Source organism: Alkalilimnicola ehrlichii MLHE-1 (assembly GCF_000014785.1).
GTDB classification, from domain to species: Bacteria; Pseudomonadota; Gammaproteobacteria; order Nitrococcales; family Halorhodospiraceae; genus Alkalilimnicola; species Alkalilimnicola ehrlichii.
This window is the reverse complement of record NC_008340.1, coordinates 1-113,819: the sequence shown is the minus strand read 5'-3', so window position 1 is coordinate 113,819 and position 113,819 is coordinate 1. Positions and strand designations below refer to the sequence as shown.

The following is a 113,819-nucleotide window of genomic DNA, read 5'->3' as shown; positions in this document are numbered from 1 at the left end:
CAGCAATGGGCAAGCGGAAGGACGATTCCACCAACCAGGACCAGGGCCCGCCCAAGGCGGGATGCGGTTGCGCCGGCGAGCGTCCGAACAAGGCGCGCCGGCGCTTGACCCAGGCCGGCCTGGCCGCGCCGCTGGTCCTCTCTCTGTCCGCCCGGCCCGTCTGGGGCTCGCAGGGCCGGTGCTCGCTGTCCGGCGAGATCTTCTCCGCCAATGTCTCCAACATCGACCACGAATGCACCACCGGCCAGGGCTGCACACCGGGGTTCTGGAAGAACAACACCGAGGCGTGGGGTTGCACCGGCTACGACCCCGGGCAGTGCATCGAGCGGAACGAGGACGGCACCTGCGCCGTCTGGGATGCCTTTGGCGCCGGCACCCGCTTCTCGGACGTCTTCCATACCGGGCCCACCTGCGCCCCCTCCTATGCCACCCTGATGGAGGTGCTGCAAAGCGGAGGCCAAGGAGGCTGCAAGGGTTCGCTGGACTGGCACGCCGTCGGAGCCCTGTTGAATGCCGCCTGCAATTCGGTCGATTACGGGGCCACGGTCGAGGACGTCAAGGAAGCCTATTACATGGCCCGCGAGGATGCGGATACCGATCCGGAGCTGGTCAAGGATGTCTTCGACAACATGAACAACCGCGGCTGCCCCATCGATCGTTGGGGTGACTGCGAGGATGGCTACACCAAGAACGAGCTGGGCCAGTGCATTCCGGTACAGACGTCGCAATCGTACTACGATGAGAGTGACCCGGACGGAGAGGACGATTGAGGTCCCCCGGCCACGGCCAGATTGACGCACCGATCCAACCGTAGCCCCGCTGTTCAGCGGGGCGACTTGGCGTGAGGCAACGGAGTGGCATCAGCCCCTGACCCCAACCCTGCAACGACCCAACGCTGTTGGCAGGCCGCTACCCTGCCGGCGGCACACATCCGTCAATGGGAACAACGTTGGGTGGTCTACGACCACCGCTCCGGCGAGACCCACTTGCTGGAGGGGGCGGCGGGCGCGCTCTTCCAATGGCTGCACCAGGCACCGAGGACAGAGATGGAACTCATCGAGAAATGTGACCGGGACTGGGGCCAGGACGTGGCCGATGCGGAGGCCTTTACCGAGCAGCTTCTCGCCGAGCTGCGCCGCCGGCAGTTGGTGAAGGAGCGGAAATAACCCGTGCCCGGTGCCGTTGCCCCCGATCTGCCCCATATGCTGCGCGCGCAGGGCGCGGCCCTGGAGATCGGCCCCTTTATCGTGCGACTGCGTTCCCGGCTGCCGGCCATGGCCGAGAGTATCGGGCTGCACTATGCGGAGCAGCTCCTGCCGGCGGACACGCCCTTTTGCGACTTTCACGTGCGCCTGGACCGGGCCCCGGGGGTGCGCGGCGTCTGGCGGCCCCAGGCCCGCTTTTATCTGGACGGCAGCTCCCCCTTCAAGCCGCTGCCCCTCGCCCAGGCCTTTCCGCTGTTCGAATGGGGCCTGAATTGGTGCATCGCCCAGCACGGCCACCACTACCTGATGATCCACGCCGCTGTCGTCGCCCGGGACGACCGGGCGCTGATCCTCCCGGGCGCCCCGGGGGCGGGCAAGAGCACGCTGGCCGCCGCACTGGCGCTGTCGGGCTGGCGGCTGCTGTCGGACGAGTTTGCCCTCCTGTCCCTGGAGGACGGCATGCTCAGCCCCCTGCCACGCCCGGTCAGCCTGAAGAACCAGGCCATCCCACTGATACGCGAACGCTTTCCGCAGGCGGTGCTGGGCCGGTCCACCCACGACACGACCAAAGGGACGGTGGCCCACCTGAAGCCCCCGGAGGAGAGCATCGCCCGCAGCCAGGTCCCCGCCCAGCCGGCCTGGCTGGTCTTTCCGCGGTTCGCACCGGAGGGCAAGGACGCCCTGAGGCCGATGCCCAAGGCCCATTCACTGCTCACCCTGGCCGACGCGGCCTTCAACTACAGCGTGCTGGGCGGCCAGGGCTTCGAGGCGGCCGCGGACCTGATCGACCGCTGCGCCTGCTTCGAGTTGGACTACGCTGATCTGGACCGGAGCCTGCACGCCCTGACCGCGTTGACGGACGCCCCATGATGCCGCGCCCGCTGGAGCACCTGCTGACCGCACTGACCGACCCCGCCTCCGTCGGCGAACTGCGCCTGGGCGATTGGGACGCCCTGCTGCGGGTGGCCCGGGTCGCCTCACTGGAGGCACGCCTGCACGCGCTGTTACAGGAGCGGGATCTGTTCGACCGGGTGCCCGCCCGACCGCGGCGCCACCTGGAGGCGGCGGGCCGGGTAGCCGCCGAACAACACCACCGGATGCGCTGGGAGGTGGAACAGGTCCATGAGGCGCTGGCCGCGCGCAAGGCGCCGGTGGTGATTCTCAAGGGGGCGGCCTACCTGATGGCCGGCCTGCCCAGCGCCCGCGGCCGGCTGTTCGCGGACCTGGACATCATGGTCCCACGCCCGGCACTGGCGACCACCGAACACGTCCTGTTCACCCGCGGCTGGCTGGCGCAGGGCCACGACGAATACGACCAGACCTACTACCGGCGCTGGATGCATGAACTGCCCCCGCTGACCCACATCCGGCGAAAGAGCGTGCTGGACGTCCACCACACCGTCCTGCCGCCGACGGCGAGATTGCACCCGGACCCGGACAAGCTATTCGCCGCCGCCACGCCGCTCCCGGGCTGGCAAAACCTCTATGTGCTGGCCCCCACCGACATGGTGCTGCACAGCGCGACCCACCTCTTCCACGACGGCGAGTTGGAGAACGGCCTGCGGGATCTGGTCGATCTGGATGACCTGGTCCGCCATTTCCACCGCCACGTCGACGGCTTCTGGCCCGCGCTGGTGGACCGGGCCCATGAGATGGACCTGGCGCGCCCGCTGTTCTACGGCCTGCGGTATGCGGCCCACTTTCTGAACACCCCGGTGCCGGCGACCGTCAACGAGGGGCTCGCCGCAGCCGGCCCGGGCGTGCCACTGCGCCCGCTCATGGACGGGCTGTTCCGGCGCGGCCTCGCGCCCCACCATTGGCAATGCGACGATTGGCTTTCCCCGACCTGCCGATGGATACTTTACGTAAGGTCGCACTACCTGCGCATGCCCTTGCGCCTGCTGGTACCCCACCTCACCCGCAAGGCCATCAAGAGACGAATGGCGGCCCCCGAGGCCCACGCCTAGCGCCGCCGGACGCACCGGATCAAACCGGCCGATGCCCTGAGGACCTGGAGCCCATGAACACGCTGCACAGCCCCGCCGACGACCAACCGCCGGTCCACCGCCACGCCATCATCCTCGCCGGCGGCTCCGGCACCCGGCTCTGGCCGCTCTCGCGCAGCACCATGCCCAAGCAGTTGCTGGCGCTGGACGGCGACGAGTCGCTGCTCCAGCAGACCGCCCGCCGTCTGCTGCCCCTGGTGAGCGCGGACCGGGTGACCACCGTGACCCACCAGGACCATCGTTTCGAGGTCATGGGCCAGTTGCACGCCGTGGCCCCGGCACTGGCAGATCAGGTGCTCGCGGAGCCCGCCGGGCGCAACACCCTGCCCGCCATCGCCTGGGCGGTGGCGGCTATCGTGCGGCACGACCCGGAGGCCGTGGTGGGGGTGTTCTCATCGGACCATGTCATCAACCGGGTCGAGGACTTCCACCGCGCCTGGCGGGCGGCGGAACCCGCCGCCGAAGCGGGCCACTTGGTGCTGTTCGGCATCCGCCCCACCGAGCCGGCCACCGGTTACGGCTACATCCAGGCCGCCCGCCCGCTGATGGAGGGCGTGGAAGAGGTCAGCCGCTTCGTGGAAAAGCCGGACCGGGCCACGGCCGAGCGCTTCTTGGAGGAGGGGGGCTACTACTGGAACGGCGGCATGTTCGTCTTCCGCGCGGACCGGTTCATGGATCTGCTGGCCCGCCACCAGCCGGCCCTGGCCGAGGCGGTCACCGCCATGGCCGCCGCCGGGGCGCCCCCCACCGCCGAGGCCTACGCCGAACTGCCCAACACCTCTATCGACTACGGGCTGGTGGAGCACGCCGACCGGGTGGCGGTGGTGCCGGCGGAGCTGGGCTGGAATGACCTGGGCAGTTGGGAGGCGCTTTATCAGCAACGCAGCAAGGACCCGGACGGCAACGTCTGTCAGGGCACGGTACTGGCCGAGGACAGCCGCAACAACCTGCTCTGGAGCGACGACAGCGGCCTGATCGCCGCCTACGGGGTTGAGGATCTGGCCCTGGTGCAGACCCGGGACGCCACCCTGGTCTGCCCGCGCAGCCGACTGGCCGAGCTCAAGCAGATGGTCGCGCGGGTGCGCGAGGAGCACCGCGAGCTCACCGAGACCCACCTCACCGTGGCCCGCCCCTGGGGCAGCTACACCACCCTGGAGGAGGGCCACCGGTACAAGATCAAGCGCATCGTGGTGAAACCCGGCGGGCAGCTGTCACTGCAGATGCACTACCACCGCTCCGAGCACTGGGTGGTCATCGCCGGCACCGCGCGCATCGTCAACGGCGAGGAGACCATCTACCTGGAGGAGAACCAGTCCACCTACATCCCCAAGACCCGCCCGCACCGGCTGGAGAACCCGGGCCGAATCCCGCTGCAGATCATCGAGATCCAGACCGGGCCCTATCTGCAGGAAGACGACATCGTCCGCTTCGAGGACACCTACGGCCGGCGTTAGACGTTTTTCATGATGAGCATCTACCGAGGGGCGCCTCATGCGCGAGTGGATACGCCAGTACGTAGAGCGGATCGTGATGGACGCGATCTCCGAGGAGGTTTACCAGGAACTGGACCCAGGCACCCTCTCCGAGATCTCGGTTCAGGTCAGCCTTTTCGTAACCAATATCCTTTTATCTGTCGCCGGCGGGCTGGTGGTGGCAGTGGTGGCTTATGCGCTGGTCAGCCGCCACCAGGCCAAGTCGGCGCAGGTGACAAGGGAGATCGAACGCCAGCGGCTGCTCCATGACCTGGAGGCCGACCACAGCCGGATATCAAGCGAGGCCAGCGTCTGGTTTCCCGAAGGACGGGAACGCTTCCATGGCAACCGGGCATACAGTTTCGTGGTGGCGATGACCCGGGAGGTATGTTGGCTGGCCCCTGACACCATTCGGTATGACTGGAGCCGAGGCAAGCGGCATGTGGCCGTATCGGAGGACGGGGTGCTGGTCGATAGCGCCACACTGCACGAGGCGCTCTTTTGGTTTCGGCGGCTACACCGCGCGTTTCGCGCCGGCCTGTTGTACCGCTCCGATCTTTACGACCTCTGGCGCCAGATTCTGCCCTTCACCACAGACCGTCGCTATGACTTCCTTGTAGCCTATTTCGGAGGACAGGCACGGCGCGGAGATGAGGACGTATTGGCCGTGCGGGCAGTGGCAACAGAAGTGATCCGCTACTGCCAGAGTAAAGGCAAACAGGTGCCCTTGGATTACCTGTCAGGGCGGGTGGACGACGCCTTCGTGCAATCCCTGCCACGGAAGCTAATGGCGCACTTCTCCACCTGATCGGGGCTTCCGCGTTGCCCGATCCCAGGCATCGATGAAGACACTGTATAGCTGAGGAAAGAACAAACCGTCACCGCGGACCCACCTCCATCGTCACTGCGAGGAGCGAAGCGACGTGGCAGTCTACCCCTCTGGATCGCCACGGGCCTTCGGCCCTCGCGATGACGGGGGGAAAGCCTTCGGCCCTCGCGATGACGGGTGGGGCGCCCCCCTCGCGATGACGACCGAAAACCCGCGGCCCTCGCCATGGCAGCCCCGCCGTTCTTCCCTGATTCGCGCCCGCGCAGCGGGGAGGGGGGCTCGCGATGACGGAAGTAGATGTCCCTTCAGCGTTTCCTACGTCGGGGCATCCAGAAGGCTACGCCGTCAGTGGCCGCCGCTCCGCTGTCAGACGCACCGCCTTCCGACGGACACTCGCGACACCCAACCCGACCAGCCCCAAGGCCAACAGCAGGAGCGTACCGGGTTCCGGTATCTCTCGCACCTGATAACCGGTGATGTGGGCGTTGCTGAAGCCGTTCGCAGCCAGCGACAGTTCCTGTGATGTGCCCGTCGCACTGAACCGCCCGATGGCAAACTGGCCCAGACCCGCACCCAACGCCTCGAGATCCTGGGTATTGCCTTGTCCGTCGCCAAAGGTCATGACCCGGTCATTAAACTGCTCACGCAGGTCCGTGAACCATACCTGCACAAGGTAGGATCCACCCAACGACAAGAGGCCGTCGGCAATATTGATCGACGTCGAAGCCCCCCCACCAAAATTAAACGTGTTCAAGAACGGATCGTACGAAGGGTCGCCGGAGGTGTTTCCATCAAGGGCATTTCCGAAGGAGTTTCCCAACAGGTCATTCCTGTTGGTGAACGTCACCCCATTGATGGTCACCGTCCCCGAGCTTTCGGTCGATGCATTGATGGCCTCGACCGTCGACCCTGCACTGAACACATCAAACGGGTCGGTAGTGTCTTGCGCGGGCTCCCACGTGATCGGGCCCGCAGACACCACCGATGAGCCCAGGATCAGGACGCAGCCCGCCAAGTAAGTTCTAAGGTTTCTCATGCTTGCGCCGTCTCCCAGTAACGCGCCCGTGTCGATTTAACCTCCATCTAGCAAGTTTATTGCCAAATCACTCAGGTCATTGACTGCATGAGCTTTTATAACCCAGGCAAAACCCCAAGGCTTTGGAGGGTGTAATATTTCTCGACAGCGTTCTCTATCGGACAACCCTTTAAATATCAATCCCGATGCCCCTCGATCAACGCCCGCAACTGCCCCGACGGCACGGCGTAGCTAATCCCGCTGGGGCTGCCCACCGCCGCCTCGCGCCCGCCCTGCACGAACACCTGGTTGATGATGCCCACCACCTCGCCGCTGTCGATGCGGAACAGCGGGCTGCCGCTGTTGCCCGGGTAGGCGGTGCCGTCTAGCTGAAAGACCATGGGCGGGTTGCGCCGCAACTGGGCCACCCGGCGCTCGTCCAGTTGGCGGCTGTGGCCGGCGGGCAACGCCATGGGGGTACGCGCCGACACCGAGGCCCGGTGGGTGGCCGGATACATGCCCAGAATCATGCCGATGGGGAACCCGGTAAAGGCCAACCGCTCCCCGGTCCGCACCGCGTCGGAATCGCCCAGTGAAAGCGCCGGCAGCGGAGTCCCGGAGATCCGCAGCAGCGCCAGGTCGTGGGTCTGCGAGGCGGCCACCCGCTCGGCGGAACGCACCTCGGTATTGCGGCCGCTGCCGGTGACCACCACCAGCCGCTCCTGGTTCTCACGGTCCAGGACATCGGGCAACACATGCAGGTTGGTCGCCACCAACCGCCCGTCCGCCACCGCAAAGCCGGTGCCCAGATGGCGCAGCCGCGGGCTGCGGGCGGGCTGGTGGGTCGCCACGCTGACGATGGCCGGTTCCACCCGCTCCACGGTATCCGGCAGGCGCTCCGACTGTGCCTGCCGCGGCACCAGCAACAGCACCAACAGCAGGGCCAGCGCGACGGCCGCCAGCAGCAGCCAGCGGGCCCAGCCCTGGGCACGGCACCGACGACCAGCAGGCTCTCGCGGGACGGGGTGGTGACAACGGACAGCAGTGGGCATCGGGGCGATCCTCAAGGGAGAACGTCTCCGATGAGGATAGCAGTGCGGGTTCTGCTAGGCTTTGGAAAAGGATGGCTGGCACCGCCATCGCCCTTTCAGGGAGCCCGCCATGACACTCATTCACCGGCTTCTGCTTACCCTCTGCCTGTTCACCCTGCCCCTGACGGCAGCTGCCGCTCTGCATGACCAGGTGGCCGAACAACTGCGCGACCGTCTGGAGGTGGCCACGGCGGAGGCAGGCAACGGCGACGCCGACCCGGAGCGCAGCCCGCTGCATCGCTTCTTCCTCGACCGGGTCTACCGGCCCGCCTGGAGCGAGGACGGCCAGCCGACGGCGCGGGCGGAGCAACTCCTGGCGGTGCTGGCCGAGAGCCGTGGCCATGGCCTGGCCCCGGCGGCCTACGGCTATGACCAGCTCAGTGAAACGCTGCGGGACTGGCCGGAGGAGCCGGCCCCTGGTGCGGTGGCGGACCTGGAGTTACAGCTCACCCGGGTCTGGCTGCAGCTGGCCGAGGATGCCCTCACCGGGCAGCTCAACCCGGATGTGGTGGCGCCCGACTGGGAGCTGCAGTCGCCGCCCTCGGAGGACCTGGTGCAGGCGCTCAGCCAGGGCCTGGCGGAGGACGACATCGCTACCGCGGTGCGCCAGCTCTATCCCGACCAGGACAACTACCACCAGATGCGCCGGGCCCTTGCCCGGTTCCAGGCCCTGGCAGAGCAGGGCGATTACCCGCGGATGGAGGCAGGCCCCCTGTTGCGGGTCGGCGACCGCGACCCCCGGGTGGAGACCCTGCGCGAGCAGCTCCGGCTGCTGGGCGACCTGGAGGACGACGCGCCGCTCAGCGAGACCCTGTACGGCGAGGCCCTGGAGGCCGCCGTGCGCGATTTCCAGCGCCGCCACGGCCTGCAGGTGGACGGGGTGGTGGGGCCGCGTACCGTGGCCGCACTGAACACCCCGCCAGCCGACCGGGCCGAGCAGTTGCGGGTGAATCTGGAGCGGTTGCGGTGGATGCCCCGCGACCTGGGCGATCGCTACATCCTGGTCAACATCGCCGGCTTCTCCATGACCGTCCATGCCGAGGGCGAGACGGTGATGCGCCAGCGCGTGGTGGTGGGCCGGGACTACCGGCGAACCCCCGTGTTCACCGGCAATATGACCTATCTGGTCCTGAACCCCTCCTGGGAGGTGCCCCACCGGCTCGCCACCCGCGACGTGCTGCCACTGATCCAGCGCGACCCGGAGTACCTGGAGCGCATGGGCTTCCGGGTGCTGCAGGGCTGGGGCGCGGACGAGCGGGAGATCGATCCGGAGAGCCTGGACTGGGACCGCTACTCCCACCGCTACTTCCCCTACCGGCTGCGCCAGCTACCGGGGCCGCAGAACGCCATGGGCCGGGTCAAGTTCATGTTCCCCAACCGCCACAATGTCTACCTGCACGACACCCCGTCGCGGGAGCTGTTCCAGCAGCCGCGCCGGGCCTTCAGCTCCGGCTGTATCCGGGTGGAGCGGCCGCTGGAGCTGGCCGCCTGGCTGCTACGGGATCAGCGCCAGTGGTCGCCGGAGGCCATTGACAAGGCCCTGGAGGAACGGCGAGAGCGCACGGTGCCATTGCGCCGCGGCATCCCCGTCCACCTGCAGTACTGGACCGCCTGGGTGGACGCGGAGGGCACGCTGCACTTTCGCGACGACCTCTACGACCGCGACACGGGCGTGGCCGCCGCACTGGCCGCACTGCCCAAGCCGGAACCGACCCTGTGGCCGGAACTGGGGGCGGCAACCCGGCGCTGAGGCGAGGGGCTAGCGCTCGACGGCTGCCCCCGCCGCGGCGCAAATCGGGCAGTCGGGGTCGGGCCGGACCCCCAGGCCCCGCCACTCCAGGCCCATGGCGTCAAAGGTGTACAGCCGGCCGCGGCTCGCTTCGTCCCGGTCCAGCAACACCTTTACCGCCTCCACCGCCTGCAGGCAGCCCATCACCCCGGCCAATGGCGCCAGCACCCCGGTGTCGCTGCAGGTCTGACGCGCCTCCTCGCCGGTATCGGGGAAGATGCATTGGTAGCAGGGGGCCGGCCGCAGGTCGAAGCGGAAATTGGCCAATTGCCCCTGCATCCGGATGACCGCGGCGGTGACCAGCGGCTTGCCGGCGGCGACGCAGGCGGCGTTGACCGCGTAGCGAGTGGCGAAGTTGTCGGAGCCGTCCAGCACAAGGTCCACCCGGCTTACCCATTCGGCCAGGGCCGCCGGGTCCAGGCGCTGCTCCACGGTCTCCACCACCACTCCGGGGTTCAGCCGGGCCACTGCGTCGCGGGCCGACTCCACCTTCATCCGGCCCAGATCCTGGGTGGTGTGGGCGATCTGGCGCTGCAGGTTGGACATCTCCACCCGATCGAAGTCGGCCAGCACGAGCTGACCCACCCCCGCGGCGGCCAGGTAGAGGGTGACCGGCGAGCCCAGGCCGCCCAGGCCCACCACCAGCACCCGGCTCGCCAGCAGTTGCTCTTGCCCGGCGAGATCCACCTCCGGCAGCATGATCTGGCGGTTGTAACGCAAGAGTTGTTCGTCGTTCATTGCAATCTCCGAGTGCCCGGCGGGGCCGCCTACCGCGCCCCCAACTTGCGCCATTGGCGGGCCAGGGGCAAGAATAGATGCCCCATTCACGCGGAGGAAAGATGGATGCTGCCGGCAGAATTGTACTTCCCGCTCAAGCACACTCACATGCTCATGGCCATCATCAGCATCGCGCTGTTCGTATTGCGCGGGCTGCTGCTGCCCATCAAGCCGGAACTGCTGGCCAACAAGGCGGTGCGGATCGTGCCGCACATCTTTGACACCGTGCTGCTGCTCACGGCGCTGGGGCTGCTGGCCGTGCTGTCGCTCAACCCCTTCGCCCACGGCTGGATTATGGCCAAGATCATCGGCCTGATCCTCTACATCGTGTTGGGCACCATCGCCCTCCGGCGCGGCCGGACGCCGGTGGCCAAGGCGGTGGCCTTCTTCGCGGCGGTGTTCACCTTCGCCTACATCTACGCCGTGGCCCTGACCCGCACGCCCCTGCCCTTCATCGGCTGACCCGGGCCCGCTGCCACCACCACTACGGGCGCGGGCCCGCCCCCACCGTCACTGCGAGGAGCGCAGCGACGCGGCAGTCCAGGCGCCGTTTGGATCGCCGCGTCGCTGCGCTCCTCGCGATGACGGGGATAAGGCTTCGCGCCTCTTGAAGAACTGTACTGTGCCCAAAGCGGCAGGTCGCCCCCACCGTCACTGCGGACCCACCTCCATCGTCACTGCGAGGAGGCCCCACCCCCACCGTCACTGCGAGGAGGCGAAGCCGACGTGGCAGTCTACCGCCCTGGATCGCCACGGGCCTTCGGCCCTCGCGATGACGAGGGGAAAGCCTTCGGCCCTCGCGATGACGGGGGCTGCGTGCGGGGGCAATGACGGTGGAAGCTACACTCGCAATGGCCGTTTCTTCCGCGTCCTCCTAAACGGGGTCGATGTCGTCCGCCGGCAGGGTGACGCGGGACTGTTTGCCCGCCACCTCCAGCAGCACCAGCACCCGCTCGCGCCCGCTACGGGCCTGGAACACGGCCTCGTAGCCGGCGAAGGCCCCGTGCGCCACTCGCACGGTGTCACCCGCGCGCGGCTGCTGTCGGGCCGAGAGATCGCAGATGTCGTCCTCGTCGGCCCGCGCCTGCAGGGCCGCCACCAGCGGCCCCGGGACCTTGGCCGGGACGCCGCCAAAGCGCACCAGGCTGGTTACGCCCAGGGTGGAGCTGATGGGGCTCCAGTCCTGGTAGGCGCTGTCCAACTCCACGAACAGGTAACGGGGAAACATGGGCTCCACCACCGGCACCCGGCGCGTGCCCCGGCGTTTGACCACCCGCACCCGCGGCAGCCAGGCGTGGAAGCCCTGGCGCCCGAGGTTGTCGCGCGCCGCCTCCTCCTGTCTCGGCTTGGTATAAATGAGGTACCAGGCCCGATGTTCCTGCTGCTCGGTCACGATCACCGTACCCATGCGCTGAAAAAATGCGGTTACCGCCCACCCGGGCTGGGCGGCCGTTACCCCCTAATGTAACATTCGCTGACAGTGAAACGGATCACCCACCCGCCCATCGCCCCGCGGAGTTGCCATGCCCCCCACACGCACCCTGATGATGCTCCTGATGCTGAGCCCGACCCTGGCCATGGCCCAGACCGGTGTCGCACCTGACCCTTGGGATGCGGCACTGGCAGCGGCCGAGGAACAGGGCGACGGGCAGCTGATCGCGCGGGTGATCGCGTCGCGCACCATCGCCGATGACTTGGTCCAAAACCCCGAGACCCCACCCGCACTGCTACGCATTCAGCGGGAGTGGCAACAAGGCGGCGACGTCTGCCGGCAGATGGAGATCATCACCGAGCGCTACTACCGTGGCCAGCGCATCCGCCACAACATGGTGGTACAGCGCGAGGCCGAGCGGGTGGTGGGTGATCGCGAGACCGCCGATCTGGACAACGAGGACCTCACCCACGCGGTGGCCGGCTACCTGACCTGGGGCATGGTCATGCGCACGCCCCCCGCCTGTGACTGTGACCCGCCGCAGATCCCCGCCATACTGGAGGCGTGCGAGGCCGGCGGCTTCACGCCGGAACACAGCGACTGACGGACGCGGGGCACCCGCCTGGGGGGTTTGGCGTGGCGCAGGTTTTTCTCTCGATCCTGGCGCTGCTGGGCTCAGTAGGGCTGTTCACGCTGGGCAGCGGGCTGCTGGGCACCCTGCTCGGCGTGCGTATGACCCTGGACGGCTTCGACCCGCAGGTCACCGGCCTGGTCATGGCCGCCTTCTTCGTGGGGTTAATGGTGGGGGCCATGGAGGCCGGCCGGGTGATCCGCCGGGCCGGGCACATCCGAGCCTTTGCCGTCTTCGCCGCCTGCGCCACCGCCGCCGTGCTGCTGCACGGGCTGTTCGTCTCGGTATGGGTTTGGGCCCTGCTGCGGGTGATCACCGGCTTCGCCGCCGCTGGCATCTACATGGTCATCGAGAGCTGGCTCAACGAGCGCTCCTCGGCGGCCAACCGGGGCCGGGTGTTCTCGGTCTACCAGGTGGTCAGCTACCTGGGCCTCGGCACCGGGCAATTCCTGCTCTTCGCCGCCGACCCCGCCACCACCGAGCTGTTCATGATCACCGCCGGCCTGTTCGCCCTCTGCCTGATCCCGGTGGCCATGACCCGGGGCCTCCACCCCTCGCCGCCGGAAAGCCACGGCATGGCGCTGAGGCCGGCGCTCACCGAGTCACCGTTGGGGGTGGTGGCCTGCATCGGTGCGGGCATGGTCAACGGGGCGGTGTTTGCCCTGACCCCGGTCTTCGCCCTGGAGGCCGGACTGGGCCTGGCCGGGGTCTCGCTGCTGATGGGGGCGATCATCTTTGGCGGTTTTCTGCTGCAATGGCCCATCGGCCACCTCTCCGACAACTTCGGCCGGCGCGGGGTGATGGCCATCGTCAACCTCTCGGTGGCGGTGGCGGCGGTGGCCCTGGTCTTCTCCGCCGAGCTCACCCTGCCGGTGCTGATGGGGGTGGGGGCGCTGTTCGGGGGGCTCTCCTTCACCCTCTACCCGTTGGCGGTGGCCCATACCAACGACCAGATCAAGGTACGTGACTTTGTCACCATCAGCGCGGCACTGCTGTTCCTGTGGGGGTTGGGATCGGCGGTGGGGCCGGTGCTGGCCGGTCAGGTGATGGGCCGGGTCGGCAATACCGGGCTGTTCCTGTTCGTTGCGGTCATCGCCCTGGGCGTGGCCCTGGCCGCCTGGCAAATGCGTCGCGAGTCAGTGGCCCCGGAGGACCAGGAGCCCTTCGTGGTGATGGCCCGGACCACGCCGGTGGCCTCCGAGCTGGACCCGCGCTACGACGAAGAGGCCGCCCGGGAAGCGGCCGAGCAGCAGGCGCGGGCCGATGCCGAGACCGCCGCCGCCGAACTCTGGGACGAGGTGGTGGTTGCCGAGGCGGAGGCGGAAGCGGAGGCCGACGCCGCCACCAAGCCGACCGCCACCGGGGACGCCGGCCCCCAGGACGGCGACGAGGACACGACCCCGCCGCCACGCCGCGACTGACCCCTCAGACCAGGGCGAAGAGCAGCACCGCCACCACGACGATGGCGGTGACCCCCGCCCACACCGCCATAATCCGGCGCGAGCGGCGGGTGCTGGCGTGGTAGGTGTAACGGAAGCGCTCGGAGCGGATGTGCTCCAGCGGCACCTGCTCGGCCTCCAGGCTGTTCTCCACCGAGTCGATCATGGCCGGCGGCCCGCAGATGTAGTGCACCCAGTCCGCCGCGCCCCGCTCCGGCAGGCAGTGGTGCAGCACCTCACGGGTCACCGGCCCCCGCAGCACCTTCGGGTCATCGACGGGCTCATCCCCCGGTTCGTCCACCACCAGGAAGACCTGCAGGTCCATCGCCTCCTCGGCCGCCGCCAGCTCCTCGCGGAACAACGCCTCTTCCAGCCGGCGCACGCCGTAGACCAGGCGTACCGGGCGCTGCTCGCCCTGCGCCCGCAACTCGCGCAGTAGGGACATGATCGGTGCGATGCCCACACCACCGGCGATCAGCATGATCCCTGCCGCCGGCCGGTCATCCAGCACGAAGTGGCCGTGTGGCCCGTCCAGGTAGGCGCGTTGACCGGGCTGCAGTTCCCCCACGGTGTTGGTGAAATCGCCGGCCTCCTTGATGGTGAACACCACCTCGGGCAGGGCCGCCGGGCTGGAGGCAATGGAGAAGGGGTGCTCCTTGAGGGTGTAGGGGTGCCCGGCGACCTTCAGCCAGGCGAACTGACCGGCGTGGAACCGGAACTGACGCGCCTGGCTGTCCGCCTCGGGCTCCACGGTGACATCCCAGTAGCCCGGGCCGCTTTGCTCCACCGCCTTGATCCGCCAGGCCGCGCGCGCCTGGCGCCGCGGGACCAGCCAGTAGGCATGCACCAGTGTGAACAGGGCGGCGGCCACCGCCAACACCCAGAAGGCGGCCAGCAGCCCCTGGCCACTGTACACCCCGGCCTCCAGGGTATGGTGGAGGCCAAACACCGCTACCACGGCGGCCCCCACCCCATGGACCAACCGCCAGCGTTCGTAGCCCAGCCCGATCATGTCGCGGGCGATAGCCAACAGCACGACCGTACCCAGCACCAGCCAGGCGATCACCCCGGTCAGCCCCTCGGCCAGCCCGGAGGAGGGGGCCGGGACCACCACGCCCGGCGCCTGGGTGGCGGCCGGGATAAGGGCGTAGAGGTAGGGGTGGATCAGCAGCAACACCAACACCGTGTGCCCCATCAACTGATGGAAACGCAGGGTGACGTCGATGCCGATGGGTGCAGTGACCCCGCGGAAGCGGCCGGAGAGGATGAACTCCGCCAGCAACAAGGCGAAGCCGGCCATGGCCAGACCGTTGCCCAGCTTGTGCCAGAAGTGGAGCCCGACCCCGGCGCCCGTGTCGGCGAGCAGCAGGGGCAGCAGCGCGAACAGGGTGTAGAGCCCGAGCAGGGCGGGGATCAGATAGGGCGGGGCCTGGGTGGCGGATCGGTGCGATGCAGCGGCATCCCGAGACATGGAGCGCTCCTGAGCAATCGGGTTGAGTCCTGGTGTCGGGGCGACCAACCTGCACACTGCGGCCTCCCCTCAGGTTTGAGGGTAGTCAGTTAACCGCCTTCGGGAAAGGCGGCGCGGCCAATACCTGCCATACGACAAGTGGTGCTGCCCCGGTATTGTGGGGGCCACAACGACACCCCCGTCATCGCCAGGGCCAACCCCTTTCCCCAGCCATCGCCGGGGCCGACGACTTTACCCTCGTCATCGCGAGGGCCGAAGGCCCGTGGCGATCCAGCGCGGTAGACTGCCACGTCGGCTTCGCCTCCTCGCAGTGACAGTGGGGGCGGGTCCCCGCTCGCCGTGACGGTGGGGTTGGGGCCGCGCTCGCATTGACGAGGGGGTTGGGGCCGCGCTCGCCGTGACGAGGGGGCGAACCCTCGGCTCACAGCGGCGTGGGGCCGTGGCGGCACGTACCCTTCACCCCGTCATCGCGAGGCGCGCAGCGCCGCGGCGATCCAGGGCGGAGGACTGCCACGTCGGCTTCGCCTCCTCGCAGTGACGGTGGGGGCGACCTGCCGCTTCCGGCACAGTCAAGTTCTTCAAGAGGGCCGAAGGCCCGTGGCGATCCAGAGCGGTAGACTGCCACGTCGCTTCGCTCCTCGCAGTGACGTGGGGGCGGGCCCTCGCTTCGCAGTGACGTGGGGCGGGCCCTCGCCTCGTAGCAACTTGGAGCCGTGGCGGCGCGTGCCCTTGGCCCCGTCATCGCGAGGCGCGCAGCGCCGCGGCGATCCAGGGCGGTGGACTGCCGCGTCGGCTTCGCCTCCTCGCAGTGACGATGGGGTGGCCGCGCTCGCAGTAAAGGTTGGGGTGGGCTGCACTCGCACTGACGGTGGGATGGGCTGCACTCGCACTGACGGTGGGATGGGCTGTGCTCGCACTGACGAGGTTATTCAGCGTCTCCCTAACGGGCGTATGGTGAGTGGGGCCAAGAGGAGGGGAAAGAAGATGGAGCGGGTGATGGGAATCGAACCCACGTTCTCAGCTTGGGAAGCTGATGTTCTACCATTGAACTACACCCGCTTGAGAAGACTCATGTTATCCAGTCCGCCCGCTTCTGGCAAGGCCCCGGCCTGCGGTTTGGACCGGTCGTGCGGGTCAGCGGATGCGGATAAATTCGCCGTCCTGGTAACGGACCAGATAGGGGTCATCGCCCACGTCGCAAAGCCCATAACGGAAGGGCGTGCGCAGGCCTGGCAGGTGGAAGCGCAGGTCCTGGAAGGCGACGCAGTCGTCGCGCACGCGGTACACCGCCGGCAGCCCGGCAAAGCGCCTGAAGTCCGCGAACGCCGGGTCCGACCACGCCGCCTCGGCCTGTCGAAACTCGTCACCCTCGCCAAACCGCGGGAAATAGCGCCACTCCTGCTCGTCCAGCGGCCGGTAGGCCTCCCAGAGATCCCGCAGGGCACCGGGCAGAGGCGGTGCCGGCGGCGTGGGGCCGCGCTGGCGCAGGTTGAGGTAGCTGAGGTAATGCCCCCGGTCCAGGGTGACCGAGACCTTCCAGTTGAAGGGCGAGAAGGGTTGCGGCCAGGCTCGCACCTCGGCCTGCTCCAGGCCCTGTGCCTCCACATAGCGCTGCCCCTGATCCAGGGCCTGGCGCATCATCACTGCCTGGAAGGCAACCAGCGCCGCCACCACCAACAGGGTCACCCGGGCCATCGGAATCGGGCGCCAGTAGAGCGACAGGATCAGCCCCCCCAGCAGCAGGCCGGAGAACCAGGGGTCGATAATGAACGTGGTGTTCCAGGCGAAGCCGTGGCTGGAGAAGGGGGCCAGCAACTGGGTGCCGTAGCTGGTGATGAGATCGCCAAGGATGTGCACCAGCAGGGCCACCGCCGCCGCCGCGTACCAGGCCCGCCAGCCATAACGGCCACCACCGAGCCGGGGCGCCACCCGGGCAAAGACCACCGCGAGCAGCGCAGCCCAGAGGGGCAGCAACAGCAAGGAGTGGGTGACCCCGCGGTGCAGGTTGAGGTAGACCAGCGGGTCCAGCACCCGGAGCAGGAAGTCGATGTCCGGGGAGGCCCCGGCGACAAAGCCGGCCCAGGTGCGCTCCCTCAGGCTGGGCGCGGCCGCCCTGCGGCTGGCCGGCAGGGCCCGGGCGGCCACGGCGCCGCTGATGGCGTGAGTCAGAGTATCCATGCAAGGGGCAGGCCTATGCGGTAACAGCCGCTATATTAACCGGCCTCTTCCCCGGGGTCATCCCTCACCGGGCCCGGCGGGGCCAGACGGGGCGCCACCCCCGCAGGCCGGGCCAGCCCCGGGACCGGAGGCAGCGCGTGGCGCACGGCCCGCAGCCGCTCCAACCCCTGCTGCAGAAAGCGCCGCGTCGGCGCCAGGGTGGGGTCCCGGTCGCGGAGCCAACGCACCACCGTGGACAGGAACAACGTGGTCAGCGCTGTCTCTTCCAGCGCCCGCTCCAGATGCACGCCGGAGCGGTCCGCCGCCTCGCGCCACCACTGCACCGTACGGCTGACCCGCAGCAACAGCGGGAATTGCACGTGGATATGGCCGAACTCCATCTTGTGCGCCAGCATCCCTTGCACCACCGAGCGGTCGCACTGCAGGTCCTCGAACCAGGCCATGAGCAGGCGGTGCAGGCGCGTGACCGACGGCAGATCGGCAAAACCCGGGGTGTCCATCACCGCCAGCATCGCCCGATCGGCACGGTCCAGCCGGGCATCGATCAGTTCATCCTTCTCGCGGAAATGCCGCTGCACGGCCCGCAGCCCCACGCCCAGGCGGCGGGCCACCGGGGCCAGACGCATGGCCTCCCATCCGGTCTCGCGGGCCTCAGCCAGGGCGGCGTCCAGGATGTCGTCGCCGCTGATACGGGGTTCGGCGGTCATGGGCTCCCTCGTCGTGGATGAGCAGGCCCGCCGGCGGTCAGCTCAGGAACAACCGGTAGGCCGGGTTGTCGGTCTCCTCTGCATAGCGATAGCCCAGTTTGTCCAGGTATTCCACACAGCGGCCGCGCTCGGCCTCCGGCACCTGCATGCCCACCAGCACCTTGCCGTAGGCGGCCCCGTGGTTGCGGTAGTGGAACAGCGAGATGTTCCAGCGCCGACCCATCCGCGAGAGGAACTTGAGCAGCGCCCCGGGCCGTTCCGGGAACTCGAAGCGGTAAAGGATCTCGTTCTCCACCCCGCCACCACGGCCGCCCACCATGTGGCGGACGTGCACCTTGGCCATCTCATCCTCGGTCAGGTCCAGCACCGGGTAGCCGGCCTCCTCCAGCTCCTCGCGCAGCAGCTCCCGTTCCTCATCGCCCCTGCTGAGCTGGATGCCGGCATAGACGTGGGCCTGGGTCGGGTCCGCGTAGCGGTAGTTGAACTCGGTGATACCGCGTTTGCCGATGGCCTCGCAGAACTGTTTGAAGCTCCCCGGCCGCTCTGGGATAGTGACCGCGAAGACCGCCTCACGGTGCTCACCCAGCTCGGCACGCTCGGCCACATGGCCCAGGCGCGAGAAGTTCATGTTGGCGCCGCAGTTCACCGCCACCAGGGTCTTGTCGCGGATACCGGTGCGCTCCACGTATTTCTTCAAGCCCGCCACCCCCAGCGCCCCGGCCGGCTCCATGATCGAGCGGGTGTCATCGAAGATGTCCTTGATCGCCGCGCAAATCTCATCATCCGAGACCAGCACCACGTCATCCACATACTGGCGCAACAGCGGCCAGTTGGTCTTGCCCACCTGACGCACCGCCACCCCGTCGGCGAACAGCCCCACCTGCTCCAGCTTCACCCGCCGGCCCACCTCCAGGCTGCGGGCCAGGGTAGGGGCGGTGTCCGGCTCCACGGCGATGATACGGATATCGGGGCGCAACTGCTTGATATACACCCCGATACCGGCGGCCAGGCCCCCGCCACCCACGGCGATGAAGATGGCGTGGATGTCCCGCGGGTGCTGGTGCAGGATCTCCATGCCCACCGTGCCCTGGCCGGCGATCACGTCCGGGTCGTCGTAGGGGTGGATGTAGGTCAACCCCCGCTCCTCGACCAGCTTGTTAGCATGCTGTGAGGCCTCGTCGTAGGAGTCGCCGTGCAGCACCACCCGGCCGCCCAGCCGCTTGACCGCGTTCACCTTGATGTCCGGCGTGGTGCGCGGCATGACGATGGTGGCCTTGATACCCAGCTTCTTCGCCGACAGCGCCACACCCTGGGCGTGGTTGCCGGCCGAGGCACAGATCACGCCCTTCTGGCGCGCCTCCTCGGAAAGGCGGTTGATCTTGTTGTAGGCCCCACGCAGTTTGAAGGAAAAGACCGGCTGCAGGTCCTCTCGCTTCATCAGCACCCGGTTGCCCAGGCGCTCGGAGAGGGTGGCACCGTCGTCCAGCGGGGTCTGTATGGCCACGTCGTAGACACAGGCGGTGAGGATGCGCTCCAGATAGGATCGGCTCATGAGGGATTGACTTTCGCTGTCGGGATGGGCTTGGTATTCGCTATCATGTACAGCATGACATCGTAACGCACTAAGGGAGTGAATGATGAGCGCTGACCAGGGCAAGCGCATGGCGGCCGAGGCGGCCATGGAGTACGTGGAAGAGAACACCGTGATCGGGGTGGGCACCGGCTCCACCGTCAATTTCTTTATCGACGCCCTGGCCGACATGAAGGCCCGCATCGACGGCACCGTGTCCAGCTCCGAGGCGAGCACCGCCCGGCTACGCCAGTACGGCATCCCGGTGCTGGACCTCAACGAGGTGGGCACCATGCCCATTTACGTGGACGGCGCCGATGAATCCAACCGCTTCCTGCAGCTGATCAAGGGCGGCGGTGGCGCGCTCACCCGCGAGAAGATCGTGGCCGCGGCCGCCGAACGCTTCGTCTGCGTGGCGGACGAGTCCAAGCTGGTGGACGTGCTGGGCGAGTTCCCGCTGCCGGTGGAGGTCATCCCCATGGCCCGCAGCTACGTCGCCCGTGAGCTGGTCAAACTGGGCGGCCGGCCGCAACTGCGCTCCGGTTTCACCACCGACAACGGCAACGTCATCCTGGACGTGCGCGGCCTCAAGATCATGGAGCCGATCAAGCTCGAGCAGCAGATCAACAACATCCCCGGCGTGGTCACCAACGGGCTGTTCGCCCTGCGCCCCGCCGACGTCCTGCTGCTCGGCACCGCCGAGGGCGTGCGCAAACTCACCGCGGAGTAACCACAGCCCGGAGAGGATGGACATCGGCCGTCTGCTGCTGACTATCGGCATCGTCCTGGTCGTCGCCGGCCTGCTCTGGCCCTGGCTGAGCAAACTCGGCCTGGGCCGGCTGCCCGGCGACATCCACATCCAGCGCGAGGGCTTCCAGTTCTACTTCCCGCTGACCACCTCCATACTGGTCAGCCTCGTGCTGACGGTGATCCTTTGGCTGATCTTCCGGCGCTGACGGGCCATCGCGGCTGATCGTCTCCCGACAAATGGGCAGGTGGGCGAACCCATCCAGGTTACGAGGCCCTTCATCCGCCCCGCCGCCCTGCTGGTCCGGGCCTTCCGTTCAGGGGTGTAGGCAGCAGGGATGCTGCCTACAAGCCCCCAGGGACGGGTTCACGGCGTCCCCTGAACGGAAGGCCCGGACCAGCAGGGCGGCCCGAAACGAAGCCACCCATTCCGCCACCAGAAAACTCAGCACCAGCCAAGACAAACCAGCACAAAAACCCAGGACCCAACCACCATGACCGACACCACCATCAATAACGCCGACAAGGTCGCCCCCACCCTGGTCGCCCGCGTCCTCAACGAAGCCCTGCCCTACATCCGCCGTTTCAGCGGCAAGACCATCGTCGTCAAATTCGGCGGCAACGCCATGGTCGACGACGCCCTCAAGCAGAGCTTCGCCCGCGACATCGTTCTGATGAAGCTCGTCGGCTTCAACCCGGTCGTCGTCCACGGCGGCGGCCCCCAGATCGGCAAACTACTGGAGCGTATCGGCAAACACACCGAGTTCGTCCAGGGCATGCGGGTCACCGACGCCGAGACCATGGACGTGGTCGAAATGGTCCTCGGCGGGCTGGTTAATAAGGAGATCGTCAACCTCATCAACAGCCAGGGCGGCCGCGCCGTCGGGCTCACCGGCAAGGACGGCGGCATGATCCGGGCCCGCCGCCTGCGACTCTCCCACCAGGACGCCGCCGAACAGCCCCCCGAGATCATCGACATCGGCCACGTGGGCGAGGTCGAGCACATCGACCCCTCAGTGGTCGACATGCTCGACCACGGCGCCTTCATCCCCGTCATCGCCCCCATCGGCGTCGGCGAGGACGGGCTCTCCTACAACATCAACGCCGACCTGGTGGCCGGCAAGATCGCCGAAGTGTTGGAGGCGGAAAAGCTCATGCTGCTCACCAACACCCCCGGTGTCCTCAGCAAGCAGGGGGAACTGCTCACCGGGCTCAACCCGGCACGGGTGGACGCCCTGATCCAGGACGGCACCATCGCCGGCGGCATGCTGCCCAAGATCCGCTGTGCCCTCGATGCCGTCGCCGGCGGCGTCAACGCCGCCCACATCATCGACGGCCGGGTGGAGCACGCCTGCCTGCTGGAGCTGTTCACCGACGCCGGCGTGGGCACCCTGATCCAGCGACGCTGATGCAGTACCCCACAGCGGCCGCGACTGCTACCCTTAACCACGGGCGACAAAAGAGCGAACCAACGCCCGCCGGTCAGGGCTACCCACGCACCCCATTTCGTGGCAAGCTTTGCGGCCAAGAAAAAGTATTATTCGCACTGATTTGACCACCAGTGGTGAGGAATCCACGTGAGCAAGACTCAGGACCAGACCTTCGTAAACACCTTCATCGGAATCATCATCCTGCTGGCGCTGATTGCGCTGGCGCTGGCCGGCCTCTCCCAGTACACCGGCGGCACCCTCGGCCACGTGGCCGAGCAGCGCGCCGAGCATGAGCGCGAGCGGGTGCTTCAGGCCATCGCCCCGGTGGGCCAGGTCGCCATCGCCGGGCGGGACGAGGCCCCGGACGTGGTCGAGGACGACGTCGACCCCGAGGTCGCCGAGGTGGAAGAACCCGCCGAACCGGAGGAGCGCCCCGCCTTCGACGCCGAGGTGGCGCAACAGATCAACCAGGCCGCCTGCATGGCCTGCCACGCCACCGGCGTGGCCGGCTCTCCGGTGACGGGCGAGGAGGGCGAGTGGGCCCCCCGCTTCGAGGAGCGCGGCCTGGACGGCCTGGTCAACAACGTCATCAGCGGCATGGGCGCCATGCCCCCGCGCGGCGGCGCCGACGCCGACGACACCGAGCTGCGCTGGGTGGTGATCTGGATGCTGGAAGAGGCCGGGCTGGCCGTGGACTACTAAGGTCCGCTGCTAAGGGCCCGGCCTCAGGGCCCGACCGCACCGCGACCGGGCTCCAGGCCCCGGCGCAGGGCCAGCGCCTCGGTCAGGTGCGGGGAGTGGATCGCGTCCGCACCCTCCAGATCGGCAATGGTGCGCGCCAGCCGCAACACCCGGTGGTAGGCCCGAGCGGACAACCCCAGCTGCTCCATGGCCCGGGCCAGCAACCGGGCGTCCGTCGGCGCCAGCCGGCAATGGGCCTCCAGGGCCCGCCCCTGGAGGTGCGCATTCTCCACGCCCGCCCGGGCCTGTTGCCGGGCCCGGGCCGCCGTCACCCGAGCCCGCACCACCTCACTGTCCTCCCCCGTCGCCCCGTCGACCTGTAATTCGGTCGCGCTCAACCGGGGCACCGCCACCTGCATGTCCAGCCGGTCCATCAGTGGGCCGGAGAGCCGGCCGCGATACCGCTGGACCTGCTCCGGGGTGCAGCGGCAACGCCCGGCCGGGTCCCCCAGGTGGCCGCAGGGGCAGGGGTTCATGGCCGCTATGAGCTGGAACCGGGCCGGGTAACTGACCCGGGCCGAGGCCCGGGAGATATGCACCTCGCCGGTCTCCAGCGGCTCACGCAGGGCCTCCAACGCGCCGCGACTGAACTCCGGCAGCTCGTCCAGGAACAGGATGCCGCGGTGAGCCAACGAGGCCTCGCCGGGCCCGGGCTTGCGCCCGCCGCCGATCAACGCCGCCTGTGAGGCGCTGTGGTGCGGCTGGCGGAAGGGCCGGCGGGCCCATTGCTCGGGACGAAACCCCGCATGGCTGACCGAGGCCACCGCCGCCGCCTCCAGGGCCTCGGCCTCGGTCATGGCGGGCAGAATCCCCGGCAGGCGCGCCGCCAGCATGCTCTTGCCGGTACCCGGCGGGCCGCACAGCAGGAGGGCGTGGCCGCCGGCGGCGGCGATCTCCAGCGCCCGTCGGGCGCCGGCCTGGCCGCGCACGTCGGCCAGGTCCGCCACCGGCGCCCCGGCCGGCTCCGACGCCCGGGCACACGCCGGCGCCAGACAGGCCTCACCGCCCAGGTGCCGACAGACATCCAGGAGATGCCCCGCGGTCAGGGCGTTGCGGTGGACCAACGCCACCTCGCCCCCGCAGGCCTCGGGCACCACCAGCCCCCGCCCGGCCTTGCGCGCCTGCACCGCCAGCGGCAGCAGCCCGGGGATGGCCCGCAGGCGGCCGCTGAGGGCCAGTTCGCCGGCGAACTCCCAGTCGCCCAGAGGGGCGTTTAGCTGTTCAGAGGCGCGGAGGATGCCCAGGGCGATGGGCAGATCGTAACGACCGCCGCCCTTGGGCAGGTCGGCGGGGGCGAGATTCACCGTGATGCGGCCGGCAGGGAACTCAAAGCCCGCCATGGTGAGCGCCGAGCGCACCCGCTCGCGCGCCTCGCGCACGGCGGTCTCCGGCAGCCCGACGATGGCCAGTGCCGGCAGCCCGGGCCCGATGTGTACCTCCACGGTGACCTCCGGGGCGGCCAGCCCCAGCGAGGCCCGGGTATGAACCACAGCCAATGACATCCCTGTCCACCTCCTTGTGATGCAACCCCGCCCGGTTCCGCTGGGCGGAGTGTCTGTGAGCGCTTAGGCCTTCTTGTCCTGGCCCTGCGTGTCCTGCGGCTTCTCCCCGGCCGGAGCGGCGGCGTCGCCACCCCCAGCGGCGGCGGCCTCCAGGGCCTCCACCCGCTGGGTCAGTTCCTCCAATTGGGCGCGGGTGCGCGCCAGCACGCGGGCCTGGGCATCGAACTCCTCACGGGTCACCAGATCCAGCCGGGAGAACCCGGCCTGCAGGCTGGCCCGCACGTTCTGCTCCACTTCCCGCTGAAACTGCTGCACGCCCTCGGGCAGGTTGGCGGTGAACTTCCTGGCCATTTCATCAAGGGTCTTCGGGTCCAGCATGGCGATCTCTCCCGGGTGGCTTCCCATCTTTGGTGCGTCGCACCGATTTGGTGCGCCGGCGCGGGGCGATCCCCCGCGTGGTGCATTGCAGTATGGCGCAGGCCGCCGGACAGGCGCAACAACGGCCTGTTTTCCCGCGTATTAAGGGTTTTGGCACGCCCCGTGCAGCACCTCCGGCCGAACGCCATCAGGCGTTTCGACCTCAAGCGGGTTTTGGCAAGGACTGTTAGAGGACCAACCCAATGAAACTGGTAACTGCAATCATCAAGCCTTTCAAGCTCGATGACGTGCGCGAGGCCCTCTCGGAGATCGGGGTGCAAGGCATCACCGTCACCGAGGTCAAGGGATTCGGCCGTCAGAAGGGGCACACCGAGCTCTACCGCGGCGCCGAGTACGTGGTGGATTTCCTCCCCAAGATGAAGATCGAGGTGGCGCTGGCCGACGACCTGGTCGATCGGGCCTGCGAGGCCGTGGCCAAGGCGGCCAACAGCGGCAAGATCGGCGACGGCAAGATCTTCGTCTTCCCTCTGGAGCAGGCCATTCGCATCCGCACCGGCGAAACCGGTTCGGACGCGCTGTAGGGCCGTCCATTCACCACTGATCCCTACAGCAATCGACACAAGGGTCATCGGGAGTCAAAGCAATGGAAGAGATACGCGAAATCTCATACGCCCTGGATACCTTCTACTTCCTGGTATCCGGCGCGCTGGTCATGTGGATGGCCGCCGGCTTTACCATGCTGGAGGCGGGGCTGGTCCGTTCCAAGAACACCACGGAAATCCTCACCAAGAACATCTCGCTCTACGCCATCGCCTGCATCATGTACATGGTGGTGGGCTACAACATCATGTACGGCGACGGCCTGAGTTCGGTCATCCCATCCATCAGCTTCATCCTGGGCGCGTCCGACAACAGCGCCGCGGCGGTGGCGGCCGGTGAGGCCTCCTACTACTCCGACGTCTCGGACTTCTTCTTCCAGGTGGTGTTTGTGGCCACGGCCATGTCCATTATTTCGGGGGCGGTGGCCGAACGCATGAAGCTCTGGTCCTTCCTGCTCTTCGCGGTGGTGCTGACCGGCTTCGTCTACCCCATCCAGGGCTACTGGAGCTGGGGCGAGGGCTTCCTCGACCAGCTGGGCTACGCCGACTACGCCGGCTCGGGCATCGTGCACATGTTCGGTGCCTCCGCCGCCCTGGCCGCGGTGCTGGTGCTGGGCCCGCGTAAGGGCAAGTACGGCCCCAACGGCGAGGTGCGGCCCATCCCGGGCGCCAACATGCCGCTGGCCACGCTGGGTGTGTTCATCCTCTGGCTGGGCTGGTTCGGCTTCAACGGCGGCTCCGAGCTCAAGGTCTCCGACGTGGACTCCGCCAACGCGGTGGCCCTGGTCTTCGCCAACACCAACCTGGCCGCGGCCGGCGGCGTGGTGGCGGCGCTGGTCACCGCCCGCCTGATGTTCGGCAAGGCCGACCTGACCATGGCCCTGAACGGCGCCATTGCCGGTCTGGTCTCCATCACCGCCGGCCCGGATGCGCCGAGTCTGCTGCTGGCGACCTTCATCGGTGCCGTGGGTGGCGTGCTGGTGGTGCTCTCCATCGTTGGCCTGGACAAGCTCAAGATCGACGACCCCGTCGGGGCGATCTCCGCCCACGGCACGGCCGGCATCTGGGGCGTCATGGCCGTCCTGCTCTGGATGGACGACGCCAGCTTCTTCGCCCAGATCGCGGGCATCCTGACCATCTTCGCCTGGACCTTCGGCGTGAGCCTGGTGCTCTGGCTGATCCTCAAGGCGGTCATGGGGATCCGCGTGACCGAGGAAGAGGAGCAGCAGGGCCTGGACATCACCGAGTGCGGTATCGAGGCCTACCCGGACTTTGTCCAGCAGAGCAAGACGTAACGCCAGGCAACTTCTCCTTCAGCGGTGGCTTTTGCGGGCGCTCCGGCGCCCGCTTTTTTCGGGGCCGCCCGGCGGCGTTATTACCCCGTTATTGGCCGGTTTGCGCCGGGGTGAAGCCCCCCTGAGAATGCCCCCATCGTGGCGCCCGCACCGGTGGCACTGCCACCCGCCGCCGCGATGGAATACCTACCCTTTCAGCGTTGTGTTGGGCGGGTCGGCTCAGCCGGCCCGCCTTTTTTTCGGGCCTGCCCATCGCTCCGCTGACGCCCAGGCGGCCCCCCCGCCTCGGTGAGCCGTCCCAGTAATGCCAGTGCATCGGCGCAATGCTGCTCCGCCTCGGGGAGCATGCCCAGAGCCAGGGCATGCTCCCCGGCCATCAGCCAGTGCTCCACCGCCTCCTCCGGACGCCCCGCCTCACGCAGGTGCTCGGCCAGTACCTCGTGGTCCGGGGCGTCCAGCCCGAGCGCGGCGTCCTCCTCCAGCAACTGCGCGAGGCGACCGTGCAGCGCCCGGCGCTCGGTGGCCAACAGGGCCTCGTAGGCGGCCTGATGGAACAGGGCGTGCCGGAACCGCAGGCGGCTGCCGTCACGCTCGACGAAACCCTGGGCCATCAACCGCTTCACCTGGGTCTGCACCTGGTCCAGGTTGCTGCCGGTGAGGCGGGCCAGCAGGCGGCTGTCGAACTCCCGGCCGATGACGGCAGCAGCGTGGGCCAGCTCGCGACAGGGTCCCAGGCTCTCCAACCGCGCGACCAACAGGTCGGACAACCCCGGCGGCAGGGCCGCCCCGGGCTCGCCGCCCCGGTGCCGCTGCAGGGCGTGCAGGGTCAGCTCCTCCAGGAACAGCGGGACACCCTCGCCGCGTGCGCTGATCGCGCGCCGGGTGGCCTCCGGCAGCACGCCATCGCCGTCCAGGGCGCGGATCAGCCGCTGGCTGTCCGGCCCGGAGAGGCCGCTCAGGCGCAACTCCCCAGGCGCGGTATGTAGCCACTCGGCGCGGAAGCTCATGCGGCCGGTGAGGATCAGCAGCACCGGGTGCCGCGCCAGGCGGCGCTGAATGCGGCGAAACAGTTCGGCGGTACCGGAGTCGATCCAATGGGCGTCATCACAGACGATAAGCACCGGCCCGCGCCGGGTCTCACCGGCCAGTACCTGGACCAGGCTGTCCAGCACCCGGTCGCGATCACTGCCCTGGCGGATCAGACCGCGGTCGCCGGTGTCGGTCAGCCAGGCCGCCAGACGGCGGGCGGCGGCGCCATGATCCAAATGGGGGCGCAGCCGCGCCTGCAGTAGCCGCCGCCGGGCGCGGGCCCGGCGCTGGTCCGGCCGGGGACCGATCCAGCCGGCCAGGGCCTGGCGCAGCGGCATCAGCAACTGTCGCTTGAGGCGCTGGCGGCAGGGCAGCATCAGCACCAGCGCCGCCTCCTCCCGGACCTCTTCCGCCAGGCCGCGGGCCAGGCGGCTTTTCCCCAGCCCGGCCTCACTGCGGATCACCAGGCTGGTGCAACGGCCATCTGCGGCCTGACGCCAGGCGCGGCGCAGCCGGGCCAGCGGCTCGGCCCGCCCGATCAGCGGGACCGCTGCCCGCGCCAGCCGGGCCTCGACCCGGTCGGCATGACCGGGGTTGTTGACCAGCCGTGGTGCCGACGTCCCACCGCCGGCGAAACGGAAGCGCCCCTGGAAACGGTCGCGAATCCCCGGCGAGACCGCTACCGTGCCCGGGGCAGTGCGCTCCGCCAGGCTCAGCGCGCGGGCGGTGAGCAGACCGGCCGGATCCGGCACCTCCGGCTCACTGCCGGTGATGATCACGTCGGAGTCCACGGCGATCCGCGGGCGCACCCCAGCGGGCCCGCTCTGCAACGCCTCCCAGGCCGCGCGCAGGGCATCCAGGGTGGCCTCCTCGCGTCCGCTGGGATAACCGAAATAGCCCAGCAGGCAGGCCCAGGGCAGGCGGACGATGTGGCCCCGGTGCTCGAACAACGCGCTCTCCACCCGGGTGACCCCCTGCTGCACGGCAGCGGTCAGGGTCTCCACATCGGTCTGCCCGGCAGTGCGCGGGGGCGGGCGGAGGTCACAGACCACCAAGGCCACGCGCCGGCGCTCAGGGCGCAGACGGACGTCCTCCACCGAGGCCTGGGCAGCGGGGGCCAGGCGCTCGCGCAGCTCGCTATAGAGCCGGCGCAGGGTCGGTCCGGGCCGGGTGTCCAGCTCGCGCCGCAGCAATGCCTCGAAGGCCAGGAAATGGTCGAGGGCGCGGGTGGGCTGGCGGCCGGCGGCCAGCCCCCGCATCATCAGCCGGTGCAATACCTCATCGAAGGGTTCCAGGTCCAGAAAGCGTTGCAGCTCCCGCAGGATCCGCTCGTTGTCCTCCGGGCTCGGCCGCTCCTCCAGGCACTGCTCCAGGAGGGTGAGCGCCGCACGCCAGAAACGCTGCCGGTTTTGGGTCAGCCAGTCCTCCAGCCCGGTGGCCTCCGGGGACACACCGAGGTCGACCAGAAAGTGCCCCTGGTAGGCGTTCAGCTCCGTAAGCAACTGCGCGGGGTCGAGTCGCTGCCGCGCCGCCGATGGCCGGACGCAGGCCTCCAGCCTTAGACCGTCCACCCACACCCCGGCCTCCGGCCGCAATCTCACCTGGCGCGCGTCCGCCTGCAGCAGGTCTGCCGCCGCCCCGCCCAGTTGCCGGCGCAGTTGGAACAGCGCTTGGCGCAGGTTGGCCCGGCCGGCGTCGGCCGCCTGGTCCGGCCAGAAGCGCCCGGCCAGTTCCAGGCGGGGCACGCGGCGCGGCCGCTCAACGGCCAGATAGACCAGGAGCAGCCCGATCTTGGTATGGCACAGCCCCGGCAATGCCTCGCCATCAAGCCGGGCCTCGGTCCTGCCCAGCGTCCGCAGTTCCAGCCTCACAACGCTCCCCCAAGCCGGCAGGTGGATTCCGCCTGCCATAGACCACAAACGGCGTCGCGCCGACCTCGCGAAAGGTGGATCACACCGACGGCGGGACCATCGCCACACCGTACCCTGTATAGTGCCGGGTAGTTCCAGTAACGAAAACCCGATAGGCCGCCGCCGACGATGACACCCTCCCCGCTGCTGCACGCCGAGGCCCTGGATTTCGGTCTCCTCGCTCCCTTGGACCTGCGCCTCGACGGCGGCGAGTGCGTGGCGCTCTGGGGCCCATCCGGCAGCGGCAAGACCCGCCTGCTTCGGGCCCTGGCTGACCTCGACCCGCACCGGGGCGCGGTCTCCCTTGCCGGCCGCCCCCGTGACCACTACGCCGGCCACGACTGGCGCCGGCACGTAGCCCTGCTGCCGGCGGAGGCCCCCTGGTGGCTGGAGACCGTGGGCGAACACCTGGCCGCGGAGGTCCCCGCCGCGGACCTGGCCGCACTGGGCTTCGAGCCGGAGGTGCTGGACTGGCAGGTCCAGCGCCTGTCCACCGGTGAGAAGCAGCGACTGGCCCTGGTGCGGCTGCTACACCCCCGCGGCGTGGCGGGGACGCCGGCGCCGCTGGACGGCGCACCCCCGCCGCCCTGGGTGCTGTTACTGGACGAGCCCACCGCCAACCTGGACACCCGGAACACCGAACGGGTGGAACGCTACCTGGCCGACCAGCGCCGTGCCGGCCGCGGGCTGCTCTGGGTCAGCCACGACCCGGCGCAACGCGCCCGGGTGGCCGACCGGGGTTACACCCTGCGCCACGGCCGCTTGGAGGAGGTGCGATGACCGGCGAGCTGATCCATCTCACCCCCTGGGACCTCGCCATCGCGGGTGTACTGGTGGTGCTGCTGGCCGCACTCAGTCACTGGACCCGGCTGGGCGTGGCCAAACCGCTGCTGGTGGCCGCGCTGCGCACGGTGGTGCAACTGGCCCTGGTAGGCCTGGTGCTGCAGGCCCTGTTCGCCCATGCCACCCTCTACTGGGTGGTGCTGATGAGCGTGGTCATGCTGGCGGTGGCCGGGCGCGAGGTGATGGCAAGGCAGAAGCGGCGCATGGCCGGCTGGTGGGGATACGGCCTGGGCACCGCGGCCATGTTCGTCTCGTCGTTCGTGACCATGCTGCTGGCACTGACGGTGATCGTGCAGCCGACCCCGATCTGGCAGCCGCAGTACGCCATCCCCATCCTGGGCATGATCCTCGGTAACACCATGACTGGCATCGCCCTGTCGCTGGACCGGCTCAACGACAGCGCCTGGCAGCAGCGGCCGGTGATCGAGGCGCGGCTGATGCTGGGCGAGCCCTGGTGGTCGGCGATCGAGGAGATCCGCCGCGACAGCATGCGCTCAGGGATGATCCCGATGATCAATGCCATGGCCGCCGCCGGCCTCGTCAGCCTGCCGGGGATGATGACCGGTCAGATCCTCGCCGGGGCGCCGCCCATGGAGGCGGTGAAATACCAGATCCTGATCATGTTCCTGATCACCGTCGGCACCGGGTTCGGGACCCTGCTGGCGGTGTGGTTCGGCGCCCGGCGGTTGTTCGATGAGCGCGAGCGCCTGCGCCTGGACCGGCTGAAGCCGGGGCGGGGCTGAGCCCCGGGCTCAGCGGAGGGCTCAGCGGGCGCGGCGCACCACCAGGGTGCCAGCAATGAAGTCGTGCAGGCCCTGCTTGCGGCGGGTGAAGGCCACCATGAGGTAGCCGATCAGCAGCAGCATGGCCGACAGGATCTCGGCGAGATAACGGCCGGTGGCGCGGGCGAAGGAGATGCGCCCGCCCTGGTAATCCACCACATACATACCGAGCACCATCTTGCCCACGGTGGCCTGGTAGACCGAGCTGTGCATCCCCGCGGCGTACAGCCACCAGACCAGGATATTCACCAGCGACCAGGTCAGCTCGGCCCGGGCCATGGCCTCCGGGTCGCCGGTCGGCGCGGGCATGAACAGGTGCTGCAGCACGGCCAGGGGGATGCCCAGCAGCAGGCCGTCGACGATGGCCGCCAGCACCCGGCGCCAGAAGCCGCCGTAACCGGCCGTGGCGACGGGCATATCGCTGAAGCGCCCCGTCTCCCGCGCCACCATACGCAACTCCTCCGGGTCCAGCGGTGCGCCGCACTTCACGCAGAAACGCGCCTCCCGGGGATTCTCCTGGCCACACTGGCTGCAATGCATTATTGCGCCCTTCCTTTCCGCTCGCTCTGGATCAGTCCTGCGGTGACCGGCTGCACTGGTGCTGCTGGATCCACCGGCTCAAGGCCCGGGCCGGTAGCGGCCGGCTGAAGTGGTAGCCCTGCACGCGATCGCAGCGGGCACGACGCAGCAGCGGGAGGTGTTCGGCACTCTCCACGCCCTCCGCAACCACCTGCAGGCCCAGACCGTGGCCCATGGCGATCACCGTCTGCGCCAGGGTACGGTCATGCTCGTCCCTGACCATATCACGGACAAAGGACTTGTCGATCTTCAGCGTGTCGATGGGGAAGCGCTTCAGGTAGCTGAGGCTGGAGTAGCCGGTGCCGAAATCGTCCAGCGACAGCCCCACCCCCATGGCCTTGAGTTCGCGCAGCCGGGTCTCGGTGTTGGCGCTGCCGTGCATCAGCACGCTCTCGGTGATCTCCAGCACCAGGGCGTCGGGCGCCAGGGCCTGCGCCTCCAACGCCTGGCGCACCGCCTGGGGCAGCTCGTCGCGCCAGAACTGCTCGCCGGAGACATTCACCGAGACGGTCATCCCGGTCAGCCCCAGCCGGCGCCAGCGCGCCGCCTGGGCACAGGCCTCGCGCAGCACCCAAGTCCCAATGGGGCGGATCAGACCGGTCTCCTCGGCGAGCGGGATGAAGCGGTCGGGGGGGATCAGACCGGCCTCCGGGTGGTGCCAGCGCAGCAGGGCCTCGGCGCCGCAGACCGTGAGGCGCTCGGTGTCGAGCACCGGCTGGTAGTAGAGCTCGAACTCCCCGCGCAGGAGCGCCTCACGCAGGTCGTTCTCCAGGTGCAGGCGCTCAGCGGCGGCCGCAGTCATGCCCGGCTCATGGAACTGATAGTGGTTACTGCCGTGGGCCTTGACGTAGTGCAGGGCGGTGTCCGCGGCGCTGATCAGGGCCTCACGGCGGGTGCCGTCGCGCGGGTGAACCGCCACCCCGACGCTGCAGGTGACCACCAGCGGGCGCTCGGTGATCTCATAGGGCCGGGAGATCCCCTCCACCAGCTGGCGGGCAATGCCGGCCGTCTGACGGTGGCTCAGCCCGGGCGCCAGAATGGCGAACTCATCACCGCCGATGCGGCAGAGGGTCGCCTGCGGACCGGCCAAGTCGCGGAGCCGATCCGCCACTTCCTCCAGCAGGCGGTCGCCGCTCTCGTGGCCCAGGGTGTCGTTGATGTTCTTGAACCGGTCCAGGTCCAGGAAAAAAAGGGCGAAGGGGCGGCCACCGCGGGCATTGCGCAGCATGCGCTCCAGCTCCTCTTCCAGCAGGCGCCGGTTACCCAGGCCGGTAAGGGTATCGTAGTGGGCCAGGTAGTCGATGTGCTGCTCGGCCGCCTTGTGTGAGGTGATGTCGCTGGCGATCCCGATATAGTGGGTGACCTCGTCGTTGTCGTTGGTCACCGCGCTCACCGATAACAGGCTGGGGTAGGTTTCGCCATCCGCCCGCCGGTTCCACAGCTCCCCCTGCCAGTGGCCCCGACTCTTCAGCGCCTCCCACATCTCACGGTAGAAGCGCGGCCCCTGGTGGCCCGACTGAAGTAGGCGGGGCGTGCGGCCCACCAATTCCTCCTCGCGGTAGCCGCTGATGGCCTCGAAGGCCGGGTTCACCTGCAGGATGCGCGTCTGCGCGTCGGTGATGATGATGGCATCGCGACTGCCCTCGAAGACCTGGTCGATCAACTGGAGCTGTTCCTCCGCCTGGTGGCGCGCCAGCTCGGTACCGGCACGGGCGGCAAAGAGGGCGATCACCGCCCGCTCGGTGGCCGAGATCTCGCGCGGCTGGTCGTGCATCAGCGCCAACAGGCCGGTGATGGTGCCGTCGGCCCGCCGGATGGGGACGCCGAAATAGCTCTCCACCGCCATCTCCCGGAGGAGTTCGTCCTCCGGGAAGTCACGGCAGACATCGTTGGCGTAATGGCAGGGCTCATCGGACAGCACCCGGGCACAGGGTGTTCCGGCCAGGGGGTAGGTCACGTTCGGCCGGATCGCGCCGTCGGCGTACAGGGCCCGGGTATGGACCCGCGTGGGCGGGTGCCCGGGCAGCTCGCCGAGCAGGACGTAACGCATGTCCAAAGCCTCGGCCAGGTGCCGCACCAGGGTTCGGAAGAAATCATCGCCGGTGACCCGGGCGGTGAGGTGGGAGAGCGTGCGCAGCAGCCGATCGGCCCGCGCCCGGTGGGTAATGTCCTGCCAGACACCCACCGCCATCGCCGGCCGGCCGTCCCGCGCCGGCATTAACCGCAGGCGGTCATGCACCCAACGATAGCTGCCGTCGCGGTGGCGGACCCGGTACTCGTGGTCCACCAGCCCCTCGGGCAGGTGGCGGGCCGACTGGGCCAACACCCGCTCACGATCGTCCGGGTGCAGGCATTGCCGCCAAAACTGCGGGTCGGCCATCCAGTCCGCCACCGGGTAGCCAAGCAACTCCTCGATGTGCGCGCTGATGTAAACCGGCCGCAACGACTGCCCGTCACGGGTCAGGGCATAGGTGACGGCGGGGCTAGCCTCCAGGACCCGGTGCAGATCATCGAATGCAGGATTGGGGCTGTCCACGGGTGAGGATCGGGTCGGACCGGTCGCCAAAGGGAGGTCTTACTATAACAAGAGTTATAGTGCGACAAGCAACGTCGCGTTACCACAGGTCCGTCGCCCGGCCCCTACTGATCGGTGAGCAGGCCTTTGCAGAACTCCGGCGCCGCCAGTGCCGCCCGGTGGATATCGGCGTTGTAGTACAGGGTGGCAAAGGCCTTGGCGCGCGCGTCCGACTCTCGGAAGGCCGCCGGATGCGGGCCCTTGCTGGCCAGGGTCGCCGACCACCAGCCGGACGGGTAGCTGACCACCGGGTAGGGCAGGGTAACCACCGGCGCGAAGCCACTGCCGCGCATGTGGCCGTGGAGGCGCTCGAGGATGGTGTCCCGGTGCAGGATGGGCGACTCGCTCTGCTGCACCATCAGGCCCTGGTCGCCCAGCACCCGATACACCTGGCCCAGGAAGCCCGGGCCGAAGAGCCCCTCCGCCACCCCCACCGGGTCGGTGCTGTCGACAATGACCACGTCCAGGCTGCCCGCCGGCTGGTCCTGGATCCAGGCCACACCGTCATCGAACAGCAGGGTGGCGCGCGGGTCGTCGTTGGCCTCGGTGAGCTCCGGGAAGTAGCGCTCGGCGGCCCGGGTGACCCCGGCGTCGATATCCACCTGCACCACCGACTCGATGCCCGGGTGCTTCAGCACCTCGCGCAGCATGCCGCAGTCACCCCCGCCGATGATCGCCACCCGGCGCGGGTCCGGGTGGGTGAACAGCGCCGGGTGGCTCATCATCTCGTGGTAGACGAAGTTGTCGCGGCTGGTGAGCATCACGCAGCCGTCGATCACCAGCAGCCGGCCCCAGGCCTCGGTCTCGTAGACCTCGATGTGCTGGAAGGCGGTGCGCTCCTCGTGCAGCTTCTCACGCACCCGCAGGGAGAAGGCCATACCCTCCTCCTCCAGGACCTCGGTGAACCAGTTGTCGTCACGCCTCATCACGCCACTCCGCGCGCTGTTTCCGGGGGCGGCAATGATACCACCGGGTGGTACCATATGGCGCCCGCGCCGAGGCCCACGAGGCCGGGTGCCCCAACGGTTTGGCAGGAACAGGCACTATGAGCGATTGGAGCATCGGGCTGGCCCGCCAGGTCTGGAGCGTGCAGCACTGGAGCGGCGGCTATTTCGACATCAGCGACGAGGGCCGGGTGGTGGCTCGGCCCGACCGCGACCCCGCCCGCGCGCCGCTGGACCTGGCCGGGATCGCCGCCGAGGCCCGCCACCAGGGTCTGGGACTGCCGGTACTGGTGCGCTTCCTCGATATCCTCCACGACCGGGTGGACAGCCTCTGCCAGGCCTTTCGGCAGGCCATGGTCGAGGACGGCTACCGGGGCGGCTACCGCGCCGTCTATCCGATCAAGGTCAACCAGCAGCGCCGGGTGGTGGAGGAGATCATCCGCCACGGCAACGGCCGGGTGGGTCTGGAAGCGGGCAGCAAGCCGGAGCTGATGGCGGTGCTCGCGCTCACCCCGCCCGGGGGCACGGTGGTCTGCAACGGCTACAAGGACCGCGAGTACGTGCGCCTGGCGCTGCGCGGCCGGCAGTTGGGCCTGCAGGTCCACCTGGTGATTGAGAAGGCCTCGGAGCTGGAGCTGGTGCTGGAGGAGGCCGCCGCCCTGGGCGTCACCCCCAGCCTGGGGATGCGGGTGCGGCTGGCCACCATCGGTGCCGGCAAGTGGCAGAACACCGGCGGCGAGAAGTCGAAATTCGGCCTCACCGCCGCCCAGGCGCTGGCGGTGGTGGACCGGCTGCGGGCCGCCGGCTGTCTTGACTGGCTGCGGCTGCTGCACTTCCACCTGGGCTCGCAGATCCCCAACATCCGCGATATCCGCCGCGGCATGCGCGAGGCCGCCCGCTACTACGCCGAGCTGCGCGCCCTGGGCGCCCCGGTGGAGACCGTGGACGTGGGCGGCGGGTTGGGGGTGGACTACGAGGGCAGCCGCTCGCGCAGCTTCTGCTCCATGAACTACACCGTGGCCGAATACGCCCACAACGTGGTGCATGCCCTGTGGCAGGTGTGCGAGGACGAGGGCCTGCCGCACCCGGACATCATCACCGAGTCCGGCCGCGCCATGACCGCCCACCACGCGGTGCTGATCACCGATGTAATCGACGGCGACCGGGTGCCGGGTGGCGCCGATCTACTCGCCCCGGCCGACGCCGCCCCGCGGGTGCTGCACGAGCTCTGGACCGTCTGGACCGGGCTGGACCGGCGCCATCCGCTGGAGGCCTATCACGACGCCGCCCACGGCCTGGCCGAGGCGCAGGAGCTGTACGCCCACGGGGTGCTGAACCTGACCGACCGGGCCCGCGCCGAGCGGATCTGGCAGGCCGTCTGCCACGCCCTGCTGCAGCGGCTCGACCCCCGCCGGCGGCCGCACCGCGAGCTCCTGGACGAGCTGAACGAGAAGCTGGCGGACAAGCTCTTCTGCAACTTCTCGCTGTTCCAGTCCATGCCCGACGTCTGGGCCATCGACCAGATCTTCCCGGTGCTGCCGCTGCAGCGCCTGGACGAGCCGCCGGCCAGCCGGGCCGTGCTCCAGGACCTGACCTGCGATTCCGACGGCTGTATCCGCGGCTATGTGGACCGCGACGGGGTGGAGAGCACCCTGCCACTGCCGCCCTGGCGGCCGGGCGAGCCCTACCTGCTGGGGATCTTCCTGGTCGGGGCCTACCAGGAGATCCTGGGCGATATGCACAACCTGTTTGGCGACACCCACTCGGTCAACGTGCGCCTGACCGGGGAAGGCTACGCGCTGAGCGGTGCCGCCCACGGCGACACCATCACCGACGTGCTGCGCTACGTGGACTTCGATGCTGAGGTGCTGCGGGGGATCTACCGCGAGCGGGTCGTGGCCGCGGCCGGCCTGGACGCGACGGCGCGGGCGCAGTGTCTGGCGGACCTGGAGGCGGGGCTGAGGGGCTACACCTACCTGGACACCTGACCGGCGCCCGGTGGCGGTTTAACCGGGCCAGTTAACGGGGCCAGGCGGCCAGCAGCAGCAGACCGCCGGCACCGCCCAGCACCCAGGTCATGAAGGGGGCGTCGCCGAGCATGGCCGGGGCATAGCCGTCCAGCCCCAGCAGCACGAAGGCACTGATGATCAGCGCTGCGCCGCTGATGGTGGCGAAGCTGCGCGCACTGCCCAGCCGGATCTCCCGGCGCAGCTGCGAGAGCTGCCGGTTCTGGGCCTCCACCTCGGAGCGCAGGGCCTCCACCTCGTTGAGGGTCTTGATCACCCGCATGGGCAGGTCCGGCAGCTCCTCACCCAGGCGCGGCAACTGGCGGCGGAACTTGGCGAGGACGGAGCGCGGCCCCACCTGTTCGTCCATCCAGCGCTGCAGATGGGGCTTGGCGGTCTTCCACAGGTCCAGCTCCGGGTAGAGGTCGCGGCCCAGCCCCTCGATGTTGAGCAGGGTCTTCTGCAACAGCACCAGTTGCGGCTGCACCTCCATGTTGAAGCGCCGGCCGGTCTGGAACAGCCGCAGCAGCAGTGCGCCGAAGGAGATCTCGTGCAGCGGGCGCTCGAAGATCGGCTCGCAGACGGTGCGGATGGCGGCCTCGAACTCATCCACCCGGGTATCCGGCGGCACCCAGCCCGACTCCACGTGCAGCTCCGCCACCCGGCGGTAGTCGCGGTTGAAGAAGGCCAGGAAGTTCTCCGCCAGATAGCGGTGGTCGGTGGGGTTGAGAGTGCCCATGATGCCGAAATCCACCGCCAGGTAGCGGGGGTCGTCCGGCCGGTCCGGGTCGACGAAGATGTTGCCCGGGTGCATGTCTGCGTGGAAGAAGCTGTCGCGGAAGACCTGGGTGAAGAAGATCTCCACCCCCCGCTCGGCCAGCGCCTGCATGTCCACGCCACGGGCACGCAGGGTCTCCACGTCGCTGATGTGGATGCCCTGGATGCGCTCCATGACCATGACGTCGCGCCGGGTCAGCGGCCAGTCCACCTCAGGCACGTAGAGCAGGGCGGAGCCCTCGAAGTTGCGCCGTAGCTGCGAGGCGTTGGCCGCCTCGCGCATCAGGTCCAGTTCGTCGTAGAGGTTCTTCTCGAACTCGCGCACCACGTCCATGGGGTGCAGCCGCTTGCCCTCACTCCAGTAGCGCTCGGCCAGGCCGGCCACCGTGTACATCAGATCCAGGTCGCGGCGGATCACCCGGGGGATGCCCGGGCGCACCACCTTCACCACCACATCGCGGCCATCCCGCAGCCGACCCAGGTGCACCTGGGCGATGGAGGCAGAGGCCAGTGGCACCTCGTCAAAGTGCTCGAAGTACTCGTCCAGGCTATGCCCATAGGCCCGCTCGACGATGGCCCGGGCCTCGCTGCCCGGAAAGGGCGGCACCCGATCCTGCAGCCGGGCCAGCTCCTCGGAGATATCCGGCGGCAGCAGATCGCGACGGGTGGAGAGGATCTGTCCGAACTTGACGAAGATCGGCCCCAGGTCCTCCAGGGCGCCACGAATGCGCTGACCCCGCGGGATATGCCGGCGGCGCAGCCAGCGCCAGGGCATGAACCAGCCGAGAAAGCGCAGCGGCCGGAACAGGTGGGTGGCCAGGATGACCTCGTCCAGGCCGTGGCGCAGCAGGACCCAGTTGATGTAAATGAGGCGGGGCAGGCGACCGAGACGGATCATACCCCGCCCCCCGCGGACCCTTGGCCGTGGCGGCGCTCCAGCCGGGCGATGCGGGCGGCCAGCCGGTCGGCGTCCTGGCGCAGCACGCTGACCTCCTCGACAAAGCCGCGCACCTCGGCCCGGGGCGGCAGCAGCCGGCCCTCCTCGGTGAGGTACTCGCCCAGGTTGAGCCGGGCCGATTCCAGCACCTCGCCCCCCCACTGGCCAAGCCCGCGGAGCAGGCGGCCCACCTCGTGGGCGGGGATGTCCCCCACCACCCGGGCCAACTGGGCCTCCCAGTCCACCTCCAGCCCGGAGAAGAAGTCGCGCACCGCCTGCACGGTGTGGACATCGCCGCGGAACTCGAACCCCTCCGCGCCCTCGCCGCGGCGCCGGGCCAGGGCCAGCAGGGCGCCGGGGGTGGTGCGGATGTGGGCCTGGGCGCCGCCGTCGTCCTCCTCCCGCAGCGGGGTGACGGTGACACCGGTGGCGGTGAAACTCAGCAGCAGCCGGCCGCCGTCCACCAGCTCCACCGAGACCTGCCGGCCCGCCAGCGGGCGCAGGCGCAGTGGGGTGTCCGGGTCCAGCGCCAGGACGGTGTCCAGCAGGCGCTGCAGAGTGGTGCAGACGAGATCCCAGGCGGTCATGTCAGTAGCGGAAACCCCGGTGGATGGCGACCACACCGGCCGACAGGTTGAGGTAGTCACAATCCTCGAAGCCGGCCTCGGCCATCATCGCGGCCAATTGCTCCTGCGGCGGGTGCATGCGGATGGATTCGGCCAGATAGCGGTAGCTCTCGGCGTCGTTGGCGACCAGCCGCCCCATCAGCGGCAGCACCCGGAACGAGTAAAGATCGTACACCGGGCGCAGCGGCGGGATATAGACTCGCGAGAACTCCAGCACAGTCGCCCAGCCGCCCGGCTTGAGCACCCGGTACATCTCGCGCAGGGCGGTGTCCTTGTGGGTGACGTTGCGCAGCCCGAAGGCGATGGTGACGCGATCGAAGTACTGGTCGGGGAAGGGCAGCGCCTCGGCGTTGCAGAGGGCGTAGCGGACATTGTCCACCCGGCCGGCGTCAATCATGCGGTCGCGACCGCGGGCGAGCATGGCCTCGTTGATGTCGGTCATGACCACCTGGCCCTCCGGCCCGACCCGCTTGGACAGCGCCAGTGTCAAATCGCCGGTACCGGCGGCCAGGTCGAGGATGCGGTGGCCACGCCGGGGTTGCACCCGGTTGATGGCCTGGTGCTTCCAGAGCCGGTGCAGGCCCGCCGACATCAAGTCGTTCATCAGGTCGTAGCGGTCGGCCACCGAGCGGAAGACCTGGCCGACCCGCCGGGCCTTCTCCTGCACCGGCACCTGCTGATAGCCGAAATCAATGGTGCCGTCCCGCTTCGAACGCGTGTCTCCGGACCTGTCGTTCATGGGCTAGTGCCTCCCGCTGTCGGCCGGCTCGTGCCGGGTGTAGCCCGCCTCGGCGAGGCGCTCCAGGTAACGCTGCCAATAGGCCTCCTGGTTGCGGCCCAGATCGTAGAGCAGCTCCCAGGTGTAGAGCCCGGTGGCATGGCCATCGTCGAAGCGCAGCCGCACCGCGTAACTGCCCACCGGCTCGATCTCGGTGATGTTCACCGCCTCCTTGCCGGTCTGCAGCACGGCCTGGCCGGGCCCGTGGCCCTGCACCTCGGCGGAGGGGCTGTGCACCCGCAGATACTCGCAGGGCAGGTGAAAGACCTCGTCGTCGAACTGCACCTCCAGGACGCGCGAGGCCTTGTGCAGGCGGATGTTGCTGGGGACTTTCATAGCTCTGCTCCAACCGGAAATCGGACCGGGCGCTGCCCACCTCGGAGCGGGCCGCGCCAACCGGCTCATCTCTAGAGAATATACCGGCTCAGGTCCTCATCCTGTACCAGGCCACCCAGGTGTTGATCGACGTAATCGGCGTCCACGGTCACCTGCTGCCCACCACGGTCCGCCGCGCTGTAGGAGATCTCCTCCAGCAGCCGCTCCATCACCGTGTGCAGGCGGCGGGCGCCGATGTTCTCGGTGCGGCTGTTGACCTCCCAGGCCACCTCCGCCACCCGGCGGATGCCGTCCTCAGTGAACTCGAGCTCACAGCCCTCGGTGGCGATCAGCGCCTGGTACTGGTGGACCAGCGACGCGCTGGGCTCGCTGAGGATGCGCACGAAGTCGTCGGTGGTCAGCGCCTCCAGCTCCACCCGGATGGGCAGCCGCCCCTGCAGTTCGGGGATCAGGTCGGAGGGCTTGGACAGGTGGAAGGCGCCGGAGGCGATGAACAGGATGTGGTCGGTGCGCACCATGCCGTGCTTGGTGGAGACCGTGGAACCCTCCACCAGCGGCAACAGGTCGCGCTGCACCCCCTCACGGGAGACGTCCCCGCCGGTGCCCTGCTCGGCGCGCTTGCAGACCTTGTCGATCTCGTCCAGGAAGACGATGGCGTTCTGCTCCACGCGCTCCACTGCCTCGGCCTTCAGGTCCTCGTCGTTGACCAGTCGGGCGGCCTCCTCGTCCTTGAGCACCTCCAGCGCGTCCTTGACCTTCATCTTGCGGCGCTTGGTCTTCTCGCCGCCGAAGTTCTGGAACATCTGCTGGAGCTGGTTGGTCATCTCCTCCATGCCGGGCGGCGCCATGATCTCCACGCCCATGGGCGAGGCGCGCAGCTCCACCTCGATCTCGCGGTCGTCCAGCGCCCCCTCGCGCAGCTTCTTGCGCAGCTTCTGGCGCGTGCCGGCGCTGGGGTCCTCCTGATCGAAGCTCTGGGCCCGGGGCAGCATGATGTCCAGCACCCGGTCCTCGGCGGCGTCGGCGGCCTGGTGCTGCACCCGCTCCATCGCCTCCTCACGGACCAGTTTGATGGCGATATCCACCAGATCGCGGATGATAGACTCCACATCGCGTCCGACGTAGCCCACTTCGGTGAACTTGGTCGCCTCGATCTTGATGAAGGGCGCCCGCGCCAGTTTCGCCAGGCGACGGGCGATCTCCGTCTTGCCCACACCGGTGGGGCCGATCATCAGGATGTTCTTCGGCGTGATCTCCGGCTGCAGGGCCTCGTCCACCTGCATGCGGCGCCAGCGGTTGCGCAGGGCGATGGCCACGGAGCGCTTGGCGGCGTCCTGGCCGATGATGTACTTGTCCAGTTCCTGGACGATTTCACGGGGCGTCATTTCGGACATGGGGTTACCTGCCTTCAGTCCTCGCTATCGGGACCCAGTTCCTCGATGCTGAGGTTGCGGTTGGTATAGATGCAGATATCGCCGGCGATACCCAGGGCCTGCTCCACCAGCTCTCGGGCGGAGAGCTGACTGTGGCGCATCAGGGCCGTGGCCGCCGCCTGGGCGTAGGGGCCGCCGGAGCCGATGGCCACCAGGTCGTCCTCGGGGTCGATGACATCGCCATTGCCGGAGATGACCAGCATGGCCTCGCGGTCGGCGACGATCAGCAGCGCCTCCAGGCGGCGCAGGACACGGTCCGAGCGCCAGTCCTTGGCCATCTCGACGGCGGCCCGGGTGAGGTTGCCGCGGTATTTCTCCAGCTGGCCCTCAAAGCGTTCGAACAGGGTGAAGGCGTCCGCCGTGCCGCCGGCAAAACCGGCCAACACCCGGCCGTTGTGGAGCCGGCGCACCTTGCGGGCGTTGCCCTTCATGACGGTATGGCCCAGGGTGACCTGGCCGTCACCGCCGATCACCACCTGACCGTCGCGTCTGGCGGCCAGTATGGTCGTGCCTCTGAACTGTTCCACGACGCCTCCCGGATTCGGTGAGAGAGTTGGCCGATCATTCTACATGAGGCGTCGCGCGGCTGTACCACCCGGGCCGGTAGGGTGGCACGGTGTCTGAAGGCGGGGTGGACCTTGCCCATACGGGCGAACCCCGTATGGGCCTGAACGGTCCGGGTTGTGGATTGGGCAGGCGGTGGCGCGGTTACCCCACCTCGACCACCAGCCGCCCGCGAACCTTGCCCGCCAGCAGGTCGCCGGCCTTGTCGATGGCCGCTTCCAGGCCGATGGTCTCGGTGATGGCGTCAATCTGCTCGGGCACCATCAGCTCACCGAGCCGGCGCCAGGCCTCGATCCGCGCCTCCGTGGGCTTCATCACACTGTCGACGCCCGCCAGGGTGACATCGCGCAGGATGAAGGGCGCCACCGTGCCGGGCAGGTCCATGCCCTGGGCCAGGCCGCAGGCGGCGACGGTGCCGTCGTACTTGGTGGCCGCCAGCACGTTGGCCAGGGTGTGGCTGCCCACCGAGTCGATGGCGCCCGCCCAGCGTTCCTTGGCCAGCGGCTTGCCGGGCTCTGACAGGGTCTTGCGGTCGATCACCTCCCGGGCGCCCAGGCCTTGGAGGTAGTCCGCCTCCTGCGCCCGCCCGGTGGAGGCCACCACGTGGTAACCCAGCCGGGCCAGCAACGCGATGGCGTAGCTGCCCACACCGCCACTGGCCCCGGTCACCAGCACCTCGCCCTGATCCGGGGTGACGCCCTCGCGCTCCAACGCCATCACCGAGAGCATGGCGGTATAGCCGGCGGTGCCGATGGCCATGGCCTGCCGGGCGTTGAAGGCCTTGGGCAGTGGGATCAGCCAGCGGCTGTCCACCCGGGCCTTTTCGGCCAGCCCGCCCCAGTGCTTTTCACCAACGCCCCAGCCGTTGAGCAGGACCGCATCCCCCGGCTTGTAATTATCCGAGCTCGAGGACTCCACCGTGCCGGCAAAGTCGATGCCCGGCACCATGGGAAAGGTCTTGACCACGGGCCCCTTGCCCGTGATCGCCAGGCCGTCCTTATAGTTGAGCGTGCTGCACTCGACCTTCACGGTGACATCGCCCTCAGGCAGCTGGGCCTCGTCCAGGGTCTGGATCCCCACCCGCTGCCCGTCGTCACCCTTCTCGATCAGAATCGCCTTGAACATGGTTCACCTCTATTTAGACTGCTCGTCTAGTAATGGAGAAAAAAGCTCAGCGGGGCAGGCCCTCCATATAGGTGGTGATAAAGACATCCAGCGGCCGCGCATCGGCCTCCAGTCTGGCCCGCATCACCGCACCCTCCCAGCCGATCCAGAAGGCCTCGGCCAGCCGCTGGCAGTCGGCGGCCGGAGCCAGCTCGCCTGACGCCCGGGCCTCTTCCAGACAGCGGGCCAGTCGCTGCTGCCAGTCAGCCAGGATGCTCTGCAGCCGGTCGCGATAGCTTTCCGGCAGCCGGCCCACCTCCTGCCCCAAGTTGCCCACCAGGCAGCCACGGCGATAGCCGTGGCGCGCCATGCCCGCCCGGGCGTCGGCAACGAAGGCCTCAATCCGCCGTAGCGGCGCCAGCGTGGTGTTACCCAGGTGGCAGTCCAGCTTGTGCGCGAAATAGGCCCCGTAATGCGCCAGGATGGCGTGGCCGAAGGCCTCCTTGCTGTCGAAATAATAGTAGAAGGAGCCTTTGGGCACCCCCACACGCCTGAGGATGCTGTCAATGCCCGCGCCGGAGAAGCCCTGCTCGGTGAGCACCTCGGTACCGCTCCGGATCAGCGCGGCCCGGGTGTCACCCTCGGGGCGCGGCACCTTGGGGGGCCGGCCGCGGCGCGGCTTGTCAGTGACTGAGGTCATGCTGGCAATTTAGACCGATCGTCTACTCCCGTCAACACGGGGGCCGCTGCAGCTCCAGGGTCAGCGCTTACCGCCGCCCCCTTTGCGCGCCCGCGGATGGGCCTGGTCGTAGACCCTGGCCAGGTGCTGGAAATCGAGGTGGGTATAGACCTGGGTGGTGGCGATATCGGCGTGTCCCAGCAGCTCCTGCACGGCGCGCAGGTCACCACTGGACTCCAGCAGGTGGCTGGCAAAGGAGTGGCGCAGCATGTGCGGGTGTACCGGCCGGCCGACCCCACTGAGCGTGGCCAGCCGGGCAAGCCGCGCCTGCACGCTGCGCGCGGAGAGACGCCCGCCGCGCTGGCTCACGAACACCGCCGGTTCATCCGCCCCGGCCAGCGCCGGACGCACCGCCAGCCAGGCCTGCAGGGCCTCACGCGCCTTACCGCCCACGGGCACCCGCCGGGTCTTGGCGCCCTTGCCCACCACCTCCACCAGGCCCTCGGTGAGGTCCAGCCGGCCCAGGTCCAGGCCCACTGCCTCAGCCAGACGCAACCCGGAGGAGTAGATCAGCTCGTACAGCGCCCGGTCGCGCAGGGCCAGCGGATCGTCCTCCGGCGAACCCTCCAACAGCCGGGCGGCCTCGTCGGGGCTCAACACCCCGGGCAGCCGGCGCGGGCGCCGGGGGGCAGCGACCCCTTCCGCCGGATTGCCGGTAAGGCGGCCCTCGCGGACCAGGTAACGGAACAGGCTGCGCAGGCTGGAGAGGGTGCGTTGCACCGAGCCGGGGGCCAGCCCCTGACGGTGGCGGGCGGCGGCGAAGCGGCGGATATCGTGGGCGCTGACCGCGTCCCGGTCCGCCAGTCCATTCTCCGCACACCAGTGGTGGAACCGGGTCAGGTCGCGCTGATAGGCCTGGAGGGTATGCGGAGAGAGCCCACGCTCGTAGCGGAGATGGTGCAGGAAGTGCCGGATGTCGTCATCCAGCGTCGCCATGGCGGATCAGGCGTCGCGGCGGCGGTGCGCCGCCAGCGCCTCGCCGGCCAGGCTGCCCAACTGGCCAAGGTAGACCGTACCCTGGCCCTCGTGGAAGCGGTCGGCCAGGTGGCTGCCGATCCCGAGCAGGCCCTGCACCCCCCGCTCGGCGATCAACGGCACGATGGCCGCCGAGTTGATTCGGGCAGCGCTGGTACCGAACAGCCGTTCGAGCTGCTCCGGCTGCATCCGACCGCAGCGCGGACGGCGATCCATGATGAAGCTGTTGAGACAGGCGAGCCGATCGTCGTCCTCCGGCAGGCAGGGCACCGGCAGGGCCCCGGCCTGTTCCGGCTCGCCGAGCAGCAGCAGCGCCACCGCATCGGCCTGGAAGCCCTCGCGCAACCCGGCCCGCAAGGCCTCCACCACCGCACCGAGGGCGTCAGCGCGCATGAGCTCCAGGGTGAGCTGGTGCAGACGGGCACCGATCCGGTCGTTGTAGCGGGCCACCGCCAGCAGGTCTTTCAGCTCCGCGCGCAGCCGCTCATTGTCGTGGCGCAGGAGCTGCACCTGGCGCTCGATCAGCGAGACCGCCGGCGCGCAATCGTGGCGCAGCTCCAGCCGGCGCATGACGCCGGGATGGCGCAACAGGAACTGCGGATCGGCCTCCAGCCAGGCGGCCACGTCCTCGTCGGTGAGCTGCGGTTCAGGATTGGTCTGCTGCATAGATTGATGCCCCAAAGCCGGCGCGCTGCCGGCGCAAGAGTCCCGCGGCCCCGATCGTCAATCGAGACGGATCTCCCCCTCGAATACCGTCTCCGCCGGGCCGGTCATCCAGACGTGTTCACCGTCGCCGGCCCAGTGTATCACGAGGCGTCCGCCGGGCAGGTCCACGTCCACCGCCTCCTCCAACCAGCCGCGCAGCCGCCCGGAGACGACCGCGGCGCAGGCGCCGGTGCCGCAGGCCAGGGTCTCACCGGCGCCCCGTTCGTAGACCCGCAGGCGGATGTGGGTCGGGGTGAGCACCTGCATGAAGCCGACATTGACCCGGCGCGGAAAGCGGGAATGGGATTCGATGGCCGGGCCCAAGGTCTCCACCGGCGCACTGTCCACGTCATCCACCCGCAGCACGGCGTGGGGATTGCCCATGGAGACCGCACCCAGGCGCACCACCTGGCCCTCCACCTCCAGCTCGTACTCCCGCGCCCGGCTGGGCGCCCGGAAGGGGATGTGGGGTGGCTCCAGCACCGGCGCCCCCATGTCCACGGTGACCGGACCGTCGTCGCACAGACGCACCCGGGAGAGGCCGTTGATCGTCTCGATCACCAACTCGTGGCGGCCGGCGGGCACCAGGCCGCGATCATCGAGAAAGCGGGCCAGGCAGCGCACCCCGTTGCCGCAATGCTCGGCCTGGCTGCCGTCCGGGTTGAAGATGAGATAGCCAAAATCGGCCTGGCTGCGCCGCGCCGGTGTCGCCAGCAGGACCTGGTCGCAGCCGACGCCGTAACGGCGGTCGGCGATGTGGCGGATCTGCTCCGGGCTGGGCTCGACGGGCTGGCGCACAGCGTCGATGACCACGAAGTCGTTGCCCAGCCCCTGCATCTTGGTGAAACGGACTTTCATACCCCCATTAAAGCGCAGAGGCGCGGCGGCGGGAACCCCCTCAGCCTGCAGCGGGGTGGCGTCAAACCAGGGTCTGTCGACTTGTCACTCGGGAAAGAGCCGGTTTATCCACTCGGTGCGATCGAATGCACGGAGTTCAAAACCCTCACCGAACAGGTCCTGCTGGATCGGGTCGGCCTCTTCCGTGAAGCGCTGAAGTAATATCTCGGCATCATCAGACTCCGCCAGTAGTGCACTCAATACGTGGTTTGCATCGGGCGCAGCCGGCGTCTCCCGGAGGCGCTGTTCGTACAAATGCAGGACCTCGCGATAACAGGGAAGAACAGCCTCTGGTCGGGCTTCCGCCAATCGCTCGTGGAGCATGCAGCGAAACAGCTTTGCCTCGACAGGCAATGAATCTGCGGTATGTGCCCGATCCATGTCCTCCCGGGCAGCTTCATATCGTTGTTGTTTGGCCAGCAACTGCGCCCTGCTCAACAACAGCCGTGCATCATCCGGGAAACGCGAGACTGCAACATCATAAACGTCCAGAGCACGGGTGCGAGCCGCTTCGCTCCCCCTGCCCTCGACGAGGATCGCGGTCGCCTGCGCGACATACGTCTCGGGATTCGCCTCAGGCGTATCCGGGTCTCCGGCACATGCGCCCCAAGAGACCAGAAGCAGGAGGAGAAACAATCTCTTCAAACGGGTGTCACCCCAATATCAAAGCCAATACTTAGCGTGGCGGGCGCCGCGGTGCCCGTCCCATCGGAGAAGAAATACCCGCTTGTCAGCTCAAGGTGCAAAGGCCTTGCCGGTGTAGGCAGCTGAAAGCCCGCAAAACCGATCACACGGAACCCACGGTCACCCCCTGCCCAGCCCCGGCCACCAGGCTTCCGCCGCAGTTGACGGGGTGGCCGGTCAGGGCGATGGGTCTGCCGTCCACCAGGCAGGTGGGCTCGCCACTGGCGATGTGGCGCCCGTGGGTCGAGCCTTTGGGTTTGCGGTGGGGGGCCAGCGGGTCGCCCTGGCGTGCGACCGCTCGGCCATTGATCTGCACGGTGGGGCTGCCGGAGGTGATCGCGGTCGGTGGGCAACTGCCGTGGCCGGTGTCCTTGTCGCCGACCAGCATGACTTGGCGGCTCATGGCAAAACCTCCCTGTAAGCGTGTCCCTGGTCACGGGTACGTCCTGTTGGGAATGGAACGGGGCGCCGATAGCGCCCCGCGTCCGGTCAGGACTCCACCGGAGAGCGCCAGTCGTCGGCACCGGAGGTGCCGGCGACGGTGTGCTCCCAGTCGATCTTGCGGTAGGCCAGGCTGACGTCCATGAGCTGGGTGAACTCGGCCTTGGCGGTGTCCTGGGCGTGGGGCATGGTGAGGTCGATGTCCACGATGGTGGCATCGGTGAGGGTGGTGGTGAAGAAATGCTCCTGCTTGCCGTCGGTGGAGGTGCGATACCAGCGCAGTACCACCTCGGGCAGCATCTCGCCGGCGGCCAGGGCATTGTAGAGCAGCGGCACCGACTTATTGAGCGCCACCGTGAGGATCAGCGGTTTGTGCGCCCGCTGGCCCGAGGGCTGACCCGACTGGGGGTCCGTGGGCACGGTGACCACGTGCTTGACCTCCTGAACGAGCATCTCGTCCTCATGGCCCTCGACGTAGATATTGCCCACGGAGTCGGGGGTGAAGGCACCGGCAGTGATGTTGCCCTGGGTCTGGCCCTGGATGCTGACATAGCAAGGTGTTGGCATGGATTCCCTTCCTTCTGTGATGGGGTTAATGGGTTCGATCCCCGCAGGGACAGCCAGCTATTGCAGTTGTCATGCCAGGCACGACAATCGGGACGAATGGTTGCCAAACAACCACCTGCGGAATTGCCCCAGCGGCCTGCCGGCTGACCGGGCCAATCATTGCCATGAACCCGGGCCAAACCTGGCCGGCTTGCAATATCTGGCCCGGTCCGCCGGCCCGCATCGCCATCCGGCACGGACCATCAGCGTCCGCCGACCCCGTTGCGGTACAGGGTGGCAGGCACCGTGTACCCCCGGGTCAGCGGCCGGGTGAACGGATTGCGGGTCCGGTCCGCGGTCAGGCGGTAGCTCATCTCCCCGCCATCCACCTGGAAGCTGAGCCGCAGCTCCCGCTCGCCCACCGCCACCACACGGGCTTCGTCGAGCAGGCGGAACCAGGCCCAGGCCCCCTGGTGGCGTTCGCTGCGCGGCGAACGGTTGACGCGGTCGGGTACCAGCGTGATCCCGCTTTCATTGGTCTGACGCAGGCTGTTGGGCCAGAGCATGGCGACCCGCTGGGGGGCGCCGTGGCGATACTCCAGAATCTGCCCGTCCACGTTGAGCACGCTACGCCGCTTGTCACCGCTGAGGCTCACCGGGGCCAGGGTGAAACCGACATCCAGCAGCCCGTCCCGGCCAAAGTAGGCCTCCCGGATCCGCTCCGCCCGCTCCAGCGCCGTCCGCAACCGGGGATTGAGCAGCGAACGCCCGTCGGGCCCCTCCAGCAGTTCCGGGGCCTCGTCGAGGAAGGGCTGCAGTTTGTCCATGAAGAAGCTGTCCAGGGTGCCGCCCGCCGCAAAGAAGCGCTCGAAGTCCTCCAGCGCCACCTCCCGCCGGGCGTTCGGTTCCAGCGGGTAACGGCCGGCCAGATCCGCCTCAAACGGGGCAATCACCTCGTCCAGCCACTGCTGCTCCAGGTACCGGATGGCCTCACCACTGATCAGCCGCCAGCTCTGCTCGGCGATACCCGCCATGAATCCATCCAACGGGGCAGGCAACTCTTCGGCCAGCCGCTCCACCCGGTCCACCGGATCCCCGCTGTCCTGCAGTAGCCGGTTGCGGGCGTGACGGTAGGCGATGCGCCCCGGCTCGCTGGACTGCTCCACCGCCCGCAGATGGTCTCGCAATGCCCCCAGTGCGGCCCGGACGGCGGCCAGATCGCCGTCCGCCTCCTCCCCCTTCCGATGCAGGGCGTGGAGGGGTTGGAAGGGCGCGGCCAGCTTCCCGGCCAGCCGGTAGCGCGACGAGCCCCTGAGCCGGTCCCGGGCCACGTCGTCATCCACCGGGAGTTCGGGGTAGAGTCGGGTGTGGCGCTCGATCTCGGCCAGCAGGCGTTCCAGCGGACGGCCGCCCCCCAGCAGCGCGTCGATGACGATCACGGCGTGGGGAATACTCTCCAGATCGGTGAGATGGATGTTACCCAGGGCTCGGCGCCAACCGGCGTGGAAGTCGGCCACATACTGCTCACGCAGGGCCTCCCGCAAGCGCTGCTCGTCGCGCTCGCTGAACTGCGGGTCGTCCCGCTCGCCCAGCACCCAGAGGTCGTTCAGGGCGAGGACCGTGGCGCCGTCCAACTCTCCGAGAAAGACCTGCTCAAAGCCGTCACGGGTCAGCAGCGGCGATACGGTCACCCCGTCCGGATCATCGTCATCGGCGCGGAAGACCGTGCCCCAACCCGACCCAACGCTGCGGTCCAGCCTTACGCCGCCACCGGCTCGGTCCTGCCCGCGGCGCTTCAGGAGGGTATAGACCCGCTCATCCACCGGACTGCGGGAGAACGCCTGCTGGGCCTTCCGGATGCTGCCGGCCACCGGCGCCAGCGCGGCCGCCGCGCGGGGATCGTGCGCCTGCCGGCCCGCCAGGTCGGTATGGACGAGGGCATGGTCCAGGTGCTCCAGCAGCCGGCCCTGCAGCCGCCCCCGGTTGGGCAACAGCGCCTGCCAGCGATCGGCCATATAGTCCCGCACCCGATCCGGTTCCCGTCCGCGGGCATCGGCGAGCATGCGCAGGACGCGGAGCCGGACGAGCTGCTCCTCGCTCCCCGGTGCCAGCGTGTTCATCTCGTCGGCAATGCCGAGCATCAGGGCCGGCAGGAACCGGTAGCGGAGCGCGTCCAGGTACGCCTGGTCCATGGCATCACCGACCCTGTGCCCCTGGTAGAGCCCCATATCCGCCAGGCCTGCCCACGCCCCGCGGGGTCCGTCAAAGACGCCGGCGACCTCGCGGAGCTCATCCAGCGCCGGCACCAGGTGCTGGCCGCTGGGGTCGTCGAGGTGCTCCTGCGCCGGTCGCAGGTCCGCCAGGGCCTCCGCCCTCGCCTCCACGGCCTGCAGGGCCACGAGATTGTGCTGATAGTAGTGCCCCCAGCCGATGACCAATCCGCTCAGCCCTGCCAGGGAGAACACCAGGCCGGCACCGCGCAGCCAACGCCGGCGGCGGACGAAGCGGAGGCTGTCCCCGGCAAGGCCGGCCTCGGGGAAGACCACCCGCTGCAGCAACCGCTCCGAGAACCAGGCCAGCGACTGCTGGCCATTGCGGCGGGCACGGTGCACCAGGTCGGGCAGGCGATAGCGGGCGGTGGCCGCGTCGGCAAAGGCATCGATGGGCACCCCCTGCTGGCCGAGCGAGGCGAAGTACACCCCGCGCACCAGCGGTTCAACGGCATAACGCCGGCTGCCGAGCACCCGTTGCAGGGTTTCGCTCAGGAGGGGCTCGAGACCGGCCAGCTGTCGGGAGAAGCGGAAAAGGGCCTCCCGTTCGCCCTGATCACGACACGCGGCCAGCCATGCGACCAGTTGCCGTTCGATGCGGCCGAGCATGCGTCGGTAGGCGCCGGTGAACTCCTCCTCCCAGGCGTCCGGGTCGGCCAGGCTGCCGGCGCTGAAGGAGAAGCCCCATGGCTCGCAGCGGGCATCACCGACAGCGTGCCGGAAGAAGGCGTCAAAGCCGTACAACCGATCCATCTGGCTGAAGACCACGTAGACCGGAAGCCGGCTCTGATAGGTCGTGGTCAGCTCCTGCAGGCGTTCGCGCAGGGCATCGCCCCAGTCGTCCCGGGCGCCGGCGCTGGTGAGCCGGGACAGGTCCAGCACCAGGAGCACGCCGTCGAGCGGCCGTCGGGGGCGACGCCGCTGCAGCCAGCCGACCAGGTGCTGCCAGAGGGAGGCGCTCAGGGCATCCGCACCGTCTCTGTCCCACCCCCCTTGCAACAGCCAGGCGGCGCCGGGCTCCAGCGTGACGGCCCGGTCACTGGCCCAGCAGCGCAGCCCGCTATCCGAGGCCTCACCGCCCTGCGGGTGGAGGCTCCGGGTGAGTGAAAAGCGCTGGCCCGAGCGCTGCACCAGACTGGTCTTGCCGCTGCCCTCCGGACCCAGCACGAGGTACCAGGGCAATGCCTGCAGGGCGTGGCGCCCGCGCTGGCGCCGCAACTGGTCCAAGCAATGATTCAGGCCCTGCTCCTGCCCGGCGGTTGCCTGGGCCACCGGGTCGGGGATCTCAGCCTCGTCGCGGGGGGGTTCGGCATCGCGCAGGCGGGCCCTGAGGCGGAGCCCAATAATCACCAGCACGACCAGCACCGCGCAGAGAATGACCAGCAGCCGGTTCGGCCAGGGGGCCAGGGGCCGGGCGCCACCGATCTGCCAGGCCGGCCCCCAGATCCAGACCACCGCCAGCAATGCTATCCCCAGCAGCCCCACGACCCAGGGCCACCCGCGACGGAGCGCGCCCACCCACCCCGAATAGCGGCTGACCCGCCCTCCCGTTACGCTGCCCATGGTGCCGCGCAGGCGTCCTGCCACGCGATTCCTTGCCTTGTCCGACATTCGTTCTGCTTCCTGCATTGGTTTTCGAGGTGTGCTCACCGGGGACCGATGGCCTCCAGGCGCTTGACCAGGTGCGGTTCCCACCGCTCCAGTGCCAGCCCCCGTACGACACTGTGCACGGCCTGGTACTGCTGGTGCGCCAGGGCCTGTAGGCCCGCGTGGTGCAACAGATCGGCACTGGCCAGGCGCCAGTAGGCGGATGCCCTCGGGGACCCGGCCGCCGCGAGGCCGCGATCCAGCCGTTCCAATGCCGCGGCCAGTCCGTCCTCCGCCAGGCTTTCCCGGGCTTCGGCCAGGGCCCGGTCCCAGGGTTCACCGGCCCCGTTCTGTGCAATCCCGGCGGCGGCCTCTTCTGCCAGCCAGCACCGGGTGGCCTCGTCAGCGAAGGGGCTGCCGTCACTGAACCGGAGGTCCACCAGACCGGGAAGGCAGGCGATGAAATGGGCCGTCTCCTCCCGGATGGCCCTGGCGCAGGGCTCATGGCCCAGCTGCCGCGCCATCTCGGCGCTCAGGCGATGGCCCTCCAGCCAGAAGGGACTGACCGCCAGACTCTGTTCCAGGCGGGCCCAAAGGGCGTGATCCCCACGGCCCTGAACGGCCTCGCGGTAGCGGGCCGCGAGGTCCGCGGCCATAGGCGCCAGCTCGGTGCGCTGACCATCCCGGGCCGGGGGCAGCGTGTCGATGGACCGCCAGAGCGCATAGCGGCGCAACCGGTAACCCAGCGGGTGGTCCGGGCTCTGGTCGTTCAGGTGATCGGCCACGCGCTGCAGGGCCTCGCGGTTGGCTCGCTCGTTGCCCGGCCGCAGTTCCGGAATGCGCGCGCCGGCCGACGGCTTTTCCGGGGCGGGCGGCTGATGCCGGGGCGCCTGCTCGCCTTGTCCCGGGTCGTCCGCCGGCGGGGCTGTGCGAGGCGCCGGAGTGACGCGGACCAGCGCCTGGTCCAGTTCAGCCAGGGGGTGCGGAGACAGGCCGGCATCCTGCGTTGCCGATCGCAGCCCATCGACAGCATGCCGACACCGACGGAGGGTCGGCGCGGCAGCGCCCTCCAGTCCCTCCGCCAGGGCGGCCGCCCGCCGGACGATGGTGCTGAACAGGCGGGTACGCCAACGACTCCCCCGGTCCCCGGGCGCCGGGTGGGCCTCGGACCACCAGGTGCCAAGACAACGCTGCAACAGCAGCAGCGCCAGTTCGAAACGCGTGGCGTCGCCCTCCCGCTGCAGGCAATGGAGCAGGTGCGCAAGCACCCGGAGGTCCTTGCCAAGCCCGCTCAGCAACCGGATCGCCCGGCGCTCGGCGCCCGCCCAGTCGATCCCGCCGTGCTGCAGGGAGCCGACCTTTATCAGCTCCTCGTCCAGCCAGGCGTAATCCGGGTCCTCCGCCACCGGCTGACCGGCGACCCGGTCCGCTGACAGGGGCGCCAGCACCAGGGCCAGGTCCGGCTCTCGGTTGATCCGGTGGGGCAGCGCTACCATTGGCATTGGTTCCTCAGCGGTTTCAGGGCTTCCCGAAGGTCACCCAGCTGGAAACGCAGTCCGTCCAGCGCGGGCGCATCGTCGCTGCGGAGGGTCAGGGTGCCGCCGGGCAGCAGCTGACGCAGGGTCGCTATGGCCGGCAGGCCACGCCCGCCGCTGAGCACATGCCCGTCTGCCCGCATCTGCCAGGTCTGCCGCAGCCGGGTCTCACCCCGGGCCAGGGTGAGTTCCACCCGCCCCCGGCCACCGGCCTCGGGCAGGTGGAGCTCGAAGTGGGTGATGGCGTTGTGGCAGGCAAGGACCAGCGTGGGCCGTGGCGGGGCGGTGCCCAGGGCCGGGGCCGTGAGCAATACACCCTCACCCTCCGTCGTATCGACCGCCAGCCCCCGGTCGTCCGCCGCCCGGCGTCGCTCCTGGCGTGCCGCGGCCTGCCACAGCGGGGGCGCGGCCAAGGCCTTCGCCCCGGCCGCTACGGCGTCAGGGGGGAAGAGGGCGTCGTAGCAGGCCAGTCGCTCGGCCCGGCTCTCGATGGCGGCGCAGCGGTGGGCCGGGGGGCCGCTTTCCCCATCGGCGCCCTGGGCCGCAGGCATCGCCAGCAACGGCAGGAGCACAAGCAGGGGCAGGAGACGGGGGCGGCTCATGCCGGGTCCTCATCCAGTTGCAGCTTCCGGCACTTGTGGGCCAGCGTCCTCTTCGGGAGCCCCAGGCTGACCGCCGTCTTGGCCCGGTTGCCGTTGAACTGGCGCAGTTTTTCGCGGATGAGGCGGGCCTCGTAGTCACGCACCACCTCCCGGAGATTGAACGCCGGGCCCGGCAGGCCCTCCACCGGCGTCCGTTCCCGGGTCTCGCTCAGCGGCAGGTCCGCCGGCCCGATGGGCTGACCGGCCGGGGCCATGGCACAGCCATACTCCACCTGGTTGCGCAGTTCCCGCAGGTTCCCGGGAAAGTCCCGGGCCGCCAGGTGTGTCAGCGCCGTCGGACTCAGGCTGGCCCGGGGGCGCCCCTCTCTGGCGGCGTAGGCGGCCGCGAAATGATCCGCCAGTTCGGGGATGTCCGCCCGGCGTTCCCGCAGCGCGGGCAGACGAAGCGGAAACTGGTTCAGTCGGTAATAGAGATCGGCACGAAACCGGCCTTCACGGATGCGGGCCGTCAAGGGTTGGTGGGTGGCGGACACCAGCCGGAGGTCGGCACGCCGCTCGCGTCCGCCACCCAGCGGCCGGTACCACCCACTCTCCAGCACCCGGAGCAGCTTGGCCTGCAAGGCTGGCGGCATATCGCCGATCTCGTCCAGGAACAGGGTGCCGCCGTCGGCCGCGGCCAGCAGACCGGTGCGATCCCGGGTGGCGCTGGAGTGGGCGCCGCGCACGTGGCCGAAGAGCTCGGACTCCAGCAGCGTCTCCGGGATCGCCGCACAGTTGATCGCCACGAAGGGCCCATCGCCCTGTGCCGAGTGGCGGTGAATCGCGCGGGCGACACGCTCCTTGCCGGTCCCGGTCTCGCCCTGCAGGAGGACGGCCAGGCGTGTGCCGGCCGCGCGGATCACCTGATCGCGCAACCGGGACATGGCCGGAGAGCTGCCAATCAATTCGCGGCTCAAGGCGCCGGACAGCGCATGCGCTCGCGTGTCCCGCCCCAACCGTTGCAGGGAGTGGCGCAGATCCTGGCCCTGGCGGTGCGCCTTCGCCGCTGTCAGCAACCGGCACCACAACCGGCAGAGGAGCCCTTCCAGGGCCATGAAGCCGGGATCGCCGTCCAGGGCAGCCACCACCTCCCGCGGACCGACCAGCGCCCAGACCCCCAGCCAGCCGCGCGGGGCATCCGGGTCGCACAAGGGGCGGCAGAGGAGTTCCCAGTCCCCTTTCAGGCCGGCCATCCCGGCCTGAAAGTCGGGATGATCCATTCGGGCGCGCAGGGTGCCGATGCACGCCTGCAGGGGGGCCCCACTGCGGATCACGTGGGCGTAGGGATGGCGGAAGTCGTCGCACCGATACGCCGCATTGCCGGCACCTGCAGACAGCCTCCGGCCATCGGTATCCAGCGCCAGGCAGTCTACCTGCGGCAGGCCCCGGGCGCGGGCAAGCAATCGGCACGCGCGCCGGCGGAGCTGCGCGGGGGCCTCGCTCTCCACCAGCGGTAGGGCGGCGTCAAGCCCTGCGAGCGCGCCGAGGGCCTGCCCGTGATCCCCGTCTGTCACGCTCCGGCCCGCTGCACTCACGATGCGTCACCCATGTCCGCGAAGACCTGGTGCAGGAAGGCGTGGACCTCGGCGGCCTGTTGGTCCAAGGACCAGGATATGGCCAGGTACAGGCCGACTGCGACCAGGACGGACAAGGCCGGGATCAACCAGGCCGGCACCCCCTCGCCGGATCGCCAGCCGGCGGGCGCGATATGGCGCTCGGGTTCGGTCAGGTTCTCGTCGCCGGACGGCTGCAGGCTAGAGAGTTGCTCCCCCAATGAACGGACGATCCGCTCGTACTCCTCGCGTCGGTCGGGGCGGATGCGGTAGCGCCCCTGGAAACCCAGGCTGAAGCAGATGTAGATGAAGGTGAGCAGTGGCTCGTAGCGCTGGGGCTCCTGTTGCAGCCGGGCCAGGATGGCGAAGACCTTCTCGCCGCCCCAGGTCTCGTTGTGAAACCGGGCCAGCAACGAGTGCCGGGACCAATCGCTCTGCTGGCCCCACTCGGTCCCCATCACCGCCTCGTCGACGAAGGTGCACAAGACGTAGCGATAGGCCAGCAGCGTGGGGCGGTCGAGACCCTGCTCGGTGAGCTCGAGCTCGATGGCACCGATGTCCTCCACCACTTGCCGGTAGAGCGCGGCCACATCGTCCAGCACCTCCAGCTCGCGGACTCGGATGACCAGGCCCAGCAGCGGGCTGGCCGCGTCCACCAGCGGATTCGGGCTGTGGCCACGCAGGCGGAAGGCGGTGTGCGGCTCCTCGGGTACGAGCGTACCCCGACCGCCCGCGGGTTCGGGTGCCTCCGCTGGCACGGTCTCCGGGCCCGCAATGGGCGCTGTCATCGACATGATCAACTCCTTATTGCCCAGAACTGGAGATCCAGCCCTGGGAAGTCACCACCCAGGTGGAAGGCGAAACCGCTCGCACCGGTCAGCAGGCCCCAGGCCTCGCTGCGACGGTCGAGCTGGAAGTAGATATGACTCGCGTGATAGGGGAGCTGGCGCGGCGCGACCGGCAGCGGAACGAGCGGAATGCCGGGCAGTTGCAGACTGACCAGGTCGCGGATGCGTTCGATACCGGCGATCTTCGTCTGCTGGATGAACTGTCGGCGCAGCGTCTCCACCGCCATGTCCGCGCGCACGGCGACCACGAACTCGGCCTCGTCCAGCAGCGTCGAATCGCTTAGCGGCGCGAGCATGAGCCCGTGACGGCGGGCCTCCAGGGGAATGGCCACCGCTCGGGCCTCCAGCACGGTGGAGAGAGCCTGACGGAGCCCCTGCATGAGCGCACGGAAGGCGGTATCGGGGGCATCGTGGTCGTAGGGAGGATAGCGCCGGGGCAACCGCGACTCGTCGGTGAAGGTCGCCAGTTCGCTGCAGGCCTCCAGCATGTGGCTGTAGAGGGCCTCCGGGTGCAGCCGCCGGTGCTGTTGCAGGTGCTGGAACCGGGGCTGCAGGCGGTTCAGCAATTGCAGCAGCATGAAGTCGGAGACATCAGCCACCCCGGCCTGCTGCGGAGCGGCCAGCCGCTGTGCGATCCGACGCGCTCGCGCCTGCATCAACCCGGCCACCTCACCAATGAACCGCTGCAGGCCGGGCGCCACCCGGGTGGTCAGGGTGGTGGGGATAAAGTCGGGATCGAGTACCAGTGAACCATCCGGGCGCCGCTCCAGTATCCGCGCCACTGCCAGGCAGGCATAACCGCTGCGGTCATCGTGCTCCAACAGCAGGCGCGGGGCGGCGCGGGCCACCGCCAGTTCAGCGACATCTCCAGGACTGGTGTGAAGATCCCAGATCTCCCGGCGATGCAGGCGGTAGCGGCCATCATCCCTGATGGCGTCCTCGTCGCTGACCTCGGCCACGCCATCACCGGCCAGGGGCAGCCCCAGGTAGACCCGCTGGTTGGCCATGCCGGCCTCGTCCACGGCCAGTGGTGGTGGCTCCAGGTCATCGCCCGGCAGGTCGAAGGCGGTGCCGTCCGGCATGATGCCGCGGGCCCGGGTGAGCGCAATCCGGCCGAAGCCCAGGAATTCGCTGTTCAGTTCCAGTTGCAGGAAGCCGTGGCTGTAGCCGCTGACCGCCTGCAGCCGCAGGTCCAGCAGCCCCTCGAGGCTGCGCTGTTGTTGCTGGAAGTGGTGCGGTTTGATGAACGCCCCTTCACGCCAAACGACTCGGTTACGGCAGACCATCAGCTCTCGTCCTTGAGTTCGGCTTCGTGCCGGCGCAGATGCACCAGTACGTGGTAGTCCTGGCCGCGCGACTCCACGCGCAGCACCTTCTTCCATTGCGCCCGATCCGGCTCGGCGTAATAGGCCACCAGGCCGAGGTAGCGCGCATCCTCCTCCAGTGCCTTCAGCTGGAAGACCTTGAATTGGCCGGGCAGCAGGGTGAAGTCATCGTGGGACAGGTAATTGGTGCCCAGGGCCTCCTCCAGATCATCCTTCATCTGGCCATAGTCGGCAGCCATTAGCATGGAGTCATCCCGAAGCTGCAGGACCCGGAACATGAGGGGGGTCCCCTCGTCCACCAGGTTGGGGTTCACGTCCCCATCGGCCACCAGGCTCAGGCTCGCTGTGGACGGCCGGTCCTCCGGCTCGCCCACCGGGATCGACGGGTCCCAAAGCACCCGGCCCACCTTTCCGGCCGCTTCCAACGGCGCTGCGCACCCGGACAGCCCCGGCGCCATGACCAGGCAGGCCAGCAGGGCCAACAGCCGGACCGACCCGCGCCGGCCAGGACGGGCACACCCACTGATGGTCATACCCCCTCCTCCTGCTCGCGCCGCGCGGCCTGCAACCCGGCCTCAATGGCCGCCTCGGCCGCCTGGGGGCAACGGGGCCGATCCTGCCCGTATCTGGGCCGGGACGGCATCATCATGGCGTGTTGATCGCCGGCCGGCACCTCCGGCCCGTAAAGGGGCCGCTCTTCCTGCGGGAAGGTCGTGGCGGCATCCAGGGCGCGCAGCGGGTCGGCCACCGTGTGGGTGGCGACCGAAGGGGCCCCCAGGGCCGCCAGGGGGTCGCTCCCCGCGTCCGCCCGCTCCGCCATCAAAGGCGGACGTTCGCTGGTCATGACCGCCTCTGGTTCTCCGGCAAGGGCGGCCAGATCGGCCGCGGGGCACGCGTCGCCGGCGCCCCCGAACAGCACCCGAAGCCGGTAGTTGCCCACCGCCAGCACATCCCCCTCCGAGAGCAGCACCCGCTGCCCGCGGCCCAGGGGCCGGCTGACACCATTGATGCGGGTGTCACCGGATTCATCATCCAGGATGAACCGCCCCTGCTCGTAGCGCAGGGCAGCGTGCACCCCATGGACACGGCCCCCGGCATCCGGCAGGCACCAGTCACTGAGGGCGGGGTCGCTGCCCAGGCAGCCCCCCCGGGTGTCGAAGACGTGGGCGCCAGCGGCCCGGCCGTCCATGATCTCGGGATTGATGACCACCAAGGTCACCGTGGGTGCTTGCAGGGACACGTTGTTACCCCCTTATCTGCAGGCGCACGCGCCGCTGGCGGCGCATGGCATCGGTTCGTGGATCAAGAAAGGTCGTCCAGCCCAGTCGCTCGGGGTCCCGCGCGGAGAGACGCATCGGCCGGACCTGGTCGCTCATCAGCTCCAACTCCAGGTCGTAGGCCAGGGGCTCGCGCAACAGGAAATCGACCACGGCCTTTAGCGGAGCGAAATCCCGCCCATCCGGGAGAAAATCCGCCATCCGGCGACGGGACAACCGGCCAATGCGGATCAGGAACTTGCCGTTGATGTCCACCACCCGGTCGCCAATGGTGAGATCGCGGTTCAGGCTCATACAGGCCGTGCCGCACCGGCTGCGCTGGTCGTCGGGCACCGCCACCCACCGCGCCTGCCAGGGCACGATCGCCACCTCCTCCAGGTCGAAGCAATGAGCGAGGATGCCGCCCACCACCTCGGGCGAGCGTGACCGCCCCGCCACCAGGCCGGCGTACGCCAGCAGCTTGCTCCAGTTGATCGGGCTTTCCGCCCGCAGGTCCTTGTCCGCCAGCCCGCTCAAGGCGAACAACGCCGCCGAGAAGCCGTCGCGCGCCCCGTCTTGGTAACGCACGTAGTGGCGATACTTGCGCCAGGCGAAATGGAGCAGGGTCAATAACCGGTGGTGGAAGAAATTCAGCAGGTCAACGGCCGCCCCCTCACCGTGAGCACTGGCGTGCGCCAAGTGCTCCAGGTAGTAACCAGGGAGCGGGGACTGGGCGCCGTGCAGCCCGAGAAAACTGACCTCGAGGATATGGCCCTCCCGCGGGCAGGGCCGCAGCGCCACCACGTCGGTGCCGGGAAAACCCAGCGACGCGGAGGCCCGGAAGCGCACCCCTTCCACCTGGGGACCGCTTCCGCTCCCCGCTTCCGGCTGCCAGCCCCATTGCTGGAAGAGCAGTTCCACCAGCTGATAGAAATCGTAGTGCCGGGCGCGGGTGGCGAGATGCCCCGGGCTCACATCAGCGGTTGCTGACCGGGCTGCCACTTCCATGTGTAGCGCTCCTGGTTTCTGAGATTGACGACCTGCAGCTCGTGAAAGGCGTTGATGCTGGCGTACAGCGCCAGAAAGCGCGCCAGCACGCAGCCGAACTGGTAGAGCCCGCCCTCGTCACCGAAGGCGGCTTCGTCCAACGTTACCACCGAGCGCATCCCGCGCACCGGCAGGCCGTGGTGCAAACGATCCACCGGCACGGTGTCGATGGCCCGTATGCCCGCCAGGCGTTGCTGCGAGGCGCGCTCGGCCTGACGGTCCACCAACGCGCGAAAATCGTAGGCCCGCAGGACCGAACGGAGCGCGTCGGTATGCAACAGCGAGAGATAGTTCAGGGCGAGATTGGAGATCAGCGTCCACAGCAGGCCGCCGTCCAGTTGCGGCCTGAGGGCAGGGGTGGGCCGGGTGATGTTGCGGGCCGTGACCAGGGCGGGGCTGTCGTCGGCAAAGTCGGTGATGTCACCCACGCCCAGGGATTCGGGCAACCGCCGGTTGGTGCAGGTCAGGCGCAAGGAGACGGTCTCATGGTGCGCCAACCGGTAGACCTCGTCCTCCCGTACGAAGGCGATATCGTGGGCGAAGCCGTCGTCGCGCACGCTCTCCCGTACGCGGAGCCGGTAGTAGCGCGCATCCCCTCCACGGTCGCGCTCGAGCTGGTGCTGGAAGCTCTCGAAGGGCACATAACGGCGGGGCTCGCCGCGGAACCGGCCGCTGCCCGTGGTGAGCCACCCTTCCACCGCATCGACACTATAGACCTCGTAGTGGGCGGGGTTACGGCTACTGGGCAGGATCGGGTACTCGGCACGCTCGCCGGTCAGGTCAATCGGGTCGGCGTCCTGCTCGAAGAGGTTGACCGCCGGGGTGCAATGGAGCTGGAAGTGGTCCACCGACAGGCGGGCATCCCTCGGCAGGGTGCGTGAGAAACGGAACACCAGCCGGATCTCGTCGGCCGCCTCGTGGGGCAGGGCGGCAGACAAGCGCTGCAAGTCAAGGAAACGGAATGCGTCCGGGACACAGAGGTATTCCTGGAGGATGCGATACCCTTGAAAACTATTGCGCGGGTAGGGCAGCAGGGACTGATCACGCTCGAAGCCGACCGGACTGATAGCGTCCGCCGGCAGGCTGCGACGCTCGCCGGCCACCTCCAGATCCACGCCCTCCAGATAATGCTGCAGCCAGAGATAGAGCGTGCGCGCCGTATAGCCGTCACCGCCAAGATAGAAACGCAGCGGATCGGCCGGCAGGTCCGCGAGCGGCTGATCACTGTGCACGGCAAGCCGTAACGTCACCTGGGACCGGCTGCGTGAACGGGCGGTGTCAACACCGGCCACCTCCAACGGATACAGGGTGACGTCGTGACTGGTCCGGAATCGGCAGGGGGTACCCTGTACCGGCTGGCTCCGCAGCGCGGTGCCGCGCGGCAGCCGGTGCCCGGCACGCAACGCATGCCACCGGGGATCGAAACGGACAATGGTCATGCTCGGGACCGGACGCAGATAGTTGGGCCAGAGCATGCTAATGAGCGAGTGGGTGAGCTCCGGGAACTCATCCTCCACCTTCTCGCGCATGCGTCCGGTGAGGAAGGCGAAGCCCTCCAGCAACCGCTCCACGTCCGGGTCGTCCCCCGGCTCCGAGAGGAAACGGCTGAGGTGCGGATACGCCTGAGCGAACGCCCTGCCCTCCTGGCGAAGGAAGTTGAGTTCGTCCCGGTAGTAGCGGTTCAGCATGGTCATCTCCGATCCGCCTTCAGTCGATGAACCGGTAATGACGGTCGCTGAGCATGAGGTCCAGCGTGGTGCGTTGGTCTCCCCGATCGGTGTTGAGGACCGCGTGGAGCTTGAACCGCAGCGCGGCCGGCTCGCTGCCCTGATCCATCACTTCCACCGACACCTGGCGGATACGCGGCTCGTAGCGCTCGATGCAGTCGCGGACAGCCCGCCGGATGCTTAACCTCAGGTCCAACGCCCCCAGGGTGGCGTCGTTGAAGTCCACCAGGCCCAGCCCGGGGGCGCAGGCGCAGTGCCCCGGGTGGCTGTTGAGCAGGTCCGCCAGGTGCGCCTTGATCGATTCGATCAGGACACCACCGTCGGCGGCGGACGGGCCGGGGTCCAGCGGCAGCCCCCCCAGACGCTCGAAAAGCCGGGGACCCCTCGGATAGGACCGGGACAACGCCATGGCCGGTTACTCCTTGTCCAGTCGACCGACAAGGGAGAGCTCGAAGTTGGCCCCCATGTACTTGAAGTGGGGACGCACGGCCAGCGAGACCTGATACCAGCCCGGATCGCCCTCCAGGTCGGAGACCTGGATGGAGGCGGCGCGCAGGGGGCGCCGGCTGCGCACCTCCGCCGGCGGGTTTTCCTGGTCCGCCACGTACTGCCGGATCCAGTCGTTCAGCTCCCGCTCCAGGTCCTGGCGCTCCTTCCAGGCACCGATCTGCTCGCGCTGCAGCACCTTGATGTAGTGGGCGAGGCGATTGACGACGAACAGATAGGGCAGTTGCGTGCCCAGCTTGAAGTTGGTCTCCGCCGCGCGGCCCTCCGCCGTGTTGGGAAAGCGCCGGGGCCGCTGCACCGAGTTGGCCGAGAAGAAGGCGGCGTTGTCGCTGTCCTTGCGCATGGTCAGGGCGATGAACCCTTCCTCGGCCAGTTCGTACTCCCGCCGGTCGGTGATCAGCACCTCGGTAGGGATCTTGGCCTGCAGTTGGCCCATGGACTCGAAGGTATGCACCGGCAGGTGCTCCACGGCACCGCCGCTCTGCGGGCCAATGATGTTCGGGCACCAGCGGTAACGCGCGAAGCTGTCGGTAAGCCGCTCGGCGAACAGATAGGCCGTGTTGCCCCACAGGTAGTGCTCGTGGCTCTCGCTGACCGACTCCCGGTAGTTGAAGGTCTTTACCGGGTTCTCCACCGGGTCGTAGGGCATGCGCAGCAGAAAGCGCGGGGCCGTGAGGCCGAGGTATCGGGCATCCTCGCTCTCACGCAGGCTGCGCCAACGGGCGTATTTGGGCCCCTGAAGGGTGGCGGCCAGGTCCTTGATGTTGGGCAGGTCCTGGTAACGCTCGATACCGAAGAACTCCGGGGCCACCGACGAGATGAAGGGGGCGTGGGCGGTGGCCCCCACGGCGGCGCTGTACTGGAGGAGCTTGATGTCCGGGGTGGTGGGCTGGAAGTCGTAGACCCCGATGACCCCCGCCACCGGGTCGCCGCCGAACTGACCGTAACCGGAGGCGTAGACGTGCTGGTACAACCCGCTCTGGGGCAGTTCCGGCGAGAACTCGAAATCCTCCAGCAATTCCTCCTTGCTGGCATGGAGGAGGTTCAGGCGGATATTCTCGCGGAAGTCCGTGCGATCGACCAACAGCTTGAGGCCACGCCAGGCGGACTCCAGGCGCTGGAATTCGGGCAGATGAAGGATCTCGTCCACCTGCTGCCCGATCTTGCGGTCCAGTTCGACGATCATCCGGTCGACCACCGCTTTATTGACCTGCGGCGTCTCCTCCCCCTCACCCTTGAGCAGCTCGCTGATGAAGGCCGCAACACCCTGCCGGGCGATATCGTAGCCCTCGTCGCTGGGCGCCATGCGGGTCTTGGCCATGATCTGGTCCAGCAGGGGGCCGTCCGATGCCGCTGACGCGGTGTGCTCGGCTACCATTTCGTTCATTGGGGTGACTCCTCGCTTCCGTTGCGGGCACCGATCACTCGGTGTCGTCCTCAGGGGACGTGACGCGCTTCAGTTCCTCCAGCAACCGTTCCCGGACCGACTCGCTCTCCAGCAGGTCCTGCAACTGCCTGCGGAACGCCGGGATATTGCCCAGCGGCCCTTTCAGGGCCACGAGGGCCTCACGCAGGGCCACCAGCTTGCGGAGTTCCGGCACCTGCTGTGCCAACCGGTCGGGGGCAAAGTCATCCAGCGCCTTGAAGGAGAGGCGGACGGGCAGATCGCTGACCTCGTCACCGGCCTGCAGCCGGTTGGGCACGCAGGCCTCCAGGCCCAGGCCCGACTCGGCGAGCACGGAGTGAAAGTTGTTCTTGTCCACGGAGACCGCCGTTCTCTCCTCGATCGGCGTCTCCTCGGAACCGCCCTTGAAGTCGCCAACCACCAGCAGCTTCAGTGGCAGCTCGGCCTCGGACGCCTGGTCTCCGGTGGCGGGCACATAACGGATATTGATGCGCTCTCTGGGCGCGACCGTTCCTTGGTCGGACATCGTTTCACTCCCTGTGGTGGGCTCGCAGAACGGAGCGGGGGACAGCACGCACGCAAGGGCGATCCACAACCCTCATGGGGTGCGGCTGAACGGGGATACCGGGTATACCGGTGGCATGAATAGGGAGACAATCCATTGTCTGACTTACTCTTCCTTGATTCGGCGCGGCCCACTGCAGCACAGCAAACCGCGTTGACTGGATCGGGTAGCCTTCCTGGCTACGTTTTAGGATTAGCACGGACCGATTCCGGCTTGCAAGCCCCCCCCACACGCTGCCCCGGTGGTTTGCTTGACAGGTCCGGGGCCCCCTCTTAGGCTGCTCCGAATCGGATTCCCATGCCAACGGACTGGCCATGCCTACGGACAACGGACTGTACCTCGCCCTCTCGCGCCCCGGCGCGGCGGAGGCCGACCTGCCCCGGGTCACCGGGTTCTTGCTGGATGAGCACCTCTCCCGGCCCTTCACGCTGACCCTGGACCTGGTCCACCCCTCGCCCGATATCGCCCCCGACGACTGGCTTGAGCAGGGCCTGGCGCTGGTGATCCATCAGGGGGGTGCGGTCACCCGCCGGGTCCACGGCATCGTCACCGAGTTCCAGCGCGGCCGCACCGGCGCCCGCCCCACGACCCGGACGCCGGCCCGCGGATGGAGGGCCCGCAGATCGCCCGGGTGGTGGGCCCCGAGGGGGAGGCGATCCATTGCGATGAGCACGGCCGGGTCAAGGTCCGTTTCCCCTGGGACCGCTACGCCGCCGATGACGAGCACGCCAGCGCCTGGCTGCGCGTCGCCCAGCCCTGGGCCGGGCCCGGCTACGGCGGGCTGTTCCTGCCCCGGGTGGGCCATGCGGTGATCGTCGACTTCCTGGCCGGCGACCCGGATCAGCCGGTGATCACCGGCCGGGTCTACGATGGCCACAACACCCCGCCCTATCCGCTGCCCGCGCACAAGACCCGCAGCGTGCTGCGCAGCCGCAGCCAGGACGGTGAGGGCTACAACGAACTGCACTTCGAGGATGCCCGCGAGGCCGAGCGCATCCACCTGCACGCCCAGCGCGATCTCGACCTGCACACCCGCAACGACCGCTCCGAGACCATCGGCCGCCACAGCCACCTGGGCGTCCACGGCGACCGGCTCGCGGAGATCCACGGCGACGAGCACCTCACCGTGCAGGGCGAGCGGCGCGAGCGCACCGGTGGGGATCAGCATCTCAGCGTGGAGGGCACCCTGCATCTCAAAGCCGGTGAGGCCTGGCTGAGCGAATGCGGCCGGGAACTGCACGTCAAGTCGGGGCACAAGGCGGTCATCGACGCCGGTGCCGAGATCACCCTCCAGGCGGGCGGCAGTTTCATCAAGGTCGATCCCTCGGGCATCACCCTCAGCGGCCCCGGCATCCGCATGAACTCCGGGGGCAGCCCTGGATCGGGCTCGGGCCAGGCGGCCCTCGCACCGGAGGTGCCGCGGGAGGCGGAGTTGGCATCGCAAAGGGAGGTGGAGCCGGCCCCTAACGTGCCGCGTATTGAGCCGATTCGGCAGGAGGCAGCCCTGCGCCAGGCGATGGCTTTGACACAGCCCTGCACACCCACTGGCGATGACGAGGGATCGGCATGACCACGGGGGCACTCCCCAATAGCGCGCCACCGTCGGCGGCTGCCCTCGGTGACGGGAAGCACTACCTGCTGCTCGACGGCATAGCGCTCGAACCTCTGGAACGTTGGCTCTACGAGCACCTCGATACACCCGTCTATGAGCCGCTCTACCTGCACACGCCGCTGGAAGCGTGTCGAAAGCTCTCGCCATGCCTGGTGGCTCTGGAGCCGGGCAGCCTGGTCTGGGAGAGGTTCCTGGAACAGGGCGCGGTCGAGAGCTGGGGCTGGCTCATGGCCAGCGATGCCTCGCTGGAGGAACTCGCGGCGCATCTGCGCTGGCTGTTGTTTGTCGAGCACCCCCTGGAAGGCGAAAAGATACTACGGCTGGCCTCGGCCCAAGTCGTGCACTGCCTGCTCGAGGCGGAGCCGGAGCCCTCGCAAAGCCCGCTCCTGGGGGTGATCGGCGCGCTATGGTTGCCGATAGCCGAAGACGACGGCATCACCTGGCGCCATCTGACCAACACCCAGGGTGAGCCGGTACGGCACCGGAAGCGCTTCAGGCTGCAGCCAGCACATCTCGAATCGCTGAGTCGTATCGCCTGGCAGCGTTTCGCCGGAGAGCTGGCACAGCACCTCCAGGCATTCTTCGCCCACGGCCCGCTGATCAGCGAATGCGGGACGGCTGGCATGGCCGCTCGGCGGGTCATCGATACCACACGGGAGCTGGGCTTCACCGGTCGGCGCGCCCACTACTACATGGCCAACATCCTGGGGGCCTATGGTCCGGCGGCCCTGGATGAACAGCGCATGCCGGATCTGGCTCGGCACGTCACCCAGACCAGCGGCACCCCCATGGAGCGACTCAAGGCCGCCGCCACCGAGGCCCGGCGGCTAGCGAGCAGGGAGAGCAAGGCATGAGCACCGACATGGAAGCCGCCAACCGCGTCGCGGAGAGCCGGAACGATAACGACCCGGGCCAAGAGCAGGGGCTCTGCCCTCTTACGCGCGGTGAGCTGCAGCTGGTCCCGGTGCGGTATGCCCTGGTCGAGGCGCCCGAGGCGGATCGGGCCTCGGGCACGCCGGGCTTCCGGCCCGTTCATGACGGCAGTTTCCGTCGCTGTGGCGTACGGCCGGTACGGGAAGGCTGGCTCTACCTGGTACACAGCTCAACGCCCGATGAGCTGCAGGTCTTCGAGGTCAAACCCGATGGCAGCGGCGATGCGATCATCGTCGAGCGCGAGGGCAGCATCCAGGTGCTGTTCAGTCCCTTGGCGCTGACGGCCGTGCACCAATCGATGCTGCTTAAACCTGCCTTCCGCGATCAGGTGATGACGCGGGTCAACGTTGGCGCCTACTGTCCGGGGGCGGGTACCGCTCACCTGCTCGATCCCGATGCCCTGGCCGACGTCCTGGCGGACGACCATGGCGAACACCGCGCGACCCCCAGCGCCCCGACCGAGCAGGACGGCGACCCGCTCGACCCGGGCAGCTACGCCTGGTGCGACGCGGAAGGCGAACACGCCGAGTGGCAGCGTGCGCGCGCCGCCGAGATCAAGGCGGCTATCCAGGGGGGCTTTCAGCAAGACAGCGCCTGCCTGGTAGTGGACGATATCGCCGGACGTATCAAGGACCTCGCCCAGGCGTGGGCCTGCCTGGCGGAACAACAGGGCCAGTGGGTCGACGAGAACGCGGTGGCGCTCTTCTCGGCACGAACCATCGAAGGCCTGATGTCGTTGAACCTGGCGCCTCACATTGCCAATGCAGGCGACGGCAATATTCCTGAGTGGCTGAGCGAAGCCAGTTATGCCGAGCGTAACGACCTGGAGTCGCTCGCCGAGCTCTATTCGCAGCATCGCGAAGCCATAGAGCAGGTCACTGCCCGTTCAGGCGGCCACCCGGGCTTCATTGGCGGGGCGCTGGCGCCCAACGGCATCGTCGACGTGATCCGCCGGCAGGCGATGGAAGACTTCCTGGCCTATGCCACCCCGATGCAGGCGCAGTGGCAGAGCGAGTATCACCGTATCGGGGCCGACCTGGCCGCCATACTGCCCACCTGGCACACCCAGGCCCTGCTGCTCGACCGCGAAGAGGAGCATCACATCCTGCTGACCTGCCTGCTGGAAAAGCAGGCCGTCGAGACCCTGCTGGCCTGCGGGCAGGAGGACTTCCTGTCGAGCTACTACGCCGGCGACGACCCGGTACCGGCACACCTGATGCATTACGTCCCCACCGCGTCCTTCGTGGAGGGATTCCTTTCCCAAAACACTGGCCTCCAGAAAGCGCTCACCCAGGCGTCCGCACTGATGGGCGCCCAGGGCGCACTCAGCCGCTACCAGCAGTGGCGGGGCGAGGTTGAACATCAGACCGGGCTGCGCTTTCGCAGCGTCGAGGGCCTCTCCGACGAAGCCCGAACCGCCATCGCGGGCGAAGTGCAAATCAAGGAGAAGCTGCTGGGGCAGGCGGTGCTCGGGACGTTGCTCGATGACGTACAGGATGTCGACCTGGGGCAGCGCATCACTACCCTGGCTTCGCGCTTGCCCGATGGGCAACGGCTGATGTTTGCCGAACGTCTGGGGCTGCTCGAGCTCGGCTGGGCCATCCCCGACCGCTCCGTACTGGGCCGCATCCAGCAAGCACTGGACCAGGCGGACTCGGCCGTGGCCAACCTGGCAACCCTTGAGCGCAGGCTCGAGCAGCTCTACCAGGAGCGCCAGGTCGAGTTGGCACGGGCGTCCAGGCGCGGCACCAGCCAGGCGCATCGCCGGGCCGCCGACCGGTTCAATGCCCGCAAAATCCGCGAAAGCCAGGCCGACATCAACCGGCACAGGCGCCTGCTGGGCGAGGCATTCGACGCCCTGGCCGAACACAGCTTCCCCGTCGACAAGGCCAATGGCCACGCCGTCCAGGTCGGCGGCCTGAGCCTGGCCGCCACCCGTGCCGCCCTGGCCGAGCGTGCCGCCGACCGGGCCGTTGCCCGTCAACCAGCCGCGACCCTGAACGACACCTTGAACACCCTGGTGCGCGACGAACAGGGCGAGCTGTCGGCGAGTCGGAGCCTGGGGGTGCTGGTTAATGGGAGCCTGTCGATGCTGGGTATGATCATGACCGGCGTGGCCCTGCGCAATACGCTTGATGCCTGGGGCGAAGAACGCCTCATGGAGCACGCCTTCGCGACGGGCTCTCACGCGACAGGGGCGGCAGCGAGCATCATGGCAATACGAGAAATGATCATCGACGCCCGCCATCGCAACCTCTACCAGGGGCGGGGCTTTCAGCAGGTGGCCTTGGCCGAGACCCGCGCCGCCGCCGGAAGCCCCGCGCAACTGGAGCGCTGGGCAAGGGTTGCCAATGGGGCGATGGGGGCCGTGGCCCTACTGGGTGGCTTTGCAGGTCTCTTAGAAACCTACAAGCAGTACAAACGAATGCAGGGATCAGAAACCCAGGCGGAGCGACTGGCCTTACAGGTTGCCTTTACAGGTGCGGCCGGAGTCGCCGGTGGTGGCTTCTTAATCGGCGGCATGAGCGCGCTTGGCAGGATGCTGGGCAAGCCCGCAGTCGCCTGGCGACTGCTGCTGCTGAAATTCGCCGGCCCCGCCGGCTGGGTGGTGGCGGTTGGCACCGCCCTGCTGATCATCGGCGAGGTGCTGGCCAATCGCTTCTCGTTGAGCCCTGTGCAGCGCTGGTGCCAGCGCAGTCACTGGGGGCGAGAAGATCAGGGCTGGGATCGCGAGGCCCACGAGCGGGAACTGGCCCGACTTGGCGATACCGATCTCACGGTGGAACGGCAGGGGCAGGCCGAGCCCCATGGCGGCCCGGGGCCCGGGCCGGCAGGCACCGACCTCGCCATACGCATTGGCTTGCCCGGGCTTGACGCCCCCAATGCGGAAAACCTCGCGCTGGGCCTCTGGGGCGTCACCCCTCGCCTCAAGGAAATGACCCGAGACTTTCTCGAACATGCCGAGCTCGAAAACCAGGGCTCGAGCTATGCCCTGCACTACCATTTCGATCCCGAAACATTGGCCGAATGCCACGAGTTCCGCCTCGTCATCCGCACGAAGGGCCCCGAAGCATCCACCACCCGGGTCTTCCAGTTGCATCGCCGCGGCACATCGCTCTCCGATGAGTGGAGGGAGATCTCCGCCCTCGGCGATCGTTTCCTCACGCGGTACCAAGTGGGCAACTGGCCGGACATGCCCCTGACGCCCTGGCCGTGACAACAAGGGACAGGACCTCCATGCCCAGATCAACCATCGACGATACGTTACCCCCTATGCGCGCCGGCGAACGGGAAAGCCGCGCCGGCGGCGAGCAGTACTGTCTCAGCCCTCTGCCGCTGCCCACCGACAGCGAACATGGCGTGGACGTGGCCCACATCGACGTTCGCCGCGACGAGGTCACGATGGACCTGCGCCAGGCTGCCAGCCTCGATAGCGTCCTGATTACGGGGCATATCTTTAGTGTCGGCCTGACGCTAATTTCGGGACTGGGGCTCCTTTTCTCCCTGAGTGCGGTGTACAAGGGCTCACTGCCCTTGGAGTTGGTTGCAGGGGGGCTGGGAAGCATTTACGCGGTTATATTGTTTCCTCTTTTTGCCGGCATTCTCTATCCCGATGTCGTACTGAGACGCATCCCCCCCATCCGCCTCCATCGCCAACGCCGGGAGGTGGCCTTCGTCGTGGATGCCCCCGGGCGGCGCTTCTGGCTGCCCGACCCAACCAACATGTGGTTGATGGCTTCTTCGGGTGTCATTGCCTCGCTGACCGGAATTATGGTTTTTGTGGACGTGTTCGAATGGATGGCGAATCCAGATACGGTCTTCCCTCTCAAGGTACTGCTGATCCACATCGCCTCCTTGGCCTTCCTGCCTCTCTATCCCTATTTCCATGACTTCTGCCGCAAGCTCGTCGGCCAACAGCGCCAGACCGTGTTGGTGCCCTGGGAGGACGTGATCGCGGTCTGCGGGTTCAACCCCAGCCTCAGCGCCGGGGCCGTCACCGGCTTCGGCTGGAACTTCGCTCTGATGCCGCCCGATCCGGAACGACCCGGCTATACCCTGCCCGGGGCCGGCATCATCGTCGGGGTCGGCGGCCTCCCGGGCGCGCTGGCCCAGTGGGAGTACATCCGCCGCTTCATGGAGGAGGGGCCCGAGGCCATCACCTCTTCCGCCCGGGAGTGGGGCCTCGAGTGGTACGACGCCTACGTGGCCCGGGAAAAGGCCGAGTGCGAACGCACCCACGACAAGGCCCGCTGGCGGCGCTTTCGGCGCGAGCAGTGGTGGAATCATGCACGCTTCGCCCACTGGTACACCGAGTACCGCATGAAGCATGTGCTGCCCAAGGCGGTGCCCAAGGGCTGGCTGGCGGGATGGTCCAGGCCCCTTCCCCGGGACCAGTGGGCCCGACCTTCGCGCGAACTCACTGAACTCGGCGAGAAGCTGCGGCAGGCCTACCAGCGCGGCGAGAAGTTCATCGAGATGGGCAATATCGAGAAACGCTTTGGGGTCGAGGTGGAGCCCTCCCCAGGTACGGCTTATCGCACACTGCCATTTGCGGCCAGCGCGGCCTGAGCCGGCGCCATGAGCCAGACACCAACCGTTACGCTGCTCCAGGCTGCCCAGCCCAGAGCTGGCCTGTAAAAGGTATGCGGCGGCAAAGGAGTAAGGCCATGGACCAAGGCTCATGGATGATGATCGATGGGGCGGTCAACCCCGGGCCATGGCGTCCTGCGTGGCACGGCCTACGCGGCGTTCGCGGGCGACTCCCGCGGCTGGCCGACTGGGCCGGCGACCTGGACGAGGAACTCGGCCACCTCTACCGGCTGCTCTACGAGCCGCGCATCCGGCTGGAGGCCCGCCAGGCCCGTAACCCCCGCTCCGGCGATGTCCACCACTACCGTGTCCTGCTGGTCACCTTCCCCGGCGCCACGCCCTTCCCGGGCATGTTCACTCTGGAGGCCACCGAGCGCTGGCGCACCGGGCTGGTCCGGCATGACGAACGCAGCCGGACCATCACCGAAAAGGATCTCGACCTCGACATCGGTGGGGCGGAGGCGCCCGACGGCCCCGTCTACCGACTCATCTACCACGACACCCGGGACGGCGACCGGCTGAGCTCCCTCTCCGGCACCCTGTACTATCGCCCGTTCCCCGATCTCACCCTGCCTCCCATCCGGATCAACTAGCCATGCACCACCTGCGCCGGTTCTTCGCCGATCTCTCCCGCAATATCGGGCTCGCCGACGAGGTCATCACCCTGCGCCCCGACCGGCGCGCGGCCGCCCAGCCCATGCAGGCCGGCGACGTCCAGGACCAGACCGAGCACTACCTCGATATCACCACCGGAAGCTCAAGGGGCCTGTGGACCGGGTTTTGGGGATGGGGAACGCTGATGGGTCTAGTAGTGATGTCACCCAACTTTTTCCACGGGGGAGAGAGAGCGGTATTCGCTTTGCAGGTCAATGGAGCCATGGCCGGCGTCACCCTGGTCTTCTTCCTGCTCGAGGTCTTCTGGCCCGCGGCCCTGCCCCTGCGCTTCAATCGCCGCACCCGCGAGGTCTACTTCCAGGACGGCAAAAAGCTCTACCACACCCCCTGGGACGAGGCCGTCGCATGGCTGCAGGAAACCCGCCAGGTCACCCACCATGCCGGCGTCAACCGGCTCACCCCCCTGCAGATCCTCCTCCAGCGCTTCCAGCAGCCCGACGAGGTCATCGCCGTCAATCTCAACCTTCCCATGGGCCACACCGCCCAGACCCAGGCCATGCTCTGGGAGTACCTACGCTGTTACATGGAAAACGGCCCCTGGTTCGACGAGCAGGGCCGAAACACCCCCGAATCCACCCGCCAGGCGGTGCGCAAACGCTTCGCCCAGCGCAATCGCACGGGCAAGATCGACATCGAACTCCACCGGGAGTTGGTCGACATGGGCATCATGACCCGCGACCGCATGTGGTTCACCAACGCCTTCCAGGCCGTCATGCTGCCCGCCCTCGTCCTGCGCGACTTTGTCTGGCAGTTGGCCCAGCGCCGCGCCGCCCGCAGCCAGTGGCACCCGCTCGTGCGCGAACGCTGCCGCGCCGACGGCCCCACCTCCCGACTCTACGACATTGAGCGCGACCAGGGCCTGCACCCCGACGCCCCGCAAACCCTCGATCCCCACACCCAGCGTCGCTCTTCTCCGCACGAACCATCGAAGGCCTGATGTCGTTGAACCTGGCGCCTCACGTTGCCAATGCAGGCGACGGCAATATTCCTGAGTGGCTGGGCGATCCGCCAGCAACGCCCAAATCTGCAGTTCCCCGCCACCGTGCGCAGTCTGACCCCCGAAACGGACACGTCATCATGATCCGCAACGCACCCCACTCCGAATCGCTGGCAGCACGCATCAATGGCGCCGAGCGCCAGCGATCGATGGGCGCGCAGGGCGCCATGCTGCGCCACCGAATCCATGACCGGATGACGTCCCCGGCGCTGTTGGGTTCGGCTGCCGGCCTGGGCTTTCTGCTCGGAAATCGCCATCGAGTTGCCCAGCCCGAAGTCCACGCCTCAATGCCGAACTGGCAGCGGGAAGAGCGCTGTATTCGTGTGTGATCTCGGTATGTTCGCGAGCGTACCGACCCCAGGCTGGGGTCGCCCTATTGTGGCGTAGAGTCAGTAGCTTAAGCGTCATGATGCGAGACTCGGGCTCTGGTTTAGGAGCTAAAATCCGATGACAACCAATCTGAAAGCCGTGAATCTTGCCCTGCAGGGCGGTGGCGCGCATGGTGCGTTCACCTGGGCGGTGCTGGACCGCATTCTCGAGGACGGCCGGCTGTCCATATCAGGCCATTGAGATCGATGGTGTGCCGTACTGGGATGGTGGCTACATGGGCAATCCGTCTCTGTTCCCCTTTCATGGCGCGACCGACACCGACGATGTCGTGGTGATCCAGATCAATCCAATCAAGCGCAAGGGCACACCAAGGACGCCGCAGGAGATTGAGCACCGGATGAACGAGATCAGCTTCAACGGCAGCCTGCTAAGGGAACTTGGCTCGATAGACTTCGTCGATCGCTTGATCCGCCAGGGCAAGCTTTCGACAGACGACCACCCTTAGGTGCGCGTGCATATCATCGAAAACCAGGCGGGAGCTGAAGCCGCTGAGCGCCTCGTCGTGTATGAACGTCGAATGGGCGTTTCTCACCAAGCTGCGTGACATGGGCCGCGACACCGCGACACGCTGGCTGGACGAGAACTTCGCTGGCATCGGCGAGCGTTCCACCGTCGACCTGCACGAGATGTTCCAAGGCATTGGAGCGGAACACCAGGGAGGGTTGGCGCACGGACAGCATCAGCCGGTGCGGAGACCCGGCGGCGGGCCCCCGCCGACGATCCCAAGCAAAACCAACACGCCGATCACCAACACAACCACACCAATTACGACCCGGAACGGTTTGAGAGCCTTGCCTGCACGCGCGAGGTGACTACCAATGGCGGGGATCTTCGCAAGCGCGCTGGCCGCTAATAGGAGGCCAGCCACAATTAGCACCAGCCCCGTGACACTCATAACGTTAAGCACACCGACTATCAGAGCGACAACACCGATCACGGCCTCGAAAGGGGTAAGCTTGCCAACGACCTTGGCCCCAGCCGACCCCCTACCAATGATGGGTGTAATCAGCAGCAACCCCGCAAGTATCGCAACGATACCTTCAATCACTATTCTCTCCCCGTTTAGATCCGCTTAAGCAAAGTCGCCCGTGCATCCGCCGTTGCTACTTGCGGGAGGAGTCCATATACGACTTGCTAGGCGCTGGCGCCCCCGAAACATACCTTCCGTACTGAGGTCTTCGTCGAATTCCGGCCAGTAGATGCCGTAGCCGGCACAGGCTCAATCCAGGACGTCGCAGGGCAGTCGTCCCGATCTAAGTGGGCATCACTCCTACGGGGCGGGTTTCAATGAAGGTAGTCGAAACCCGGCTACCCGCCAACCGGTTGGTTTGGTCGGGTTCCTCGTTGCACTCCCCCATCATGGACACCTCCCTCCTTCCGGCTACCGCCGTCGCAGGTTGATCGCCTACCCCCTCGGGCAAGCCGAAAGCCTTCACGCGGAAACCAACAAAAAACCTGTTGTACAATCGGGCCCATGACTGAGCACAGCGATACCATGCACATCCGGGTCAATGGAGAGGACCGCGAGGTCCGCACCGGCATCACCGCCGCCGAGTTGCTGGAGGAGATGCAGTTGGGCGGCCGGCGACTGGCCCTGGAGGTCAACGAGGACATCGTCCCGCGCAGCCGCTTTGAGCAGCACCGCCTGCAACCCGGCGACCGCGTCGAGGTGGTCCAGGCCATCGGCGGCGGCTGACCCGCAGCGTTATCGCACCCCTTGTTCCAGCCCCTCTATTCAGGAGCAGATTGGCCCATGGAAGCCTCGCAGGACACCTTCACCGTTGCCGGCCGAACCTTTCAGTCCCGTCTGCTGGTGGGTACCGGCAAGTATCGCGATCTGGACGAGACCCGCGAGGCCATCGAGGTCAGCGGTGCGGAGATCGTCACCGTCGCCATCCGCCGCACCAATATCGGCCAGAACCCGGACGAGCCCAACCTGCTCGACGTCATCTCCCCCGAGCGCTACACCCTCCTGCCCAACACCGCCGGTTGCTACACCGCCAAAGACGCGGTGCGCACCTGCCGCTTGGCGCGGGAGCTGTTGGACGGGCACAACCTGGTCAAACTGGAGGTGCTCGGCGACGAGAAGACCCTCTACCCGGACATCCCCGCCACCCTGGAGGCGGCGGAGCAGCTGGTGGCGGACGGTTTTGACGTGATGGTCTACACCAGCGACGACCCGATCACCGCCAAGCGCCTGGAGGAGGTCGGTTGTGTCGCGGTGATGCCCCTGGGGGCGCCCATCGGCTCCGGGCTGGGTATCCAGAACCACTGGAACATCCTGACCATCGTCGAGAATGCCTCGGTGCCGGTGTTGGTGGATGCCGGCGTGGGGACCGCCTCCGATGCCTCCGAGGCCATGGAGCTGGGCTGTGACGGGGTGCTGATGAACACCGCCATCGCCGGGGCCCAAAGACCGGTGCTGATGGCCAGCGCCATGCGCAAGGCGGTCGAGGCAGGGCGCGAGGCCTACCTGGCCGGGCGCATCCCGCGCAAGCGGTTTGCCAGTGCCTCCAGTCCGCTGGAAGGCACCTTTTTCTGACATGGAGCGCCGCGCAGACGCTGCCACCGGCAAGCGCCCGATCCGCAGCTTCGTGCGCCGGGAGGGGCGGCTGACCGCCGGGCAACAACGGGCACTGGAGCTGCTCTGGCCGGCGTTCGGGCTGGAACGGCCGCCTGCCGGCCAGCCGCTGGATTTGGATCGCGCCTTCGGCCGGCGGGCGCCGAGGATCCTCGAGATCGGCTTCGGCAACGGCGAGTCGCTGGCCGAGCAGGCGGCCACCCACCCGGAGCGGGATTACCTGGGTATTGAGGTGCACCGGCCCGGCGTCGGTCACCTGCTGATGGAGGTGGAAAAGCGCCACTTGGGCAACGTACGGGTAATGATGGCCGATGCCGCCGAGGTGCTGGCGCACCATATCCCGGACGGGAGCCTGCACGGCGTGCAGCTCTTCTTTCCTGACCCCTGGCCGAAGAAGCGCCACCACAAACGCCGGCTGGTTCAGCCACAGTGGGTGCGGGCGGTGGCGGCCAAGCTCGCACCCGGCGGTTTTCTGCACCTGGCCACCGACTGGGCGGACTATGCCGAGCACATGCTGGATGTGCTGGAGGCGGAGCCGGACCTGGAGAACACCTGCGGCCCGCGCCAGTTCAGCCCGCGGGGTGAGCGTCCCGAGACCAAGTTCGAGCGGCGGGGCTTGCGCAAAGGCCACCAGGTGTTCGACCTTTACTATCGCAAGCGCGAGCATCCAGGCTGACACCACATCGCGCCCGAGGAACAAGGGGGGCTCATGGAGTACCGCAAACTGGGTCATACCGATATCGAGGTCAGCGCCCTCTGCCTGGGCACCATGACCTTCGGCGAGCAGAACACCGAGGCCGAGGCCCATGAGCAACTGGACCAGGCCCTCGCCCGGGGGATCAACTTCATCGACACCGCCGAGATGTACCCGGTGCCGGCCAAAAGCGAGACCGGCGGCCGCACCGAGCGCTATATCGGCAGCTGGCTGAAGCGGCGCCGGCGCCGCGAGGACGTGGTGCTGGCCACCAAGATCGCGGGGCCGGGCCTGGAGACGGTACGTGAGGGGAGGACCCGCTACACCCACGCCCACCTGGTGGAGGCGGTGGAGGGCTCCCTGCAACGGTTGCAGACCGACTATATCGACCTCTACCAACTGCACTGGCCGGAGCGGAAGACCAACTATTTCGGCAAGCTGGGCTACCAGCCCGATCCGCGGGAGCCGGACCCCATCCCGCAGCTTCGCGCCACCCTGGAGGCGCTTTATGACCTGGTGGAGGCGGGCAAGATCCGCCACATCGGGCTGTCCAACGAGACCGCCTGGGGGGTGATGCGCTGCCTGTGGTTGGCCGAGCAGCAGGATCTGCCGCGCGTGGTCAGTGTCCAGAACCCCTACAACCTGCTCAACCGCAGCTACGAGGTGGGTCTCGCCGAGGTCTCCCACCGCGAGGGTGTGGGGCTGATGGCGTACTCGCCACTGGCCTTCGGGGTGCTCAGCGGCAAGTACCTGGACGGCCGCTGGCCCGAGGGGGCCCGTCTGTCGCTGTTCGAACAGTTCCAGCGCTACACCGGGCAGCGCGGGGTGCAGGCGACCGCCGATTATGTGGCCCTGGCCCACCGCTTTGGCCTGGATCCGGCACAGATGGCCCTGGCCTGGGCCACCTCACGCCCCTTCGTGACCAGCACCGTCATCGGTGCCACCGATCTGAACCAGCTGGAGACCAACATCGACAGCATGGACCTGACCCTGGACGATGAGCTGCTGGAGGCCATCGACGCCGTCCACGCCGGCAACCCCAACCCCTGCCCCTGATAGGGCAGCGCGGTTGACCGCGTCCGGGGCACACCCTAGGATTAGTGCTGTCAAGGACGACGCGACGTGCTAACCCTACCCAGCATCCACCCGGAGGCGTGATCATGGATGATCCGACGCTCAACCCCTCCCCGGTCCGCCCGGCCGCTGCGGCCGCGCCGCGGGGCACCCCCGCACCCTCGCTTCTCTCTGAGCCCTTGCACGATGCCACGACCGGACCGCTGGCCGCCGTCAACGAGCACCTGCACCGGCTTCACCCCCCACCGCCGGGCGGCGGGGCGCCTGCCCGCTGGAGCACCACCGGCGGGCAGGCCCGGACGCGGCCCGACGGCGCGGGGGAGAGCAGCGTTGCGGCACTGATAAAGGCCCTGGACGGTCTGCCCGCCGAGCCGGGTCTGCTGGGGCTGGATGTCACCGATGTGCGCCAGTGCCGGGCGCTGCTCGACTACTGCGCGCTGATTGCGGCCACCCTGGCCCGCGACCCGATGGGCCGCCGCTGGCTCTATCGCCGGCTGCGGGATCGCAGCGGCCTGCTGGGCCTGGCCCCCTTTAACTTCCAGCCGGCGCTGGCACGGCTGCTGGACGCACTGGCCGGGCGCCTCCAGCGGCCCGCTGGCGGCGGAGGCAGCGGCCTCCCATCCGCCCACCCCGGTGGGGACCGGCCCGCTCCCCAGACCGTGCTGGACCTGAAGGCGTTGCAGGCCCATCCCCTCTACCGGGCCCTGCCCGAGAGAACCCGGGCCGCCATCCGCGCCCTGCGCCGGGTGGCAGGTGGACCGGAGCCGACCAGCTGGGAGGCCCTGGCCGGCTATCTGCTGCCGGCGCTCTGCCGGGAGGCGGACGGGCGGCACAGCCTCGCCTTCTCCTTACTGGTCCTCCTGACCCAGGGCTCCCGCACGATCGGGACGGCGCTCGAGCTCCAGCGCGACGATCACCATGTGCAGTGCCACCGGGCCTGGCGACGCCACCCTTTCTTGCTCCAGGGCGCTGTCCAAAGCCGTGCGCAATGCCTCCAGGGCTGTGCGCCCGTGCGGGACGCCCCCTGGCAGGCCCGGGAGCACAGCCGCTCGCGGGCGCTGCTGACCCTCTACCGGAAAAACCTTCGCCGCCTGCTGCTGGCCGCCCCCCAACGGTTCACGGTGGTACGACCCGGCGCACTGTCGCGCGACCCCGGGGCCCGGGCGCGGGCCCTGCTGGCAGTCCTGGACAGAACCGAGGGCAGTGCCGTGGCCGCATCCATTGGCGCCGATAAGCCCACCCACCCGGCCTTACGCCACTGGCTGGAGGAGGGTGCGGAGGCCCCGCCTTTGCTGATGGCCGGAATGGCACTGACCAACGCCTGCGCCAATCGCGGCCTGCTGGGTGACAGCACCGCGGAGCGGGCCCTGGGCCGGCAAGTGATCGACAGCGGCTGGGCCACCCTGGCGCTATGGTTGGCTCGCCTGTGCGCCAATCACGGGGCGAGGGAGACGGGCTCCCCGGCATGGATGGTCGCCGGGGCTGCGATGGCAACCATCACCGGCCTGGGGCGGGAGCGGGCGTAGCGCCCGCGGGGCTCAGTGCGCCTCCGGGCGCGGGTAGTCACGCTGCAGCGCCGCCAGCGCCCGGATCCGCTCCCGGGTCACCGCCTCGGCAATCTGGCGGCCCTTGAACCCGGCCTGGACGAAGGGCCGGGCGGTGACCGCCGCGGCGACCCGGTAAGCCTCGCGCAGAAACCTGGCCTGGGGATAGGGCTGATCCTCCAACCCCAGTCGGCCGCGGGCATCGGCCTCACAGGCGAGTAGGAAGGGCTCCAGGCGGGCCTGCCGGCGGAACAGATCGAGCCCTTCGAGCAACTTCAGCAGGGTGCTGGCGCGCAGCTCGAAGGCCCGGTGGGCCTGCAGGTGATACCGGCAGACCAGGCGGGCCAGGTCGCGGCACTCGCGGGGGGCACGCAGGCGCTCGCAAAGCGCCTCCACCAGGGGCACGCCGCGGTGTTCGTGGGCCGGATGGCGGGGCCAGACCTGCGAGGGCGTGGTCGCCTTGCCCAAATCGTGCAGCAACACCGCCCAGCGCACCGGCAGGTCACCGCCCAGGCGGGCCGACTGCGCCAGCGCCAACAGGGTGTGCTCGCCGGTATCCCCCTCCGGGTGGTAGGCCTCCGGCTCGGGGATCCCGAACAGCCGGTCGAGTTCCGGCAGCACCCGGGCCAGCGCACCGCATTCGCGCAGCACCCGGAAGAACGGGACCGGTGTGTCCTCGAGCAGGGCGCGGGAGAGTTCCTGCCAGACCCGCTCGGGGACCAGGGCATCCACCTCGCCATCGGCAACCATCTTGCGACAGAGCGCCAGCGTCTCGGGGGCGACGCGAAAACCCAGCGGCTGGAAGCGGGCGGCGAAGCGGGCCAGCCTGAGGATCCGCACCGGGTCCTCGGCGAAGGCCGGGGAGACGTGGCGCAGCAGGCGCTGCTCCAGGTCGCGGCGACCATCGTAGGGATCGATCAGGGTGCCGTCGTCGGCACGGGCCATGGCGTTGATGGTCAGGTCCCGCCGGGCCAGGTCCTGCTCCAGGGTCACCTCCGGGCTGGCGTGGAACGCGAAGCCGTGGTAGCCACGCCCGGTCTTGCGCTCGGTGCGCGCCAGGGCGTACTCCTCGTGGGTCTCGGGGTGGAGAAAGACGGGGAAGTCCTGACCCACCGGGCGGTAGCCGCGCTGTTTCAGGTCCTCAGGCCGGGCGCCCACCACCACCCAGTCGCGCTCCCGGACCTCACGGCCCAGGAGTTGGTCCCGCACGGCGCCACCGACCAGGTAGACCTTCACGGGTCAGCGACGGGCCTCGCGGCGCAGGGACTGGTAGCGGTTGTTTTTCTCGTGCGGGCCAAGAAAGGTCGGGACCACCGCCTCCACCGCCGTGGGGTGGATGCCCAGCTTGGGCAGGCCGTTGTCGTCGGAGACATTGGGCACGGTGGCCGAGAGGTAGTTGTCCAGGCTGTAGGGCTTGCCCGGGACCAGGCCGAGCAGGCGGGCGTTCAGCCGCGACATGCCGTCGGACAGCGGCACGATGTGGCGCCGGATGCCGGCGATGCGCGCGGTGTATCGCACCAACGCCTCCAGGGTGTAGCGCTTCGGGCCCACCAAGTCGTAGACCTGGCCGCCGGTGGCCTGATCCTCCAGGCAACGGATGAAGGCGCTGGCCACGTCGTTGACCCACACCGGCTGAAACTCCGCATGCGGGGTGGGCAGGAACATGAACCCGGGGGAGAGCCGGAGCAGGCCGGCGAAGCGGTTGAAGAAGCTGTCTCCGCTGCCGAACACCACCGAGGGCCGGAAGGCAGTCACAGACAACCCGTCGCCGTGGGCCGCTATGGCCAGCCGCTCCCCCTCGCCCTTGGTCTGCTGGTAGAGGCTCGGACCCTCGGGGTCGGCCCCCAGTGCGCTCATGTGCAGGTAACGGCCGACGCCGGCCCGCTGACAGGCGGAGATGACCCGGCGCGGCAGCTCCACGTGGGCGCGGCGGAAGCCCTCACCCTTGGGACCGGAGAGCTCGTTGAGGATACCCACCAGGTTGATGACCGCGGTGCAGTCCTGGAAGGCCTCGACCAGCGCGTCCTCGTCGTTGACGTTCAGCTCCACCACCTCGACATTGGGCACCGGCAGCAAGTGGCGGCTGCGCTCGCGGTGGCGGGTGGGCACGATCACCCGGTGACCGTCGCGGCCGAGCCGCCCGGCGATGGTGGTGCCGATGAACCCGGAGCCGCCGAGGATACAGATGGTGTGCTTGGCCATGAGTCGGTCCCTGCCTCTTTCTGTTATCGTTAAACGCTTTCGCAGACGGTGTGGCTTATCCAGGCATTGTAAGCCACCGCGACTGGGGGAAAAAGCACCGCCCCAACGGGAGAGACACGTTGCTTGATATCCTGGTCTACCTGGCCGCGGGCGCCGTCGCCGGTCTGCTGTCGGGGCTGTTCGGCATCGGCGGTGGGGTCATTATCGTCCCGGTGCTGCTAGCCCTGTTCGCCCTGCGCGAGGTGCCGGCATCGGTGATCATGCACATGGCGGTGGGCACCTCCCTGGCCACCATCGTCTTCACGGCCATCAGTTCGGTCCGCTCCCACTGGCGGCGCGGCGGAGTGCTCGTGCCGGTGTTCCTCCGCCTGGCGGCGGGGATGTGCCTGGGTTCCGTGCTGGGGGCGCTGATCGCCGGCCAGATGAGCGGGGCACTGCTCAAGGCGGCGTTCGGGGTCTTCCTGCTGGCGCTCGGTCTTCAGCTCGCCTTCGGGCGAGGGCCGCGCCCCGGCCCTCGCCCGGCCACGCCCAGCGCCCTCATCCTGGCGCCTGCCGGCTCGGCCATCGGTGCGGTCTCGTCGCTGCTGGGGATCGCCGGCGGGGCGATGACCGTGCCGCTGCTGGCCCGCCTGGGGATACCCATGCGCCAGGCGGTGGGCACCTCGGCCGCCTGTGGGCTGCCCATCGCGCTGGTGGGGGCGGCGGCCTTCATGGCAACCGGGTTCGGTCATCCCGACCTGCCGCAGAGGGCCATCGGCTATGTCTATTGGCCCGCCTTCCTGGGGATCATCGCTATGAGCCTGTTCACCGCACCGCTCGGCGCCCGGCTCGCGCACCGGTTACCCCAACACATCCTGCAGCGCGCCTTCGCGCTGCTCCTGATCGTGCTGGGCCTGAACCTCCTGCGTCCACTGCTCCTCAGCGGCTGAGGCGGGCGCCGCCAGAAAAGCCGCTCGTGCTCAGAAGCGCAGGCTAACCCCCACCTGGAAGCCGTCGGCCACGCGCTCATCCCGCAACCCGCGCTCCATGTTGAAACGCAGGTAGCGATAGCCGGCATACAGGCTGGCCGCCTCGGTGATCTGTGCCTCCAGCCGCCCGGTGAGATCGGTGACCCGATCGGCGTCGCCGAAGGTGGTGATCTTCGGTGCAACCGTGCCGCTGAGGATCAGCGCCAGGGGAATGTCCGTGGGGATACCGAACCGGGCCGAGGCGCCCACACCCAGTGCGCCGACGGATTTGCTGGGCCGGTCCAGCCGGCCGCCGTAGGCCTTGACCCCGGCGCCCAGCTGCACCGGGCGGTACCCCTCACGGGCGTGACCGCGGACCGACAGCGAGCCGGTGGCCACGTAGTCATCGTTGTCGTTGTACAGAAAGCCCAGTCCCCAACGGGCCTGGCTGGCCTGGAAGGGCTGACCGGCCGGCATGGAGAAGTTGATCTCCGCCACCTCATCACTGAGGCCGATGTCCAGCTCCCGGGCCGAGACACCGCTGGCGGCGGTGAGGGCCAGACAGGCGACTAAAAGCTTACGAACCATGGTTACTCCTCTCAATGACGGCCCAGATGACCGGCCTGAGCCTCGCGTCAACTCAGGCCCAGCTTCTTTTCCAGGTAATGGATATTCATGCCCCCGGCCTGGAAGCCGGCGTCATCCATGATGTCCTGGTGCAGGGGGATGTTGGTCTTGATGCCGCTGATCACCACCTCGGACAGGGCCGTGCGCATGCGCGCGATGGCGCTCTCGCGGTCCTCGCCATGGGTGATCAGCTTGCCGATCATGGAGTCGTAGTAGGGCGGCACCTTGTACCCGCTGTAGATGTGCGAATCCACCCGCACCCCGGGCCCGCCCGGGGCATGGTACTGGTCGATAGTCCCCGGGGAGGGCAGGAAGCTGCGCGGATCCTCGGCGTTGATCCGGCACTCCACCGCGTGCCCGCGGATCTCGATGTCCTCCTGGCGGTAACGCAGCGGCTGGCCACTGGCCACCAGGATCTGCTCCTTGACCAGGTCCACGCCGGTGATCATCTCGGTGACCGGGTGCTCCACCTGCAGACGGGTGTTCATCTCGATGAAGAAAAACTCGCCGTCCTGGTAGAGGAACTCGAAGGTGCCTGCCCCCCGGTAGTTGATCTGGCGGCAGGCATCGGCGCAGCGCTCGCCGATGAAGCGGCGCTCCTCCTCGGTGATCCCGGGTGCGGGCGCCTCTTCGACCACCTTCTGATGGCGCCGCTGCATGGAGCAATCGCGCTCGCCCAGGTAGATGGCGTTGCCCTGACCGTCCGCCAGCACCTGGACCTCCACGTGGCGCGGGTTGTCCAGGTACTTCTCCATATAGACGGTGCTGTCGCCGAACGCGGACTGGGCCTCGGTCTGGGTGAGGGAAATGGCATTCAGCAGCCCGGCCTCCGAGCGCACCACGCGCATGCCGCGGCCGCCGCCGCCGGCCGCGGCCTTGATCAGCACCGGATAGCCGATCTCGCGGGCGATGCGCAGGTTGGCATCGGCGTCATCGGTGAGCGGACCGCCGGAGCCGGGGACACAGGGGATGTCCGCCGCCAGCATGGCGCGGATGGCGGCCACCTTGTCCCCCATGATACGGATGGTCTCCGCCTTTGGGCCGATGAACACGAAACCGGACTGCTCCACCCGCTCGGCAAAGTCGGCGTTCTCGGAGAGAAAACCATAGCCCGGGTGGATGGCCATGGCGTCCGTGACCTCGGCGGCGCTGATGATGGCCGGGATGTTCAGGTAGCTCTCGGCGGAGGCGGGCGGCCCGATGCAGACCGACTCGTCGGCCAGACGCACGTGCTTGAGGTCACGATCGGCCGACGAGTGCACGGCCACCGTGCGGATGCCGAGCTGACGGCAGGCACGCAGGACCCGCAGGGCGATTTCGCCGCGATTGGCAATGACGATCTTTTCCAGCATGAAGGGCTCCGGGCGGCGACTACCTGATGATGAACAACGGCTGATCGAACTCCACCGGCTGGCCGTTCTCCACCAGCACCTTGGCCACCTCGCCGTCGCGGTCGGCCTCGATCTGGTTGAGCATCTTCATGGCCTCGATGATGCAAAGGGTGTCGCCGGCCTTGACCTTGTCGCCCTCTTCCACGAAGGCCTTGGCCCCCGGGGAGGGGGCGCGGTAGAAGGTGCCCACCATGGGGGAGCGGACCTCGTGCCCGTCGACTTTCGCTTCCGCCTCGGTCTCCGCCGGGGCGGAGCCCGCCGGTGCCGCCGGGCCGTCCGCCGGCGACGGGGCCGGGGGCGGCGCGGGCACCGTATAGGTCTGCGGCGCCTGCGGCGGGGCGCCGCGGGTGATGCGTACCGACTCCTCGCCCTCGTGGATCTCGATCTCGTTGACGCCGGAGTCCTCCAGCAGCTCGATGAGTCGTTTGACTTTTCGGATATCCATCAGTGCTGTCCTCTTGGGCTGCCGTCCAGCCGCTTCAGGGCGGCCTGCAGCGCCAGTTCGTAGCCGTGCACCCCGAGGCCGGAGATCACCCCTACGGCCACGTCGGCCAGGTAGGACTGGCGCCGGAAGGGCTCTCGGGCGTGCACGTTGGAGATGTGGATTTCGATAAAGGGGATGCCCACGCCCAGCAGGGCGTCACGCAGTGCAATGCTGGTGTGGGTCCAGGCGCCGGGATTGATCAGGATGAAGTCCACCCCGGCCCGGCCGGCCTGATGAATACGGTCGATGAGCGCGTGCTCGGCGTTGGTCTGAAAGGCGGAGAAGCGCACGCCGGCCCCGGCGCATTGCTCGCCCAGACGCCGTTCGATGTCGGCCAGGGTATCACTGCCATAGATGCCCGGCTCGCGTGTGCCCAGCAGGTTGAGGTTGGGTCCGTTCAGGAGCAGCAGTTCTGGCATGAGTCCCCGGCGCCAAGCGGTGGCTGACAACATCGCCGCTGATTTTGCGGGATCCGCGTGTTGTTGTCCAGATCGTCGCGAGTTCGCAGAAAATGGCCGCAGGTTGCCGGCGGATCAATACCCCAGATTAGAGCAGGTCCAGCAGCACCGGCTCGATCTGCTCACGGCTCACCTCCCGGTCGAAGACGTGGCGAATGTGGCCTTCGCGGTCGATGATCACCGTCCAGGGCAGGGTCCCGGCCTGGTTGCCAAAGTCCTGTCCGGCGCTCATGGCGGCCTGGCGGCCATACAGGATGGGGTAGCGGATGTCGTGCTCGGCGACGAATTCGGCCACGGCGTCCGGCCGGTCCACCGCCACCCCGATGAACTGTAAACCCCGGTCACCATACTCGTCCTGGAGGCGCTGGAACAGCGGCATCTCCTCGACGCAGGGCGGGCACCAGGTGGCCCAGAAATTCAATACGATCAGCCGCCCATCCCACTCCGAGAGGCTGCGCGGCTGCTCTTGGAGATCGGGCAGGGTGAGATCCGGGCGCGGCTCAGGACGGTCCTGGTCCCAGACCTGATAGCCGAAGACCCCGGCCACCGCGCCGAGAAGGATGACCACCGTAAACAGCAGGGCGCGCGTCATCCCCGCGGCCCCGGCTCACCGTTCAGGGCGGCATCCACCCGCTGCCGAAACTCCTCGGCCCCGAGAAAACCCGAGACCCGCTGGCCGCGAGCCTCGCTGCCGTCGGCGCGGTAGAAGATGATGGCCGGTGGCAGGAAAACACCCAGCGCCTCCAGTAGCGCGCGCTCGGCATCGTCCATGGCGGTGACATCCACCCGCACCAGCTTTGCATCGCTCAGCGCCGCCTGCACGCCGGGGTCAGGGAAGGTCCGGTCCTTGAGCTGTTGGCAGTAGATACACCAATCGGCAGTGACATCGAGCATCACCGGCCGGCCCTCGGCCTGCGCCTGCTCGCGCAGGGCATCCAACTCGTCCAGGCTGTGCGCATCGACCCAGGCAAGTTCCGTCCGGGACTCCCCGCTCAGCCCCGCCAGGGGCTGGCTGAGCTGATGGGCGCCGGTCCCGGCCCCCACCAGGGCGGCGGCGCCCCAAAGCAGCGCCGCCAGCCCCACTGCACGGCCGCTCCAGCGCCACAGCAGCCGGCCACCGCGCAGACGCCAGCCGACCCAGACGGCAAAGGCGATCAGCAGCAGGCCCCAGAGGGCGAGGGCAAAGGCATCGCTCAGCAACCGCTCAATCATCCAGATGGCGACGCCCAGCAGCACGAAACCGAACAGTTGGCGGACGCCGTCCATCCAGGCCCCGGAGCGCGGCAGCCACTTGCCGGCGGCGGTCCCAATGAGCAGCAGCGGCAGCCCCATGCCCAGCGCCATCACGTAGAGCGCCAGCGCCCCGAGACCGACCTCGCCGGTGGTACCGATGAAACTGAGCGCGGCGATGAGTGCCGGGCCGGAGCAGGCCCCGACAATCAGCGCCGAGAGCATGCCCATGACCGCCACCCCCAGCAGCCGCCCGCCCTTCTGGCGGCGGGACAGGGCGTCCAGTCGGTTCTGGAGCACACCCGGCATCTGCACGGTGAACAGGCCGAACATGGCCATAGCCATCAACACCAGGACCAATGAGAACCCGCCCAACACCCAGAGATTCTGCAGCTCGGCCTGAACCACCCGGCCGGTCAAGCCCGCCGCGGCCCCGGCAAGGGCATAGGTAATGGCCACACTCTGGACATAAACGAAAGAGAGCAGCAGCGCCCGCCCGCTGCCGCGCTGGCTGTCACCGGCAATCAGCCCGGAGAGGATGGGGATCATGGGGTAGAGACAGGCGGTGAAGGCCAGCAGCAGCCCGGCGACGAAGAAGCCACCGAGGATCATCCAGGCGCTGCCGTCCTGAAGCAGGCTGGAGAGCCGGCCCTCGGCGCCGCCGGCCGTCCCGCCGCCACCGCCGCCGACACCACTGGCAATAGCGCCCTGCCCATCGAGCCCCAGATCGGCGGTCAGCGGTGGATAACAGACACCGATATCGGCGCAACCGCGGTAGGCCACCTCCAAACGCAGATCGTCGGGCACCGGGCCGTCGAACTGCAGTTGCACCTGCGCCACGCCGCGGAGGATGGTGGTTTGCCCGAAGAAGGGGTCGTCTTTCTCCCGGCCTTCGGGTATGGCCACGTCGGTGAGCGCGACGCCGCCGTTACGCACCTCGAACGCCAACTTCTCACGGTAGAGGTAGTAGCCCTCGGCCACATCCACCGTCAGCAGCAGGCGGTGCTCGCCGATCCGCTCCAGAAAAAGGGGAAAGGCCTCCTCAGCGGGGAGGATTTGCTGCTGGCCCCCGCCCAGTTGATCCAGCGGGTTGGCGCGCGCATCCGCACCCCACAGAGGCAGGGCGAGCAGCAATACCAGCAGCCAGTAGAGCGGCCAGCGCAACGGCGTGGCCGCTGGCAGGGGTCGGGCCAGTGCGGTCATGGGCGTTCCTTAGCGGACATCGGGGTCTGGCAGGTCCTTGGGGTCGTCGTTGTCACCGGCCCCGCCCGCGGTTTCCATGGCGATCCAATGCAGGAAACCGGGCAGGCCCTTTTCCAAAGGGACCCCCACAATCTCGGGAAGTTCATAGGGGTGCTGCTCCAGGATGGCCTGCTCCAGCGCCGGGTAGGCGGCCGCCGAGGTCTTGATCAGCAGTAGCACCTCGGGCTCGGCCTGGGCCTCACCCTCCCAAAAGAACACGGAAGTCAGTCCGGGCACGATATTGACGCAGGCGGCCAAGCGCCTCTCCACCAGCGCGCCGGCCAGTTCCCGCGCCACGGCGTCATCGGGGCAGGTGCAGTAAACCAGGTACTGCTCGGCGGGCATATCGCCACCTCCGGGGCTCTATGGTGTCCGAATTGCGAGACTGGCCTTGAATTCTACCACCGCCGACCCCATTCAGAGGACAGCGCCGCGACAGCGGCTCTTGACTCGAGGGGGGCGGTCACTATCATTAGCACTCACAACTTGAGAGTGCTAACCCTGCCCTCTCTCCAAAACCGCCAAACACGAACGACAGCAAACGCATAAGGGAGTAACAGCCCCATGAACATTCGTCCCCTGCACGATCGCGTGGTCATCAAGCGCATGGAAGAGGAGCGCACCTCCCCCGGTGGCATCGTCATCCCCGATTCCGCCGCCGAGAAGCCCATCAAGGGCGAGGTGGTGGCCGTGGGTAACGGCAAGCTGCTGGACAACGGCGAGACCCGCCCGCTGGACCTGAAGGTGGGCGACAAGGTGCTGTTCGGCAAGTTCGCCGGCACCGAGGTCAAGGTCGATGGCGAGGAGCTGCTCGTCATGCGCGAAGACGACGTCATGGCCATCGTCGAGTAAACCGCTTTCCGCCGAATTCCGTTTTAGAGAGGACAACACACAATGGCAGCTAAAGAGATCCGTTTCTCCGACGACGCCCGCCAGCGCATGATGAAGGGCGTGAACACCCTGGCCAACGCGGTCAAGGCCACCCTGGGCCCGCGCGGCCGCAACGCCGTGCTGGACAAGTCCTTCGGCGCCCCCACCGTCACCAAGGACGGCGTCTCCGTGGCCAAGGAGATCGAGCTGGAGGACAAGTTCGAGAACATGGGCGCGCAGATGCTCAAAGAGGTCTCCAGCCAGACCTCCGACATCGCCGGTGACGGCACCACCACGGCCACCGTGCTGGCCCAGGCCATCCTGCGCGAAGGCATGAAGGCCGTGGCCGCCGGCATGAACCCCATGGACCTCAAGCGCGGCATCGACAAGGGCGTCTCCGCGGCCACCAAGTACCTGGCCGACGAACTCTCCAAGCCCTGCGAGACCGACACGTCCATCGCCCAGGTGGGCTCCATCTCCGCCAACTCCGACGAGTCCGTGGGTCGCATCATCGCCGACGCCATGCAGAAGGTGGGCAAGGAAGGCGTCATCACCGTGGAAGAGGGCTCCGGCCTGGAGAACGAGCTGGACGTGGTTGAGGGCATGCAGTTCGACCGCGGCTACCTCAGCCCCTACTTCATCAACAACCAGCAGTCCATGAAGGCCGAGCTGGAAGACGCCTTCATCCTGCTGCACGACAAGAAGATCTCCAACATCCGCGACCTGCTGCCGCTGCTGGAGAATGTCGCCAAGGCCAACAAGCCGCTGCTGATCATCTCCGAGGACATCGAGGGCGAGGCCCTGGCCACCCTGGTGGTCAACAGCATCCGTGGCATCGTCAAGGTGGCTGCGGTCAAGGCCCCCGGCTTCGGTGACCGCCGCAAGGCCATGCTGCAGGACATCGCCGTGCTCACCGGCGGCACCGTGATCTCCGAGGAAGTGGGTCTGTCCCTGGAGAAGGCCACCCTGGACGACCTGGGCCAGGCCAAGAAGGTGGACGTCTCCAAGGAAGAGACCACCATCGTCGGCGGCGCCGGCCGTCACGACGACATCATGGCCCGCGTCGAGCAGATCCGTGCCCAGATCGAGGAGAGCACCTCCGAGTACGACAAGGAGAAGCTGCAGGAGCGCGTGGCCAAGCTGGCTGGCGGCGTGGCCGTCATCAAGGTGGGCGCCACCTCCGAGATCGAGATGAAGGAGAAGAAGGCCCGCGTGGAGGACGCCCTGCACGCCACCCGCGCCGCGGTGGAAGAGGGCATCGTCCCCGGTGGTGGCACCGCGCTGCTGCGCGCCCAGGCCTCCCTCGACGGCTTGGAGTATGCCAACCACGACCAGGAGGTGGGCATCAACATCGTCCGCCGCGCCATGGAAGAGCCCCTGCGCCAGATCGTCTACAACGCCGGTGGTGATGGCGCCGTGGTGGTCAACGAAGTGCGCAACGGCGAGGGCAACTACGGCTACAACGCCCAGAGCGGTGAGTACGGTGACTTGGTCGAGATGGGCATTCTCGATCCCACCAAGGTGACCCGCACCGCGCTGCAGAACGCCGCCTCCGTGGCCGCGCTGATGATCACCACCGAGGTGATGGTCGCCGACCTGCCCAAGGACGACGACGCCGGTGCCGGCGGCGGCATGGGCGACATGGGTGGTATGGGCGGCATGGGGGGCATGGGCGGCATGATGTAAGCCGTCCGGCCCACCGGCCGACCCAAACCGAACCCGCCGACGGTCCTGCCGCCGGCGGGTTTTTTGTGTCCGGAACCCGGGCCCGCCCGGGAGCCTGGTCGGGCGATTTATGCCATCATTGCGAGCTATGAATGCCCTGCACCCCACACTGTTTCTGGTGCTTGCCCTGACGGCAGTCATTGCGCTCCCCGGCTGCGGTGCCATGCAACGCCATTACGAGGCGGGGCTGATCCTGGCCGATATCCGCGCCGGCGAGGCCGACAGCCGCTGGAAACGCACCCGACCGGCCCCGGAACGAGAGACCGTCGAGTACACCGGCCCCACCGGGGTGCCACGGGTGGCCGACCTCTATACCCCGGGCGACGAGGTCCGCTCCAACCTGGTGCTGGTCCACGGCTTCACCGAGGCGGGCCGGCGGGACCCGCGCCTGGTGCAGTTCGCCAAGACGCTGAGCCGGGCCGGTTTTCGCGTCCTCGCCCCAGAGGTGGAGACCCTCACCCGCATGGACGTCTCGCCGGAGAACATCCGCGATGTGGTGGATGCCGCCCACTGGCTGGACGCGCGGGACGACGGCGAGGGGGTGGGCGTGGCCGCGATGAGCTTCTCCGTCGCCACCGCCGTGCTGGCGGCGCTGGAGGAGGACGGCCGGCCACACATCGGCTGGATCGTCGGGGTGGGCGGCTACTACGATCTGGTGGAGACCCTGACCTACGTCACCACCGGCTATTTCACCGAGGACGGCGAGCGGCGCTACCAGATCCCCCGGGTGGAGGGCCGCTGGGTGGTCCTGCTGACCCAGCTGGACCGGGTGCCGGATGCCGACGACCGCCGCCTGCTCGACCGTATCGCCCGCGAGCGCCTGGCGGACCCGGAGGCCGAGACCGGGCCGCTGGCCGAGCGGCTGTCACCGCCCGGGCGCGCGGTCTATGCCTTGCTCACCAACCGGGATCCGGATCGGGTACCGGACCTGCTGGCGGCGTTGCCCGACGGCGTCCGCGACGAGATTAAAGCGCTGAATCTTGCCAACCGGGACCTGTCCCGGCTTCAGGCCTACCTGCTGCTGGTCCACGGCCGCGACGACGATGTCATCCCCTGGACCCAGAGCCAGGCCCTCAAGCAGGCCGCCCCCAGGGGGCAGGCCGAGTTGCGGCTGGTGACCGGCCTCACCCATGTGGATGTGGACCCCGGGGTGGTGGGCGCCTGGCGGTTGCTGCGGGCGGTCAACCGGCTGCTGTTGCTGCGCGACGACCCGCCACCGACCCCCTCGTCGGCGAATGAGCCATGACCTACAGCGTCCATGAAATCCATTACACTCTGCAGGGGGAGGGCGCCCAGACCGGGCGGCCCGCCGTGTTCTGCCGCTTCGCCGGCTGCAACCTCTGGAGCGGTCGCGAGGCCCACCGGGCATCGGCCATCTGCCGGTTTTGCGATACCGCCTTCGTGGGCACCGGCGGGTCCGGCGGCGGCCGTTTCCGCAGCGCGAACGAGCTGGCCGAAAGGCTGGCCGGCTATTGGCCGGGCGGCGGCCGGCCGCTGGTGGTCTGCACCGGCGGCGAGCCCCTGTTGCAATTGGATTCCGCACTGATCGACGCCCTGCACCGTCGGGGGTTTGAGGTGGCGGTGGAGACCAACGGCACCCGGCCGGCGCCGGCCGGGCTGGACTGGATCTGCGTCAGCCCCAAGGCGGGCGCCCCCCTGGTGCTCACCACCGGCGACGAGCTCAAGCTGGTCCACCCGCAACCGGGGGCGGAGCCGGAACGCTTCCAGCACCTGGCCTTCCGCCACTTCTTTCTGCAACCCATGGACGGGCCGGAGCGCGAGGCCAACACCCAGGCCTGCGTGGACTACTGTCTCGCCCACCCGCAATGGTCATTGAGCCTGCAGACCCACAAGCTGCTCGGCATCCCCTGACGCGCGGCTTGGGCCGGGGGCGGGGGGTGCCGGCAGGCCGACTTTTGCGCACCGAGCAACGCAGGGAAAAATCGGGAAAAGCGCGTGCCTGTTCGAGCGAAGCGAGTTCACGCGCGCCGATTTTTCCCGAGTAGCGCAGGGCACCCCGAAGGGGTGCGCAATCGGAGGCCTGCCGGTACCCCCCGCCCCCGGCCCGCCGGCCCAAGCCGCTCCCCCTATAACTCCATCCCGAGTTCTTTGATCTTCCGGGTCAGCGTGTTCCGGCCCCACCCCAGCAGGCGGGCGGCGTCCTGGCGTCGGCCGCCCGTCCGCTGCAGGGCGGCCCGGATCATAATCACCTCGAAGCGCGGCTGCAGCTCATCCAGCAGCCCCTCCTGCCCCCGCGCCAGGGCCTGGTCCACCCAGCGACTCAGCGCCGTCTCCCAGTTTCCGCCCCCCGGACGACCGGCTTCCGCCTCCTCACGCAGCTCCGGCGGCAAATCCTCCAGCAGCACCTCCTGCCCGCTCGCCATCACCGTCAGCCAACGGCAGGTGTTCTCAAGCTGGCGCACATTGCCCGGCCAGTCCAGGCCCATGAAGTAACGCTCCACCTCCGGGCGCAGGGTCTTGGGCTCCACGTTCAGCTCCCGTCCCGCCGCTGCCAGGAAGTGTCGGGCCAGCAACGGCACATCCTCCCGTCGCTCGCGCAGCGAGGGCACATGCACCCGGATCACGTTCAGGCGGTGGAACAGGTCCTCGCGGAAGTAGCCGTCGGCCACCCGCGCCTCCAGGTTCTGGTGCGTGGCGGCGATGATGCGCACATCCACCCGCATCGACGTGTGCGCGCCCACCCGGTAGAACTCACCATCCGCCAGCACCCGCAGCAGGCGGGTCTGCAGCTCCGCCGGCATATCCCCGATCTCGTCGAGAAAGAGGGTGCCCCCGTCCGCCTGCTCAAAACGGCCGCGGCGCGTCGCCTGGGCACCAGTGAAGGCCCCCTTCTCGTGCCCGAAAAGCTCCGATTCCATCAGATCCCGCGGAATAGCCGCCATATTCAGGGCGATGAACGGCCCCTCCGACCGGGGGCTGTGGCGATGCAGCGCCCGCGCCACCAGCTCCTTACCGGTTCCCGATTCGCCGTTGATCAACACCGTCACCGACGAGCGCGACAAGCGGCCGATGGCGCGGAACACCTCCTGCATCGCCGGCGCTTCACCGAGGATCTCCGGATGCTGGGCTGGGGCTTCCGCGGCCTCCGTGGCCTCAGCCGTCCGGGTGCTCTCCCGGGCGCGGGTGACCAACTCCACCGCCTCGTCCACATCAAAGGGCTTCGGTAGGTACTCAAAGGCCCCGCCCTCATACGAGGCCACTGCGGCGTCCAGGTCGGAGTGGGCCGTCATCACGATCACCGGCATATCGGGCCAGCGATCACCCACCTGGGCGAGCAGATCCAGCCCGCTGACACCGGGCATACGGATATCGGTCAACAGCACATCGGGCTGGTTACGCTCCAGCGCCCGCAGCACCCGCTCGGCCGTGTCAAAGCAGGTGACCTTGAAACCGGCCCGCTCCAGGGCCTTTTGCAATACCCAGCGGATGGACCGATCGTCGTCCACCACCCAAACCGATGCCTGTTCCTTCATGGGGTCGTCTCCAGGGGTAACCAGATGGTGAACACCGTGTGCCCGGGCTCGCTGCTGCATTCGACCAGGCCGCTGTGCTGGCCAACCAGGGTCTGGGCGATCGGCAGGCCCAGCCCGGAGCCCTCCGGCCGGGTGGTCACCATGGGGTAAAAGATCTGTTCCAATTGTTCCGCGGGGATACCGGGCCCGTCGTCCACCACGTCTATCCGCGCCACCAGCTTGTGGTTGCGGCCGGCAATGGTGAACTGACGCTGGGTACGGGTGCGTAGGGTGATGGTGCCTTCGCCGGCCACCGCCTGCAGGGCATTGCGCACCAAGTTGAGGCACGCCTGGACCAGATGGTCGAACTGCGCCGTCACCGGGGGGATGCTCGGGTCGTAATCGCGTTCCAGCTGCACGCCGGCCGGGGCCTCAGCCACGACCAGCTGGCGCACCCGCTCCAGCACCTGGTGGATATTCACCGGTTCCCGCCGCGGCACCGCATTGGGACCGAGCAGGCTGTCCACCAGGTTTTGCAGGCGGTCCGCCTCGTTGATGATCACCTGGGTGTATTCGCGCAGCTCTTCTCCGGCCAGCTCCCGCTCCAACAATTGCGCCGCCCCACGCAAGCCGCCCAGCGGATTCTTGATCTCATGGGCGAGACCGCGGATCAGCTCCCGGATGGCCCGGTTCTGGGCCACCAGATGGTGCTCGCGGGTGATGCGCAGGTGGCGGTCGATCTCGGCCAGTTCCAGCAGGACCCGGCCGTTGGGCATCGGGGTGACAGTGCAATCCACGGTGATCAGGTGGTTCTGGCTCACCGGCAGGCGGCGCTCACGCTGAGTATAGGTCCGGCCGGTCTCCACCACGTCGCGCACCAGGGTGTCCAGCAATTCCGCCGACGGGGCAAAGGCCAGCAGCGGCTGGCCGGAGACCTGGCGGAGGCTCACCCGGAACAGCATCTCCGCCGCGGGATTCAGGTGGAGGACCCGGGTATCCGTATCCATCATCACCACGGCGGTGGTGATGTGCTCCAGAAGGTCCACGTACGGGGGGGTGTGCGTTTCCATGTCGGCTTACTTTGCAAGAGATGCGCCAGGGCAGGCAGGGTCGCGACAACCGCTTGTTACGGCGCTGTCGGGCAGGAGGCGCGCAAATGGTGCAGGCAGTCTTGCACTATTTTAGTGCATTATACCGCCGCGAAGCCATGGGCGGGGATCAGAAGTGGCGTGAGGCCTGATGCATGAAGAAGGTAACGGTGCCCGATTCGATCAGCGTGCGGCCCTCCTCGTCCACCACCGAGACCTGCAACGCCCAGGTCCCCCGGTGGACCTCCGCAAGGGTGAACCGGGGGCGTTCGAACTCGCCGCGCACCTCGTCGTTAATCCGGGCCACCAGGCGGTGCCCCTCCTGCAGCTCCGGCTCCAGGGCCAACTCCACGTCGACGTTGCCCAGGTTGTCACGAACCACCTGCTCGTCCCCGGGGCTGAGGATGGCCAGGCGGTCATAGCCGGGAAAGGCGTTCGGGTCATCCGCGGCCTGGTCCGGTTCGGCAGGCTCGGGAACCGGTGCGGTAAAGCGCTGGTAGAGATTGAGCCGGTCGGGCGTCAGCTCCTCCGCCCGCTGATCCTTCGGCGTATCGGAGTAGTGCCTCACCCCCTGGTCGTCGGTCCAGGTGTAGATCCGATCGGCGGTGGCGAGCGCAGGCAGCAGACAGAGCAGGGCTGCGATGATGATTCGGTTCATAGCCACCAGATTAGGCAAATCGGGGGGGCGGCACAACAAGCCGGTCCGGCGGGCACGAAAAAGGGGGCCCGAAGGCCCCCTGCAATGGCGTCGTGCGGCAGCGCCGGCTTCAGACACTGTAGTAAAGGTCGAACTCCACCGGGTGGGTGGTCATGTTCAACCGCTCCACCTCTTCCATCTTCAGCTCGATGTAGGCGTCGATGGTGTCGTCGGTGAACACCCCGCCCTGTTTGAGGAACTCGCGATCCTGATCCAGGGCCTCCAGCGCCTCATTCAGCGACAGGGCCACCTTCGGGATGTCGCGCTCCTCCTCCGGGGGCAGATCGTAGAGATCCTTGTCCATGGCCTCGCCGGGATGGATCTTGTTCTGCACCCCGTCCAGACCGGCCATCAGCATCGCGGCGAAGGCGAAGTAGGGGTTGGCGGTGGAGTCCGGGAAACGGACCTCGATCCGGCGCGCCTTGGGGTTGGGCACGTAGGGCACGCGAATGGAGGCGGAGCGGTTGCGGGCCGAGTAGGCGAGCAGCACCGGCGCCTCGAAGCCCTTGACCAACCGCTTGTAGCTGTTGGTGCTGGCGTTGGCGAAGGCGTTGATAGCACGGGCATGCTTGATGATGCCGCCGATGTAGTACAGGGCGAACTCGGACAGGCCACCGTAGCTGTCGCCACCGAAGACGTTGTTGCCGTCCTTCATCACCGACTGGTGCACGTGCATGCCGCTGCCGTTGTCGCCTACCAGGGGCTTGGGCATGAAGGTGGCGGTCTTGCCGTAGGCGTGGGCGACGTTGTGCACGGCGTACTTGAGTTTCTGAATCTCGTCGGCCTTCTTCACCAGGGTGTTGGGACCGACGCCGATCTCACACTGACCGGCCGTGGCCACCTCATGGTGGTGCACCTCGACGGTCAGACCCAGGTCCTCGAGGGCCTCGCACATGGCCGCGCGCAGATCGTGCAGCGAGTCCACCGGCGGTACCGGGAAGTACCCGCCCTTTACCTTCGGCCGGTGACCCATGTTGCCGTCACCGTAGACCCGCTCGGAGTTCCAGCCGGCCTCCTCCGAATCGATCTTGTAGAAGGAGCCGCTCATGTCGGCGCCCCAGCGCACGTCATCGAACACGAAAAACTCGTTCTCCGGGCCGAACAGCGCGCTCTCACCCAGTCCGGTGGACTTCAGGTAGGCCTCTGCCCGGCGGGCCACGGAGCGGGGGTCCTTCTCGTAGCCCTGCATGGTGCTGGGCTCGATGATGTCGCAGGTGAGGTTGATGGTGGGATCGTCGAAAAAGGGATCCAGGGTGGCGGTCTCCGGGTCCGGCATCATGATCATGTCGGACTCGTTGATGCCCTTCCAGCCCGCGATTGAGGAGCCGTCGAACATCTTGCCGTCCTCGAACATGTCCTCGTCCAGTTCGTGGGCGGGGATGGTCACGTGCTGTTCCTTGCCACGGGTGTCGGTGAAGCGCAGGTCGACGAACTTCACGTCCTCGTCCTGGATCAGCTTGAGTACGTCAGCAGCGGTGCGAGCCATTCTGTACCTCCGGAATATGATCAGCTCGGAATGTCGATGCAGGCCCTTGCAAGCAGGTTGCATGCCAATCGTGAGATTCCCCGAGCCTCTGCGGGTTAGGGGACCTGCGCCCCGTCGCCAGGCAGTATAACCGCACCAGGATGGCGCGTCTTTCCGCGTTGTTGCACCAATAGGGTGCGCATCACCTGGGCGATGGACCGCCGGGCCGGCCATTGGGCACCCCCCTGAGGCGGCCTGCACCAATCCAAGACATCCCGGCGGGGCGCCTGCAAGGAGGCGGGCAGACCCGGTATACTGATCGGCTTATCCGAGGCAAGCCGAACAGATTGGGGGTTACCTTGTCCCTGAGTGTCAGAAACGAAAAGGACAGCGCGGCCGGTCAGGTGCGTACATTCCAGGGCCTGATCCTCGCCCTGCAGCGGTTCTGGGCCGAGCGGGGCTGCGTGGTGTTGCAGCCGCTGGATCAGGAGGTGGGCGCCGGTACTTTCCACCCGGCCACCTTCCTGCGCGCCATCGGGCCGGAGCCCTGGCATTCGGCCTACGTCCAGCCCTCCCGCCGGCCCACCGACGGCCGCTACGGCGAGAACCCCAACCGTTTGCAGCACTACTACCAGTTCCAGGTGGTGCTCAAACCGTCACCGGCCGACATCCAGGAGCAGTACCTGGACTCCCTGCGCTTCCTGGGCCTCGACCCGCTGACCCACGACATCCGTTTCGTGGAGGACAACTGGGAGTCCCCGACCCTGGGCGCCTGGGGCCTGGGCTGGGAGGTCTGGCTCAACGGCATGGAGATCACCCAGTTCACCTACTTCCAGCAGGTGGGCGGCCTCGACTGCCACCCGGTGATGGGCGAGATCACCTACGGACTGGAACGCATCGCCATGTACCTGCAGGGGGTGGAGAGCGTCTACGACCTGCTCTGGGCCGACAGTCCGGAGGGTCCGGTGACCTACGGCGACGTCTTCCTGCAGAACGAGCGGGAGATGTCCGCCTACAACTTCGAGCAGGCGCCGGTGGAGGCGCTGTTTCAGGCCTTCGAGACCTATGAGCGGGAGTGTGAGCGCCTGATCGAAGGCGACCTGCCGTTGCCTGCCTACGAGATGACCCTCAAGGCGTCTCACACCTTCAATCTGCTCGACGCCCGCCACGCCATCTCGGTCACCGAACGCCAAGGCTACATCCTGAGGGTGCGCAGTATGGCGCGGGCGGTGGCCCAGGCCTATTACGACCGCCGTGAGTCACTGGGCTTCCCCCTCTGCCGCGAGCCGCAAAAGGAGAACGCGAATGGCTGAGTCCACCCGCACACTGCTCATCGAGATCGGTACCGAGGAGCTGCCGCCGGTGGCCCTGCCCAGGCTGGAGGCGGCCTTCCGCGACGGTGTGGTGCAGGGCCTGGAGCAGGCGGAGCTGGGGCACGGCCCGGTGCACAGCTACGCCACCCCGCGCCGGCTGGCACTGCAGGTGGAGGCCCTGCAGGCCCGCCAGGAGGACAAGGCGATCGAACGCCGCGGTCCCGCGCTGAACGTCGCCTTTGACGACCACGGCCGGCCCACCAAGGCTGCCGAGGGCTTTGCCCGCTCCTGTGGCGCCACGGTGGAGCAGCTGGAGCGTCTGGAGACCCCCAAAGGCACTTGGCTCGCCTGGCGCGGTGTGCAGCCCGGCCGCGCGGCCACGGAGTTGCTCCCTGACATCGTCAACCAGAGCCTCTCCCGCCTCCCCATTCCCAAGCGGATGCGCTGGGGCAGCGGCCAGGCCACCTTCGTGCGGCCGGTCCATTGGATCGTCTTCCTGCTCGGCGCCGACGTGGTACCGGCCACGCTGATGGATGTGACGTCCGGCCGGACCACCCGCGGCCACCGCTTCCATGCCCCGGAGCCCATCGAGCTGGCCAGCGCCGATGACTACGCCGAGCGGCTGCGGGGCGAGGGCCGGGTGGAGGCGAGCTTCGAGGCGCGGCGGGAGAGGATCCGACGCGGTGTGCTGCGGCTGGCCGAGCAGGAGCAGGGGGTAGCGATCATGGACGAGGGCCTGCTCGATGAGGTGACGGCCCTGGTGGAGTGGCCCGTGCCGCTGGTGGGCAGCTTCGACCCCGGCTTCCTGGAGGTGCCCGAGGAAGCGTTGATCTCCAGCATGCAAGGCCACCAAAAGTATTTCCCCGTCCGCGGCCAGGACGGTCAGCTGTTGCCGCTGTTCATTACCGTGGCCAACATCGAGAGCCGCGATCCGGATCAGGTCCGCTCCGGCAACGAGCGGGTGATCCGGCCCCGGCTGGCGGACGCCGACTTCTTCTGGCAACAGGATCGCAAGCGCCCCCTCATCGATCGGCTGGCCGATCTCAAGGGGGTGATCTTCCAGAAGCAGCTCGGCACCCTTTACGACAAGACCCAACGGGTCGCGCATCTGGCCGAACAATTGGCGGTGGAGATGGATCACGACCCGGCGCCGGTGGCCCGCGCCGCCTGGCTGGCCCGCTGCGACCTGGGCACGGAGATGGTCGGTGAGTTTCCCGAGCTCCAGGGCATCATGGGCCGTTACTACGCCCTCCACGACGGGGAACCCAAGGCCGTCGCCGACGCCATTCTCGAACACTACCGCCCGCGCTACGCCGGCGAGGCCATACCAGCCACCCCGGCGGGCCGTCTGCTGGCGATCGCCGAGCGCGCCGACACCCTGGCCGGTATCTTTGCCATCGGCCTGGCCCCCACTGGCGACAAGGACCCCTTTGCCCTGCGCCGCGCGGCCCTCGGCTTGATGCGGACGCTGATCGAGGGGGAGCTGCCGCTGGACCTGGAGGGGCTGCTGGGTCGGGCCGCGGTATTGCTGCCAGAGGGTATCGCCGGGCGCAGCATTGCCGAGGAGGTCTACGATTTCTGCCTTGAGCGCCTGCGCGGCTACTACCAGGAGCAGGGGATCGGCGCGGAGCTGTTCGAGGCGGTGCTTGCGGTTCGGCCCCGCTGCCCGTTGGATTTCCACCGCCGGTTGCTGGCCTGCCGCCGCTTCGCCGGCCTGCCGGAGGCGGAGGCCCTGGCCGCGGCCAACAAGCGGATCGGCAACATCCTGCGCAAGGCCGGGGAGACGGTGCCGGACACCGTCGCTTCAGCACAGCTCAAGGAGCCGGCGGAACAGGCCCTGGCCCGGAGCCTGGAGGCGACCCGGGAGCAACTGCAGCCCCGGCTCGCCGAAGGCGATTACGCCGGCGCCCTGGAGGGGCTGGCACGGCTGCGTGAGCCTGTCGACACCTTCTTTGACGACATCCTGGTCATGGCCGAGGACCCGGGCGTGCGGGTCAACCGCCTGGCGCTGCTCAAGGCCATTCAGGCCCTGTTCCTGGAAATCGCCGATGTCTCACGACTGCCCGGCCGCTAACCGCCCGCCACTGGTCATCCTCGACCGGGACGGGGTAATCAACCAGGACTCCGACGCCTATATCAAGGCGCCGGAGGAGTGGCGGGTGATCCCCGGCAGTGCCGAGGCAATCGCCCGCCTCAACCGCGCCGGCGTGCCGGTGGCCGTGTGCACCAATCAGAGCGGGATCGGTCGCGGGCTGTTCGACGACGCCACCTACCGGGCCATCACCGCCCATATGCACGCAGTGCTGGCCCGGGCCGGTGCGCGGATCGACGCGGTGTTTCACTGCCCCCACCGCCCGGAGGACCGCTGTGAGTGTCGCAAGCCGCGGCCCGGGCTACTGCTGCAGGCGGCCGCCCACTTTGACTGCCCGCTGGACGGGGTGCCGGTGATCGGAGACAGCCTGCGCGACCTGGAGGCCGGCCGCGCGGTCAATGCCCGGCCCATGCTGGTGCGTACCGGCAAGGGGGCGCGGACCCTGGCCCAGGGGTTGCCCTGGGCGGTGGCGGTCTATGACGATCTGGCCGAGGCGGTGGCGGCACTCATAGGGGAATGGGGGATAGCGTCATGAGAGGGGCCCGGGTGGTCTTTGCCAGCGTGCTGCACCAGGCGCTATTGGTGATCACGCTGCCGGTGTGGGGACTGTTGGCACTGCTGACCCTTCCCTTGCCCTATCGACTGCGCTACCGCCTGATCACCAGCTGGGGTCACCTGCAGCTCTGGACCCTGGAGCGGCTCTGCCGGGTCCGGGTCCGGGTTGAGGGCCTGGCGCATCGGCCGGAGCAACCCTGCGTGGTCATGGCCAAGCACCAGTCTGCGTGGGAGACGCTCGGGCTGCTGAGATGGTTTCAACCGCAGACCTGGGTGCTGAAGCGCGAGCTGATGCGCATCCCGGTGTTCGGCTGGGGGCTGGCGCTGCTTCAGCCCATCGCTATCGACCGCGGCTCCGGGGCCCTGGCCCGACGCCAGGTGGTGGAACAGGGACGGGAACGGTTGCGGGCGGGCCGCTGGGTGATCATCTTTCCGGAGGGCACCCGCGTGCCGGCCGGCCGCAAGGGGCGCTACCGCGCCGGCGGTGCCATTCTGGCCTGCGAGACCGGCACCCCGATCCTACCGGTAGCACACAACGCCGGCGAGATCTGGCCACGGGGCTCCATCATCAAACAACCCGGGGAGATCCGGGTGCGGATCGGCCCGGCGATCGCCACCGAGGGACGGCAGGTCGGCGAGGTCCTGGCCGAGGTCGAGGCGTGGATTGAGGCGCAGATGCCGGAGATCAGCGAGCGCGGCTACCCCGGCACCCTCTACACCCGTTCCTTCCGGAAGTAGCCGGCCACCGGTTCAACCGCCCCCGGCGTCATCGAGCAGGGCGCGCAGGCCGAGGAGGGTGGCACCCTCCGGGTCGCGGATGAGCAGGACCGGAATGGCCGTGAGGTAATCGCGAAACCGTCCCTTGGCCCGGAAGCGCTCGAGGAAGGCGGACTCCTGCATCGGTTGCCACAGCGCTGGCAGCATCCCTCCGGCAAGGTAGAGACCGCCGCGGGCGCCGAGGGTCAACGCCAGGTTGCCGGCAAACCCGCCAAGCAGGCTGAAGAACCGCTGGATGGTCTCAGTCGCCCGGGGATCGCCGGCGCGCCCCGCCTCGGTGATCGCCTTCGGATCGTCACAGGGCGCCCCATGCAGCACGGCGTGCAGCCGGCAGAGCCCGGCACCGCACAGTACCGCCTCCGCCGACACGTGATCCAACTGCTGCCGCAGGCGATCGATCAGGGTGCTCTCCGCCACATCGCCCGGTGCCAGGGTGACATGCCCCCCTTCACAGGCGAGCGCCGACCAACCCGCCGGGCAGGGCACGGCGGCAGCCACCCCCAAGCCGGTACCGGGACCCAGAACCGCCCGCGGCGCCCCCGGCTCGGCAACACCCGGCGCCAACGGCCGCACCGAGGAAGCGCAGAGCAGGGGGAGGGCACGGGCGAGCGCCTGAAAGTCATTGTAGAGGTGCACGGCATCGAGCCCGAGGGCGCGGGCCAGGCTGCCGTCGTGCAGCATCCAGCTTCGGTTCGTCAACTGAACACGCCCGCCCTGGACCGGGCCGGCCACGGCGATCGCCAGGGTCGTGGGGCGGGCTGGTGCGACCTGAGCGAGAAAATGCTGCAGACCGGAAAGGGGATCGCCAAGCTCGCTGTTACGGTAGCGGTGCCTTTGCTGCGGTTCCCCGCCCGGCGTCGCGAGGGCGATACGGGTATGGGTGCCGCCGATGTCGGCCAGGAGGTAAGAGCTCATGGCGCTCACCCGGACGCACCGGCCGCCGTCTGCAGGGCCTGCAGGTAGTCGTCACGCCAACAGGTAATGTCCTGCTCGCGCAGGCACCGGATCATGCGGGTCCAACGCTCACGCCGCTCCGCTAACGGCATGGTCAGCGCCTGGTGAAGCCGCTCCGCCACCTCATCGGGATCGTAGGGGTTGACCAGAACCGCCGCGTCCAGCTCGCGCGCCGCCCCGGCCAAATGCGAGAGGACCAACACACCCGGGTCGTCCGGATCCTGGGCGGCCACGAACTCCTTGGCCACGAGGTTCATACCGTCGCGCATAGGGGTGACCAGCCCGACATGGGCCCGGGACAGAAACCCGAGCACGTTCGCCCGGTGGAAGCCGCGGTTCAGGTACCGCAGCGGGGCCCAGTCGTACTCGGCGAACTGGCAGTTGAGGTGACCCGCCTGGTACTCCAGTTCGCGGCGAATCTCGTCGTACTCCGGCACCTCACCCCGCGATATCGGCGCAATCTGCAGGTAAACGACCCGCGCCCGGTGCTCCCGGCGGCGCTCCAGCATACGCCGATAGGCTTCGAAGCGGATATCCAGCCCCTTGCTGTAATCCAGGCGGTCAACACCGATGATCAGGCGTCTGTCCCCAAGGCTGGCCTGCAACCGGCGTCCCTGCTGCGAGTAGAAGCCGTGCCGGGCGTGGGCGGCCACAGAGTCCACGTCGATACCGATCGGGAAGACGCCGATGTGGACCACCCGGCCGCGGTAGCGCGCCCGGGCCGTGTCGATCACCTCGATGGCGTCGGTGTGGCGCAGACAGTCCAGGAAGTTGTCACGATCCAGGTCGGTTTGGAAGCCCACCAGGTCATGGGCGCAGAGGGCTTCCAGCAGGGCCTGGTGATCCGGCAATGCGCGGTAGACATCCCAAGCCGGGAAGGGGGTGTGGAGGAAAAAGCCCAGGGGGTTAGTGATCCCCCGCTCCCGCAACATCTGGCCCAGGGGAATGAAGTGGTAATCGTGGATCCAGATGGGCGACTCGGCGTCCGGTAGATCGGGCAGCCGATCCGCGAACAGGCGGTTGACGGCCCAGTACCCTTCCCGATCCGCCCGTTGGCAGTGGACATAGGGCAAGCGGTAATGGAACAGGGGCCAGAGCACCTGGTTGGAGAAGCCGAGATAGAACCGCTCGTACTCGGCACGAGTCAGGCGCAGGGTGGCGTAGCGCACGCCGTTGGCGTTCTGCACCGCCAGTGGGCGGGGATCGGGTAACCGGGGTTCGTGGCGACCGTCCCAACCGAACCAGAGCCCACCGCCATCCTCCAGTGCACTGCGCAGACCCACCGCCAGTCCGCCTTGGGCCCCCTGGAGCTGGCTGGGCAGGGCAACCCGGTTCGATATGGTGATCAACGACATGGACTACCTCCGCACCGGGCGATAGAGCGGCCCGGCGCCATTGTCATCCATCCCTCAGTAGGCCTGCTCCCACGGTTTGCTCAGTCGCATCGCCGAATTGATCAGACCCACCATGCTATAGGTCTGGGGGAAGTTCCCCCAAAGCTCCCCCGTGTAGGGGTCGATATCCTCGGAAAGCAGGCCCACGTGATTACGGCAGGCCAGCAGCTTCTCGAACAGCGCCCTCGCCTCCTCCCGCCGGCCGGTGGCGGCCAGGGCGTCGACATACCAGAAGGTGCAGGTGGTGAACGCCGTGGTCGGTTTTCCGAAGTCGTCTTCATGAATATAGCGGAAAAGAAAATCACCGTGACGCAGTTCGCCTTCAAGGGCCACCACTGTCTGGGTAAGGCGGGGATCCCCCGGTTTGAGAAACCCCAGGTCATAGAGCTGCGTCAGGCTGGCGTCCAGGACCTCGCCTCCGAAGGTGGCGACATAGGACTGGCGGCGGGGGTTCCAGGCGCGCTCCCGGATGGTCCGGCGTATCCGATGGGCCCGGGTGATCCAATAGGTGGCCCGGTCCGGCAGGTTCAGCTCCCGGGCGATGGCCGCCAGGGCATTGACCCCGGCCCAGCACATGGTGGCGGAGAAGGTATGCACCCCGGCCATGCCGCGAAACTCCCAGAGCCCGGCATCCGGCTGCTCGTGGACCGCCACCGCCTGCTCCCCCAGAACCTCCAGCCGCCGGAACAGGGGTTCATCGCCCATGCGGCGGAGCCTGCGGTCGAAGAAGAGGTGGGCGGTGGCAAGGATCACCGCGCCGTAGACGTCGTTCTGCTGCTGCTCATAGGCCTGGTTCCCCACCCGGACCGGGCCCATGCCGCGGTAACCTGGTAGGCCCTCGGCGACGTACTCATCCAGATCGTCCCGGCCGTTGATCCGATACACCGGCCGCAGGGGCCGCTGACCGTTGGACGCGGTGGTGTTGATGATGAAGCGGGCGTAGTCCTCCAGGGTCTTGGTGGCACCCAGGCGATTGAGGGCATTGATGACGAAATAGGCGTCGCGCAGCCAGCAGTAGCGGTAGTCCCAGTTCCGGGTGGTATGCGGCGCCTCCGGTAACGAGGTGGTCACCGCGGCGATGACCGCCCCAGTGTCTTCATAGGTATTGAGTTTGAGGGTGATGGCGGCGCGGATTACCGCCTCCTGCCATTCGAAGGGCACGGCCAGGTAGCGGACCCACTCCTGCCAGTAGTGAGTGGTGCGCTCGTAGAACTGGCTGGCGGCCTCGTGCGGGGAGAGCGGCAGGGTCTCGTCCGGTCCCAGGATCAAGGTAAAGACCTGATCCACCACCACCGGCGTCTCGTCAAGAATGGCGGTCAGTGAGGCGTTGGTAGTAAGGCGCAGCACCTGCTCGCCCGAGACGTAGCGGATGTGATTGCTTCCGTGGGTGATGATCGGTCGGGTCGTGCCGTAGTCGAACACCGGCCGGACCACCATCCGGACGCGGGGAGCGCCCCCCAGGCAGCGCACCTGGCGCACCAGGGTCACCGGATGGAAGCTGCGGCCGAACTGTTTGAATCGGGGTGCAAAATCGAGGACCTCCACAACCCCGCCCTGGTGGTCGTAGAGGCGGGTGCGGAGGATGGCGGTGTTGCGGTCGTAGGCCTGTTCACTGCGGGCAAGGCCCTCGAGAAGGATGGCGAAACGGCCGTGGCCGTCACCGACACCGGGGTCCCCAAGGAGACTGCAGAACACCGGATCACCGTCGAACCGGGGCATACAGGCCCAGGTAACCTCGGCCTCCCGGTTGACCAGGGCAGCGAAGCTGCAATTGCCGATTAGCGCCTGGTTGAGATCAGTCACCGTGCTCCCCCCTGATAGCGGCGGCCGGACGATTTCCTCGGAGCCAGTCGATCACCGCCGGTTGATCGGGCAGGCGCCAGCGCGCCTCGGTGTGACCGGCACCCACCTTAATGCTATAGCCGCCCAGGGCATTCACTGCCACAAAGGCGTGTTCATCCGTCAGGTCATCGCCCAGGTAGACCGGGGCCCGGCTGGCGAACGGGGCCTCGGCCATAAAGTGTCTGACCGCCCGGCCCTTGTCCCCGTCGGCCGGGCGAAGTTCGTAGACGCACTTGCCGGCTTGCAGCGTGAGCTGACCGGCGGCGCCGGCCGCGATCTCACTCAGGGCCCGCTGGATCGGCATTTGGTATTCGGGCGCCCGGCGGAAGTGAACGGCAAGGGCGATGCCCTTCTCCTCGACGAAGGTTCCCGGGTAGGCGGCGGTGAGGGCGCGGAGGCGATCGCGAAGGGCCGTCATGAGCCGCGGCGAGGGCGCAGAGGGCCGGTGGTAGCGGCCGGCGGGATCGCGCCATTCCGCCCCGTGCACCCCCGCCACCGGCAGGCGCAGCGGCTCGACGACCCGGTCGACGGCGGAGATGGTGCGGCCACTGACCAGGGCGACGGCGCCGCCACTGAGCGCCATCAGCTCGCGCAGGACGGTGCGGCCACAAGCGTCCAGCGTGGCGTCGTCGGGATGGGGGACGATGGGGAGGAGGGTGCCGTCGAGATCGAGGAAGAAGGCCAGGTCCGGTCGCCGCCAGAGGTGCGTCTTGTGCCCAGAGTCCATGGCCCGGCCCTCTCCCCCACGGACGGATCAGATGTCCAGGTTGGCCACCGTCAGGGCATTCTGTTCGATGAAATCCCGGCGAGGCTCCACCTGGTCGCCCATGAGGGTGGTGAAGATCTCGTCGGAGGCCACCGCATCCTCGATGGTCACCCGCAACAGGCGGCGGGTGTCGGGGTTCATCGTGGTCTCCCAGAGTTGATCCGGATTCATCTCACCCAACCCCTTGTAGCGCTGGATGCTCTGGCCCCGGCGGGCCTCATCCATCAGCCAGTCCACCACCTCCTGCAGGGTGGCCACCGGCTTACGCCGTTCGCCCCGCTGGATGAAACCACCGTCACCGAACAGGCCATGGAGTTGCTCGGCCAGCCGCTTGAGGGTTTCGTACTCGGCAGAGAGGAAGAAGGCCGAGTTGAAGGTATAGGGGTAGAGGATGCCGTGCATCCGCTTGATGACCCGCGCCTCTTTGAAGCCGCCCTCGGTGCCCAGCTGCAGGTCCAGGGTATAGGTGACCGACTTGTCCTGCTGGGCATTGGCCCGCTCCACCAGGGTCTCGAACCATCGGGTCATGGCCGCGCCGTCGGCGAAGTCCTGCTCCGAGACCGGCGCCAGGGCGGTCATCTCTGACAGCAGGGTCGGGTCCCAGCGCCGACGCATATGGTCGACCAGGTCCATTGCCTCCAGGTAGCGGCGCGCCAGGCGGCCCAACGCCTCACCGGAGATGGGCGGAGCGCCCTCCTGGCTGTGCAGGCTGGCATCGGCGAGGGCGATCTGGAGCAGGTATTCGGTGAGTTCCGCCTCGTCTTTGACGTAATGCTCCTGCTTGCCGCGCTTGACCTTATACAGTGGCGGCTGGGCGATGTAGACGTGACCCCGCTCCACCAATTCGCGCATCTGGCGGTAAAAGAAGGTCAGGAGCAGGGTCCGGATGTGGGAGCCGTCCACGTCCGCGTCGGTCATGATGATGATGCGGTGATAGCGCAGCTTGTCCGGGTCGAACTCGTCCTTACCGATACCGCAGCCCAGGGCAGTGATCAGGGTGCCCACCTCCACGGAGGCGAGCATCTTGTCGAAGCGAGCCTTCTCCACATTCAGGATCTTGCCCTTCAGGGGCAGGATGGCCTGATAACGGCGATCACGGCCCTGCTTGGCGGAGCCGCCGGCGGAGTCACCCTCCACCAGGTAGATCTCGGACTGGGCGGGGTCCTTTTCCTGGCAATCGGCCAGCTTGCCCGGCAGGCCGGCAACGTCCAGCACCCCCTTACGCCGGGTCATCTCACGGGCCTTGCGGGCGGCCTCGCGGGCGCGGGAGGCGTCGATGATCTTCTCCGCAATGGCCTTGGCCTCGGCGGGATTCTCGTAAAGGAAGTCGTTAAAGGCCTCGGCCAGCACCCCCTCTACGATGCCCTTGATCTCAGAGGAGACCAGCTTGTCCTTGGTCTGACTGGAGAACTTAGGGTCGGGTGCCTTGACCGAGACCACCGCCGTCAGGCCCTCACGGATATCGTCCCCGGTGGGGGTAACCTTGAGCTTCTTGGCGTAGCCCTGCGCCTCCAGGTACTGGTTCAGGGTCCGGGTGAGTGCGGCGCGGAAACCGGACAGGTGGGTACCGCCGTCGCGTTGGGGGATGTTATTGGTGAAACAGAAGATATTCTCCTGGTAGGAGTCGTTCCACTGCATGGCCACATCCACGCCGACGCTCTCCCGCATACCCGCAAGGTAGAAAACCGTCGGATGGAGCGGGTCCTTATTGCGGTTGAGGTGCTCGACGAAGGCCTTGATGCCGCCGGCGTACTCAAAGACATCTTCCTTCTCGGTGCGCTCGTCCTTCAGGGCGATGCGCACCCCGGGGTTGAGGAAGGAGAGCTCGCGGAACCGTTTGGCGAGAATGTCGTAGTTGTACTGGGTCTGGGTGAAGACCTCGCGGCTTGGCAGGAAGGTTAGTCGGGTGCCCGTCTCCTGGGTCTCGCCCACTACCTTCAGCGGTTCCACCGGGACACCCATCCGGTACTCCTGGGTATGCACCTTGCCGTTGCGCTGGATTACCAGGCGCAGGCGCTCGGAAAGGGCGTTGACCACCGAGACGCCGACACCGTGCAGGCCACCGGAGACCTTGTAGCTGTTGTCGTCAAACTTACCGCCGGCATGCAGGACGGTCATGATGACCTCGGCGGCGGAACAACCTTCCTCGGTGTGGATGTCCACCGGGATACCCCGACCGTTGTCGGCAACGGTGACGGAGTTATCGCCATGGATGGTCACCTGGATCTCGCTGCAGTAGCCCGCCAGGGCCTCGTCCACAGAGTTGTCCACCACCTCGAACACCATATGGTGCAGTCCGGTGCCGTCATCGGTGTCACCGATGTACATCCCGGGACGCTTGCGGACGGCGTCGAGGCCACGGAGGACCTTGATACTGTCGGAGTCGTAGCTGGTTTGCTCGGTCATGGGGTCACGCTCTCTGGATTAAGGGAACGAGTATATCACCCGGAGCAAGGGCGGGGCCCAGGCCTATCGGGTCAGCCGGCCGCCGGCGGCGGGCCGGAGTGAATACGGCCCTGTTCCACGTGGAACCATTGCGCGGCGTCGGGGGCGAGGGGGATATCGCCCGGCTCAATGGCGGTCAGGAAGGCCTGATTGCCACTGGAGGCGATCGCCTCCACCACGGCGGCACGCCGCGCCGGGTCGAGCTCCGCAGCGAGGTCATCCACCAACAAGGTGAGCGACTGGCCGGTCAGGGTGTGGGTAACCGCTGCCTGGGCGAGCAGCAGGGCGAGCACCAGAAGCTTTTGCTGTCCGCGCGAGAGCCGGTGCTGGGCCTCGACACCGGCCACGCGGAAACTCAGATCGGCGCGATGCGGCCCACTGTTGGTGAACCCCCGCTGACGATCCAACTCCCGCTGGGCTTCAAGGCGATCAGCGAGCGGCTCGTCGCTCCGCCAGCCCGGGCGGTAATGGAGGGCCACCGGTTCGTCCGGCAGCCAGCGGCGGACCAAGGCCGACCAGCGCGGCTCCAGGGCGTCGATGAGGTGGCGCCGGTTACGGTCGATGGTGTCGGCCGTTTCGATGAGGCCCTCGTCGTAGGCCCACGCCAAGCGGGACTCGCCCGCCTTGAGGGCAGCATTGCGCTGCCGGAGGGCGCGGACGTAACGGCCCCACACAGTTGAGAACTGTGGTTCCACGTGGAACACCGCCCAGTTCAAAAAACTGCGCCGCACGGCAGGGCCGTCCAGCAATAACCGCTGGTGCTCACTATTGATGACCTGCACCGGTAGGTAGCGGGCCAGTTCGGAAAGGCTTCGCCCGTCCCGACCGTCCAGACGGACCTGCGTCTCCTGGCTGTCCCGGGCGACCCCGATGGTATGCCCCTGAGTCTGAGCCCGAACCCACAAGGCCTCATGACCGTTCCCGATCATTTGCGCCGTCCGCGTGGCGCGGAAGGACCGGGTCCGCGCCACGAAGTAGATGGCCTCCAACAGGCTCGTCTTCCCCGCGGCGTTGGCACCCACCACCACGTTGATTCCGGCGCCAGGCGTAAGCTCAAACGGCTGGAGGTTGCGCACCCCTTCGGCCGCCAGTGACATAATGCCCATCACCACCCGGGGCGTTTGCCGACCACCGCCATTACGCCTGTCACCGTTTCGGCGCTCACAGGCGCATGGGCATGACGACGTACCTTGAGGTCTGGTCGTCTACCCCTTGGATCAGCCCACTGCTCGCGCTGTCCCGGAGTGTCAGGCGAACATCCTCATCGTCCAACGCCCCCAGCGCATCGAGCACATACCCGGCATTGAAGCCGACCTCCAGCGGGGCCCCGCCGTAGTCGACCGAGACCTCCTCTTCGGCCTCCTCCTGCTCGGGGTTGTGCGATGCGACCTTGAGCGTACCACCGTCGAGCAGGAACCGGACACCGCGGTACTTTTCGTTGGATAGGATCGAGACCCGGAGGAGGGCGTGGCGAAGGTCCTCCCGATTCACTGTCGCGGGGGTCTCGGTGGCCTCCGGCACCACCCGACGGTAGTCCGGGAAGCGGCCATCGATCAATTTGGAGGTGAACCGGACGTCCCCGAGCTTGACCCGGATATGGTTGTCGCCCAACTCCAGGTCGGCCCCCTCATCGCTGTGATCCAACAACCGTAACAGTTCCTGAACCCCCTTGCGCGGGACAATCACCTGACGCGGTGCCTCGACCCCGGTGTCGATGGCTTGCTCGGCCAGTGCCAGGCGGTGGCCGTCGGTGGCCACCATGCGCGCCATCGCCGGTTCCAGCTCCACCATCAGCCCGTTCAGATAGTACCGGACATCCTGCACGGCCATGGAAAAGTGTGTGCGCTCAATCAGCTTCCTCAGTTGCCCCTGGGGCAGCCGCACGGTCTCCCGGGCGCCAATGTCTTCGATGCTCGGGTAATCGTCCGCCGACAGTGTGGCGAGGGTGAACCGACTCCGCCCGGCCCGCAGACTCGCCCGTTCGCCGTCGACCTGAAGCTGGATCTGACTCTGATCCGGCAGGTTGCGACAAATATCCAGCAGCTTCCTCGCCGGCAGTGTGATGTCCCCGCCTTCCGTGACTTGGCAGGGCAGACTGGCGACCAGTTCCACTTCCAGATCGGTAGCGGTCAGCCGGGCCAGGCCGTCGCCCAACTCCAGGCGGACGTTGGCCAGCACCGGCAGGGTCTGCCGTCGTTCCACGACGCCGATGATGGCTTGTAGAGGCTTGAGCAGGTCTTCGCGTTGGATATCGATGCGCATGCCGATCCCTAATAATCAATATGTAGATAAGTAAAGACTGTTGTTATTACTGTGTGCACAGCACGCTGTGCATAAGTTTTTATTCCCTTTTTCAATCAATAGGTTGCTTCTGTTTTCCGGGGTGAGTAAGCGGGCGGTTTGCCTGGGGACCGCTGTGGAACAATCTGTGGATAAGATTGGTCGCATCGGTCCGCTCGGTTTCGTCCCGGGGTTATCCACATCATGTGCTGAGGGTTCTCAACAGGTTGCTATAGTCTTCCTCGATCCGGCTGTCCTCGGCGCAGAGCGACTCCACCTTTCGGCAGGCGTGCAGCACGGTGGTGTGGTCACGTCCGCCGAAGGCGTCACCGATCTCCGGCAGGGAGTGGCTGGTCAACTCCTTGGCCAGCGCCATCGCCATCTGCCGGGGGCGGGTGATGGATCGACTGCGCCGTTTTGACAGGAGGTCCGCCACCCGGATCTTGTAATACTCGGCCACGGTCTTTTGGATGTTGTCGATAGTCACCAGCTTGTCCTGCAGCGCCAGCAGATCGCGCAGGGCCTCCTTGGTGAACTCCACGGTGATCTCCTGGCCGGTGAACTGGGCGTTGGCCACTACTCGTCGCAGGGCCCCTTCGAGTTCACGGATATTGGAGCGAATCCGCTTGGCGATGAAGAAGGCCACCTCATGAGGCAGGTCCACGCCCTCCTGTAGCGCCTTACTCATCAGGATGGCGACCCGGGTTTCCAGTTCCGGGGGCTCAATGGCCACTGTCAGCCCCCAGCCGAAGCGCGATTTGAGTCGCTCCTCCAGGCCGTTGACCTCCTTGGGATACCGGTCGCAGGTCATGATGACCTGCTGTTCGCCCTCCAGCAGGGCGTTGAAGGTATGGAAAAACTCTTCCTGAGAGCGCTCCTTGCGGGCAAAGAACTGAATATCGTCGATCAGTAGTGCATCCACCATGCGGTAGTGGCGCTTGAATTCGTTGATGGCGTTGTGCTGCAGGGCCTTCACCATGTCGGCAACGAAGCGCTCCGAGTGTAGGTAGAGCACCCGGGCCTCAGGCCGCCGGCGCAGCATGGCGTTGCCCACGGCGTGCATCAGGTGGGTCTTGCCCAGCCCCACACCGCCGTAGAGGAACAGCGGGTTGTAGGCGGTGCCCGGGTTCTCCACCACCTGCATGCTGGCGGCCCGGGCGAGCTGGTTGGATTTGCCCTCGACGAAGGTGTCGAAGGTGAAGTTACTGTTCAGGTTGCTGGCCGCTGAACGGGTGGCCGGCGTCTGGTCGGCCGCTGCCGAGGGGCTGGGTGTGGTCACCGAAACCTGGCGGCGCCGCGGCGGGGCCACCACCGCACTGCTACCGATCTGCAGTTCGAGGCGGGGCGGACGGTCCGGGCGCTGCGCACTCAACAGCTCAGTGATGCGGTCGGCGAAGTGGGCCTTGACCCAGTCGAGGACGAAGCGGTTGGGCGCCAGCAGGCGCAGCCGATCCTCTTCCTCCTGGGCCTGCAGCGGTCGGATCCAAGTGTTGAGTTGCTGGTCCGGGATCTCCTGCTCCAAACGGCGCAGGCATTGTTTCCAGAGCGAATTCTCCATGGATAAACGGCGTACCTCGACACGGGATAGCGTCTGCGGGTGGGTGTGCCCCGAGTGTACCGACGGGCCGGAGA

Annotated in this window: 105 protein-coding genes, 1 tRNA gene and 2 pseudogenes; 43 read left to right on the top strand and 65 right to left on the bottom strand. The window is 67.9% G+C overall.

Translation table 11 applies throughout. From position 1 onward, the window contains the following. The first annotated feature begins 5 nt into the window (after positions 1-5). The 6 genes from MLG_RS00530 to MLG_RS00505 all read left to right on the top strand — a co-directional run bounded on the left by MLG_RS00530 (position 6) and on the right by MLG_RS00505 (position 5,491). Positions 6-770: a hypothetical protein gene (locus MLG_RS00530; RefSeq protein WP_011627857.1), complete on the top strand. Its 765-nt coding sequence runs from the start codon at positions 6-8 to the stop codon at positions 768-770. An 84-nt stretch (positions 771-854) separates the two neighbouring features. Then, on the top strand, positions 855-1,166 hold the full coding sequence (locus MLG_RS00525) for an HPr-rel-A system PqqD family peptide chaperone (RefSeq protein ID WP_011627856.1): 312 nt from the start codon (positions 855-857) through the stop codon (positions 1,164-1,166). A gap of 36 nt (positions 1,167-1,202) precedes the next feature. Then, entirely contained in the window at positions 1,203-2,075 is an 873-nt protein-coding gene (locus MLG_RS00520; RefSeq protein WP_041718130.1) for an HprK-related kinase A, read from the top strand. Continuing rightward, positions 2,072-3,172 (top strand): nucleotidyltransferase domain-containing protein, encoded by a 1,101-nt coding sequence (locus MLG_RS00515; protein ID WP_011627854.1) that lies wholly within the window; start codon positions 2,072-2,074, stop codon positions 3,170-3,172. The genes MLG_RS00520 and MLG_RS00515 overlap by 4 nt, the downstream gene beginning before the upstream one ends. A 53-nt stretch (positions 3,173-3,225) precedes the next feature. Beyond that, positions 3,226-4,665: a mannose-1-phosphate guanylyltransferase/mannose-6-phosphate isomerase gene (locus tag MLG_RS00510; RefSeq protein ID WP_011627853.1), complete on the top strand. Its 1,440-nt coding sequence runs from the start codon at positions 3,226-3,228 to the stop codon at positions 4,663-4,665. Positions 4,666-4,702: 37 nt separating this feature from the next. Continuing rightward, positions 4,703-5,491, top strand: coding sequence for a hypothetical protein (locus MLG_RS00505; RefSeq protein WP_011627852.1), 789 nt, complete (start codon positions 4,703-4,705; stop codon positions 5,489-5,491). 358 nt (positions 5,492-5,849) lie between these two features. On the opposite strand, the gene MLG_RS00500 is transcribed toward MLG_RS00505, so the two are convergent. Next, positions 5,850-6,548, bottom strand: a complete 699-nt coding sequence (locus MLG_RS00500) for a PEP-CTERM sorting domain-containing protein (protein WP_011627851.1) — start codon at positions 6,546-6,548, stop codon at positions 5,850-5,852. A gap of 176 nt (positions 6,549-6,724) precedes the next feature. Continuing rightward, a complete protein-coding gene (locus tag MLG_RS00495) occupies positions 6,725-7,579 on the bottom strand; it encodes a S1C family serine protease (protein WP_011627850.1) in 855 nt (284 codons plus the stop codon). Between the two features lie 109 nt (positions 7,580-7,688). Between MLG_RS00495 and MLG_RS00490 the strand changes: the two genes are divergently transcribed. Continuing rightward, positions 7,689-9,368, top strand: coding sequence for a L,D-transpeptidase family protein (locus MLG_RS00490; protein ID WP_011627849.1), 1,680 nt, complete (start codon positions 7,689-7,691; stop codon positions 9,366-9,368). Between the two features lie 9 nt (positions 9,369-9,377). On the opposite strand, the gene MLG_RS00485 is transcribed toward MLG_RS00490, so the two are convergent. After that, positions 9,378-10,145 carry a HesA/MoeB/ThiF family protein gene (locus MLG_RS00485; RefSeq protein ID WP_011627848.1) on the bottom strand — a complete coding sequence of 256 codons (768 nt, stop codon included), beginning with the start codon at positions 10,143-10,145 and terminating at the stop codon, positions 9,378-9,380. 105 nt (positions 10,146-10,250) lie between these two features. Here MLG_RS00485 and MLG_RS00480 point away from each other — a divergent pair, with 105 nt between their 5' ends. Then, positions 10,251-10,646: a SirB2 family protein gene (locus MLG_RS00480; RefSeq protein ID WP_011627847.1), complete on the top strand. Its 396-nt coding sequence runs from the start codon at positions 10,251-10,253 to the stop codon at positions 10,644-10,646. Positions 10,647-11,058: 412 nt separating this feature from the next. Here the strand turns inward: MLG_RS00480 and rfaH are convergent, their stop codons facing one another. Further along, positions 11,059-11,592 carry a transcription/translation regulatory transformer protein RfaH gene (gene rfaH / locus MLG_RS00475; RefSeq protein WP_011627846.1) on the bottom strand — a complete coding sequence of 178 codons (534 nt, stop codon included), beginning with the start codon at positions 11,590-11,592 and terminating at the stop codon, positions 11,059-11,061. Positions 11,593-11,707: 115 nt separating this feature from the next. On the opposite strand from rfaH, the gene MLG_RS00470 reads away from it, so the two are divergent. Beyond that, entirely contained in the window at positions 11,708-12,220 is a 513-nt protein-coding gene (locus MLG_RS00470; RefSeq protein ID WP_011627845.1) for a hypothetical protein, read from the top strand. Positions 12,221-12,252: 32 nt separating this feature from the next. Beyond that, a complete protein-coding gene (locus MLG_RS00465) occupies positions 12,253-13,668 on the top strand; it encodes an MFS transporter (protein WP_011627844.1) in 1,416 nt (471 codons plus the stop codon). A gap of 4 nt (positions 13,669-13,672) precedes the next feature. Here the strand turns inward: MLG_RS00465 and MLG_RS00460 are convergent, their stop codons facing one another. From MLG_RS00460 to ilvA, 5 genes are all read right to left on the bottom strand, one after another. Next, a complete protein-coding gene (locus MLG_RS00460) occupies positions 13,673-15,157 on the bottom strand; it encodes a ferredoxin reductase family protein (protein WP_011627843.1) in 1,485 nt (494 codons plus the stop codon). A gap of 985 nt (positions 15,158-16,142) precedes the next feature. Further along, positions 16,143-16,216: transfer RNA gene (locus tag MLG_RS00455), tRNA-Gly, on the bottom strand. Positions 16,217-16,291: 75 nt separating this feature from the next. Next, positions 16,292-17,335, bottom strand: a complete 1,044-nt coding sequence (locus MLG_RS00450) for a metal-dependent hydrolase (RefSeq protein ID WP_011627842.1) — start codon at positions 17,333-17,335, stop codon at positions 16,292-16,294. A gap of 35 nt (positions 17,336-17,370) precedes the next feature. After that, positions 17,371-18,042, bottom strand: coding sequence for a TetR/AcrR family transcriptional regulator (locus MLG_RS00445; RefSeq protein WP_011627841.1), 672 nt, complete (start codon positions 18,040-18,042; stop codon positions 17,371-17,373). Between the two features lie 37 nt (positions 18,043-18,079). Continuing rightward, on the bottom strand, positions 18,080-19,705 hold the full coding sequence (gene ilvA / locus MLG_RS00440; protein WP_269490060.1) for a threonine ammonia-lyase, biosynthetic: 1,626 nt from the start codon (positions 19,703-19,705) through the stop codon (positions 18,080-18,082). Here ilvA and rpiA point away from each other — a divergent pair. The 4 genes from rpiA to MLG_RS00420 all read left to right on the top strand — a co-directional run bounded on the left by rpiA (position 19,680) and on the right by MLG_RS00420 (position 22,491). After that, complete coding sequence (gene rpiA / locus MLG_RS00435) at positions 19,680-20,342, top strand: ribose-5-phosphate isomerase RpiA (RefSeq protein WP_041717846.1); 663 nt, start codon at positions 19,680-19,682, stop codon at positions 20,340-20,342. The genes ilvA and rpiA overlap by 26 nt on opposite strands. 16 nt (positions 20,343-20,358) lie before the next feature. Then, on the top strand, positions 20,359-20,568 hold the full coding sequence (locus MLG_RS00430) for a DUF2905 domain-containing protein (protein WP_011627838.1): 210 nt from the start codon (positions 20,359-20,361) through the stop codon (positions 20,566-20,568). Between the two features lie 285 nt (positions 20,569-20,853). Further along, positions 20,854-21,768 carry an acetylglutamate kinase gene (gene argB / locus MLG_RS00425; RefSeq protein WP_011627837.1) on the top strand — a complete coding sequence of 305 codons (915 nt, stop codon included), beginning with the start codon at positions 20,854-20,856 and terminating at the stop codon, positions 21,766-21,768. A gap of 168 nt (positions 21,769-21,936) precedes the next feature. After that, on the top strand, positions 21,937-22,491 hold the full coding sequence (locus MLG_RS00420) for a c-type cytochrome (RefSeq protein ID WP_011627836.1): 555 nt from the start codon (positions 21,937-21,939) through the stop codon (positions 22,489-22,491). A 23-nt stretch (positions 22,492-22,514) separates the two neighbouring features. Here the strand turns inward: MLG_RS00420 and MLG_RS00415 are convergent, their stop codons facing one another. Beyond that, entirely contained in the window at positions 22,515-24,032 is a 1,518-nt protein-coding gene (locus MLG_RS00415) for a YifB family Mg chelatase-like AAA ATPase (protein ID WP_011627835.1), read from the bottom strand. Positions 24,033-24,095: 63 nt separating this feature from the next. Continuing rightward, positions 24,096-24,410 (bottom strand): ubiquinone biosynthesis accessory factor UbiK, encoded by a 315-nt coding sequence (ubiK, locus tag MLG_RS00410; protein ID WP_011627834.1) that lies wholly within the window; start codon positions 24,408-24,410, stop codon positions 24,096-24,098. 242 nt (positions 24,411-24,652) lie between these two features. Between ubiK and glnK the strand changes: the two genes are divergently transcribed. Further along, a complete protein-coding gene (gene glnK / locus MLG_RS00405; RefSeq protein ID WP_011627833.1) occupies positions 24,653-24,991 on the top strand; it encodes a P-II family nitrogen regulator in 339 nt (112 codons plus the stop codon). A 62-nt stretch (positions 24,992-25,053) separates the two neighbouring features. Further along, a complete protein-coding gene (locus MLG_RS00400) occupies positions 25,054-26,304 on the top strand; it encodes an ammonium transporter (protein WP_011627832.1) in 1,251 nt (416 codons plus the stop codon). A 194-nt stretch (positions 26,305-26,498) separates the two neighbouring features. Here the strand turns inward: MLG_RS00400 and MLG_RS00395 are convergent, their stop codons facing one another. Further along, positions 26,499-29,204: an AAA family ATPase gene (locus MLG_RS00395; protein ID WP_049753491.1), complete on the bottom strand. Its 2,706-nt coding sequence runs from the start codon at positions 29,202-29,204 to the stop codon at positions 26,499-26,501. A gap of 168 nt (positions 29,205-29,372) precedes the next feature. Here MLG_RS00395 and MLG_RS00390 point away from each other — a divergent pair, with 168 nt between their 5' ends. Beyond that, positions 29,373-30,023, top strand: a complete 651-nt coding sequence (locus tag MLG_RS00390; RefSeq protein ID WP_011627830.1) for an ABC transporter ATP-binding protein — start codon at positions 29,373-29,375, stop codon at positions 30,021-30,023. Further along, on the top strand, positions 30,020-30,829 hold the full coding sequence (locus MLG_RS00385; protein ID WP_011627829.1) for an ABC transporter permease: 810 nt from the start codon (positions 30,020-30,022) through the stop codon (positions 30,827-30,829). Before MLG_RS00390 ends, MLG_RS00385 begins: the two co-directional genes overlap by 4 nt. A 21-nt stretch (positions 30,830-30,850) precedes the next feature. Here the strand turns inward: MLG_RS00385 and MLG_RS00380 are convergent, their stop codons facing one another. The 3 genes from MLG_RS00380 to speE form a co-directional block, all read right to left on the bottom strand. Beyond that, positions 30,851-31,408, bottom strand: a complete 558-nt coding sequence (locus MLG_RS00380; RefSeq protein ID WP_011627828.1) for an RDD family protein — start codon at positions 31,406-31,408, stop codon at positions 30,851-30,853. A gap of 31 nt (positions 31,409-31,439) precedes the next feature. Further along, complete coding sequence (locus MLG_RS00375) at positions 31,440-33,983, bottom strand: bifunctional diguanylate cyclase/phosphodiesterase (protein ID WP_049753490.1); 2,544 nt, start codon at positions 33,981-33,983, stop codon at positions 31,440-31,442. 104 nt (positions 33,984-34,087) lie between these two features. Further along, positions 34,088-34,948, bottom strand: coding sequence for a polyamine aminopropyltransferase (gene speE, locus MLG_RS00370; protein WP_011627826.1), 861 nt, complete (start codon positions 34,946-34,948; stop codon positions 34,088-34,090). A 119-nt stretch (positions 34,949-35,067) separates the two neighbouring features. Between speE and speA the strand changes: the two genes are divergently transcribed. Beyond that, the gene (gene speA / locus MLG_RS00365; RefSeq protein WP_011627825.1) at positions 35,068-36,954 is read left to right on the top strand and encodes a biosynthetic arginine decarboxylase; all 1,887 of its coding nucleotides are present in this window, start codon (positions 35,068-35,070) and stop codon (positions 36,952-36,954) included. A gap of 31 nt (positions 36,955-36,985) precedes the next feature. On the opposite strand, the gene ubiB is transcribed toward speA, so the two are convergent. From ubiB to tssB, 27 genes are all read right to left on the bottom strand, one after another. Further along, a complete protein-coding gene (gene ubiB / locus MLG_RS00360; protein ID WP_011627824.1) occupies positions 36,986-38,647 on the bottom strand; it encodes a ubiquinone biosynthesis regulatory protein kinase UbiB in 1,662 nt (553 codons plus the stop codon). After that, complete coding sequence (locus tag MLG_RS14605) at positions 38,644-39,273, bottom strand: ubiquinone biosynthesis accessory factor UbiJ (RefSeq protein WP_011627823.1); 630 nt, start codon at positions 39,271-39,273, stop codon at positions 38,644-38,646. The genes ubiB and MLG_RS14605 overlap by 4 nt, the downstream gene beginning before the upstream one ends. Position 39,274: 1 nt before the next feature. Next, positions 39,275-40,051 (bottom strand): bifunctional demethylmenaquinone methyltransferase/2-methoxy-6-polyprenyl-1,4-benzoquinol methylase UbiE, encoded by a 777-nt coding sequence (gene ubiE / locus MLG_RS00350; RefSeq protein WP_011627822.1) that lies wholly within the window; start codon positions 40,049-40,051, stop codon positions 39,275-39,277. Between the two features lie 3 nt (positions 40,052-40,054). Beyond that, complete coding sequence (locus MLG_RS00345) at positions 40,055-40,426, bottom strand: gamma-butyrobetaine hydroxylase-like domain-containing protein (protein WP_011627821.1); 372 nt, start codon at positions 40,424-40,426, stop codon at positions 40,055-40,057. 71 nt (positions 40,427-40,497) lie between these two features. Beyond that, complete coding sequence (hslU, locus tag MLG_RS00340) at positions 40,498-41,820, bottom strand: ATP-dependent protease ATPase subunit HslU (protein WP_011627820.1); 1,323 nt, start codon at positions 41,818-41,820, stop codon at positions 40,498-40,500. 14 nt (positions 41,821-41,834) lie between these two features. Beyond that, positions 41,835-42,386: an ATP-dependent protease subunit HslV gene (gene hslV, locus MLG_RS00335; RefSeq protein ID WP_011627819.1), complete on the bottom strand. Its 552-nt coding sequence runs from the start codon at positions 42,384-42,386 to the stop codon at positions 41,835-41,837. Between the two features lie 181 nt (positions 42,387-42,567). After that, positions 42,568-43,548, bottom strand: coding sequence for an acrylyl-CoA reductase (NADPH) (acuI, locus tag MLG_RS00330; RefSeq protein ID WP_011627818.1), 981 nt, complete (start codon positions 43,546-43,548; stop codon positions 42,568-42,570). Positions 43,549-43,594: 46 nt separating this feature from the next. Then, positions 43,595-44,227: an acrylate utilization transcriptional regulator AcuR gene (gene acuR / locus MLG_RS00325; RefSeq protein WP_011627817.1), complete on the bottom strand. Its 633-nt coding sequence runs from the start codon at positions 44,225-44,227 to the stop codon at positions 43,595-43,597. A 60-nt stretch (positions 44,228-44,287) separates the two neighbouring features. Beyond that, a complete protein-coding gene (gene xerC, locus MLG_RS00320; protein ID WP_011627816.1) occupies positions 44,288-45,202 on the bottom strand; it encodes a tyrosine recombinase XerC in 915 nt (304 codons plus the stop codon). A gap of 6 nt (positions 45,203-45,208) precedes the next feature. Beyond that, entirely contained in the window at positions 45,209-45,907 is a 699-nt protein-coding gene (locus MLG_RS00315; protein WP_011627815.1) for a DUF484 family protein, read from the bottom strand. A 57-nt stretch (positions 45,908-45,964) separates the two neighbouring features. After that, positions 45,965-46,804, bottom strand: coding sequence for a diaminopimelate epimerase (gene dapF, locus MLG_RS00310; RefSeq protein ID WP_011627814.1), 840 nt, complete (start codon positions 46,802-46,804; stop codon positions 45,965-45,967). Between the two features lie 84 nt (positions 46,805-46,888). Further along, positions 46,889-47,488 carry a hypothetical protein gene (locus MLG_RS00305; RefSeq protein ID WP_011627813.1) on the bottom strand — a complete coding sequence of 200 codons (600 nt, stop codon included), beginning with the start codon at positions 47,486-47,488 and terminating at the stop codon, positions 46,889-46,891. 142 nt (positions 47,489-47,630) lie between these two features. After that, complete coding sequence (locus tag MLG_RS00300) at positions 47,631-47,930, bottom strand: type VI secretion system PAAR protein (protein ID WP_011627812.1); 300 nt, start codon at positions 47,928-47,930, stop codon at positions 47,631-47,633. An 86-nt stretch (positions 47,931-48,016) separates the two neighbouring features. Further along, positions 48,017-48,535: an Hcp family type VI secretion system effector gene (locus tag MLG_RS00295; protein WP_011627811.1), complete on the bottom strand. Its 519-nt coding sequence runs from the start codon at positions 48,533-48,535 to the stop codon at positions 48,017-48,019. A 242-nt stretch (positions 48,536-48,777) separates the two neighbouring features. After that, the gene (gene tssM, locus MLG_RS00290) at positions 48,778-52,395 is read right to left on the bottom strand and encodes a type VI secretion system membrane subunit TssM (RefSeq protein ID WP_011627810.1); all 3,618 of its coding nucleotides are present in this window, start codon (positions 52,393-52,395) and stop codon (positions 48,778-48,780) included. A 35-nt stretch (positions 52,396-52,430) separates the two neighbouring features. Continuing rightward, complete coding sequence (gene tssA / locus MLG_RS00285; protein ID WP_232209268.1) at positions 52,431-53,867, bottom strand: type VI secretion system protein TssA; 1,437 nt, start codon at positions 53,865-53,867, stop codon at positions 52,431-52,433. Further along, positions 53,861-54,508 (bottom strand): type VI secretion system-associated protein VasI, encoded by a 648-nt coding sequence (gene vasI / locus MLG_RS00280; protein ID WP_011627808.1) that lies wholly within the window; start codon positions 54,506-54,508, stop codon positions 53,861-53,863. The genes tssA and vasI overlap by 7 nt, the downstream gene beginning before the upstream one ends. After that, positions 54,505-56,061, bottom strand: a complete 1,557-nt coding sequence (locus MLG_RS00275) for a sigma-54 interaction domain-containing protein (protein WP_041717844.1) — start codon at positions 56,059-56,061, stop codon at positions 54,505-54,507. The genes vasI and MLG_RS00275 overlap by 4 nt, the downstream gene beginning before the upstream one ends. Positions 56,062-56,078: 17 nt before the next feature. Continuing rightward, positions 56,079-56,894 carry a type IVB secretion system protein IcmH/DotU gene (gene icmH, locus MLG_RS00270; RefSeq protein ID WP_011627806.1) on the bottom strand — a complete coding sequence of 272 codons (816 nt, stop codon included), beginning with the start codon at positions 56,892-56,894 and terminating at the stop codon, positions 56,079-56,081. A gap of 2 nt (positions 56,895-56,896) precedes the next feature. Beyond that, positions 56,897-58,234, bottom strand: a complete 1,338-nt coding sequence (gene tssK / locus MLG_RS00265; RefSeq protein ID WP_011627805.1) for a type VI secretion system baseplate subunit TssK — start codon at positions 58,232-58,234, stop codon at positions 56,897-56,899. Then, positions 58,234-58,806 (bottom strand): type VI secretion system lipoprotein TssJ, encoded by a 573-nt coding sequence (gene tssJ, locus MLG_RS00260; protein ID WP_011627804.1) that lies wholly within the window; start codon positions 58,804-58,806, stop codon positions 58,234-58,236. The genes tssK and tssJ overlap by 1 nt, the downstream gene beginning before the upstream one ends. After that, positions 58,803-59,513 (bottom strand): FHA domain-containing protein, encoded by a 711-nt coding sequence (locus MLG_RS00255; protein WP_011627803.1) that lies wholly within the window; start codon positions 59,511-59,513, stop codon positions 58,803-58,805. Before MLG_RS00255 ends, tssJ begins: the two co-directional genes overlap by 4 nt. 4 nt (positions 59,514-59,517) lie before the next feature. After that, on the bottom strand, positions 59,518-60,537 hold the full coding sequence (tssG, locus tag MLG_RS00250) for a type VI secretion system baseplate subunit TssG (RefSeq protein ID WP_041718109.1): 1,020 nt from the start codon (positions 60,535-60,537) through the stop codon (positions 59,518-59,520). Beyond that, the gene (gene tssF / locus MLG_RS00245; RefSeq protein WP_232209267.1) at positions 60,501-62,270 is read right to left on the bottom strand and encodes a type VI secretion system baseplate subunit TssF; all 1,770 of its coding nucleotides are present in this window, start codon (positions 62,268-62,270) and stop codon (positions 60,501-60,503) included. Before tssF ends, tssG begins: the two co-directional genes overlap by 37 nt. 13 nt (positions 62,271-62,283) lie before the next feature. Then, a complete protein-coding gene (gene tssE / locus MLG_RS00240; RefSeq protein ID WP_011627800.1) occupies positions 62,284-62,712 on the bottom strand; it encodes a type VI secretion system baseplate subunit TssE in 429 nt (142 codons plus the stop codon). 6 nt (positions 62,713-62,718) lie between these two features. Further along, positions 62,719-64,197: a type VI secretion system contractile sheath large subunit gene (gene tssC, locus MLG_RS00235; protein ID WP_011627799.1), complete on the bottom strand. Its 1,479-nt coding sequence runs from the start codon at positions 64,195-64,197 to the stop codon at positions 62,719-62,721. A 34-nt stretch (positions 64,198-64,231) separates the two neighbouring features. Further along, entirely contained in the window at positions 64,232-64,741 is a 510-nt protein-coding gene (tssB, locus tag MLG_RS00230; protein WP_011627798.1) for a type VI secretion system contractile sheath small subunit, read from the bottom strand. 353 nt (positions 64,742-65,094) lie between these two features. Here tssB and MLG_RS15610 point away from each other — a divergent pair. The 10 genes and pseudogenes from MLG_RS15610 to MLG_RS15505 all read left to right on the top strand — a co-directional run. After that, positions 65,095-65,304, top strand: a pseudogene (locus MLG_RS15610) (type VI secretion system Vgr family protein); the annotation flags it as partial. Between the two features lie 83 nt (positions 65,305-65,387). Further along, a complete protein-coding gene (locus tag MLG_RS00225) occupies positions 65,388-66,350 on the top strand; it encodes a type VI secretion system Vgr family protein (protein ID WP_011627797.1) in 963 nt (320 codons plus the stop codon). Next, positions 66,347-67,246 (top strand): DUF4123 domain-containing protein, encoded by a 900-nt coding sequence (locus tag MLG_RS00220; protein WP_011627796.1) that lies wholly within the window; start codon positions 66,347-66,349, stop codon positions 67,244-67,246. Before MLG_RS00225 ends, MLG_RS00220 begins: the two co-directional genes overlap by 4 nt. Continuing rightward, positions 67,243-70,542: a toxin VasX gene (locus MLG_RS15510; protein WP_011627795.1), complete on the top strand. Its 3,300-nt coding sequence runs from the start codon at positions 67,243-67,245 to the stop codon at positions 70,540-70,542. The genes MLG_RS00220 and MLG_RS15510 overlap by 4 nt, the downstream gene beginning before the upstream one ends. Positions 70,543-70,562: 20 nt before the next feature. Beyond that, positions 70,563-71,894, top strand: coding sequence for a hypothetical protein (locus MLG_RS00210; protein WP_011627794.1), 1,332 nt, complete (start codon positions 70,563-70,565; stop codon positions 71,892-71,894). Positions 71,895-71,992: 98 nt separating this feature from the next. Further along, complete coding sequence (locus MLG_RS00205) at positions 71,993-72,508, top strand: hypothetical protein (RefSeq protein WP_011627793.1); 516 nt, start codon at positions 71,993-71,995, stop codon at positions 72,506-72,508. 2 nt (positions 72,509-72,510) lie between these two features. After that, entirely contained in the window at positions 72,511-73,527 is a 1,017-nt protein-coding gene (locus tag MLG_RS00200; protein WP_011627792.1) for a DUF6708 domain-containing protein, read from the top strand. Beyond that, a complete protein-coding gene (locus MLG_RS15300; protein ID WP_011627791.1) occupies positions 73,527-73,916 on the top strand; it encodes a hypothetical protein in 390 nt (129 codons plus the stop codon). Before MLG_RS00200 ends, MLG_RS15300 begins: the two co-directional genes overlap by 1 nt. A gap of 118 nt (positions 73,917-74,034) precedes the next feature. Continuing rightward, positions 74,035-74,157, top strand: a complete 123-nt coding sequence (locus MLG_RS15795) for a hypothetical protein (RefSeq protein ID WP_269490048.1) — start codon at positions 74,035-74,037, stop codon at positions 74,155-74,157. Positions 74,158-74,191: 34 nt separating this feature from the next. Further along, positions 74,192-74,422: a hypothetical protein gene (locus MLG_RS15505; protein ID WP_049753487.1), complete on the top strand. Its 231-nt coding sequence runs from the start codon at positions 74,192-74,194 to the stop codon at positions 74,420-74,422. A gap of 234 nt (positions 74,423-74,656) precedes the next feature. On the opposite strand, the gene MLG_RS15500 is transcribed toward MLG_RS15505, so the two are convergent. After that, positions 74,657-75,025 carry a hypothetical protein gene (locus tag MLG_RS15500; RefSeq protein ID WP_049753486.1) on the bottom strand — a complete coding sequence of 123 codons (369 nt, stop codon included), beginning with the start codon at positions 75,023-75,025 and terminating at the stop codon, positions 74,657-74,659. Between the two features lie 24 nt (positions 75,026-75,049). Further along, positions 75,050-75,184 (bottom strand): annotated as a pseudogene (locus MLG_RS15905) (hypothetical protein); the annotation flags it as partial. A gap of 267 nt (positions 75,185-75,451) precedes the next feature. Here MLG_RS15905 and thiS point away from each other — a divergent pair. The 5 genes from thiS to MLG_RS00165 all read left to right on the top strand — a co-directional run bounded on the left by thiS (position 75,452) and on the right by MLG_RS00165 (position 79,852). Beyond that, positions 75,452-75,673, top strand: coding sequence for a sulfur carrier protein ThiS (thiS, locus tag MLG_RS00185; RefSeq protein WP_011627790.1), 222 nt, complete (start codon positions 75,452-75,454; stop codon positions 75,671-75,673). 57 nt (positions 75,674-75,730) lie between these two features. Continuing rightward, the gene (locus MLG_RS00180; protein WP_011627789.1) at positions 75,731-76,519 is read left to right on the top strand and encodes a thiazole synthase; all 789 of its coding nucleotides are present in this window, start codon (positions 75,731-75,733) and stop codon (positions 76,517-76,519) included. A 1-nt stretch (position 76,520) separates the two neighbouring features. Further along, complete coding sequence (gene trmB / locus MLG_RS00175; protein WP_011627788.1) at positions 76,521-77,234, top strand: tRNA (guanosine(46)-N7)-methyltransferase TrmB; 714 nt, start codon at positions 76,521-76,523, stop codon at positions 77,232-77,234. Between the two features lie 33 nt (positions 77,235-77,267). Then, positions 77,268-78,308 (top strand): NADP(H)-dependent aldo-keto reductase, encoded by a 1,041-nt coding sequence (locus MLG_RS00170; protein WP_011627787.1) that lies wholly within the window; start codon positions 77,268-77,270, stop codon positions 78,306-78,308. 104 nt (positions 78,309-78,412) lie between these two features. Then, on the top strand, positions 78,413-79,852 hold the full coding sequence (locus MLG_RS00165; RefSeq protein WP_011627786.1) for a hypothetical protein: 1,440 nt from the start codon (positions 78,413-78,415) through the stop codon (positions 79,850-79,852). Positions 79,853-79,864: 12 nt separating this feature from the next. On the opposite strand, the gene MLG_RS00160 is transcribed toward MLG_RS00165, so the two are convergent. Further along, positions 79,865-81,106, bottom strand: a complete 1,242-nt coding sequence (locus tag MLG_RS00160; protein WP_011627785.1) for a multifunctional CCA addition/repair protein — start codon at positions 81,104-81,106, stop codon at positions 79,865-79,867. A gap of 3 nt (positions 81,107-81,109) precedes the next feature. Next, positions 81,110-82,072, bottom strand: a complete 963-nt coding sequence (locus MLG_RS00155; protein WP_011627784.1) for a complex I NDUFA9 subunit family protein — start codon at positions 82,070-82,072, stop codon at positions 81,110-81,112. A gap of 119 nt (positions 82,073-82,191) precedes the next feature. On the opposite strand from MLG_RS00155, the gene MLG_RS00150 reads away from it, so the two are divergent. After that, the gene (locus tag MLG_RS00150) at positions 82,192-83,001 is read left to right on the top strand and encodes a sulfite exporter TauE/SafE family protein (RefSeq protein ID WP_011627783.1); all 810 of its coding nucleotides are present in this window, start codon (positions 82,192-82,194) and stop codon (positions 82,999-83,001) included. 30 nt (positions 83,002-83,031) lie between these two features. Here the strand turns inward: MLG_RS00150 and MLG_RS00145 are convergent, their stop codons facing one another. The 7 genes from MLG_RS00145 to cutA all read right to left on the bottom strand — a co-directional run bounded on the left by MLG_RS00145 (position 83,032) and on the right by cutA (position 88,796). Continuing rightward, complete coding sequence (locus tag MLG_RS00145; protein WP_011627782.1) at positions 83,032-83,607, bottom strand: YfaZ family outer membrane protein; 576 nt, start codon at positions 83,605-83,607, stop codon at positions 83,032-83,034. Between the two features lie 47 nt (positions 83,608-83,654). Further along, a complete protein-coding gene (gene accC / locus MLG_RS00140) occupies positions 83,655-84,998 on the bottom strand; it encodes an acetyl-CoA carboxylase biotin carboxylase subunit (RefSeq protein ID WP_011627781.1) in 1,344 nt (447 codons plus the stop codon). A 19-nt stretch (positions 84,999-85,017) separates the two neighbouring features. Then, positions 85,018-85,482, bottom strand: a complete 465-nt coding sequence (accB, locus tag MLG_RS00135; protein WP_011627780.1) for an acetyl-CoA carboxylase biotin carboxyl carrier protein — start codon at positions 85,480-85,482, stop codon at positions 85,018-85,020. Beyond that, positions 85,482-85,940 (bottom strand): type II 3-dehydroquinate dehydratase, encoded by a 459-nt coding sequence (gene aroQ / locus MLG_RS00130; protein WP_011627779.1) that lies wholly within the window; start codon positions 85,938-85,940, stop codon positions 85,482-85,484. The genes accB and aroQ overlap by 1 nt, the downstream gene beginning before the upstream one ends. 127 nt (positions 85,941-86,067) lie before the next feature. After that, entirely contained in the window at positions 86,068-86,571 is a 504-nt protein-coding gene (locus tag MLG_RS00125; protein ID WP_011627778.1) for a TlpA family protein disulfide reductase, read from the bottom strand. Then, positions 86,568-88,412 (bottom strand): protein-disulfide reductase DsbD, encoded by a 1,845-nt coding sequence (dsbD, locus tag MLG_RS00120; RefSeq protein ID WP_011627777.1) that lies wholly within the window; start codon positions 88,410-88,412, stop codon positions 86,568-86,570. The genes MLG_RS00125 and dsbD overlap by 4 nt, the downstream gene beginning before the upstream one ends. Before the next feature lie 9 nt (positions 88,413-88,421). Continuing rightward, positions 88,422-88,796 carry a divalent-cation tolerance protein CutA gene (gene cutA / locus MLG_RS00115; RefSeq protein ID WP_011627776.1) on the bottom strand — a complete coding sequence of 125 codons (375 nt, stop codon included), beginning with the start codon at positions 88,794-88,796 and terminating at the stop codon, positions 88,422-88,424. Between the two features lie 219 nt (positions 88,797-89,015). On the opposite strand from cutA, the gene groES reads away from it, so the two are divergent. The 4 genes from groES to queE all read left to right on the top strand — a co-directional run bounded on the left by groES (position 89,016) and on the right by queE (position 92,918). Then, the gene (gene groES / locus MLG_RS00110; protein ID WP_011627775.1) at positions 89,016-89,303 is read left to right on the top strand and encodes a co-chaperone GroES; all 288 of its coding nucleotides are present in this window, start codon (positions 89,016-89,018) and stop codon (positions 89,301-89,303) included. A 42-nt stretch (positions 89,304-89,345) separates the two neighbouring features. Beyond that, positions 89,346-91,007 carry a chaperonin GroEL gene (gene groL / locus MLG_RS00105; protein WP_011627774.1) on the top strand — a complete coding sequence of 554 codons (1,662 nt, stop codon included), beginning with the start codon at positions 89,346-89,348 and terminating at the stop codon, positions 91,005-91,007. 127 nt (positions 91,008-91,134) lie between these two features. After that, positions 91,135-92,292 carry an alpha/beta hydrolase family protein gene (locus tag MLG_RS00100; RefSeq protein ID WP_049753484.1) on the top strand — a complete coding sequence of 386 codons (1,158 nt, stop codon included), beginning with the start codon at positions 91,135-91,137 and terminating at the stop codon, positions 92,290-92,292. Further along, positions 92,289-92,918, top strand: coding sequence for a 7-carboxy-7-deazaguanine synthase (gene queE, locus MLG_RS00095; RefSeq protein WP_011627772.1), 630 nt, complete (start codon positions 92,289-92,291; stop codon positions 92,916-92,918). The genes MLG_RS00100 and queE overlap by 4 nt, the downstream gene beginning before the upstream one ends. A gap of 215 nt (positions 92,919-93,133) precedes the next feature. On the opposite strand, the gene ntrC is transcribed toward queE, so the two are convergent. From ntrC to glnA, 4 genes are all read right to left on the bottom strand, one after another. Further along, complete coding sequence (ntrC, locus tag MLG_RS00090) at positions 93,134-94,540, bottom strand: nitrogen regulation protein NR(I) (RefSeq protein ID WP_011627771.1); 1,407 nt, start codon at positions 94,538-94,540, stop codon at positions 93,134-93,136. Next, a complete protein-coding gene (gene glnL / locus MLG_RS00085; RefSeq protein ID WP_011627770.1) occupies positions 94,537-95,589 on the bottom strand; it encodes a nitrogen regulation protein NR(II) in 1,053 nt (350 codons plus the stop codon). The genes ntrC and glnL overlap by 4 nt, the downstream gene beginning before the upstream one ends. A 148-nt stretch (positions 95,590-95,737) precedes the next feature. Continuing rightward, a complete protein-coding gene (locus MLG_RS00080; RefSeq protein WP_011627769.1) occupies positions 95,738-96,265 on the bottom strand; it encodes a DUF4124 domain-containing protein in 528 nt (175 codons plus the stop codon). Between the two features lie 109 nt (positions 96,266-96,374). Continuing rightward, complete coding sequence (gene glnA, locus MLG_RS00075) at positions 96,375-97,790, bottom strand: glutamate--ammonia ligase (RefSeq protein ID WP_011627768.1); 1,416 nt, start codon at positions 97,788-97,790, stop codon at positions 96,375-96,377. Between the two features lie 338 nt (positions 97,791-98,128). Here glnA and glyQ point away from each other — a divergent pair, with 338 nt between their 5' ends. From glyQ to MLG_RS00055, 4 genes are read left to right on the top strand one after another with little or no spacing between them, the layout of a single operon-like run. Next, on the top strand, positions 98,129-99,082 hold the full coding sequence (gene glyQ, locus MLG_RS00070) for a glycine--tRNA ligase subunit alpha (RefSeq protein WP_011627767.1): 954 nt from the start codon (positions 98,129-98,131) through the stop codon (positions 99,080-99,082). Beyond that, complete coding sequence (gene glyS / locus MLG_RS00065) at positions 99,075-101,156, top strand: glycine--tRNA ligase subunit beta (RefSeq protein ID WP_011627766.1); 2,082 nt, start codon at positions 99,075-99,077, stop codon at positions 101,154-101,156. Before glyQ ends, glyS begins: the two co-directional genes overlap by 8 nt. Beyond that, a complete protein-coding gene (gene gmhB / locus MLG_RS00060; protein ID WP_011627765.1) occupies positions 101,131-101,709 on the top strand; it encodes a D-glycero-beta-D-manno-heptose 1,7-bisphosphate 7-phosphatase in 579 nt (192 codons plus the stop codon). Before glyS ends, gmhB begins: the two co-directional genes overlap by 26 nt. Beyond that, positions 101,706-102,467 (top strand): lysophospholipid acyltransferase family protein, encoded by a 762-nt coding sequence (locus MLG_RS00055; RefSeq protein WP_011627764.1) that lies wholly within the window; start codon positions 101,706-101,708, stop codon positions 102,465-102,467. Before gmhB ends, MLG_RS00055 begins: the two co-directional genes overlap by 4 nt. Before the next feature lie 12 nt (positions 102,468-102,479). On the opposite strand, the gene MLG_RS00050 is transcribed toward MLG_RS00055, so the two are convergent. From MLG_RS00050 to dnaA, 8 genes are all read right to left on the bottom strand, one after another. Continuing rightward, positions 102,480-103,421 carry a glucokinase gene (locus MLG_RS00050; RefSeq protein ID WP_011627763.1) on the bottom strand — a complete coding sequence of 314 codons (942 nt, stop codon included), beginning with the start codon at positions 103,419-103,421 and terminating at the stop codon, positions 102,480-102,482. Between the two features lie 5 nt (positions 103,422-103,426). Further along, complete coding sequence (locus MLG_RS00045) at positions 103,427-104,815, bottom strand: alpha,alpha-trehalose-phosphate synthase (UDP-forming) (protein WP_011627762.1); 1,389 nt, start codon at positions 104,813-104,815, stop codon at positions 103,427-103,429. A 54-nt stretch (positions 104,816-104,869) separates the two neighbouring features. Continuing rightward, positions 104,870-106,657, bottom strand: a complete 1,788-nt coding sequence (locus MLG_RS00040) for a glycoside hydrolase family 15 protein (RefSeq protein WP_011627761.1) — start codon at positions 106,655-106,657, stop codon at positions 104,870-104,872. Next, the gene (gene otsB / locus MLG_RS00035) at positions 106,650-107,423 is read right to left on the bottom strand and encodes a trehalose-phosphatase (RefSeq protein ID WP_011627760.1); all 774 of its coding nucleotides are present in this window, start codon (positions 107,421-107,423) and stop codon (positions 106,650-106,652) included. The genes MLG_RS00040 and otsB overlap by 8 nt, the downstream gene beginning before the upstream one ends. Before the next feature lie 27 nt (positions 107,424-107,450). Continuing rightward, the gene (gene gyrB, locus MLG_RS00030) at positions 107,451-109,868 is read right to left on the bottom strand and encodes a DNA topoisomerase (ATP-hydrolyzing) subunit B (protein ID WP_011627759.1); all 2,418 of its coding nucleotides are present in this window, start codon (positions 109,866-109,868) and stop codon (positions 107,451-107,453) included. Positions 109,869-109,939: 71 nt separating this feature from the next. Continuing rightward, positions 109,940-111,004 (bottom strand): DNA replication/repair protein RecF, encoded by a 1,065-nt coding sequence (gene recF / locus MLG_RS00025; RefSeq protein WP_011627758.1) that lies wholly within the window; start codon positions 111,002-111,004, stop codon positions 109,940-109,942. Between the two features lie 64 nt (positions 111,005-111,068). After that, positions 111,069-112,169, bottom strand: a complete 1,101-nt coding sequence (gene dnaN / locus MLG_RS00020; protein ID WP_011627757.1) for a DNA polymerase III subunit beta — start codon at positions 112,167-112,169, stop codon at positions 111,069-111,071. 220 nt (positions 112,170-112,389) lie between these two features. Next, entirely contained in the window at positions 112,390-113,745 is a 1,356-nt protein-coding gene (gene dnaA / locus MLG_RS00015; protein WP_011627756.1) for a chromosomal replication initiator protein DnaA, read from the bottom strand. Between the last annotated feature and the right edge of the window lie 74 nt (positions 113,746-113,819).

Coding starts and splice junctions, on each gene's coding strand:
- ilvA (WP_269490060.1), bottom strand. CDS start 19,705: ATGCGCTTGCCCTGGTCAGCGCTCATCATTCACTCCCTTAGTGCGTTA.
- ubiK (WP_011627834.1), bottom strand. CDS start 24,410: ATGCTGGACCCGAAGACCCTTGATGAAATGGCCAGGAAGTTCACCGCC.
- dapF (WP_011627814.1), bottom strand. CDS start 46,804: ATGAAAGTCCGTTTCACCAAGATGCAGGGGCTGGGCAACGACTTCGTG.
- MLG_RS00145 (WP_011627782.1), bottom strand. CDS start 83,607: ATGGTTCGTAAGCTTTTAGTCGCCTGTCTGGCCCTCACCGCCGCCAGC.
- MLG_RS00415 (WP_011627835.1), bottom strand. CDS start 24,032: ATGTCATTGGCTGTGGTTCATACCCGGGCCTCGCTGGGGCTGGCCGCC.
- icmH (WP_011627806.1), bottom strand. CDS start 56,894: ATGTCGATGACAGCGCCCATTGCGGGCCCGGAGACCGTGCCAGCGGAG.
- MLG_RS15505 (WP_049753487.1), top strand. CDS start 74,192: ATGGGCAATCCGTCTCTGTTCCCCTTTCATGGCGCGACCGACACCGAC.
- recF (WP_011627758.1), bottom strand. CDS start 111,004: ATGTCACTGGCGGCCGAAGGGGTGCGCAACCTCCAGCCGTTTGAGCTT.
- dsbD (WP_011627777.1), bottom strand. CDS start 88,412: ATGACCGCACTGGCCCGACCCCTGCCAGCGGCCACGCCGTTGCGCTGG.
- MLG_RS14605 (WP_011627823.1), bottom strand. CDS start 39,273: ATGACCGCCTGGGATCTCGTCTGCACCACTCTGCAGCGCCTGCTGGAC.
- MLG_RS00485 (WP_011627848.1), bottom strand. CDS start 10,145: ATGAACGACGAACAACTCTTGCGTTACAACCGCCAGATCATGCTGCCG.
- argB (WP_011627837.1), top strand. CDS start 20,854: ATGACCGACACCACCATCAATAACGCCGACAAGGTCGCCCCCACCCTG.
- MLG_RS00050 (WP_011627763.1), bottom strand. CDS start 103,421: ATGAGCTCTTACCTCCTGGCCGACATCGGCGGCACCCATACCCGTATC.
- MLG_RS00300 (WP_011627812.1), bottom strand. CDS start 47,930: ATGAGCCGCCAAGTCATGCTGGTCGGCGACAAGGACACCGGCCACGGC.
- tssF (WP_232209267.1), bottom strand. CDS start 62,270: ATGACCATGCTGAACCGCTACTACCGGGACGAACTCAACTTCCTTCGC.
- MLG_RS00505 (WP_011627852.1), top strand. CDS start 4,703: ATGCGCGAGTGGATACGCCAGTACGTAGAGCGGATCGTGATGGACGCG.
- MLG_RS00205 (WP_011627793.1), top strand. CDS start 71,993: ATGGACCAAGGCTCATGGATGATGATCGATGGGGCGGTCAACCCCGGG.
- rpiA (WP_041717846.1), top strand. CDS start 19,680: ATGAGCGCTGACCAGGGCAAGCGCATGGCGGCCGAGGCGGCCATGGAG.
- MLG_RS00125 (WP_011627778.1), bottom strand. CDS start 86,571: ATGACGCGCGCCCTGCTGTTTACGGTGGTCATCCTTCTCGGCGCGGTG.
- MLG_RS00385 (WP_011627829.1), top strand. CDS start 30,020: ATGACCGGCGAGCTGATCCATCTCACCCCCTGGGACCTCGCCATCGCG.
- tssJ (WP_011627804.1), bottom strand. CDS start 58,806: ATGACCATCAGTGGGTGTGCCCGTCCTGGCCGGCGCGGGTCGGTCCGG.
- MLG_RS00345 (WP_011627821.1), bottom strand. CDS start 40,426: ATGAAAGTCCCCAGCAACATCCGCCTGCACAAGGCCTCGCGCGTCCTG.
- dnaA (WP_011627756.1), bottom strand. CDS start 113,745: ATGGAGAATTCGCTCTGGAAACAATGCCTGCGCCGTTTGGAGCAGGAG.
- MLG_RS00100 (WP_049753484.1), top strand. CDS start 91,135: ATGAATGCCCTGCACCCCACACTGTTTCTGGTGCTTGCCCTGACGGCA.
- rfaH (WP_011627846.1), bottom strand. CDS start 11,592: ATGGGTACGGTGATCGTGACCGAGCAGCAGGAACATCGGGCCTGGTAC.
- tssC (WP_011627799.1), bottom strand. CDS start 64,197: ATGAACGAAATGGTAGCCGAGCACACCGCGTCAGCGGCATCGGACGGC.
- tssB (WP_011627798.1), bottom strand. CDS start 64,741: ATGTCCGACCAAGGAACGGTCGCGCCCAGAGAGCGCATCAATATCCGT.
- aroQ (WP_011627779.1), bottom strand. CDS start 85,940: ATGCCAGAACTGCTGCTCCTGAACGGACCCAACCTCAACCTGCTGGGC.
- accC (WP_011627781.1), bottom strand. CDS start 84,998: ATGCTGGAAAAGATCGTCATTGCCAATCGCGGCGAAATCGCCCTGCGG.
- glnL (WP_011627770.1), bottom strand. CDS start 95,589: ATGGAAACGCACACCCCCCCGTACGTGGACCTTCTGGAGCACATCACC.
- MLG_RS00055 (WP_011627764.1), top strand. CDS start 101,706: ATGAGAGGGGCCCGGGTGGTCTTTGCCAGCGTGCTGCACCAGGCGCTA.
- dnaN (WP_011627757.1), bottom strand. CDS start 112,169: ATGCGCATCGATATCCAACGCGAAGACCTGCTCAAGCCTCTACAAGCC.
- MLG_RS00490 (WP_011627849.1), top strand. CDS start 7,689: ATGACACTCATTCACCGGCTTCTGCTTACCCTCTGCCTGTTCACCCTG.
- tssA (WP_232209268.1), bottom strand. CDS start 53,867: ATGGTAGCGCTGCCCCACCGGATCAACCGAGAGCCGGACCTGGCCCTG.
- MLG_RS00520 (WP_041718130.1), top strand. CDS start 1,203: ATGCTGCGCGCGCAGGGCGCGGCCCTGGAGATCGGCCCCTTTATCGTG.
- MLG_RS00295 (WP_011627811.1), bottom strand. CDS start 48,535: ATGCCAACACCTTGCTATGTCAGCATCCAGGGCCAGACCCAGGGCAAC.
- MLG_RS00045 (WP_011627762.1), bottom strand. CDS start 104,815: ATGTCGTTGATCACCATATCGAACCGGGTTGCCCTGCCCAGCCAGCTC.
- MLG_RS00460 (WP_011627843.1), bottom strand. CDS start 15,157: ATGTCTCGGGATGCCGCTGCATCGCACCGATCCGCCACCCAGGCCCCG.
- MLG_RS00170 (WP_011627787.1), top strand. CDS start 77,268: ATGGAGTACCGCAAACTGGGTCATACCGATATCGAGGTCAGCGCCCTC.
- trmB (WP_011627788.1), top strand. CDS start 76,521: ATGGAGCGCCGCGCAGACGCTGCCACCGGCAAGCGCCCGATCCGCAGC.
- gmhB (WP_011627765.1), top strand. CDS start 101,131: ATGTCTCACGACTGCCCGGCCGCTAACCGCCCGCCACTGGTCATCCTC.
- MLG_RS00480 (WP_011627847.1), top strand. CDS start 10,251: ATGCTGCCGGCAGAATTGTACTTCCCGCTCAAGCACACTCACATGCTC.
- cutA (WP_011627776.1), bottom strand. CDS start 88,796: ATGCCCGCCGAGCAGTACCTGGTTTACTGCACCTGCCCCGATGACGCC.
- glyS (WP_011627766.1), top strand. CDS start 99,075: ATGGCTGAGTCCACCCGCACACTGCTCATCGAGATCGGTACCGAGGAG.
- MLG_RS00500 (WP_011627851.1), bottom strand. CDS start 6,548: ATGAGAAACCTTAGAACTTACTTGGCGGGCTGCGTCCTGATCCTGGGC.
- ntrC (WP_011627771.1), bottom strand. CDS start 94,540: ATGAAGGAACAGGCATCGGTTTGGGTGGTGGACGACGATCGGTCCATC.
- vasI (WP_011627808.1), bottom strand. CDS start 54,508: ATGAGCCGCCCCCGTCTCCTGCCCCTGCTTGTGCTCCTGCCGTTGCTG.
- xerC (WP_011627816.1), bottom strand. CDS start 45,202: ATGGCGACGCTGGATGACGACATCCGGCACTTCCTGCACCATCTCCGC.
- MLG_RS00180 (WP_011627789.1), top strand. CDS start 75,731: ATGGAAGCCTCGCAGGACACCTTCACCGTTGCCGGCCGAACCTTTCAG.
- tssG (WP_041718109.1), bottom strand. CDS start 60,537: ATGGAAGTGGCAGCCCGGTCAGCAACCGCTGATGTGAGCCCGGGGCAT.
- hslU (WP_011627820.1), bottom strand. CDS start 41,820: ATGTCCGAAATGACGCCCCGTGAAATCGTCCAGGAACTGGACAAGTAC.
- tssK (WP_011627805.1), bottom strand. CDS start 58,234: ATGGTCTGCCGTAACCGAGTCGTTTGGCGTGAAGGGGCGTTCATCAAA.
- MLG_RS00430 (WP_011627838.1), top strand. CDS start 20,359: ATGGACATCGGCCGTCTGCTGCTGACTATCGGCATCGTCCTGGTCGTC.
- MLG_RS15300 (WP_011627791.1), top strand. CDS start 73,527: ATGTCGTTGAACCTGGCGCCTCACGTTGCCAATGCAGGCGACGGCAAT.
- MLG_RS00510 (WP_011627853.1), top strand. CDS start 3,226: ATGAACACGCTGCACAGCCCCGCCGACGACCAACCGCCGGTCCACCGC.
- acuR (WP_011627817.1), bottom strand. CDS start 44,227: ATGACCTCAGTCACTGACAAGCCGCGCCGCGGCCGGCCCCCCAAGGTG.
- MLG_RS00445 (WP_011627841.1), bottom strand. CDS start 18,042: ATGACCGCCGAACCCCGTATCAGCGGCGACGACATCCTGGACGCCGCC.
- MLG_RS00390 (WP_011627830.1), top strand. CDS start 29,373: ATGACACCCTCCCCGCTGCTGCACGCCGAGGCCCTGGATTTCGGTCTC.
- speE (WP_011627826.1), bottom strand. CDS start 34,948: ATGAGGCGTGACGACAACTGGTTCACCGAGGTCCTGGAGGAGGAGGGT.
- MLG_RS00470 (WP_011627845.1), top strand. CDS start 11,708: ATGCCCCCCACACGCACCCTGATGATGCTCCTGATGCTGAGCCCGACC.
- MLG_RS00530 (WP_011627857.1), top strand. CDS start 6: ATGGGCAAGCGGAAGGACGATTCCACCAACCAGGACCAGGGCCCGCCC.
- MLG_RS00200 (WP_011627792.1), top strand. CDS start 72,511: ATGCACCACCTGCGCCGGTTCTTCGCCGATCTCTCCCGCAATATCGGG.
- groL (WP_011627774.1), top strand. CDS start 89,346: ATGGCAGCTAAAGAGATCCGTTTCTCCGACGACGCCCGCCAGCGCATG.
- queE (WP_011627772.1), top strand. CDS start 92,289: ATGACCTACAGCGTCCATGAAATCCATTACACTCTGCAGGGGGAGGGC.
- MLG_RS15795 (WP_269490048.1), top strand. CDS start 74,035: ATGACAACCAATCTGAAAGCCGTGAATCTTGCCCTGCAGGGCGGTGGC.
- otsB (WP_011627760.1), bottom strand. CDS start 107,423: ATGGACTCTGGGCACAAGACGCACCTCTGGCGGCGACCGGACCTGGCC.
- speA (WP_011627825.1), top strand. CDS start 35,068: ATGAGCGATTGGAGCATCGGGCTGGCCCGCCAGGTCTGGAGCGTGCAG.
- MLG_RS00220 (WP_011627796.1), top strand. CDS start 66,347: ATGACCACGGGGGCACTCCCCAATAGCGCGCCACCGTCGGCGGCTGCC.
- MLG_RS00210 (WP_011627794.1), top strand. CDS start 70,563: ATGCCCAGATCAACCATCGACGATACGTTACCCCCTATGCGCGCCGGC.
- tssE (WP_011627800.1), bottom strand. CDS start 62,712: ATGGCGTTGTCCCGGTCCTATCCGAGGGGTCCCCGGCTTTTCGAGCGT.
- acuI (WP_011627818.1), bottom strand. CDS start 43,548: ATGTTCAAGGCGATTCTGATCGAGAAGGGTGACGACGGGCAGCGGGTG.
- MLG_RS00225 (WP_011627797.1), top strand. CDS start 65,388: ATGGAGGGCCCGCAGATCGCCCGGGTGGTGGGCCCCGAGGGGGAGGCG.
- MLG_RS15510 (WP_011627795.1), top strand. CDS start 67,243: ATGAGCACCGACATGGAAGCCGCCAACCGCGTCGCGGAGAGCCGGAAC.
- ubiE (WP_011627822.1), bottom strand. CDS start 40,051: ATGAACGACAGGTCCGGAGACACGCGTTCGAAGCGGGACGGCACCATT.
- MLG_RS00400 (WP_011627832.1), top strand. CDS start 25,054: ATGGAAGAGATACGCGAAATCTCATACGCCCTGGATACCTTCTACTTC.
- MLG_RS00495 (WP_011627850.1), bottom strand. CDS start 7,579: ATGCCCACTGCTGTCCGTTGTCACCACCCCGTCCCGCGAGAGCCTGCT.
- accB (WP_011627780.1), bottom strand. CDS start 85,482: ATGGATATCCGAAAAGTCAAACGACTCATCGAGCTGCTGGAGGACTCC.
- thiS (WP_011627790.1), top strand. CDS start 75,452: ATGACTGAGCACAGCGATACCATGCACATCCGGGTCAATGGAGAGGAC.
- MLG_RS00450 (WP_011627842.1), bottom strand. CDS start 17,335: ATGGATACTCTGACTCACGCCATCAGCGGCGCCGTGGCCGCCCGGGCC.
- glnK (WP_011627833.1), top strand. CDS start 24,653: ATGAAACTGGTAACTGCAATCATCAAGCCTTTCAAGCTCGATGACGTG.
- groES (WP_011627775.1), top strand. CDS start 89,016: ATGAACATTCGTCCCCTGCACGATCGCGTGGTCATCAAGCGCATGGAA.
- ubiB (WP_011627824.1), bottom strand. CDS start 38,647: ATGATCCGTCTCGGTCGCCTGCCCCGCCTCATTTACATCAACTGGGTC.
- MLG_RS00380 (WP_011627828.1), bottom strand. CDS start 31,408: ATGCATTGCAGCCAGTGTGGCCAGGAGAATCCCCGGGAGGCGCGTTTC.
- MLG_RS00515 (WP_011627854.1), top strand. CDS start 2,072: ATGATGCCGCGCCCGCTGGAGCACCTGCTGACCGCACTGACCGACCCC.
- MLG_RS00080 (WP_011627769.1), bottom strand. CDS start 96,265: ATGAACCGAATCATCATCGCAGCCCTGCTCTGTCTGCTGCCTGCGCTC.
- MLG_RS00315 (WP_011627815.1), bottom strand. CDS start 45,907: ATGCAGCAGACCAATCCTGAACCGCAGCTCACCGACGAGGACGTGGCC.
- MLG_RS00165 (WP_011627786.1), top strand. CDS start 78,413: ATGGATGATCCGACGCTCAACCCCTCCCCGGTCCGCCCGGCCGCTGCG.
- gyrB (WP_011627759.1), bottom strand. CDS start 109,868: ATGACCGAGCAAACCAGCTACGACTCCGACAGTATCAAGGTCCTCCGT.
- MLG_RS00155 (WP_011627784.1), bottom strand. CDS start 82,072: ATGGCCAAGCACACCATCTGTATCCTCGGCGGCTCCGGGTTCATCGGC.
- glnA (WP_011627768.1), bottom strand. CDS start 97,790: ATGGCTCGCACCGCTGCTGACGTACTCAAGCTGATCCAGGACGAGGAC.
- tssM (WP_011627810.1), bottom strand. CDS start 52,395: ATGTCGGACAAGGCAAGGAATCGCGTGGCAGGACGCCTGCGCGGCACC.